The organism is Legionella clemsonensis (assembly GCF_002240035.1).
In the GTDB taxonomy this organism is placed as follows: Bacteria; Pseudomonadota; Gammaproteobacteria; order Legionellales; family Legionellaceae; genus Tatlockia; species Tatlockia clemsonensis.
Genome location: NZ_CP016397.1, coordinates 2,995,001 through 3,110,343 on the forward strand (window position 1 = coordinate 2,995,001; position 115,343 = coordinate 3,110,343).

A 115,343-nucleotide genomic window follows, 5' to 3' on the forward strand; every position below is an offset into this window, starting at 1 on the left:
CATTTGTCCAGGACCAGCCATTAGAATAATATTGTATCCTCGCTGTAAACCAGCAATCCCCCGCATGCAATATTCTTCTTCTAGTGTTCCATCAAAACCACTGACAATAATAAGCGTCTTTCGTGGCGTTTCCTCTTTATCAGGACAGATAAAGTATACAGGAAGATTTTCTCCAGCTAATTGCAGAATTAATGACTCAAAATAGTAATTGCTATTTTTCATCGCTTGTTCAAAACAATTACGAGAAAGCATACCCAGTTGACGATGTTCTTCACTCCTGGACGGACTGTAATATTCTGCAGCTCTGAAAGAGTTGCTGGCTTTTAAATATTGTTCATAAGCACTAAGACAATGATTTTTTGCTGCGCGATTTTGTGCATCTTGACGCTGCAAATGTCCCCATTTAGCAAATGCTTTTACCCATGATGCAGGACTTTGATCAATAATCTCAGTTCTGATAGCAAAACACTCACCTACTGAAGCACCTCCGTAAGTGCTAGAACCTAACTGTCGCAACAATTGAAACTCCAATTCAGCATCAGTGAAGCCTTCAATTTTCATTGTACCGCGTGATAAATTATCCATGTCATTCCTTTCTTTAAAAGGATATTCATAGTAGCTAATATACCCATGAACTTCTAGTGCATTGCGCTCCAGCTCACCATTAAGTTATTATGTGCGCAAATTATTATCACTTGTACTGAGGATTAGCTAATGCGTACTTTTTGTTTCCTTCTAATAGTATTCTGCTTAAAGATAACCTGGGCTGCTCCCCATGTTCATTATCACCACCAAGCCAACTCCCCCTTTGCTAATGCATTCAAAGTAGGTTTAGACACCGATGGTAAACCTTTATTTTTATGCTTGGGTCGATTATTTAACAGCACGCAACCAGGAAAAACATGGCCAGGCTATAATCGCTGTAATGTCCCTTATGGGGGAAAAGAATATATTGTTGATCAATTTGAAATTCCTTCTCGTCATATGTTTCGTAATAGTTATTGGTCCAATACCGGTGTTGCAATTACAGTAGGACGAGATACCAATGGCAATCCATTGTTTTTATGCCAAGCCTATTTCAAGGGAAGCAAACAACCCGGGAAAACATGGCCAGGCTACCATCATTGTAATATTTCCTACGGTGGGCGGGAAATAATCACAGATAATTATCGTCTCCTAACAAAATATGAGAGCAACAGACATTTTCATGAGCAGCCGCAATCTAGTGGCTATAGTCGATACCATGGTCACCGAGAACAACCTCGCCAACAGTGTTTGCAGGGTCCTTTTGGTAATACTGCTTGCGGCTATAATTGCGTAAGATCAATTAATTCAGTGGCTTGTGCTTCTTCTCCTGCTCAACAATGTGTATCCGATAACTTTGGACATATTGCTTGTGGTTATGGTTGTGTCAAGACACCGTTAAAGGTAGCCTGCGCGGAGCAGCGTGGTCAAAATTGTGTCGTTAATCTTTTTAATGAAATTCGATGTGGGAGAGGGTGTCGCATCGACAGATTTAATCATATTCAATGTAATTAAACCTGCATTTCCCGGATATAATCCGGGAAGTAATTTACTTGACTAGACGTTCATATCGATAAAAAGTCATATTAAACTTATTTTTTTCATCTTTCGGGAAAAAAACTGCTTCTTTAACCTGCCAATTAGTCTCATCAAATTTGGGAAAAAAAACATCAGCTTCGAATTGATGGTGTATTTTTGTTAAATACATTGTGGATGCTTTGGCAAGCGCTTGTTGATAAACAGTAGCGCCACCGATAATCATCACTTCAGGTACTTCAGTCACTAAAGCCAAAGCCTTCTCCAAGGATTCAGCCACTTCCACACCATTAATTTTTTTAATTTGTTTACTCAATACAATATTTAGTCGTCCTGGAAGGGGTTTACCAATGGAAGTAAATGTTTTTTTACCCATGATAATGGGTTTTCCCATTGTCAATGCTTTAAAATGCTTTAAATCAGCAGGAAGATGGCAAAGCAAATGGTTATCTTTGCCTAAACCATAATTTTCATCAATTGCCGCAATGAGACTTATAGTGGTCATCTTTTTTCTCTTATAATCGCCATAGTGTGCGCCATTTCCACAGCTGCTAATAAACTACCTATTTCAGCCTGACCAGTACCCGCTAAATCCAGCGCAGTACCATGATCTACTGATGTCCTAATGAAAGGCAATCCAAGAGTCACATTGACCGCTGAGCCAAAACCCACATACTTTAAAACGGATAAACCCTGATCATGGTACATTGCTACAAAAGCATCACATCGCTCTACATTATGTGGTGTGAACATTGTATCAGCCGGAAAGGGGCCATAAACATCAATTCCTTCTTGTTTTAATTGCTCCAAAGCGGGAGTAATAACCTCAATTTCTTCTCGTCCCAAATAGCCACCTTCTCCAGCATGTGGATTCAAGCCAGCGACGAATAAACGCGGCTTAACAATGCTAAAATCATTCTTCAATGTATCATTGAGTTGTTGAATAACTTGTTTAACAGTATGGATAGAGATAGCATCAGCTACTGCTCTTAAAGGGAGATGCGTAGTCACTAAGGCAACTTTCATTGTCGCACAAGCCAACATCATAACTACGCTATTCGTATTGCAATAGGTCGCAAAAAATTCAGTATGACCTATGAAGGGAATTCCTGCCTGGTTAATCACTGCTTTATGAACAGGCGCTGTGATTAACCCTGAAAACTCCTCTCTCAAACATCTGTCAGCGGCCAAGGTTAACATCTCAATCACGTAAGATGAATTTTTTGGATCTAACTTTCCAGAGACTACTTTTTCCGGACAGGGAATGGACAATACGGTTAAATGACCGCGGCGTATAATAATTGGAGCGCCAGGTTGATAATCTGAAAAGGTTAAAACTAACTTCAGCTCCTGAGCCCGCAATTGTAGTAACTCTTTATCAGCGAGAATCACTACAGGTAATTCATGCTCGGCGAGAGCAAGACATAAGTCAGGCCCAACACCCGCAGGCTCACCACTACTTACCAGTAGTGGTTTCATTAGGCTAAATCCTTATCCATAATATTGATATAAGCACTGGAACGTAGATGTTGCTGCCAATTTTGCACAGCCTCTGTAAATTTACGTTGTTGTAGAAATTGTCGTACTTGTTGCCGCTTGAATGATTCTGAATCATCTATTTTTTTACGTTCCAAAACTTCAATTAAGTGCCAACCAAAAACCGTTTTTACTGGTTTGCTCACCTTATGCAAAGGTAAGGCATCCATTGCTTTTTCAAACTCAGGCACAAGCTCACCTGGATTCACCCAGCCAAGATCGCCTCCTTTAACAGCGCTTGCAGCATCCAATGAATACTGTTTAGCCATTAATGCAAAGTCTTTTCCTGATTGCAACTGTTGATACAAGTTATAAGCTTGTCGATTTGCTTCTTCAGCCGTCATGCTGGCATCAGGTTTTAATAAGATATGGCGTACGTGCGTTTTGGTAACTTCATGACGTTGATTATTACCACTGATGGCAATAAGTTTGATCAGTTGTAGGCCATTGCCCGTTCTGATTGGTCCTACAACCTGACCAGGTCTCATCTTCACAACTTCTTTAGCAAAAATTTCAGGAAGTTCAGCAAGATGGCGCTCGCCCAAGTCACCACCTTCCAAGGCAAACTCACCACTGGATTCGGCTATAGCCAAACGGTTAAAATCATCTCCACCTTTAATTTTACCAAGTAGTGCTTTCGCTTTTTCGCGCGCTTTAGCTATTTGCTCAGTGGTGGGCTCTTCTGGAACAGGAATAACAATATTTTGTAAGTGATAAGTTAATTGGCTTTTATCGTCCTGTTGTGCATTTTTTAAATAATCTTCCACTTGAGCAGCAGTAACAGCAATGTCCTTACCCACTGCTTTTTGCTGCAGTCGACTAATCAGCATTTCTTTGCGAATATTTTCTCGATAGGTTTCCCAAGTTAACCCTTGTCGAACAATTTCTTCTCGTAATTGCGTTAATGATAGATTATTGGCTGCGGCTATTTTATTGATAGTATCGTTCAATTCAGTGTTATCGACTGTAATATCATGTTGTTTTGCAAGTTGTAATTCCAGATCTACATCAATTAAATGTTGCAGAACCTGCTTACGTAAGACCTGTTCAGACGGTAACTGCATATTTTTAGCCTCAAGCTGTCGACGCAAGATATCAACTTGTGCGTTTAATTCACTCTCGGTAATTACACCTTCATTAACCACAGCGATGACCCGGTCCAAAGGCTGAGCAGCTTCTGTAGCAGGAAGTACTGATAATATCAGTATTAAGAGTGCAATCCGCTTTAACATGTGAATTATCCCCCTTCTTTAATTTTTCCGGCAATGTAGGTCATTCTTAAGGAAAACACAAGCAACTTTGCTAATTTTTCAAGCAAATTTTAGCTATTATGAAACTGATCAATGTAGGTCGGTAAATAAGTATGTATAGTACTTGCTGGATCACTATTTCCTACCGAACCAAGTCCTTTTAACAAAACTTGCAAATAAATGTTGTTATTATATATGGGCTGCGCTGCGGCATTTAAACTTTGAAAACTGCGCCCCCCGATTAATCTTATAGCCCAACAGCAACTATCATACTGTATTCCTAAAAAAGACATCATCTCATAATCTTTACTGATGTTGTAATTGTATCCCCCCAAGCTGCTCCATTTATCCGATAAAGGCCAGGCATAGGAAAAAGTGATTTGATTTAGCGGACTTACATTCACTTTGCTAAGATCAACCTGAGTGATATCACCACTGACAAGATAGGAATAACCAAAATTGATTATTTTGTTAGGTCCTGGCTGATAATGTAAATTTACGCGACCATTATCAGTAGAGCGTGTAGAGGGATTCCAGATATAATCTCCTGTGAGAAACCATCTGGAGTTAAAATGATACATCGCTCTGCTTGCCACGGGTGAATAGTCAGCAGTAGGTGATAAATAGCCTAATGTTAAGGGATTGTCACGGCAGGAACCTGCGGGATTTTGGCAAAGTTGCACCCGCCTGTTTGAAAAATAACGACTTTGACCTATTGATATGTTCGCTTTTTCTGCTCCCGTTTCATCAGAGAGCCAGCGAGAAGTCACTGCATAGGAAAGTTGATTGGCATCACCAATTCTGTCAAATCCTGAAAAACGATTTTTTCGAAACAGCTGATCAACACTAAAAATCATATAGCCAGAATCATAAACGGGAATTGGTGTTTGATCAGCATAGGGTACATACAAATAATAAAGACGAGGCTCCAATGTTTGGGTTAATGCGTGATTGAAAAAAGAGGTAGAACGCTCAAAATATAGGCCACTATCAATGCTATAACGAGGAATAATGCGGTTGTACTGATTATTTGTTCTAGCAGAAACTGGAAAACCATAGTCATTTAAGGGATTACTGTCATTTAATGAAGCATAATTATTTCTGCTCACATCATAATAATTTTCCACGAACTCTACAGAAGGCGTAAAAAAACCCCACGGCTTTATTTGTGGGAAAGCCAACACCGGATTTAAGTGATAGCGTGGACCCTCTGGCTTAGCGAGCCGTCGCTTAACCACCCGCAAGGATTTAAGCGATGGATCCTCAGGCCATTCAAATTGATCGTATTGACTCAATATTGACAAATTCCCATTAAAGGGTAAATCGTCATAACTGCCGTGCGCTAACAGTTGTGGCAAACGTTGGTAAATATCTGCAATTGGCGTTTGATTAACTGGGTGAAGCGTTTGATAACTTTGCAACATACCTCGAAATAGCCAATGATCGGTGGTATAGCTTAAATTAGCCTCACGCAGTAATTGTCGTTCGGTTAGAACCGCAAAATTACTACTAAAGTCTTGCAGAAAATAATCATCAGAAACCTGTTGAAAATTAATTCCCAAGTGTAAGTTTGGCGTTAGCCATGTATTATTCAACGCCTGAACAGACCAGCGATTCGTAGAAAGACCGCGCAATATTGGATAACGTTCCTGATGATCCTGAATATAATCCTTAAAGGCATGATCGTTCGGCAAAAAACGTCCATTAAAAACACCCGAGGAATGTGGAGTTAAATATCTAAACTGTCCTCCCAACATTAATCCTCGTAAAGAATAGTAGTGTGGAATAATAGTGGCATCATAGTTGGGCGCAATATTCCAATAGTAAGGCTGTGCATAATCAAAACCACCTACATTTGATGTACCAATCGTTGGCATTAAAAAGCCAGATTTACGCTCTTTGGACGTGGGAAAACTTAAATAGGGGGTGTAAAGCACAGGGACATCATAAATGCGTAGTTTTGCATGTCTTGCCACGCCCATTGATTCTGAATCATCAAGCGCTATACTTTCTGCCTCAATCTGCCAGGCTTTATCTTGAGGAGCACAATTACTATAAGTGGCTCGCTTTAATAAATAATCCTGATTGGCAAAACGCTCTATCAAACTGGCTCTACCCCAAGCAGGCAAGGTTGCTCCGGGACGCTGTGAATTAAAGCGATACAATACATCTTCAACTTTGCCCGATTTATCTTGCGGAAAAATAGTTGCTTTTCTCGCTATCATTAAACGATCAGGTTCTAAATAATGAACTTCGCCAAGTAGTTCAATTTTTGTCACCTGATTGGATTTAGCATCACGATAGACATAAGCGGTTTGAGCATTTACAACACGTTGTGCTTGCTGTACCTCGACATTACCCGTTAATTGAGACCGTCCTTCATTATAAAATAACACTTCGTCTGCAGTGATTCGTATTTCGTCGGGATCAGCCAAGGGTGTAATTTGTAAAGGCTGATAAGCACCCCGACACACGGAGATCGGCGAAACAAGCTGAGACTCCCATCCCAAACACTGAGCAAAACGTGAACGAACAGCATCTGTCAAATCCACATCACGAGCTATAATGCAAGCCTGCACTGGCTCTACCACCATTATGTTTGTCGCATAGCTGGCCATAGGATAAATACCGGTAGCTATACCAAGTATCGTAACACTACCAACAGATGCATAGCGACCGCTCATTCTTTTCTTAATTTTTTTATTTATTGAATTAAACCTAATGTTCAGCGCCACCAAAATACCTTATGATGCGTATGCACAAAGTGCACAATAATTAATACTTATAGAGTGGCAAATGCGCAACCTTATAAGCAAGAATATGGCTTTGGAGTATAGCATGCAAAATCGGCAAAACGCACTTAACAAATGGTTGGAAAAAATACTCGCTCCAGCTTCATACTCACTCAATCCATTAGCAGGTGATGCCAGTTTTAGACGCTATTTTCGTCTGCGGTTAAATACAATGACTCAAGTTATTATGGATGCTCCACCTGACAAGGAAGCTCTACAACCTTTTTTGACAGTTTGTGAATTATTAACGAATTTAGGGGTTAAAGCTCCCCGCATTCATGCGTTGGATGAAGCCCAGGGATTTGCTATTTTAGATGACTTTGGGGATGAGTTACTACTTAAACATTTATCACCAAGCACGGTGAATAAATTTTATGCCGCAGCCATAACAATTATTTTAATGATGCAAGGTTGTTCTCCTGCACACACAGCCAATTTACCCCGTTTTGATAAACAGTTCATGCTGCAAGAAATCAATAATTTTCGAGAATGGTTCCTTTGTCGTTACTTGAAAATTGAATTAAACGCGCAAGAAGAACATCTCTTAACCACCACATTCGATTGGCTAACGGATAAAGTTTCTCATCAGCCACAAGTGTTTATTCATCGTGATTATCACTCACGAAACATTATGGTACTAAACGATGTGGAAGATGATATTCAATTAGGGATTATTGATTTTCAGGATGCCATGATTGGACCTTTTACTTATGATTTGGTCTCTCTTTTAAAAGATTGCTATATTCAATGGCCGCGCGAACAAGTGCTTAACTGGGTAACTGCTTTTTATGAACAATCCCCTTTAGCGGCACCATATTCTTTAAATGATTTCATTGATGCTTTTGATTTATGTGGTTTACAAAGGCATTTAAAAGTTCTAGGCATTTTCTCTCGGCTCTATTTGCGCGATAACAAACCGAGTTACTTAAATGATTTGCCTTTGACGCTCCATCATGTCATGGCTTGCCTTGAGAACTACCAAGAGTTAGAGCCATTTTATCAATTTATGCAAAAGAGGATCCGTTTACCATGAAAACGGCGATGATTTTAGCAGCAGGTAGGGGTGAGCGGTTAAGGCCACTTACCGATGTAATACCTAAAGCATTATGTAGAGTACAGAACAAGCCACTAATTGAATATCATGTCGCCAAGCTGGCTCAGTGTGGCTTTGAGCGTCTGGTTATTAATCATGCTCATCTCGGAGGGCAAATACGCCGTTACCTCGGTGATGGTAGTCGGTGGAATGTCGAGATTTGTTATGCGCCAGAACCTCCAGGCGGACTTGAAACGGGTGGAGGAATTTATAATGCCTTGCCCTTATTAGGTAAAGAACCCTTTCTAACAGTAAATGCTGATATCATCACCGATTATAACTTTAACGCACTGCGCCTGTCTCCTGATGTCATGGTGAAACTGGTTTTGGTTGCCAACCCTGCGCATAATCATGGCGGTGATTTTGGTCTTTGCCAGCAGCATCTTAGCAATGAAAAAGCCTACACTTTCGCTGGTATTGCCTGCTACCGTCCTGAAGCATTTTATAATTGCCAGGCAGGACGTTATTCTGTCATTCCAATAGTACGTCATTTCGCCGATGAAAATTTGGCTTCTGGTGAATTGTATGAAGGATTATGGTTGGATATTGGCTCGCCAGAGCGACTACGACTTGCCAATACCCTTGCTCATTTAAGAGGAGGAGGGGCCTGAAGCTTGTGGAGAAGTATTGCCTGACTCAGGAGCTGCCTCTGGTTTAGCACCAGGCGCGGTTTCTGGCGCTTGAGTTTTTGAGATGGCAGGCTGTTTAGGAAAAGCGCGCTCTTTAGTTTCCACATGAATAGCATCTTTCCCTGATTGTTTAAAATATTTCTCCAATTGTTTTGAGGCGTTGTTAAGTACTTGCTTTGCCTTTTCTACATCAGCAAGAACAGGTTCTCCCTTTGCATCACGCCGAATTTGTCCGTTTTCATCACCTTCATAAATAACACTACCTTTGCTTATTAAATTCGCTTCAGCAAGGACAGCCTGCACCATCTTATCAAGCTCTTGTCTTGTTTCTGGATCAAGCGCCTTTTTTTTTAATTTTCCAGTTTCCAAATCTTGCTTTAATGTAGCAAATGCTCTAACCATCTGACCCTTATCGCTGAGGGCGAATTCAACGAAAAGCGTATTCTCAATATTAGGTCCTGCCTTTTCCGCTGCCTTTTCCGCTCTGTTTTGCTGCAGATTTTGAAAATCATTCAATGGCCCAGGAATACCTGCCCAGGGGTCTCCCCTATTTTTACTTTGCATTTCTAATAAGTCTACAAAGTCGCGGATATTGTCATAAGCAGGTTTTCCTTCCTCAAACTTATTTGCAGCAACAAGTCGTTCTTCAAAGTGATGCAGCAAATAATTTCCAACTTCTGGAATAGTTACTGTTTCTTTGATTTTAATTAAGTCATCTTTACTGGGAAGAGTGATTGCTTTATTAGATCGGTAATCTAAAGTCATAACTTAGGCTCTCAGAAGTATACTTTTATAATAACGGCTTATTTCGTCATGGTTCAACGTTTAAATGATTATAGCAAAAAAGCTTCCCTCCCATAGATGAATATCACCTCAGTAATGTTAAGGGAGAGTAAAATAAGACTTGTGATTGGAATTGACGCAATGCTTCTCAGAGAACATTGCGTCATTATTGATTACTTGTCTAACGGATTTGGAATGGTATCGGTCACCGATGCAAATGATTTCTTTTTCATGGAATCAAAAGAAAATTCATCTACCTGGATTGCATCCCACCGAGCTTTCTCAACTGCAACCAATGCATCCATTTCCTGCTGAGTTAACTCTCCTTTACTGACTTTTAATGTCAACTGTTCTTTTAGCGTATCAAATTTATAGCGTTTTAAATCAGGAACCTTTTTGTATAAATCTGCATGCTTAATAATTAACTGCAGTGCCTCTTCCATTCTATCTACGGGTTGATTAGGGTCACCACTTAAGTAAATTGATTTTTTTATTCCATTTCTATAGTGATTATTAGACATCATCAATCGCGCTAACTGATGATCTAAGCGGTCATTTGGATAGCGCATGGTCTGTCCAAAAGGAAATACAATTAATTGAACTAAAACTCCCAGTATCCTTGAAGGAAAATTGTGACATAAAGTAATCATGGCTTTTTGCGCATGATAAAAGCAATAACTGAGAGCCCATGTGGCATGAACTTTTTGCTCGGCATGCTCTTCATTTTTTTGGTAATAACGCAAAGCAGCCATAGCCATATAAAGATAGGACATACCATCGGCCAGTCTGGCTGATAGTCGCTCTTTTCTTTTCAGATCACCTCCAAGATAAATTAATGATAAATCAGCTAGCCAGGAATAGGCATAACTCAAGCGAGCCAAACGCTGATATTCCCGTCTTAACTTACTATCAGGCGTTGTTATCAATAAGCCAGCCGTCCATGCGGAGCAAATGGCTTTGGCAAAATTGTGCATAAAATAGTTAATGTGCTGCCAAATGATTTTTCTAAAAGCCTGTTTGTCATCACGAGATATTGCATAAAATTCATCGCGAACATAGGGATGGCATGCCATGGAGCCTTGACCAAAAATCAATAAATTGCGGGACATAATATTTGCCCCTTCTACGGTAATGGAAACAGGCACTCCCAGGTAATAACTGGATAAATAGTTACGGGGACCAACAACTACTGCACGACCAGCATGAATGTCCATGGCATTGTTTATTGTTACCCTACCAAATTCTGTATTGAAATATTTAGTGATAGCAGAAGCAACAGAAGGTTTCTTATGCTCATTGACGGCAGCAACGGTTAGCAATCGAGTGGCATTCGCCAAATAATTTAAACCGGCCACTTCAGCAAGCTTTTCTTCTACTCCTTCAAATTGGCCAATTTCCAGATTAAATTGCCGGCGAATGCGTGCAAAAGCCCCGCTTGTTAGGTAGGCAATAGTTGACGACGCAGCCCCCAAAGCAGGCAAGGAAATAGAACGGCCAATCGACAGACATTCAACTAACATTTGCCAGCCACGGCCTGCATTTTTCTGGCCACCAATAATGGTGCTTAGAGGCACAAAAATGTTTTTGCCGCGTAAAGTACCATTCATAAAGGGTTGCATGGCTGGTAAATGACGATTACCTATTTCGAGATTCTCTGTATCACGTGGAATTAAAAGACAAGTAATTCCTTCTTCTCCTTCGCCCTTAAGTAACCCCTCTGGATCTTTCAGGTTAACTGCCAAACCAATGAGTGTTGCGACAGGCGCCAAGGTTATCCAACGCTTATTTAAAGTAATCTCAAGGCCAAGAATGGTTTTATCGGCGACTTTTCTTCTCACCACTATGGCTTCAGATTGAATAGAGGTAGCATCGCTTCCAGCACCAGGCTCTGTCAGCGCGAAGCAAGGGATATCTATTCCTTTAGCCAAATTAGGTAAATATTGGGCTTTTTGTTCATCAGTACCATAATAATTCAATAATTCTCCTGGTCCTAATGAATTAGGAACCATGACAGTAACAGCAGCGATACCTGAGCGACTTGCAATTTTCATCACTACATCGGAGTGCGCGCGCGCTGAAAAACCCTTACCCCCATATTCTTTGGGAATTACCAAGCCAAAAAAGCCCTTTTCCTTAATAAAATTCCATACCTCTTCAGGCAAATCCCCAGCTTGACTGATTTGCCATTCATCCAGCATGTCACAAAGAGTCTGTGTCTCATTATCAAGAAAAGCCTGCTCCTCTTCAGTTAACTCCGAGGAAACTTGTGCCAGCCTGTCCCAATTAGGTGTACCGGTAAAAATATCTTGCTCAAGCCAGGTATCGCCCGCATTCAATGCTTCTTCTTCTGTTTTAGATAATTTGGGAATTGATTTGCCTACCCGGCCAAATAAAAAATCACTGATTGCAAACCGAATTGATTCCACGCGAATTACCAATACCGCAGCAAGAATCATTAACCAGATAAGAATACCAGGGAGCCAATGCATACCCACAAAAAAAGTAGCAAATAACAAATAAACCGCACTGCCAATTTCCCAAATAAGAGGATTTAAGCCTCGGTAGAGTACGACCAATGTAAATCCGAGATAAATAAGGAATAAAAGTGTAGCCATCTCGATACCTTCCCTTTGAGTAGATTCCAAATAGAAACAAGTATATACCTGACTGCTATCATTTTGCGAGCCATGCGTGCTGATAACTAACAAAAATGCATTTAGCTTGCTTTCAAGTACCGAATCATCTAGCGTTATTCTTTTATAAATTTTTTTCGCTATGAACCAACGACTTGTCTGGAATTTTGAAATAAATGCTGTCCCGTTATTGGATATAAAAACATTGTCCAATCATGAGAGGGAAAACATTAAGTGGGAAGCGAGATATTTTTGGTCTCACCATGAAATTATTTGTTTAACTGGTCTTGATGACAGTTTCCTGGATTTAAGCAGATACGACATTAAACATCGTGAAGATTACTATTTGTTATTGCCTGGAAATAATTACAATATCAAAAGGCGGCGGGAAGAGTTGCAGTATAAACCTCTACTACAGAAACAAGATAATATTTGTGGTTTTGGTAAAAAAATAGACCTTTACCGTGACTCCCCCTCGGCGGACTTACAAGTGGAAACCCTCTCTAAAAAAAGCAAACAGATTAACGTTTCCAAAGTAGCCTTCATTTATAAATTTCCTACTACACCTAGTGTGAAACTTGAGCTTGCCAGGCTTTTAGTGAAAGAAAAAATTTTCTTCAGTGCTTGCATTGAAGGACGTTCTCAATTTCTGGTGACGCATATGGCAAAACACTTGCTGCCTGACCAAGTTTCTTGCGACTATGTGAGTTTCCTAAAGCAATTCGTGAAACCATGACTCAAACTCTCCTGGCCATTATCTTTAGCTTCGGCAAAATTGGCATCATTTCCTTAGGTGGCGGCAACTCCATGTTAAAATTGTTAGAGTATGAGGCTGTCACTTACCGTCATTGGATTGGTGAAGAAGAATTCGTACAAATGGTAGGCTCAACCTTTTTATTTCCAGGCCTTACTGCTGTTAAATTAGCGGCATTAATTGGCTATAAGGCGGCTGGCTTGGCTGGATTAATTTTGGCTGTAACCAGTCTTAATTTACCAGGGCTACTGACAGCCATTCTAGGCTACCAACTGTTAACCAGCCATAGTGGACCTGTCGCTCGTAAAGTGATGATTGCTGTTCAATATGGTGCACTAGCCTTGTTAGCTGCCGCGTCCTTTTCGGTTGCTCAGGGGGTTATTAATTCCTATTACTCTCTGCCAATCGCTTTAGCCTGTATTGTCTTCTTCTCAGGTCTGACTTATTGGCAACTGTCGCCATTTTGGGGATTTATTGCCTTCATTGGTATTTGTTTTTTTCTGGTTCGTTAGAAACCTGAGACTCTTGCTAGAACTTATAAGGTACTCTAACCTAAGCCTATAGCAGCTAAGTCTGGAGTTTTCACTTGGGTGACGATTTAGAAAATCCTGAATATTATATAAACCGCGAATTTACGGCACTGGCTTTTAATGAGCGGATACTGCAATTTGCTAAAAACGAGCGCGTTCCTCTTCTTGAACGTATGCGCTTTCTATGTATTTGCAGTGGCAATCTTGATGAGTTTTTTGAAATTCGAGTTGCTGGTCTAAAAGAGAAAATTGCTATTTCTTCCCGAAAAACCTACATTGATGGGTTGCAAGCCGGTGAAATTTTTAGTCAGTTAAGCAAGAAAGTGCATTTGTTAACTGATGAGCTCTATCTCATTTTTAACAAGCAATTGCTTCCTGCAATGAAAAAGGAAAATATTCATTTCCTGGCTACAGAAGAATGGACAGAGGATATTCATCTCTGGGCAAAACATTATTTTAAAAATGAAATTCTACCTATTGTTAGTCCCATTGCGCTTGATTTAGCACACCCCTTCCCACGATTATTTAATAAAAGTTTGAATTTTATTATCTCTTTACGCGGCAAAGATGCATTTGATCGTAATATTGATTACGCGGTTGTTCATGCTCCCCGCTCGTTACCGCGCCTTATTCATCTGCCCTCAGAGCTCTGCGAGACAGGAAGCACTCATTTTGTTTATCTGTCATCGATTATTGAAACCCACATCCATAGTTTATTTCCAGGCATGGAAATTAATGGCTGCTACACGTTTCGCCTGACGCGAAATAGTGATTTGTTTCTCCGCGAAGAAGAAATTGAAGACTTAGCCGTTGCTGTACAACGCGAATTATTTTCCCGGCATTATGGTCATGTTGTGCGCCTTGAAGTGGATAAACGCTGCCCTGCTCATATCGTTGATTTCCTGTTACAAAAGCATCATCTTCACCATGAAGATGCTTATCATTGTGATGGACCAGTCAATTTTCAGCGCTACTTTAGTGTCATTAATCGGATTGATAGACCCGATTTAAATTATCCGCCACTTAATGCGCAATACCCGACGATTGTACATCAAAAACGCAGTATTTTTACCACCCTCGATGAGCAGGATATTTTGTTACATCATCCCTACCAAAGCTACGATGTAGTTATTGATTTCGTGCGCCAGGCGGCTTCTGACCCGAATGTGCTTGCTATTAAACAGACGCTTTATCGTACTCACTCTGAATCTATCATGGTAAAAGCTTTGATTGAAGCTGCGCGATCTGGAAAAGAAGTAACAGCCGTAGTGGAGTTACGGGCCCGATTTGATGAGGAATCTAATCTAAGATTAGCCAGTCATCTCCATGAAGCCGGTGTCTTGGTGCTGTATGGGGTTATGGGTTATAAAACCCACGCAAAGATGACCTTAGTCGTTCGCAGAGCTCATGGAAAACTTAAGCGCTATGTTCACTTAGGCACAGGAAACTATCACGAACAAACTGCAAAGCGCTACACTGACTTTGGTTTACTCACCAGTGAAGCCACTATTACGTCCGATGTGCAGACCATCTTTCAACAACTCACAGGACTTGGCCGAGCCGTTAAACTTAAAGCATTATGTCATTCACCTTTTACACTACAAAAAAATTTATTGCAATTAATCGAAGAGTGCATCCAAGCTGCCCTGGCCGGCAAAGAAGCAGAAATTAATATCAAGGTGAATGGTCTGACCGACAAAACCATGATTAAAGCACTTTACAGAGCATCTCAAGCAGGGGTAAAAATTAACCTCCTGGTACGTAGTGTCTGCTGTCTTAAACCCGGAATACCTCATATTTCCGAAAATATTCGTGTTCTCTCACTTGTCGGTCGTTTTCTTGAGCATCATCGTGTTTATTATTTTCGTACTGGAGAAAGCGAGCGTATTTATTGTGCAAGTGCTGATTTGATGGAGCGTAATCTTTACAATCGTATTGAAGTGATGTTTCCCATTCTGGATGAAAATAATCAAAAACGGATTAAGCAGGAAATTTTTAAGAATTATCTTAGAGACAATGCCAGCACTTGGGAAATGCAAGCTGACGGCAGCTATAAACCCGTAATACGCGGCAACTATAGCGCGCAAGAAAAACTTTTAGAGCTTTATGCAAAAAGTGGAGAGAATTTATCTCACGATTAAATTAACAAGGTTTTACTCTCCTTTCCTGGTTCTTCTCGAGCCAGTCGTGGAACAAGATAACCAGGAAGTTTTTTTTGTAATTGTCGATAGAGTGCCAGGGCAGTTTCTAAAGGGAGATCAAAATGAGCGGCTCCCTTTACTCTATCCAATAAATGCAGGTAATAGGGCAACACACCACAATCAAATAATTGCTCGCTCAAGGTAATTAAGGTTTCAACATCATCATTAACACCCTTTAATAAAACAGATTGATTTAATAAATGGCAGTCAACTTGTCTTAATTCCTTGCAAACCCACCTCACAGCATTATCCAGCTCACGGGCGTGATTACTATGAATCACCATCACCTTATGTAAACGGCTGGATGATAATAGCTCCAACAATTCTCTATCAATTCGCTCTGGAAGCACAACAGGTACACGGCTATGAATACGAAGCGTTCTTACCTGAGACATTTGTTCCAGTTGATTTAACAAACGACGCAACACTGCATTGGTTGCCAACAAGGGATCTCCACCGCTTAAAATAACTTCATGAATGGTTGGGTTTTTTTGAATATAGTTCAGCACACTTTCCCATCCTTCCCACCCAGGATTATTAGCCTGATAGGGGAAATGGCGTCTAAAGCAATAACGACAATTGACTGCGCATACACCCGTTAAGGTCAGTAATACCCGTCCCTGATACTTATGCAGCAATCCTTGTTTACAGATAGCTGCTTGTTCAGCAAGTGGATCTGTCGCAAAACCAGAAATCTCATGAAGCTCTTCATCGACTGCCAATACCTGCAAAAGTAAAGGATCTTTGGGATTTCCGGGTTCCATACGTGCAGCAAAACCGCGTGGAACACGTGTTTTGAATGTTTTTTCCGCTTTAATACTACCTACAGTTACAGGTAGAGATAAAAATTCAAGTAATTCATTGACTGAGGCAAAACCTTGCGCCAGAATTTTTTGCCAACTCACAGAGGTATCTCGCATTAATTGTACAAAATTGCTAAACTGCGTGAACTCTAGCGAAATTAGAACAAAATCTCAACAGTGGAGCACTGATGGCAATTTACAGCACCAATGAATTTAAAAATGGTTTAAAAGTTATGGTTGATAATGCCCCTTGTAGCATCGTTGACTGCGAATTTGTTAAACCAGGGAAAGGACAAGCCTTTACACGTGTAAAAATTCGCAATTTAAAGACAGGCCGTGTCGTCGAACGCACTTATAAATCGGGAGAAACCTTAGCTTCTGCGGATGTGGTCGATGTGGAAATGCAGTATTTATACAATGATGGTGAATATTGGCATTTTATGGTTCCTGACACTTTTGAACAATATGCCGTAAGCCCAGAAGCGATTGCTGATGCAAAGCAATGGCTCAAAGAGCAGGATCTTTGCGTCGTGACTTTATGGAATAATGAAGCCATTCAAGTCATGCCCCCCAATTTCGTTATTTTGGAAATTACTGAAACTGATCCAGGCCTCAAAGGCGATACTTCTGGAGGTGGAGGAAAACCAGCAATTCTGGAAACAGGCGCTGTCGTTCGCGTACCTCTTTTTGTACAGACCGGTGAGTTAATTAAGGTGGATACTCGTAAAGGGGAATACGTATCTCGAGCCAAGGAATAAAATAAGGAGAGGCGTGATGACTGCAATCAATTTTAATAAAGCGTTTGAAGTATTGCAGCTTCATCCTGGTGTGAGTTTTATTGAGATTAAGCAACGATACGAAGCACTAGTTTCACTCACACCATCCACCACCGAATCCGGTTTAGCAAGAAAAACCAATTTCTCACTAGAAGAAATTGCCGCTGCCTATAATGACTTACAATTATTGACCAAACCTTATGAGGCATTAGCTCAAACAGAACAAACCAGTTTGCTTCATGCATTTAATGAAATGTCTGATGAAGAACTGGATTTTTGGCTTAATTTTTACCCACACCGCAGCAATAAATTTTATTGGGATAGCAGAAATTATCCACAGGTAGCGATGTATCTGACCAAATCCTTTTATAAAACAACCACGCAAATCTTATCATCAGCAGGGACTTTTTTTTCCGCTTTTACAAGCTGCTATAGTACTCCTGGCAATGAGGAAGAGACTTACAAAGATGCTGTTGAGCTTCCATTATGGACTAAAAAAAACCAATAATTATTTTCTTCTTTGCACCTCATTACGAATGTATTGCAAAATTTGCAGGGCTATATCTTTACCCGTTGCCAATTCCATTCCCTTAAACCCGGGGGATGAGTTAGCTTCACAAATCTTAAAACCGCTCTCGGCAAATAATAAATCAACCCCGGCAATTTCCAAATTAAACAGTTGCGCACAAGCAATTGCCAATTGCTCAATCTCTGTGTTTACTGGATAGGTAGCAACCTCTCCTCCTAATGAATAATTTGCTTTAAAACTATCTTTAGCAGTTCGCTGCATACAACCGATTACTTTGTCACCCAACACAAAAACCCGCAGGTCATGACCATAACTTGTAGCAACGAACTCTTGTAAAATCATTTGATTATTGCCACTATGACTCGCTATTAACTCCATTAAGTCGCGAAAACTGCTTGCTGATTCACATAAATGAATACCGATTCCTCGTGCGCCAGAAATATTTTTTATAATTAAAGGAAACCCTATTTCCTGCTCGACAACCGACACTGGCACTGGAAACTTAACAAGCATAGTTTTGGGAAAGGGTAAATCACTCTGAGCAAATAATTGGCTAAGTAACATCTTATCGCGAACAACATCAATCGCATTCGCATTATTACAAGTATAAACACCTGATTTCTCCAATTGCCGAATAATTGCCATGGCAAAATAACTTGTCTCAGCGCCCAACCGCGGCATTAAAAAATCAGGTAAAGAAACACGTGCACTATTAAGAAGGATGCTTTTTTTATCTTCTCTGGTAACAACGAGCTCAAATTGGTCGGGTTTATACACTTCCAATTCAATATTTAATTGCTTTGCTGCTGACAATAACCGATTAACACCATGATCATTGCTGGTTAACTCTTGTAAGCTACGTTTATATAAAATCCAACCTTTCATCAAAAAGCCTTATGACATGAAATGGAGTCACTTCTTATTGGTTAAAAATCCTCTGTCTAATTCAGTGAGATTTTTAAATTTGGTGAGCGCTTCTAATGAAATTTTACTTTAATACCCCTGATCAAATAAATGGCCATCAAGCCTTACAATCAAAAAATTTATGAAGGCTTGTTCTGTAGGTATGCTTTCATAAAAGGTTATCATCAAAAACAGATGCACATTCATTAGCGGCAAATTAAAATCAAACGCCTGCATTTTGCACTTATGCGCAATCCGACCACGATATTTACGAGAGCGTATGCTGTGCATAAAGCACAGCAAGTAGGCAAAAAGAGGGCCTTTATGCTCAAACATTAAATGCGTATACCCTGCATCAAAAGCTTAAATCTGCACATTGTCCCTCTGCCATGACTTAGAGTTAGAGGGTTCTCACTATTGTTACAAATTTTACCATCGGCGAACATAACCATACCAGGCTCTGGGATAACTGTATATTCCTCTGTATCCCCAATAACCAGGCCAGCGATATCCTGTATAAGCTCGAGTTCCCCAGTAAGGGCGATAACCATAATAGCCGACAGAATAGATAAAGTCATTTCTGTAGCCAGCAGGATAATAATTAGCCGTGGTCACCGTGCAGCTTGATAATAAGAGGGAGGGTACAAACAGCAAACAAGCAATAATTAACTTTTTCATAAAGCACATCCTTGCTCATGTATTTGTTTTTAAATTATACGACATGTTTTTATATTAAACAAAATGAAGGGATAGCTATGACGAGAATTGGATTGTTTTTAGCAAAACAAAAAATATTTAGCAAAATGAAGTAGGTAACGACCACCTGAGCATCTGAGCCGCTAGAAGAGTTCAAGGTGGCGATCTGTGACACGCTTCAGGTTTTCCTGACTTAGCTCCGGAATACACACCACGCATCAACAACAATCTCCTAATCTGAAAGTAAAACTGGTTCAGCCAGGGTTAGTCATCACCTATTTTTATATTAGACTATAAACAGGAAGCTTGATGCACAGGCACTCTGGGTTATTAGAACTAGTCACGAAAATTTTCAAATTGTAGTGGTAATTTAATTTCAGATTTTTTCAGCAAAGCGATAACTTCTTGTAAATCATCTCGCTTTTTACCAGTCACTCGTATTTTATCGCCTTGAATAGAGGCTTGGACTTTTAATTTACTCTCTTTAATTAGTTTTACGATCTCTTTGGCTGTAGGCTGGTCGATACCTTGTTTAAAAGTCATGGACAGCGAATAAGTCTTACCACTATGAACAGGTTCATCGTCTATATCAGCACCACTGGCATCAATTCCTCGCTTTGTACAATGATTACGGAATAAATCTTCCAACTGCCGAACCTGAAAATCGGACTCGGATTTAAGTGTGACCACTAAATCTGTAAGCTCAATACTTGATTCAACACCACGAAAATCAAAACGAGTTCCCATTTCCCGCTGAGCATTTTCAACAGCATGACGTAATTCAACTTTATTAATTTCTGAAACGATATCAAAAGAAGGCATGTAATCCTCCGGCTAAAAATGATAGGTGATCATTGTAACTAAAAATACTGAGTTAGGTATAGTTGATAGGGAGATGAAAAATGCGGCTTGTTTTAAACTAGGGCTCCCTAAGGAGCCTTTCGTTTAGGGTTGTGGTGACGTTGCCATACCTAGTTGCTCATATAAACCAATATTGGCCCCCTGAATACGAACATCAAGAGGATAGATTGCTTTCATTTCTTGACGCATCTCTTCCAGAATTCCCGCCAACTCCCCCTCTCCATCAATAAAATTTCCTCCAGGTAAGGTTCTGGCAAGTGTTTTATAAGCGTTATTATTCATTTCAGTAGCATGAGAAAGAGCAACAGCAAGATATCGAGGGTTATCAATAGCCCCTTTATGGTGACCACTATCTTTACCGCATAGCTGCATAAACTTCAATTCTGCCAGTAAGGTAGCAGCCACCTGGATGCGAGCTTCCTGCAACGCTTTATTAAAGAAGATGCCTTTATTTATAGGGCGATAATTATAAATTATTCTGTCATCATAACGATCAACCGTTTTCAGTGAAGCCCGACTTGCCAAGTAGGCTTCAAGTTTGGTAATAAATACTTCTCGAGCTTGCTCAAGCTGAAAAGCAGAGCCAACCTCATTTAAATGAGAACCCCATGAGACACCATGCAGTGCTTTCCCAAGTGTAGCAGGTAGCTTTTCAGCAAATAAATCAGCTGCACTGTCTACCGTGATGATTTCTGGATTTGAAACGATAGTTGTCAGATTACCCAAAAAATTCCACATGACTCTCTTAATGGATAAATCTTCAGCCATACCCAATTGTGCCACTAAGTCCGCCTCCACTGCCACAGTAGCAAGCACAGCAGAAAGTGTCTTGGCACAAGTAATCATATTTCTTGTTTGAGCAATAACCAACTCAAAATCATTCAATATTCCCTTTTTATCTAGTTTTTTACGAAACTCACTGCTTTTATTCTGAAGAATAGTTTGATTAAAGGTATGAAGACTATCAATCAAACTGCATTTAACGCGGTTCAAATCTTCTGTGGTTATATGTTTAAATTGAGAAGATAATGTTTCCTCATTAGCAAGATAAATTTCTTCAAAATACCGTCGGTTAATCCCATTTTCTTGCGTTAAAGCGATTGTATAAAGATTAATATGAGCTTTATAAATGATATTTACTGTTTTATTAGAAACCCCTGAAACAACCTCAGTTAAATGTTGTGCCACATTAATAGTGCTACCTTTTACTGCTTTTTCTTTTCTTTGAGGTTCATTTTGCTTCCTCATATTTGATAACGATCGTTCTAATTCCTGTTGATACTGGAGCGCTTGAACGGCGGTAAGTCTAGAGGTTTTGTTGCGCGACAAATTAATACTTATTTGGACTAAGTTTTCATGATAGGTTTGGCGCTGGAAACAAAAAAAGCCTGGCATTGGTTTGACCTTTTATCAAAATAGAAAAATTTGCTAAAATGGTATCACATAAAAATTAAAATTGAGTAAATAGGTACCAAATATTTTAAAATTCAAGCCTCGCACGTCATTTAAAAGAATGCTTTGTTAAACAATTTTAATCACCATCAGATAGAAAATTATCAATACCCCAATAAAGGCTGGCCATCCCAAAATAAACCAGGTGCGGTATAACCGATAATAGTTGGCAGGTAATTCCTGTTGATTAACAATAGCCCAAGTGATTAATTTTTCTAGTTTCATTTGAATAAAAACAACTGGAATCCAGCAAAGTCCTACCAGCACATACAGTAGCAGAGAGGCTAAAATCCAAAAACTTGTGAGTGAAAAACCAGCGAAATAAACCATCACCAACCCCGTTAATGGCTGGATAATCACTGCTGGCGTGGTAAAAAGAAAATCAGCAATAACCACATTTCGCGTTGTACGCTGTAAATGAATTAAATTATCCCGTTTAAGGTTTGCCATAAACATGTAAAAGGCAGATCCTAAACCTGTACCAAAAAGTAGAGTTGAGCTAACAATATGAATCAACTTAAGCCATAGATAGAACATTATTTCTCCATATTTTTGTAGTTATTGGCAAATCAACTAACTCAGACAAATAATCCTTTAAAGTAACCAAAGCAACGCAAGGCAATGCTCCTTTTAAGGTTAATTGTCCACGTACTAGTTGCTTGGCTAAAACAATGGCAGGTATTGTAGGAATATAAGGTCCCGCAGCTTCTCTAGCCAGAACAAACCATTTAATTTCCAAAGGCTTTCCTTGTAAGTCCAATCCTTTTATAAACATATGCATACCACTGTTATCGCTACTTTGCCAATCAAAAAGATGTCCAATATTAATTAATAACTGAGTATGGTTAGGTAATGATACGGGCAATCCCAAGCGTACTAACCAAGAAACCAACCACATTCCTAAATGCAATAAGTTACTCTCCATTCCAGCAGAAAACCGAATTTTTTTAATTCCAAAGTAAGAGGGTAACAAATCAAGATCAGGAACGTCACAAAAACCCATCCAGCGCTTACCCATTTCCGGATAATGAATACGATGTAAGCCTTGCCAACCATAAAAGACGTGGGTATCACCTAGAGGAGCGCGACAAGGCTTCCCTAAATAAGTTAAGATAGCCTTGGCAGTAGCAAAACCTCGAGAAAATTTTTGCACTGTCGCAATACCATAGTGTAGAGAATCGATAGTACTAAACTCTGACTGAAATTGCTGTAGTACCGCGGATGACAAGCCTGGAACACTACTGGCACCACTCACTACCAAAACTTTATTGGCTCTCGCCATTACATCTAATTTGCTAATGCCACAGACAAAATCACGCCCATCAGCAAGATCTAAATAATGAATCCCACATTCAACACAACTAGCGGCAACCCGGTAGTCAGCGGTTTGAAAAGGGCCACAAGTATTAATCACCACTGTAGGAGTATATTTTTGTAAACTTACCTTGAGGTCTTTTGTGACATCAAGGGCAATCGCGATAACTGGTACAGAGGAGTAACAGCTCTGTAATTCAAGAGCAAATTGTTTTGCCTTCAAAAGATTACGACCGGCTATGATAACGGCAATGTGCGCCTTACATAGCGATTGGGCGATACGTTTGCCAAAATTTCCGTATCCTCCCAATATCATTACTTTTTGTTGCATCGTATACCTTAATGTGAGATAGAAAAAGAATTTTATTTGAGTATCATCCTTTAGATGGAAATAATCTTAAGTCTTATTAAATTATACGTCCAAATAATTTTGTATAAAAATCTATCACTTAGCTTGCAAGCTTCTGCCTTCAATTGCAAGACTAAATTTTTTTGACTATAACTCAAAAAAGGCGCTTAAATTCAGCAATTCCACAAGGAGGGAGGAAATGAAACTTCCTATTCAAGTGATTTTTCGCAACATGGATCATTCACCTGCTGCTGAAGAAAGAGCCCTTTCACTTGCCAGAAAACTTGAACGCTACTATGACAGAATAATGGGTTGCCGTATTGTCATTGAAGCACCCCATCGACATCGACATAAAGGAAACCTCTACCATGTACGAATTGACTTGACGGTTCCAGATGCTGAATTGGTAGTTAGTCGTGAACCCTCGGAACATCACGCACACGAAGACGTCTATGTGGCCATTCGTGATGCTTTTAATGCGATTAAACGACAGTTGCAAGATTATGTAGATCAACGTCGTGGTCATGTGAAGCATCATGAAATGCCTCACTTTGGACGGGTGCTTGAAGTTTGCCCTCCTGCTGATTATGGCTATATTGAAACTCCGGATGGCCGACAAATTCGTTTTAGTAGTCAAAGTGTTATTGATTACGATTTTGCCAAACTTGAAGTAGGTGACAGAGTTCGTTTTGCTGAAGTTGAAAATGCCGACGAACCCATTGCCAGCACTGTGTACGTTGAAAACTTAGTCGAGCGTTAATATTTGAATGAGTGGTTAATTACTTTAGACTCTTGGAATTCAACTGCAATCTAAGGAGGGTTTATGCGCGTGGGTGAATTTTGCAATCGTGAAGTAGTAATAATGCCAAGTGATGAATCAGTTAAAATCGCTGCAGAACTCATGCGTGCAAAACACGTGGGTGATATTGTTCTTGTGGAAGAAAAGCAAGGTAAGAAAGTTCCTGTCGGTATTATTTCTGATCGTGATCTTGTAGTTGAGGTTATGGTTCCCGGCCTGGATCCAAAAGAACTTGCCGCTGGTGATATTGTTACACGCTCTCTGCTCGTAGCACATGAAAATGAAAGTCTCTTTGACGCCCTCAATCTCATGCGCAAAAAAGGTATTCGTCGCTTGCCTGTCGTCGATGACGAAAATACTTTGATTGGAATCATTACGTTAGATGATATGACTGATCTTCTTGCCGAAATGCTAAGTAATGTGGCTGATGTAGTAGATAAACAAAGAAAACTTGAAATGCGAGATCGTCCCTAACCTGACTTATCTTTTTTGCTTTAAGTGAAGCAAATTATGCCGGCAACATTTGTTTTAATTCTAATATTGCAATTTATACAACAGAGCAAGATTATACCATTTTGAATAACTATTTCTTCCGTCCTCCTGGCATCATGGAGATGTCTCACTACGTTCGACATGACGTATGTCATTGGGAGCAAAGCGAAGGATCCTTAATAGGGGCAGGGCGTCATTCTGAGCGCCTTAGCCCCTTTGAGGCAAACATCAGGAAAGACTTACGTCCTCCCGAACGTAGTGAGGGATCTCCAGCAGATAAAATCCCGCTCTTTAAACGAAAAGATCCGCTTGCTCAAGATGACGTCTTGTTGTTTATAATTTAGATAAAGTTTGATTTTGGCCTGATTGATATACCCTTGACTAGCTTCTTGTAACATGGCACAGATACAAATTATTTGCAAAAAGGATGCTGCCATGCCCCTAAAGCGGACGCTTTCATTACCATTAATCACCTTTTACGGTTTAGGAACTATTTTAGGCGCAGGTATTTATGCACTTGTAGGAGAGGTTGCCAAACAAGCCGAGCGATTTACCCCTCTTTCGTTTTTGATTGCTTCCATTATCGCCTTGTTTACAGCAGCCTCTTATGCCGAACTGAGTGCGCGTTTTCCGCAAAGTGCCGGTTCTGCACTCTATGTACGCAAAGCGTTTAATAGTCCCTGGCTATCAGGATTAATTGGTTGGGTGGTTGTCCTGACGGGAGTCACTTCCGCTGCCACTATTGCCCATGGCTTTGCTAATTATTTCAAACTTTTTGCCCCTATTTCTCCTTATCTCAGCATTACCCTTTTAGTGCTAATTTTAGGCGGACTTGCCATCTGGGGAATTCGTGAATCGGCCACGCTTATTATGATCATGACCATTATAGAAGTAAGCGGTTTAATTCTCATTATTTTCTACGGCCGTCATAGCTTTCAATCGCTTGATTTAACTCACTTCAGTTTACCAACCTCTTTTAACGGCGTGTTTATAGGTGCTCTCCTTGCCTTTTATGCCTATATTGGTTTTGAAGACATGGTGAATACTGCTGAAGAAACGATCAATCCTGAAAAAAATCTGCCTCTTGCAATTTTTTTAGCGGTTTTCATTACTACAATTTTGTATCTTTTAATTGCCTGGGTGGTTATTAGTCTTTTAACTACTCAAGAATTAGAACAAATTAGTACGCCGTTAGTAACAATTATTACTAAACAGGGGCAATCCGCCTTTTTATTTTCCATCATTGCTTTAATTTCAATTACCAACGGCATCTTAGTGCAAATTATTATGGCTTCGCGATTGATTTACGGCATGGCCAGACAGGAAAATGCACCTAAACTGTTTGCAACAATTTATGAAAAAACCCATACCCCGGTCTACGCAACCTTATTGGTTATAGGGATTATTTTAATTTTTGCTTACGCCTTACCCATCACCACTTTGGCAAAACTAACGAGTAGCATCATTCTTTGCATTTTTATTGCCATACATATTTCGCTTATTAAAATTAAACTCACTGAAAAGAAAAAGCCAGACAGTTTTTCTTTGCCTATTATTTTTCCCATCATTGCTATTATCCTGACGCTATCTTTTTTGACGATACAGTTCTTTTTACAATAATAAATCTTTAATTGATTGACTTAACGGATTAAGTAATAGATATTTTTAATTTATTATTCATAAAAATAAAAATATCTGATGATTTTTTCACATGCTCGTACATCCTTTCTATGCAGTTTGCTTTTTTTAAACCTTCCCAGTTTTGCTGCTGGTGAAATTTTTCCGCTTCCTGCACGTTTATTAGGCGATGGTACGGTAGGTAGTACTGCAGGGAGCCGTGGCGATGTGATGGTACCGCTCTTTGGCAGTGAGCGTGAAATAGTGTACGGCGATGTCCAAGGAAAATATTATCGTGATGACAGTTGGTTTAGCGGTATTGCTGGTGGTTTGCGCCAAGCATTTGGGCCTTATATTCTAGGTGCTTATTTATTTGCTGACCGCAGTGAATCAACCAGCAACAAACATTTCTGGTCATTAAACCCCGGTATTGAAGGAATGAATGCCCAATGGGATGCGCATCTCAATGGCTATTTCCCCGTGGGGTCGCGCAGCAAAGCCTTTCGCAGTGCCTGGGCAGATGAACTAGGCGACTATCGTTTCGTCAGTTTTTCAGGGCATAAACAATTTGATCATATTTTAGTGGATACCGAAACGGCTGGCCGGGGTGTTGATGCTGAGATCGGTTATCGGGTTTTGCCTTTCAATAATTTAAGACTAGCTCTAGGTGGTTACTATTTTAATTTTCAAAGCATGAATGACATGCGCGGTATTATTGGCACCATTGAATACCCCTTCAATGAGCGGGTGACCGTGTTAGCGCAAGATGCTTATGATAATTTGCACAAAAATACCTTCCTGTTAACCGTGCGTTTGCGTTTGGGCCAAATTAACCCACAAGAAGGACGCCTGCTAGAACCTATCCGCCGTAATTTAGGAACACTCGACAGTGGTACGAGTATTCCCACAGAACGCGCATGGATTGACAGTGGCGTTAATCTTGTTGAAAAAGATCATATTTGGTTCTTTAAACCGGGGGGTGAGGCATTTGACCCTGCAATAGGTCTGGCCAACTGCACAGCAGAAAGCCCTTGTAACACGCAATTAACTCAATTTGAAATTGATACCATCAACATCCTTGATCCCAACAGCACATTGGATTTAGCAACCGGTGATTATTTACTTGATCCGACTGGCGATGGACGTCTTGCTTTACATGAAGGGCAAAGTATAGATGGCCGCACCGATAACTTTATTCAGCCGGCCTATGGTGAGCAAATGCCGCAGTTATGGGGCGGACTCGATTTGCCTGGCTTCAATAACGTAAGCAATATCGCCCTTGATAATCCAATAGAACACTCAATGCTCAATTCGGAGGAAAACCTGCTACCCAGTCGGCAAACTATACAGACTGTGGGTGAGAGAATAACAGGTACTAATGTTAACAATCGTAATTTACGCGTTGGTCTTGAGAGTCCTTATGATCTAGGTGTTGACATTATTAATAATAGCAATGCACAGTCCCGTGTTACTTTAGAAGATGCTGTCATTTTTGCTCTAAGTAGTGTCAGAACCGCAACAGCGCTTCGCGCCAATAATACTAATCTCACTTTGATAAGAGGCGCGTTAGTAGCAACCGCTATTAACACACCAGAAAGTATTCTTCCCGTTGTTGCCACGGGCGTTGAATTAAATGGTCAAAGCGCATTAAACATGTTTAATGCTGACTTGTCGATAACAGCAAAAACTACCAACTCCTCTATCGCACCCATCATGACAGCGCAAGGTATCGCTGTAAACGGTGCAAGCACGTTTCAAATAACAGGTCTTTCACGATTTAACATTAGAGGAACTTCACATACTTTTCTTCCGACGATAGTGCAAGCAATGGGGATTAACAATAATAGCTCTGTTCTAAATACAGGTACCGTTGCCAATACGACAATGAATGTTTCGGCAGTTGTTGAAATTGGGCATGCAGCAGCCTGGGGTATTCGCCAACCCGCCAATCGAAGTGTCAACTTAATTAACGTTAATATCAAGCGAATAACACTTGGTACTTCCACTGGCGGTCAAGACGTCGGCCCTTAGGCTATCTGGCTACGATTAAAGGATTCATTATTTTTGCTTAATGCGTCTAATTCATCTACGATAAATCAAATTAATTTGCATAGGGACTTTCGTGACGCATTGGATAACCTCCTGGCGATGGCTGCTTGATTTAATTTGGCTAATATTCCTTTTGGCCCTATTGTGGCATTTTTGGCAAGACAGAAAATATTTTATAAAAATTCAAGGTTGGCATGTAACAAAAGGAAGAATTACTCAATTTCTATGGACACAGGAAGGTTATCGGTTGTGGCCGAAGATAGAATACTCCTACCGGGTTCTGGATGAAGAGTTACAGGGTGAGCGTCTTTTTCCAGAAACATCCCACATTAATCTTAACAGCAACTATGCAAGAAAAGTGGCTTACCGTGCGGCCATGGCTTATGAAAAGGATGAAGACATCAACATCTATTATAATCCTCACAATCCTCGTGAGGCAGTCCTTGATATTACCATGCCACGCAAATTAAACTTTATTCTTGGTTTGTTAATTGCGCTAATTGTTTTACATTTTATTATTGTTGTTTATCGTTTGCTGTAGTCTCCTCCTCATTTTGAGGCTGGCATACACAAGGAGGTTGAGTGACTTTAGATTGTAAACTTGCAATAGCTAAACCCCGTACTCCTTGACCTGACGGTGCTTGAATAAAAATAATAGTCACCAGCAGATTTTGTTTTTGTTGGTACTGTGGATTTTTATAGAGCACTAGCAAAGGCATCGTAGCTTCCCATTGGGTGGCATTGATGGTTTTAATAGTAGGAGGTAAAGTCGCCACAGCACTCACTGAGTAATAATTCTTTTTTACCGCTTCAGGCAGTTTGGACGTGTTAAGAGCCGTGCTATAGGCAGTCCAACCTGCAGCAGTAAAATATTTGGCTATTTCCTTCTGACGGGGTAAAAAATTGTTGTAATCAAATGTATAGGTGGCCACAATCGCTTCATTTGCCCATACCGCAAGCTGCGTATTATCAGGCACGGCAAAGCCTGTAGTGGATAACACCAGCAAAATGAGCAGATGATAAATTCTGGTTTTGTACATTAAGAATCCCCGATTAAATTTCTCATTCTAAACAGCTTTAGCAAATAAAAAAACCCCGTTATAACAAGGCGATGACAATCTAGTTTAATGTAGTCATAGTGAGCGCTTTGACTCTTTGAAGACAACTGTCCATCAAAATAAATCAAGGTTTACATCATGCTTATGAGAGTTGCCTTGCTCACGTAGGTTTATTTTCTACTTCTCAACTTACTTCTACCCAAACTCAATTGGCTGCCGCCTGTGCGGGCATGACAAATTTTTTTGTCATGCTGAAAGATGCAGAGAGTTATATCGATAATGTCGTATTTATGGTATTTTATGCGGTTTAGGGTCTTACTACTCAATAGGGTGCTTTAATAAATCCACGCCCTTTATACGCAATTGACTGTGTATATTTCTCAATTGATTAAAAAATAAAAAGGGGAAACTGTGGTGCGCAACAGTCGTTTTTACTTTGCTAATCGTGAAAATGTCAGCCGTTATATTAATCGCTGGGATCTGTTGTTGCTAATCCTTATTTTCGCTATTGTCTTTTTTTTGGGATGGGCTGGCAAACAAATGGCAACTCCCTATCAGTTAGGAGAACCCTTACCCATTTCGCTAGATCCGGCCAAACTACCATTCTATGCCTTACGCACAGTACTGCGGATGTTTATTGCACTTGGTTTCTCCATTCTATTTACATTTATTGTCGGAACTTTGGCAGCGAAAAACCGCCGGGCAGAGCAAATTATTATTCCTGCGATAGATATTTTGCAGTCCATTCCCGTATTAAGTTTTTTATCGATTACCGTCACTGGTTTTATTCGTTTATTCCCTGGAAGTTTACTTGGCCCTGAATGTGCCTCAATTTTTGCCATCTTTACGGCACAAGTATGGAATATTACCTTTGGTTTTTATCAATCGCTAAAGACGCTGCCTGGTGATTTAAAAGAAGCAGCAGCCATGTTTCAACTCTCTGCCTGGCAGCGTTTTTGGAAGGTAGAAGTTCCTTTCTCTATGTCTGGTCTGTTGTGGAACATGATGGTATCCATGTCTGCCAGCTGGTTTTTCGTGGTATTATCAGAAGCGATTGCTGTAGCACATCAGGATATTCGTCTCCCTGGCGTAGGCTCTTATATTGCTTTGGCCATTGAACGACGGGATTTACATGCTGTGGGCTATGCTATTCTTACCATGGTGATCGTGATTTTTCTTTATGACCAAATTCTCTTTCGACCACTTATAGCCTGGTCAGAAAAATTTAAAATGGAGCAATCTCCAGACGAAGAAGAATATCAATCCTGGTTAATTGATTTAATTCGCAGTAGCCGATTAATAAAACGCATCAGTAACCCCTTTGCTACGATTAAAGATCACTTTGTTAATGCCCAATGGCTTAGCCGCCGCCAACCCAAAGCAGTGAAAGAAATTGATTATCGTCACCAAAGGCATATGGATTGGATCTGGAATACCATTGTATTAATGGCCATTCTTAGTAGCGGCTGGTTATTGTTGAATTTTATTCTCACTCAACTTGCAGTCAGAGAAATTTTCCATGTGTTTCTTTTGGGCGCTGCTACAGGTACGCGCGTTATAGTTTTGATTATTGCAAGCTCCATCATCTGGATCCCAATAGGAGTCTGGATCGGTCTAAGACCACGATTAGCACAAAAGATTCAACCAGTTATTCAATTTGTCGCAGCAATTCCTGCCAATTTGTTTTATCCTTTATTTGTAATTGCGATTGTCCGCTTTCATTTAAGCGTTGAAATTTGGGTAACACCACTCATGATTCTAGGTACTCAGTGGTACATTTTATTTAATGTAATTGCCGGCGCCTCTAATATTCCTCGGGATCTTTATCTGGCAGCTGATAATTTTGGAGTGAAAGGCTGGCAGTGGTGGAAGCGCCTGGCACTACCTGGCATTTTCCCTTTTTATATTACTGGCGCTATTACTGCTGCTGGGGGTGCCTGGAACGCTAGTATTGTTGCTGAATGGGTAAGTTGGGGAAATACTACACTAAAAGCCACAGGGTTAGGAGCCTATATTCAAGCAAGCACCATCGCCGGTGATTTCCCTAAAATTGCATTAGGCACGGCAATGATGTGTATCTATGTATTGACATTTAATCATTTAATCTGGCGTCCACTTTATCGCTTGGCGGAAGAACGCTTTCACTTCAATTGAAACAGAGGCATCTATGTCAGAAACAATTATTGCCATCGAAAATTGCCGTAAATCATTTAAGAAGGCATCTGATCAGGAGTTACTGGTTCTTGAGGATGTGAATTTCCAGCTCAAGGAAGGCGAAATTGTGGCCATGTTAGGAAAGTCCGGCTCGGGAAAATCTACCCTGTTAAGAATTATTGCCGGGTTAGTACCGCCGAGTGCCGGTAGAGTTACTTATCGGGGTAAACCGGTGACAGGCCCTGTACCAGGCATTGCTATGGTTTTTCAGTCCTTTGCATTAATGCCCTGGTTAACTGTTCTTGAAAATGTGGAATTAGGGTTGGAAGCACAAGGCATAAGTCGTGAAGAAAGACGACACCGTGCAATCGAAGCCATTGATACCATTGGTCTTGATGGATTTGAATCTGCTTTCCCCAAAGAGTTATCAGGAGGAATGCGCCAGCGAGTCGGCTTTGCACGTGCCTTGGTTATTAATCCTGATGTATTACTCATGGATGAACCTTTTTCAGCACTGGATGTATTAACGGCAGAAAATTTGAAGTCAGACTTGTTGGAGTTATGGCAGGAAAAGAAAACAAATACTAATGGAATACTATTAGTCACGCATAACATTGAAGAGGCAGCTACGCTTGCCGATCGTATTGTTATTTTTGGCAGTGATCCAGGTTATATCCGTGCAGAACTACAAGTTGCACTACCCCAACCACGCGATCCGGAAACACCGGAATTTCGCGATTTGGTTGACAAAATTTACCGACTCATGACCACAGGTCCCAAGGAAAAAGCTAAACGTGCACAACGAGAGCGCCAAATTGGTTTAGGGTATCGCCTACCTGATGTAGAACCGTCTGAACTATCGGGTTTAATTGAAACGATGAAATCCTTTGAGGAAAAAATTGATCTGCCGGAACTGGCCGATGAGCTCATGATGAACATCGACGATTTATTTCCTATCCTGGAAACTTTGGAAATTTTAGGGTTTGCTAAAGTTTCAGACGGGGATATCCAACTCAGTGAGTTGGGTAAGCAATTTTCAGAAGCCGATCTTCAGTCCCGCAAGCAAATTTTTGCGCGCTGCCTAATTGAAAAAGTTCCTCTGGCTCGCTACATTCGCCGCGTGTTGGATGAAAAAACCAGCCATCGTGTTTCAGAAGAGCGCTTTTTAAGCAAACTTGAGGATTATTTAAGTGAAAAAGAGGCCGATCGTGTTCTTCGCACCATGATTGATTGGGGACGCTACGCGGAAATTTTTGCTTATGACTTTAATACCGGAATTTTAAGTTTAGAAAATCCAGGCATCTCTGAATTTTATTATGAATAATTAATCTATTGCAGTCTTATCTCCTTCTAGCTTCCTGGTCTACCTGCAAAGTCTTTTATGGATAAGAGGCAAGCCAGAGCTCTATCCAGAACAAAAGATGAAACAGTGCTATTTATTCAGTTTTAGGTAGGCTATTGGCTGCCTTTTTATCTGTTTGATACAACCTGCTAAAGCTCAAATAAAAATTTCCCAACAGCTCCAGTCCCTATGCCACGCGATAAACCCGTGAACACAAGATAACACTATTGTTTTATTTTTAGATTAGTCAGTGCTCTAGACTATAATGATATTGTACAAATATTGTTCATTGCGTACTTCAACACTGCTCAACACTATAGGATCTGCTGTCATGCTAAAAGTTATTAATCTGATGACCGATCTGCATTATCAAAACATCTCCGAAAAAGGAATTTGCGCAGGATTAACGTTGATGTGGGTGCAAGCATGGTTAAGTGGGCCAGAGGAAGAAACTAAATTTTTTAATCGAATAGACAATCTTATAAACTCTAATAGGAGTAATGCAGCCTTAATCGAAGAAATCAACGCCGTTAGAAACAGGATTAAAAAAGGGGTTTCACTCAAAAATCTAACTAAGAAAGAATTTGATTTACTGGAGATTATTGCCTTCTTTGATGGCATACAGCTTTATCAAAAACCTTCAAAATACCCTGAATTTTTACTTAATAAACCTTTAAGTCAAGTCAATGCTGAAACCATTTCAGCAGTCACCGCTTCAGACGCAATCAAGACGCTTGGCAACTTAAAAAAAATTTTTAGTGCGCCTGGAGTCTTCAATAAAAATGAATTGGAACTCTATTTGGATAATCTTTGCGATATTATTAGTGATGAATATGATAAATTAGCCATTTCAATTAGCTCAGGTCAGCATCGTTTTGGGCTTCGCTATGATAAACCATCTGGTCAATGGGTTATAGTTGAACAGACACTTTTAGGCGGAAAAATTGAGCACTACAAATTTGACCCCACAGAGCTGGTTTCTTTTATAAAAGGAATTTTCTCTACAAGCGATAATATTATTTTTAATATTGATATTTTCGCAACCCATCATCGAGTACCTTCCGACACTGTAATAGAAAAATTAACGCGATTTAGAGAGGAACATTTAAATGATTTCAATGAGCAGAGAGCAAAAAGAGAAACCTCCCATACCAAAATGACAATAGCTCATATTGCGGCTTATTATGGACATCTTGACTATCTGAAAAAATACATTGAATTTAATATTCCTCTTGATCAAACCACAAGCGAGGGCTATACCCCCATTCATTTTGCAGCCAGAGGTAATCAAGGCGATACCATGGATTTTCTTGTTCAAGCCACTAAAGCATTAGATGTAACAGCCAACGATAAAATCACTGCTGCTTATATTGCCGCAGAAGAAGGCTTTATAGAAATGTTTTGTAAAATTATGACCTATGGCGCCAATCCTCTTCTAACAGGTCCTGATGATAAATCAGCGCTTGATTTAGCCTTGGAAAATAAACACATGGGTATAGTCTTAGCTATTCTTACAGCCACAAAGCATCATAATTTAACCCACACTCAATTTAAGAGTTTACAGAAGTATCGTGGTGAATTATTAGTTGAATGTCTCAAGTTCGCTAAGACTCTTGAGCAAGATGAGCAAATTAAGTATCTAACCGACATTAGAGAGGGCAATAATGCCTTAGGCTTTATCTTCAATCATCATAAGTCTAATTACAAGCCTTATACGCTATTTATGCACATACTTCATAGAAAAACTGATGAGATAACAGAAATAGCAAAAGTCTTAGAGAGCACGATCAGAGGCAAAGCTACTATAAAAATTACTCAATAACCAGTTTGTGATTACCCAAACGTTTCTCGTTCAGATTTTTCTATATTACCCTTTCATGAGCTACCCTATTTTCCATTTCTATCACTTTCATCAGTCTACAATTTCTTTCTACTAAACCAGCGATGCCAATTGATTGAGTTGTAAATGAATTATCCTTGGCGAGCTTTATTTACCAAAAAATCCAAAATCATAAAGAAACGCTTCTGATTTTGTGCCATTTGCAAATCGGTTTTATATCGATTATTAACAACCACTGCAGGTACACCATTCACATGATAATGCGACATTAATGCAGCATCCTGAGCTATCTGTAAATCAATCATCGTTGAATTTTCAAATGCTGATTTAACCGTGTTGTTATCAGCCCCTTCCGCAGTGAAAAAATTTATCATGGCTTCATTATTGGCTAAATTACGCTTCTCCGTTTGAATTGCTTTAAACAAAGCGGGATTAATTTTAGTTTCTAATCCTAAAAGATGTGCGGTGTAATAGGCTTTTGCATAGACTTTCCAGTCCTTGTTAAAAATAACAGGAACACGTGAGAACTGCACTTTGCTACCTTGCTGCTGCAACCAAGTCGAAAGAGCAGGTTCAAGACGATAACACCAGGGACATCCATAACTGAAAAACTCGGTCACTGTAACTTTGGGAGAACCTGCATTGGTAGCAGGGCCTACCACAAGCTCATAGTCCTTACCAGCGACAAATTCATCTGCAAAAGTAAGCGTTGGTAACAACAGGATAATCAACAATAAACGTTTTACCATAGTAATGTCTCTCTCATTTTAAAATTAATGTAAACCTTGCATATAATAAGCAACTGCTTCCATATCTTCCTGACTCATGCGAGAACTGATGTCTCTCATGATTGAGTTTAAATCATTCGAGCGCTTATTCTCTTTAAATGCCTGCAATTGTTGTACAGTATAGGGGGCATGCTGCCCGGACACCACAGGAAATCCTGCCTGGGCATTCCCTGTTCCTCGAGGACCATGACAAGCAATACAGGCAGTAATATGCTTCTCGAAATCCCCACCCCGGTAAAGTTGTTCACCACGTTTTAAATATTTCTGTGGCGTTACTCCTTCAGGAAGTGGTTGCCTGGCATAAAAAGCAGCCAACTCAGCCATATCAGCATCAGTTAATGTTGCTACTACACCTGTCATTACAGGTACATTGCGAGTAGTTACTTTTTTGTAATCCTGCAATTGTTTCAAAATATAACTTGCATGTTGTCCTGCAATATTGGGCCATTCAGGATTTAAACTAATACCCTGTTGTCCATGACAAGCTACGCAAACAGCTGTTTTGGCTGGTGGAGCAATCGTTTGTTCTGCAGCATTGCTCATAAAGGTGCAGAAGGCAATAAGAGCAAATACAATTTTTTTCATTCTTTTTCCGAGGATTCTATCTCATTTTTATACTGGCTTCCGGATAAATACTGCGCACTTTCCGGATACTGTTCATTTAAAAACATAAAAAGCTTTCCTGCCTTTTATGTCGAACTTACGTATTTAATGGTACACTGCTTAGCCGAAATCCCAAAATGAAATTAAAATAATGTTACTTAATCCTTATTCGCGTGCAAGTTTTTTAAAAAGCGCCGCCAGAGTAAATCAGCTACCTGCCGATGAAGGCATTGAAGTCGCCTTTGCTGGCCGCTCAAATGCTGGGAAATCCAGTGCATTAAATTGTTTAACAGGGATTAAACAACTTGCGCGCACCAGTAAAATGCCAGGTCGCACACAATTGATCAATTTATTTTGTCTTGATGAAACACGCCGACTTGTCGATTTACCCGGATATGGCTTTGCTAAAGTAGCGCAAGAAATCAAGCAGGATTGGCAACAACATCTTGCTCATTATTTAGAGGTACGCCAGTGCTTGCAGGGTTTAGTTCTTTTAATGGATTGTCGCCATCCTCTAAAGGAACTGGACCAAATGATGATTGACTGGGCGTTGGCCCGCCAACTACCCGTGCATATTTTGCTAACCAAAGCAGATAAATTAAGTCGCAGTGAGGTAAAAAATACCCTATTAAAAGTACGAAAGCATTATCAATTAATGCCGGACTTGGTCAGTGTACAATCCTTTTCCTCATTAAAAAAAGAAGGGGTCGAAGAATTAATCCTCAAATTAAATGAATGGTTCTGCTGGTCTGAGCAAGAATAAAGAAAAGGAGCGCGAAATAATATCTCTTTGCTACTCCTCCAGCAGATTGGTGATTCAGAAAAAATCAAGTTTCACTATGTATGCGAATTCTTGCCCTGAATAAGTTCATTAACCACCTGAGGATTGGCAAGCGTTGATAAATCACCTAATTCAGAAAGATCATGTACCTCTTTGCAGGCGATTTGTCTTAAAATTCGTCGCATAATTTTGCCAGAGCGTGTTTTGGGGAGATCGTTAACCCAAGTTATCGCATCTGGTTTTGCTATAGCACCAATGTCGGATTTAATAATATCCACTAATTCCTGATAGAGCGCCTCTGAAGGTTCTTCACCATATTGCAAGCTGATAAAGGCATGAATTCCTTGTCCTTTAATCTCATGAGAAATACCAACTACTGCTGCCTCTGCTACTTTAGGGTGTGTCACTAAAGCACTTTCAATTTCAGCAGTCCCCAGACGATGTCCTGAAACGTTCAAAACATCATCAATTCGCCCCGTAATCCAATAATCACCATCTTCATCACGACGGGCACCATCGCCGGTAATATAGTAGCCATGTTTGAAATAAGTCTCGCGATAACGCTTAGGATCACCCGCAATTGTTCTTGCAATAGAAGGCCAGGGAGATTTTATCGCTAAACTTCCCTCACCTGCCCCCGTGATTTCTTTATAGTGTTCATCGAGCAGTGTGGGGAAAATACCTGGTAAAGGTTGACTGGCAGCCCCTGGTTTTGCTTGCATTAAATTGTGTTGCGGACAAATCATGATGGCTCCCGTTTCTGTTTGCCACCAAGTATCCACCACAGGGATACGATCGTAGCCAACTTTTTCACGATACCATTGCCACACCTCAGGATTAATAGGCTCACCTACCGTCCCCAGCAAACGTAAAGCATCGCGTTTTGTCGTTTCCAACCATTGTTCACCCGCACGTTTTAATGCCCGAATTGCAGTGGGCGCTGTATAAAAAACAGTAACACAATGCTTATCCACAATTTCCCAGCAACGGGCAGGTGTTGGCCAAGTCGGAATACCAGCAAAAATTAACGAGGTGATGCCGTTGCATAAAGGTCCGTAAACAACATAACTATGCCCGGTTATCCACCCTACATCTGCTGTACACCAAAACACATCGTTGTCATGACAATTAAAAATGTGCTGATGACTGTAAGCCACTTGCGTGAGATAGCCACCTGTCGTATGCACTAAACCTTTAGGTTTCCCTGTACTACCTGACGTATATAAAATAAAAAAAGGATCTTCTGCATCCATAGGCTCTGGTGGACATTGTGCGCTGGCTTGTGTTTTTAATTCATGCCACCAGTGATCTCTACCGGTGTGGAAAGAGACAGGCTCACCACTGCTTTTAATGATGAGTGTCGGAATAGAAAGTTCATTAATTGCTTCATCCGCCTGCTGCTTAAGTGCAAAATGTTTTCCACCACGATGATAACCATCTGCGGTGATTAATAAACTACAATCGGCAGCCTCAAGTCGTTGTCGTAGTGCATGAGGTGAAAAACCGGCAAATACAACGGTATGAACAGCGCCAACTCTTGCGCAAGCAAGCATTGCAATTGCAGCCTCTGGTATCATCGGTAAATAGATACCAACTCTGTCTCCTTTAGCAATTTTTAATAACTTAAGCACATTGGCCATAAGACAAACTTCATGGTGTAATTCAGCAAATGTAAACTTTTGTTCCTCTTTGCCATCATCACTTTCCCAAATAAGCGCAGTATGTTTTGCTTTTGCCGGTAAATGTTTATCGAGACAATTGGCACTAACATTCAATTTACCGCCGCTAAACCATTTGATCTCTCCGGTGGTAAAATCGCCCTGTAATACCTTATCCCAAGGTTCTATCCAATGAATGTACTTACGGGCAATATCATCCCAAAAGTGCTCAATACTCTTTTTGTCAGAATTATTCATGAGTAACCTGCTCTTTAGCGATTGCTTTAATAATTGCCGAAAAATCCAGCTGCCCAAAACCTGCTTCATTAAACTGCTCGTAAATTGCAGTTGCTTTGGCGGCAAGAGGAGTCTCCACATTCATTGCAGTAGCAGAACTTTGACTTAAGTTCAAATCCTTAAGCATCATAGCCGCGGTAAATCCTGGTTGATAGTTATTATTAGCCGGAGTATGGGACAATATACCAGGGACAGGCGCATATTGGCTCATTGCCCAACATTGTCCTGAGGAATTAGTAACGACCTCAAATAATTTTTGTGCCGATAAACCAAGATGTTCAGCCAAAACAAAAGCCTCAGAAACGGCTATCATTGAAATACCCAAAATCATGTTATTACAAATCTTGGCCGCCTGCCCGCTACCAGCAGGTCCTGTATGGATTATTTTTTTCCCCATGGCAGCCAATATCGGCTTTGCCTTTGCAAAAGCATTCTCCAAACCACCCACCATAAAGGTTAAAGTGCCTGCCTGTGCGCCAGCTACACCACCTGAAACAGGGGCATCAACAACTAATAATTGTTTCAATCTTGCTTGTTGGTGGATTTCACGACTACTGGCAACATCTATTGAGGAGCAGTCGATGTAGACTGTTTGTGATTGGGCAGTGGCAAATAATCCCTCATTACCTAAACAAACCTGGTGTACCTGTTGGCCTGTTTGCAACATGGTAATGATAATTTCCTGTGCAGATGCAGCCTCTTGCAGCGTCTTTGCAATGTAGCCACCCGCTTCCTGTAAATGATTAAGTGCTGACTGCTGAAGGTCAAAACCCGTGACTGCATGACCTGCTTTTAATAAATTAATCGCCATGGGCAAACCCATATGACCTAAACCGACAAAACCAATTCGTGCCATTATTTTCTCCTGAAAAAACGGGGGCGAAGATCCACTTACTTATGAGTTGGCATAGTAAACGCACTTTCATCAAGACTGGTCACTGGCCATTTACTGGTCACCGTTTTGCGTCGTGTGTAAAAATCAATACTTTCCTTACCATGCATGTTGGTATCCCCAAACGAAGAGCGCTTCCATCCACCAAAAGGATGACTGGCAATAGGTACAGGAATAGGAATGTTAATACCTACCATACCCACTTGAACTTGCTGGCTGAATTCTCGCGCCGTATAACCATCTCGCGTAAAAATAGCCGTGCCATTGCCATATTGATGACGGTTTACCAAGCTCAAGGCTTCATCAAAATTAGAGGCGCGTAACATGATTAAAACAGGCCCGAAAATTTCATTTTGATAAATGGACATCGACTCAGTCACTTCATCAAAGAGGGAAGGACCAATGAAGTAACCTTCAGGATAATTTTTGTGCTTAAAATTACGCCCATCAATAACTAGTCGAGCGCCTTCAGCAACTCCCTTATCAATAGCAGCAAGCACGCGTTGCCTATGCGCACTGCTAATTAAAGGCCCCATATCGGTGCCAGATAGTTCGCCATTATCAACGCGTATGGCATTTATAAGCGGTGTTAATTTATCCAGTAGTTTTTCTGCTGTATTTTCCCCAACCGCCACCACGGCAGAGATAGCCATGCAGCGTTCACCGGCCGAACCGTATGCTGCACCGACAATAGCATTCGCCGCTTGATCCAAATCCGCATCAGGCATTACGATACAGTGATTTTTTGCGCCACCAAACGTATGCGCTCGTTTACCTTCTGCCGTTGCCTTCGTATAGATAGCTTCAGCGACAGGCGTTGAAGCAACTGCCGTAAATGCCTGAATATCGGGATGCGCTAGCAAATAATCAACCACATCCTTATCTCCATGGATACAATTGGCAACACCATCAGGTAGTCCCGCCTCTGTTAAAAGTTCTAATAGACGAACTGAGGCCGATGGGTCTTGCTCAGAGGGCTTTAAAATAAAGGTATTGCCGCAAGCGATGGCAGGGATCATCATCCAAACTGGCACCATCACAGGAAAGTTAAATGGAGACACGCCAGCACAAACCCCCAGAGGTTGTCTCAATGTGAAGCAGTCAATATGGTTGGATACCTCCGCTGAAAAATCACCTTGCAATTGAGTAACCAAACCACAGTGAAATTCGACTACTTCAATAGCACGAGCGACAGAACCCTTGGCATCATCCAGTGTCTTCCCATGTTCGCGCGTGACTATTCGAGCCAAATCAAGCTGATGTGTTTCAAGAAGCTCTCGGAATTTAAATAACACACGTGCTCTTTTTAAAGGAGTGGTTTTTGCCCAAGAAGGCCATGCTGCTTTTGCAGTTGCAACTGCTTTGTCGCAGGTTTCTTGATTAGCAAAATAAACCTGCCCTATCGCTTCCCCTAGCGCAGGATTATAAATCGTATGCGAATTGGAAGAAGTGGCAGTCCATGGTTTACCTCCAATGTAATGAGGTACAGTATAGCTCATCTTGAAAACTCCTTTTAAGATGTAAAATTACTCAGCGTAAGTGCTTAGTAATACTTGATAGAAGCGTTTATCCTCACCAACCTGGGAGCTACGGGTTTCGACTATTTCAATGGTGGCATGTTCCCCAGCCTTGGATAGGGCGTTTGCAATCGCTTCACTTATACCAGCATCTGAAGAGCCAGTGTAATCTCCTGTTTTTATTTTCATGTCTTGTCCTTAAATAAAAAACTCAGTGTAGCATGAAATATGCATTGAATATCTTTGTCAAAATAATCTAGAAGAAATTGTTAACTACAAGGATTTATTTAATAATAAACAATCGATGCAGGCAAGGAAAAAAGGAACATGGGAAAAAAAACACTATTGCGCCTGGCCGAAGGCACTAAATTTCCTGAATTTGAGAGTGAATTAAAGGAAGAAACTGCTAACCCTCATAAAAACTCAAAGCTCCCTTCAACACTAAAGGAAAATTTAAAAAAAATTATTGGTGATTTTGAGGTAGAATATTACCCGAGGGTTCCTAACTTAAAACGTAGTTATCAACGGCGTATTGATAGCTTGCATCACTCTTTTTTATATATTCTGGAAACGATTCCTGCTTTTACAGCCAAAAAGCAGGCATTGGAAGAATATCTTTCATGGTGTAAAGCATTATGTCCTCTGCCTGATGGAGAACCCATTGATAAATATCAGGAAATTCTTGCGAAATACACGGGGCTGCTAGTTAATGCACTTGCCGATTATTATCCCTATAAAGTAGGCACCCACAATAAAGTTAAATTAGCAACAGAACTTTTAAATAAGTCAGAGCAATTTGTTATTATGAAAGAAGGGCGAGCTGATATAGCAACCCTCATACCCCTAAAGGTCAATAGTGAAACAGAATATGTTTTGCGATGGGAAAAGCGCTTACCTCCTTATCTGGAGGAAACTTTTCAGGAATTTACTGCCATAAAGCAAGAGAAATTAATTACAACGCCTGCATGGTTTCGTGATTTATCGTCTCTAATGCAAATTTATTTGCATTCTTGTATTCCGGAGTATGTAGTCATTGAATCGAATGAAAAAACCCTTGAAAAACTTAAATTTTCCTTAAATCAATTCATGCTTAAATGGGATGAAATTAAACCTCAACATCATCTGACTAATGATTTAGAGGCTATCAGGAACAATAAATTTCCGACCTGGTTTACCAGTCTGCCTCGCCACGATCAGCAATTGCTTAAACTATTTTGTGATGCCAGGCTCAGTGTCCATGAAATTGACTCTCAATTAATCAAATTTAGCAAACAAATTAAAGAATGGACCGTTAAGTCAACTCTAGTGCCAATAAAAAACAATCACTTTAAAGCGCAGGATTTAGAAATCCTGCGAAAGCTTCCTTACTGGTTTGTGGTTCTAGAAGAATATGAGCAACAGTTTCTTAAAAAAGCGTTAGACAGTCACGAACGCCTGGAGGATGCAATCTCATTTGCACCCAGTCGTCTGCGCCGCATACCATTAACAGCAAATTTATGCGAAAGTAACTGCTTATCTTTCACCAAAGAGGGAACAATTGTTAAAAAATATCCTTCTCGAATTCGTTCCAGTCATTTGGCTTCTCGTGATGTGATTAAGCTACCCCCGCAAGTTAAAAAGCTTCACGCGTCGCGTAATTTAGCGAGAATCATTAGCACTGCTGAAGCGAAGCAACCTATCCTAGCACAAACCTTAATTAGCCCGATTAAGTTACTTGATAGCCGTATGCCTGATTACTATCTGGATCAAGAGCGCCAGGAAACCATAGGCAGTTTTCAGAAAGAAACCAATCGCATTATTTTATCCACTAATCATCCTCTTAACATGGCAAAAAAATTTTACTATACTCAAGCCGATCATCCTGCTTGTAGGGCTGTGTATAACATGGTCCAGATTATTCTTTTAGTGAATAAAGTACAGGAACTGGATCTCTCCTGGGATTTAAAAAAAATTGAGCAAGTCATAGCGCAAGCCTTTACCGAAGTTGAATATAACCATGACAATAAGAAAACCTCTTATTTTTCATTAGAAATGGATGCTAAAAGCGAGCTGATTAGAAAAAATTTGGTCGCTTTGTTTGATGAAAATTACCCTTTGCTTAAATCATTTCCTGGCTGGCAGCAGTTGCTTAGCCAACATTTGCACTTAAGAAATGTTTATACAGAAAAAGAAGAACTAGGCAGTTACTTAACTAATTTACTGGATTTACAGAGACTTGCGGAGGAGTATCATGCGGTATTGAATTCCTCTTATGGTACTGCGACTGTTTTTGATTATTATGGAAGAGAACTTTTTTTAGCCTCCCTCGAGAATCTTTTATTCATGAAAGCACAAGGCAGAACAACAGGCTCTTGTGTCAGCGGCAAAGATCGTAAAGAAATTGAAATAGTACATACATTAGCAATGCTACTGTATCGAGACCAAAAAGGACGATGGCCTAGTATGAAAGATGAAGGGCATGATCGAGCAGATTTTGTGGAACTTGTAGCAACCATAGTCGTTTCAGGTCATGGTGACGAACTTGCAGGACAAAATGCGCCAGGTTCCGATGGAATTAAGACCCCTGAAAATTACTGGCCAGCAGATATAGCCGAAGCTATTCGCAAAAAAGCAGGCGAACAGGCGCTTCGCAATAGCGATATTTTAGCCACGAATAATGAAGTGGGACGTATTGGAAATTTACCTGGCTTAGTAGAGCCTGGGTTAACAGAGTGTGTACTGGCAAGCCTGAAGTTACCCTCAGAACAACGTCAATTTATACTCAATGAGCTTGCAATATTATGTGGCGAACGAAAATTTTTACGTAAGAAAACCTGGAAACTCCCTTTTATTTCATCACCAGCGCCAACGGGATTTGAAGAAATTAAACCGATCTTACGTAGTCCTGGTGATGACGACACCGCTTGTATTTATAAACTTGCTCAAATTATTTTTGAAATTAGAAAACGACCTTCGGAGAGTTGGACGCGAGCGCCTGAAATTCAGAAGATTTATAAGGCTCTGCTTGATTTATGCAAGGAAGAGTCTCAAGAGAAAGCAAAAGATACTATTAATCTTTTAGTAAAAACAAAAGTGATGGCATTTAGCTCGAATTCTATGTACTCACAGTAGAGGATGTGATAGTGAGTGAGTTTTGGATTTTTGCGTTAGTAGGGTTTGGTGCTCAGCTAGCTGATGGTGGCTTAGGAATGGGATACGGCCTTATCAGTATGACTGCACTTCTTACCTTCGGTATCGCTCCACCACTGGCAAGCGCCAGTGTTCATGCTGCAGAAATTGTTACCACCGCCATTTCAGGTCTGTCCCATATGATGTTCAAGAATGTTAATCTCTCACTTTTTCGTCGTTTAGCCATCCCCGGGATGCTTGGTGGTATTGTCGGTGCACAAGTCTTAAGTTTTGCTCCTATCAACATTATTAAACCTTTTATAGTAAGCTATTTACTGATCATGGGGATTTATATTTTGTATAAATCCTTTCGCAAAACTGAATTATCCGAAAAGATTTACGATTACCTGGTTCATACTTTATTGAAACGGGAAAAACCTGCCGCAAAAATGCCTCGTTTAATTACCTTGGGTTTTGTTGGAGGTTTTTTGGATGCAGCTGGTGGTGGCGGCTGGGGATCGATTGTTAATTCCACGCTTTTGGCTCAAGGTGAATCACCGCGTTATACCATTGGTTCGGTTAATTTAGCTGAATTTTTAGTCACCCTGAGTATAACTGCCGCCTTTTTTGTCACTATCGAAATTACCCAATGGTATGCTCTTTTCGGATTAATAGCAGGAGGGGCTATTGCCGCACCCATTTCAGCGTATATGGTGCGTATTTTGCCTGCCAATCTGCTCATGATTCTTGTTGGTAGCTTAATTATTGGTCTTAGTCTGCGCTCTTTTTGGCTCTTTATTTATTAAAATTCTGCTTTTAGTATTTTTACTTTCCAATTGCTCAATAAAAAATATTTTTATATAGTGATTATCTTCGTCAAGTAATTATTGCATTTGAAGTAAGCAAAGGAAGTGCTATGCCATCTGATATTGAGAATGACATTTATATTAATGATCCACCCCCTCCCTATGAAGATCCTAAATCTAATACCTTAGCATCATCGTATTACGAACAAGAAAACAATTATCTTAAACAAGAGAACGAGCTTTTAAAAAAGGAGCTTGCATTATTAAAACGGGATAACCTGCAGCTCAAACAAGGACATAGCGTATTAGAGGAACATATTCAATTATTAAATTCTCAGATTCACTTGATAAAACAAAACAAAGAGCAGTTAGACGACAATTATGCAATACTTCGAAAAAACCATGTATTATTACAACGGGAAAATAGCGACTTACTGTGTTGGTTGGCCTTAGCTACTGAACGGGAGGAGCAGACACTTCTTTATCTTCAAACACTAGAGGCTTGTGCATTAGCTCTTAATGATTCACCGGAAATTGATACGCTGCGTCTTAAGATGCAAGAATTGGAAACTACCCTGCAGGCACAGAAAGGAGAATTATCCGCAGAAATCGGCAAACAAATAGATGAAAAATCGCAACTCATTCAGGAAAATATTCTCGAACTGTTTAACCAGCTCATTCACGGGGAAGTCTATACTCAGTTAGTCAGTGAGCTCGAGCTTAAATTAAGTACAATTATCCATCAAGAGCAAGAAACTTTTTTTAATGAAATCTCTGAAAAATTGACAGCCACCCATGCGTTAACCCAACAATACCTAGATGATAAAACGAAAAAATTAATAACGCTTAAACAAATACGCGAAGACGAGAAGAGTAATTTATTTTACAACACCAGTTATATTGCCTTATGGGCAAAAATAATTGGTGTGATTTCCATCTTTAGTCAATTAGTTGAGAAAAAGGCAGGCACTGGAAGAAAAATGGTTGAGCTTTCTTCGTCCATGATTGGTGGTTTACTGGGCAGCGTTCCCATTGTCGGGGCTTTATTGGATACAGTTGCCTCTTTTACCTTAAAAGAATTAGGCGATGGAGTGATTGATTATTTTGAAGATAAAAGAATACAAAATATTCTGGCTATTTTGCAAAACCCGGATCATGCAAAGAAAATGGCTGAATTATTTGCTCGGTTTTTAACGCTGCGCTATCAAAATGAAATTCAATTCTGGGATCCTAAAACCATCAAACATGCAGCAACGATGTACAGTAATCAAGTCTATGAACTTTCCACCAGTGGAAAAATTAAAGACTGTAAAACTTCTTCACTGGAAGAAAAAGTTGAAGTATTTCTTAATTCACTTAAAACACTTAGCGAAAAAGAAATTATTTATGAGAGTAATAAAGAAGAGACAGCTACTCTCTCCACAACAACCTCCAGTCCGAAAATAAAATTGCAGCTAGGCAAAAAGTCAATTAAAACCAAGGTGCAAGAACAAACACAAACATTACGCCTAAAAGTTAATGACGCAGAGCGTTTGTCAGTATTTGCTAAAGTCCAGCTACAGCGTGTCCAGGAAGAGTCATATACACAGCAAAAACAAATTGCTGCGTTACAGAGTGAATTTGCTTCTTTTAAAACCCAAGCTAGGGAGGAGTTTGATGATTTTAAAACAGTAATTAGCGGTTTGCGAGAGATCATAGCAAACTGGTTGACACCTCCTATTGATGCAAAAAAATCGCCAGAAGAAACCAATGCAATCAAGCCAGCTCATCCTTCTGGCTCAAAAGGGTCCCCAACGCCAAGAGGACGACCCAAATCCCAAAAGGTGAATTCTTTTATTAATTTTTTTAATAAAGACAAAAACGACGTTGTAGATTCAAAACTTTCAAAATCAGATTCTTTTTTCTATTCTACTGAACGATAGAGCGCTTGGAGTTGCTTTTATATCTCCATAATAGTGTAAAATAATTCACCATACTATTATGAATATATTCTCACTCCAAAAGATGCTCTAACCCATAATATAGCGCATCCAAATTTTTAACCTTTTGGCAGGCCAAAATAATACCTGGCATAAAAGAAATTCTATCAATGCTGTCATGCGTGATTGTTAAAGTTTCGCCGGTAGTGCCAAAAATTACTTGCTGGCGAGCTACTACACCTGGAAGACGTAAAGAGTGAATATTAATGCCCTCATGAACTCCTCCACGGGCTCCCTGGATTAATTCATGCCCCTTGCCAGATGGAGGATTTTTTTTACGAGCCCTGGCTATCATTTCTGCTGTTTTCAGTGCAGTGCCTGAAGGTGAATCAAATTTGTGTGGGTGATGTGTTTCAACAATTTCTACGTCGGGTAACAACTTTGCTGCCTCAGCAGCAAAGCGCATCATTAAAACAGCAGAAATTGAAAAGTTGGGAACAATAATGCCACCCAATCTCTCATTCTCACAATAATCCTTTAGTGTTTGAATTTGCTCTGTGGTTAAGCCACTTGTTCCAATGACAGGATGTGCTCCACTTTCAATAATTGCAAGGCTATTTTCATAAACACAATCGGCACGAGTTAAATCGACTACAATATCCGCTTTAAGCGTAGTAATAGACTGACGCAGATTATCATGGCGTGTTAATCCACCCACCAATTCAAAATCAGGATGATTTTTAATGGTTTTACACGCAAGCTCCCCCATTTTACCACGGGCACCATTAACAATTATACGAATAGTCACGCTAACTCCACAAAATGCTTTTATTCTGATAGGACAAGATCATACTATTTTGAATTAATTTCACTTTATTATCTTCCGCAAATTACCGTCCTCGTGAGCAAAGCGAGGGATTCTCTGCAGATAAAATCCCGCTCTTTGAACGAAAAGATCCTTCGCTTTGCTCAGGATGATGCCTTTTTGTTTATTAGATGGGCTTGTTCTTTATTTAGATAAAGTATAATTTGTTCTGTTTATTCTGACTTTTTTTTCTCTTCTTTGGAAGCACCTTCTTTGGAGGCTTCAGCATTCTCCTGTATGACGCGGATTGCCCAAAAAGAAGCAGGAATCCAGCCAATAATGGTCGCTTGCATCACTAAAGCAACTATAGCGCCACCTGGATTATCATCAAGCAGCAGAATAACCCAAGGGAAAAAAATAGCAAGAAATGTCCAAAAAAGTCGACTAATCATTGCCAATTACCTACCTATTATTGATAAAGTTTAATAATACGATTATTTACAGTATATCCTTCTTTTTTGAATTTAAAACATCAACGTTACGCTTGCAAATAAGCATTAAACACTGTACATTGGATGCGCATTTCACAAGAACCTGTTTTCTTTATATATGGCAAGATACAACGCGTATAATCATTCTACCTGTAGTGTAAAACAGTGTCGTCTTCACGCCCACTTTGAATTTTTCGGAAAAAGGTAACAGCATGAGAAGGCAAGAACTTCATCCACGCACAGCAACAATTAATAAAACTCAAAAAAATAAATCCAAAAAAGCCCGGAATGAAGCGTTATCATGGCTGGCAGCTACGTTTCCTCAAGCTTTTGACAATACCTTGCGAATTCGTCCTCTAAAAATAGGCATTATGGATGATATATTAGCCGTAGCCAGTAAGGCAGCAGCGTGTGGTATTTCCAAAAGTAAATTACGTGAAGCGGTTGTTATTTTCACCCGACGGATTGATTATTTAACTTGTCTTAAAGCACGGGAAATGCGAGTTGATCTGGCAGGGAACCCTGTTAGCATAGTCACCGAAGAAGAGGCTGAAAGAGCTGCTGTTAAAATTAAAAAACGGATCGAAAAAAGCGTACGCAACGCCCGCAAGCAGTCTCCAGTTAAAACAACTGCAGTTTATTCTAACGTCAAATTTTCTACTCAAACACAAGACACGACTATGCCTTATTTCCCGGAGCGTGCACCGGCCTTCAGCGCACAAAATCCAATAGCACCGACACCTCGTGCTGCTGTTGTGGTAAAGCATAAACCCTCAAGATCGTTTGATCCTGATGCGGTTGCCAGATTAAAAGAAAAATTAGGCTTATCTCGAAAAGTACAAGAACAAGAGACATAACCGATCAGGTGAGTAATTGAGAGGCTTGGCAAACGATCCCTATTTCGTGCAAGATGTTCCCAATAAGGTCCTTTTCAATTGGGCTTAATCTATTGTCAAGAGGCCATGGAATAGTACAGTAAGAAGACTTCCCTAGACTTTGATAATCTGCATACAGTTAGTACCACCGGGTTTACCAATTTTATGTCCGCGAGTTAATAAAACAAACGTACCCTTGATCAGAAAGTCCATTTGTATCAGAAAATTAAACACCTGCTCATTCACTGTATCGTCTTCTAAACGATGATAATCCAGATAAATTGGGAAAACATTATTAACCAAACTTAACTTGCCCACTGTACGAACATTCGCTGTAACTGCATAAATGGGTACAATACTCTGCTGACGAGACATCCAAATGGCTGTTGCGCCGGACTCAGTGAGTGCTACAATGGCTTTAATTGGAAAGTGATTGGCTGCATGCATCGTAGCCATCGCAATGGCTTGATCAGCACGTTGGTAATGACAACTTTCATTATCCACATTATAAAAAAAGCCGGCATGCTTTTCCGCGCTTCTGCAAATACTATCCACCATTTTAATCACTTTAACCGGAAATTTGCCAGTTGCTGTTTCAGCAGATAGCATGACCGCGTCAGTGCCATCCAGAATGGCATTGGCAATATCCGAGACTTCTGCTCGCGTAGGTTGTGGTTGGTAAACCATTGACTCCATCATTTGCGTTGCAGTAATGACAACTTTGTCCAACCGTCTGCTCTGCTCAATAATCTTTTTCTGTATAGCAGGGACTTCTGCCGGACCAATCTCAACCCCCAGGTCACCACGAGCAACCATAACGGCATCGGTGGCATTAATAATTTCTACTAAGTGGTGTAACGCTTCTGTACGCTCTATTTTGGCAATAATAGGAATCGCTTTTCCCTTCATTAAATCTCTGGCTTCCTGAATATCCCGGGCGTCTTTTACAAAAGAAAGGGTAAGATAATCCACTTGCAAATCAATCGCTGTTTGCAGATCTTTTTTGTCTTTTTCAGTTAATGCTCTGGCAGCAAGCCCGCCTCCTTTGCGATTTAAACCTTTATTATTGCGTAACACCCCGCCTTCAATAACCACACAATGAATTAAAGGTGGGGCTATAGTCTCTACCTTCAGTTCAATTAACCCATCATCTAATAACAGGTGATCACCCGCGGTTAATTCATAACATAAGTTAGTATAAGCAACAGAAACAGATTGCTCATCACCTAATTCCTGGCTGGAACAATTTAAAGTAAAGTATTGTCCGTTTACTAAAGTAATTTGATTGTCTTTGAAACGACCAATACGCAGTTTAGGACCCTGTAAATCAGCTATAATAGCCAAAGGATGATTAAGTTCATTGGCTATGGCTCTGGCCTTTTCCACGATATGAAAGAGATTGCTATCGGCATGAGAAAAATTAATACGCAATACATTGACGCCGGCAGCAAGCATCGCTTGTAATATTGACGCCTCACTACAAGCAGGTCCCAAAGTTGCAACAATTTTAGTTCGACGAAGCATCGGCACGTTCTTCCAAGATAGCAACAGCAGGTAATTTTTTTCCTTCAAGAAATTCCAGGAAGGCCCCACCACCAGTGGATATATAGGAAATTTGCTGTGTTAAATCATACTGATCGATAGCAGCCAAAGTATCCCCACCACCCGCGATTGAAAAAGCATCACTGTCGGCAATAGCAATTGCCAAAGCACGTGTACCATAGGCAAATTGGGGAAACTCAAATACTCCTACTGGTCCATTCCAAATAATAGTCTTTGCTTCTTCAATGATATCTACATAACGACCCACTGTATCAGGTCCTATATCCAGAATCATATCATCACTGGCAACACTGTTTAAGGACTTGTTAAAAGCAGGACAACTATCACTGAAGGATTTCCCCACGACTACATCGGTAGGTAATGGTATCTCACACCCTTTTTCTGCCGCCAGAGCTAAAATGGCACGGGCCTCTTCAATTAACTCCTCTTCGTAAAGAGACACACCAATTTCATAACCCTGTGCTTTAAGAAAAGTATTGGCAATACCCCCGCCAGGGATTAAATAATCCACCTTTGTTACCAATTGTTTTAGCAGAGTAAGTTTACTTGACACTTTAGCTCCGCCCACAACGGCAACAATGGGTTTTTCTGGCTCTTTAAGCACATGCTCCAATACTTCCAGTTCACTCACCAAAAGAGGGCCCGCTACCGCAACTGGAGCATATTTGGCTACGCCGTGAGTTGACGCTTGCGCACGGTGCGCTGTACCAAAAGCATCCATCACAAAAATATCACAGAGACGGGCCATTTTTTTTGCCAGAGCATCATCATTTGCCTTTTCACCCACGTTAAAACGCACATTTTCGCAAATTACAAGCTCCCCTGGACTTACCTCTACACCGTCCAGATAATCGGTAACAAAACGTACAGGATAATCCAAACTGGCAGCCATATAATCTGCAACAGGCTGTAAGGAAAAACGCTTCTCAACCTTGCCTTCTTCTGGTCGGCCCAAATGCGACAAGACCATCACCGCAGCATTTTCATCCAAGGCTGCTTGCAAAGTAGGTAAGGCTGCTCGCAAACGCTGATCACTGGTAATGATGCCATCTTTAATAGGAACATTTAAATCTTCGCGAATCAGCAAGCGCTTGCCGCTCAAGCTGGTTTCGCACATTTTAAGTAGATTCATTTAGCTATCCTTTAACGATTCATCATATATTGAGCGGTATCCAGCATCCGATTGGAAAAGCCCCACTCATTATCATACCAGGCCACAACTTTCACTAAATTACCAAGCACCTTCGTTTGCGTCGTATCGAATACTGCCGAAGCAGGATAATGATTAAAATCACAAGAAACCAATGGGTCATCATTAATATGCAAAATGTTATTTTTTGCCTGACGCATGATAGTGTTCACTTCATCAACAGTAGTTTCACGCTTGGCAATAAACGTTAAATCCACCACAGACACATTCAAGGTAGGCACGCGCATTGCAAAGCCATCCAACTTACCTGCTAACTCAGGGAGAACCAGGCCAACGGCAAGTGCTGCACCTGTTTTAGTAGGGATAATTGATTGCGTTGCAGAGCGAGCACGGCGCAAATCACTGTGGCTACCATCCAACAACATCTGATCCTTTGTGTAAGCATGCACGGTATTTACCAAACCATGTTCTATTCCTAAAACTTCGTGTAAGGGTTTAACGACTGGAGCGAGGCAATTGGTCGTGCAAGAGGCATTAGAAACGATAGTATCTGTTGCTCGTAACGTTTGATGGTTAACACCATAGACAATGGTTGCATCAGCATTTTTTCCTGGTGCTGAAATTAATACTTTTTTAGCGCCAGCATGGATATGTTTCATTGCGGCATCGCGCTGCGTAAAATGTCCAGTACATTCGAATACCAGATCAACATCCAGGTCTTTCCAGGGTAAAACATTGGGATCACGTTCTGCAGTAACACGAATAGCATGACCATCAATCACTAAATTATTGGCTTCCACTTGCACCTGACTGGAGAAACGGCCATGAGTGGAATCATAGCGGGTTAAATGAGCGGTGGTTTCAATGCCAGCCAAATCATTAATGGCTACAATGCTAAATTCATTCTGGCGCTTATATTCATAAAGGGCACGCAAAATACAACGACCAATGCGACCATAACCATTTATTGCGACTCGTATTGTCATACTACTCTCCGAAATTACCGTGATTCGTCCTGGCGAATCTGTTTTAAAATAGTGTTGTTAAGGTAGAAATTACTTGGTCTACAGTAATACCCAGATATGCAAAAGCATCTTTTGCTGGTGCTGACACGCCAAAGCGTCTGAGGCCAATCACTTTACCATCTAAACCAACAAATCGATACCAATAATCCGTTGCTGCGGCTTCAATAGCAACACGTCTACGTACAGCATTGGGCAACACCTGCTCCTGATAAGCAGCGTCTTGCATAAGAAAACGCTCACCACAAGGCATGGATACTACGCGAATTTTTTTACCTAAAGTCTGCATGTGTTGCGCTGCTGCTACTGCTAATTGCACTTCAGATCCTGTGGCTAATACAATTGCATCGGGACTACCCTGGCAATCTTGAAGAATATAGCCGCCACGCTTAATCAATTGCGCATGCTCTTTGTTATGTGATAGCGCGGGTAAATTCTGTCGTGATAATAATAAAGCAGAAGGTCCGTGATGATGCTCAAGCGCTTGTTGCCAGGCAACAGCAGTTTCCAATAAATCAGCAGGACGCCAGACCAATAGATTTGGGGTCATACGCAACATAGCGGCATGTTCAATGGGTTGATGCGTAGGCCCATCTTCGCCCAAACCAATTGAATCATGGGTTAAAACGTAGATAACACGTTGCTGCATTAAGGCACTTAAGCGAATCGCATTACGAGCATAGTCGGCAAACACTAAAAAGGTACCCCCATAAGGAATAATGCCCCCATGCAAGGCTAATCCATTCATAATGGCAGCCATCGCAAATTCTCTTACCCCATAAAAGAGATAATTGCCTGAGAAATCATTGACTGTAATTGCCTTGCTTCCCGACCAATCGGTATTATTTGAACCGGTCAAATCAGCTGAGCCACCTAACATTTCAGGCAGTAGTTTGGCAAACTGCTCAATGCATTGTTGAGAACTTTTGCGCGTTGCCTGCGATTTATCGTGCAGCCGACATTGCTCAATAAAAGCTTCCGCGTCTTTATCCCAGTTACCCGGTAAATCGCCATTAATCTGGCGCAGAAATTCATGATACTCCGTTTGATATTGCTGCTGGTAAGCATGACAACAAGCTAACCAACAGGCTTCGTCATGCTGTCCTTGCTCCTCATGATTCCATTTAGCATACAAAGAATCCGGTATAACAAAAGGAGGATGTGGCCAGTTAAAAGTTTCGCGTACTTTTGCCACCCCCTCTGCACCCAATGGGGCCCCATGAGTTTTTTCGCTGCCTGCAAATGGTGAACCATAGCCTATAATTGTTTTGCAAATGATAAGGCTGGGTTTTTTAGTTTCCTGGCGAGCTTGCTCTATAGCATGCTCAACAGCACGTGCATCATGACCGTCAATAGGACCTATAACTTGCCAATTATATCCCTTAAAGCGGGTTACCGTATCATCAGTAAACCAGGAGTCAACTTTGCCATCAATAGAAATGCCATTGTCATCATAAAAAACAATTAACTTACTAAGTCCCAATGTACCTGCCAAAGAACAAGCCTCATGAGAAATGCCTTCCATTAAACAGCCATCACCAACAAAGGTATAAGTATAGTGATTAACCAGCTCCAAACCTGGACGATTAAAACGCGTTGCTAAAACTTTTTCGGCAATGGCCATTCCTACTGAATTGGCAAGACCTTGCCCCAGAGGACCAGTAGTGGTTTCAACTCCCGGGGTATCCTGTTCAGGATGACCAGGAGTTTTTGAATTCAACTGACGAAAACGCTTTAATTCATCGAGACTTAAATTATACCCTGTTAAATGTAGCAATGAATAAAGCAGCATGGATCCATGACCATTCGACAAAACGAAACGGTCACGATTAAACCATTTAGGATTATTGGGGTTATGTTTTAAAAATTTAGTCCACAACACCGTGGCAATTTCGGCCATTCCTAAAGGCATGCCGGGATGTCCAGACTGTGCCTGTTCAACAGCATCGATACTTAAAAAGCGAATGGCATTGGCTAAATCATTGGTGTGGCTCATGCGTACTCTTATGCAATTTCATCAGGGACTCTATTGTCGCTCAGAAGGCATTAATCAGCAAGTTAGTGATATATTTAGTGTACTATTAATAAACAAAAAAAGGGAGCTGCCGTAAAAATTATGCAAATTTTACTTTTTGTCCATTTTTTGGGATTATTGCTCCTTTGTTAAATTAACTTCCAGGGTTGTATGACAGCAGTTCTGCGGAGATTACAATCTCAAATTGGCTATGCCATTGAAAAAAAAATTGGACAGACGTTACCGCAGTGGGGGTACAGTCATTTTTTGGCGAAACAGAGTGCAGGTTACTTTGAGCCACTTGTTCGCCATCATTCTGTTCTTAATTTTGAATACAGCGTTTTCTGTACAAAGCTTGCTAATGATATTCTTGCTATTGAGCATAACTCCACACCAAATTTAACAAATGAAGCGCTTGTAGAACGAATAGCAACAGCTTTAATCTTATCGGAATTGCTGGCTCATCTCTATCGTTATTATTTAACAGTACCAAGGGAAGTAGCGCGTTTAGAAGCAGAGCAAGCCATTTTTCGTAACTGGCTTAAAAAGGGCTATTTTCGCTTTTCACAACCCCAAACAGAGTCCGCGACACCCGGTTTCTTCGCGCAAAAAGTTCGAGAGAAAACTGCCGAGATAAACTGGGTCAGATTATTCGCTATCCGCACACGACGTGTGATTACTACTGCAATACTTATCCCCACCGTTAGGGATTTAAAATACTTTTATCAATTTGTTACTTATCTCGATCAGTTTGCACGCCCCACTATCGCCTATTTTTCCTGGCTGTTTTACATTCCCCGGTTGACAGTCAATTTGCTGCTGCTGTTGAAGCATTGCATCCCTGGTTACTGGATGAACAATGAAGAAAAAAAATTATCCTTGCTGACACGCTTGCAAGCGCAATTACAGCGACGTTGGTTTGAATTGGGAAACGATAGTGTCTGGCTGGTCGGCAGTCTTTTTAATTGTTTTGTTTTCACAGGGACTTTGGCTCCTATTGGTATGTATTTAGCTGTTGCGCTCGCTCTTTTCGATGCACTATGGGTAGGGCTTCGTGCCTATATTGAGTTAAGCCGATTAAAAGAGTTAGAACATTACTATCGAAAAAAAGAAGCGGAATTTAACGCCAACGAGCACCCCCAGGAAGAATTGGACGAGTTAAAGGAATATCGCCAACAATTGCAACAATACATTGATTTTGAATGGCAGCGATTACTCCTGAATGTAACGAGTGTGATATGCCTGTTTTTTGCAATGTGTTTAGCAATACCTTTAATTACCAACCCTGTTATTACTTTCATTGGGGCTGCCCTGGTTATTGCCATAACTATCATAATCTATCTAAATGTTCAGGTATTGGAAAAGCAACGGCCTGTCAATCCCATCATGAAGTTGGCCGCCCCCCAATATACTGAACTATTAAAAAATAGGGGGTTTTTCAAAATGGAAGATACGCTGGCTTCACCCAATCAAACCTCGCAAAGCGATCTCCGGCTGGAAGATTCTCTCTCACTAACCATCCTCAATCTAACTTGTTAATGGAGCCTTTGCTGATTCAGTGCTATGCTAGGATATTTGTCGCATGCGGAGTCCAAGTTAATGAATTTACCTTCCTTCACCAACATTGATCTTGATAATTTTGTAGCACGGTTAGATAAATTACTTCAAGCAAATTTAGAACAAATTGCTTTTATTCTTGAGCATACAAAAAAATTCACCTGGGATAATTTAATGTATCCGTTAGAAGAGATGGATGACAAACTTGAGCGTTTTTGGTCGCCACTATCGCATTTGCATGCCGTTATGAATTCACTCCCTTTACGTGAATGCTACCAAGCCTGTTTACCTAAATTATCAGCTTATGATGCGGCAATTGGCCATAACCATGCCCTTTACGAAGCCATTAAATCCATTGATCAACAACCGTTGGATAATACGCAGAAAAAAATAATTGACGATACACTACGTGACTTTGAATTGTCGGGCGTGGCCTTGTCTAAAGAAAAGAAAGCACGTTTTGAAGTAATTCAGACACGCTTGTCTGCCTTATCCAATCAATTTGAAAATAATGTTCTGGATGCTACACAAGCATTTAGTATTCATGTTACTGATGAAAAACGACTAAGCGGTTTACCCGAACATGCTATTCATACAGCCCATGAGCTGGCTACTGAAAAAAAACTGGATGGATGGGTCTTTAATCTGGAGTTTCCTTGCTACCTTGCCATCGTGAGTTATGCCGATGATCGTGCTCTGCGTGAAGAAATGTATCATGCTTATGTAACCAGAGCCTCTGATAAAGGCCCTTTTGCCGGGAAGTTTGATAACACAGACGTGATGAATGAAATACTTGCGTTACGCCATGAAAAAGCACAGTTGCTTGGCTTTAGCAATTACGCAGAGTTATCGCTTGCTACCAAAATGGCTGAGTCAACGACGCAAGTGCGTGATTTTCTCAATGATTTATCATCTCGAGCCTATTATCAGGCGAAAGAGGAATTTAATAAGCTGCAAGCATTCGCTGAAAAAAATTATTTGATTAAAGAACTTGCGCCCTGGGATATTGCTTATTTCTCTGAGAAAAAAAGGCAAGCGCTTTATGCGATTTCGCAAGAAGAGTTACGCCCCTATTTTCCCCAGGATAAAGTATTGTCAGGCTTATTTGCCATTGCTAAAAAACTTTATGGCATGAGCTTTGATGAAGTGAATAATGCGGATATTTGGCATGCTGATGTCAAATGTTATCGTATCTCGGATGAGAACCAGCAAATACGTGGTTATGTGTATGCCGATTTATTTGCACGACCTCATAAGCGCGGTGGTGCCTGGATGGATTCCTGCCAGACTCGCCGGAAACTTGCAGATGGCAGTCTCCAAGTACCCATTGCCACACTGACTTGTAATTTTGCGAAACCCTCTGCCAACAAAAAGGCAACCTTGTCTCATGATGAGGTATTAACCTTATTTCATGAATTTGGTCATTGCTTGCATCATATTCTAACTCGTGTTGATTATTTAAGTGCCTCTGGAATTAATGGTGTGGAATGGGATGCGGTCGAGCTACCCAGTCAGTTTTTTGAAAACTGGTGCTGGGAAGAAGAAGCCTTGAAATTACTGGCAGAACATGTCGACACAAAAGAGCCGCTACCCAAGGCGTTGTTTGATAAGCTATTAGCGGCCAAAAATTTTCAGTCAGCCATGGCAATGATGCGCCAATTGGAATTTTCTCTGTTTGATTTTCGCATTCATGAAGAATTTGATGCGTCCGACAAAGATTTTATAGCTAAGGTTTTAGCTGAAGTTCGCCAACAAACAGCTGTTGTTCCGCGAGTGGATTACAATCGCTTTCAACACAGCTTTTCTCATATTTTTGGTGGCGGCTATGCCGCGGGCTATTATAGCTATAAATGGGCTGAAGTTCTTTCTAGCGATGCCTTTGCGCGTTTTGAAGAAGAAGGTATTTTTAATGAAAAAACAGGGCGGGATTTCTTGCATACTATTTTGGAGGTAGGTGGCTCTAAAAAAGCAGCCGAGGCTTTTGCAGCATTTCGTGGCCGAGCAGCTACGGTGGATGCCTTGTTGCGGCATAATGGTATTACTCGCTAAATCAGGGCATAGCGTCTATGCTCTCTTTAACCTGGATTTGAAATGCCCTTTTTAAAATGGTTCACTTTATTTTGTCTTTCTTTTGCGCTTCCACATTTTTCTTTTGCTTTAACTGATTCGACTGCATCCCAACGATTTGCCAATCCTATAATTTTTGGTACAGAAAAAATCTTCTTTACCAAAATAAAACAATCAGAGCTGCCAGCACCTTTTGATTTTTTATTAACCCAGCCGTTAATGACTTTAGGATTGGAAAAATATTATCAGCGCAATAGTCAGATTAAAGTGATTCATGCGCAGAAAAATAGCAAGGAAAATACTTATTCTCGTACCATCCTGATGGTGATGGATAACAATAAAAAGCGTAATAACGTAGCGATTGCCCAGGCAGCGAAGCAAACCATTGTAGTTGAATTTGCTTTCATTACTATAAATTTTAATGCCTTGCCCCATGCTGTTATTGAAGGTGTATTGCACAGCAAAACACCTTTTGGCAGATTACTGACTTTGCATAAAATAAAAACAACAACTAGCAATAGAGTTTACTTTAAACTCCCTTGCACTGCACAATTAGCAGCCCTTATGAATTGTAAGCTAAATAATCCGCTTTACGGGCGGTTAAACACATTGAATCATGCAGAGAATGGCCAGTGGCTGGCTCGCGTCATGGAAATATTGCCGGCGATGCGGTGCACAAAGACAATTTGTCAACCTGCATAACGGATTATTCAGCGACTTGAAAAAATTTCATTCATTCCCATATTGATAACTGTGACTTGTGTTATACTATTAGTTGTACAAAGGGGGCGACCTGGCTTCGACGCGGGTTGCGAAACCTGAGGAGCATGCCGAGAAGGAGCACTCTCGTAAATCAGTCTCAATAAATATAAATGCAAACGATGAAAACTTTGCAGGTGAAGCTATCGCTGCGTAAGCTTTGATAGTGTAACCGCACCGTGCGCTGCCATAAAACCAGCGCCCCGTTGACCGAGCTCGCTTATCGGTATCGAATCAACGGTCATAGAAGATAAGCTCGCATCTTAGCCCGTCCCGAGTTAAGGTGTTAAATTAAGGGAATCGCCGTGTTTAATCCTGCCTGTCGGAGTGACCACGGTTAACTTAAAAGACAAGGCTACGCATGTAGAACCGATGGCAGAGGATTTGCGGACGCGGGTTCGATTCCCGCCGCCTCCACCATAACTTATTGATTTATATAATATAATTTTTTATGGGCACTATTTCAACACCAAAACTCTATTGCAGCTCTTAAGAACCCACGTGCTTATAGCCACTTGTCTTTAGGTCCACAGGTTTGGATAGTTTTGCATTAAAATTGAATGGTCACAAATGGGTCTAACCAGACTAGCGACAAGGATTAATAATGATTGATAAGTATACCGTAGTTAAAGTCCTGTATGTTACTTCATGTCTAAGCACTAGCACACAAGGTATAGATACCGAGCATAGTTATTTTAACTATCATTATTTTCTTGATTGAACCCTACTGGGACACAAGCTCTCTTTAATCTAAAAGCTTTAATTCTTCTATGTCTGGTGCATTCCTCATAATTTCTAATAAATTTTCTTTGCTTGATTTTGAGTAAATACTTAATAACCACTCAAACACTTCATATACATCTTTAAGAGGCTCGCGCGATTTATTTTTATATACACCAAAAAAATTTCTGGATGCTTCTTATAATCTAAGAGTTCATGATCAGAAATGGATATAGCGTCTATTATTGTTTTGTTACTATTGTTCAATTTGAATGTACCAACTACTTCCTTTCTAGCTTAAAAGCAACTGCATCGGTTAATATTCCTGTAACCTCATTGCCATCCTTATCAGGTATCACATAGTTTTGACCAATCTTGATTTGTTCAACTTTTGTTTCAGAAAAAGCGAGTGAAGGTAATATTGGCTCGAATGTTGAAGGCGGTCCTGATGAATGTCTATAGAGTCGAGAAGCAACTCGAGATCGAGATGCCTAATTTTAGCATCATAACTATCCCTTAACCTGTGAAATATTTTTCCACATGCGTAAGGGGGTCACACGTAAGGGGGTCACATGCGTAAGGGGGTCAGATCTTGCTTTTTGCCTCTATCCTTAAAAGACAGCGACCCATAGATTTAATTCTTGATAATTATTTCCGGATGTATTAATTTTCTTGTAAAGGAATTAAGTAAGTCCAGGATTAGCAATGGTAAGACCTTTGCGCATTGAGTTTGCTGGTGGGCTCTATCACATTACCAGTCGAGGGAATAGAAAAGAAGCGATATATTTATCAGATGAAGACAGGGAGAACTTTTTATCTGTTTTAGGTGATGCTTGTTTAAAATACCACTGGCTATGTCATTCGTATTGTTTGATGACAAATCATTATCATTTACTCATTGAAACACAGCTTGGTAATCTGTCACAAGGCATGCGCTATCTAAACAGCATATACACTCAGAAATTTAATAAATCACACAAACGGGATTGGTCATGTCCTACAAGGTCGCTATAAATCTATATTGGTTGAGAAAGACAGTTATCTATTAGAGTTGTCGCGTTATATAGTATTAAATCCGGTTAGAGCAGGTATGGTTCAAAAGGTAGATGAGTGGCCTTGGAGTAGTTATTTAGCATTAAGCGGTAGGGTACCAGTTCCTTCATGGCTTACAGTTGACTGGCTCTTGTCATCATTTGGTTCTATAAAATCAGCTGCACTAATAAAATACGAACAATTCGTTAATGCTGGCCAATATAAGAAAAATCCGTGGATTGATCTAAAACATCAAATATACCTTGGTTCGGATGAGTTTATTTCCAGAGTAACTAGCTACGTTGACGCTACAGTTGATTTTACAGATATTTCTAAGGCTCCTATGCCCAATTTAATTAAAGGCTTTACAATTGAAGAATATGAACGAATGTCAGGTAATCGAGATGAGGCAATCTATAGTTCTTATAAAAGTGGATTGTATTCTATGAAAGAAATTGGAGAGTATTTTGGGCTTCACTACTCAAGAATTAGTAGAATTATAAAACAACATTATATGCAAGAGGCAAAAAGCAAGATCTGACCCCTATTTCGTGTGACCCCTATTTCATGACCCCTATTTCTTTCTACTGCTATTGGAGGAATACCTCCAAAGCAAAAACTGGCTCTAGTGGCCTAATCCTCTCCTTTTGGCTTCGGTTAAAAATAGGGGATTATCCCCCTCTTTATCAGTACTTGGGAGCAACCGCATTTAACAGTACTATAGTACAATATTTTGATAATTTGGTTTTAAAAAGAGTAACCCGTAATGTATGATAATCATGTACGCTTTAATGAACTGATGCAGTTTATTAGTAAAAACAAAACTATCAACAACTTTGTTAATCAAGTAAATGCGCATGATACTAATGCGCAGGCGTTATACAATGCCATCGAAACAGGTGATTTTGCAGCAGAGATTTTTAGCCATCCAGAATGTTCTTTATACTTGCTTTATTTAATTAAGGCTGGAAAAATCGATTTTGACACAGGTATCACGGTTTACGTCTACTTAATGGTTTTAATGCAATTTACACACCAAAACCTAGGGGGTCAGATCTTGCTTTTTGCCTCTGTCTTTTAAAGATAGCGAGGTTTTTTAAAGATAGCGAGCTAGGGATTTCATTTTTGATAATTATTTCGATTGTATTGATTTCCTTCAAAAGGAATTAAGTAAGTCCTGGTTTAGCGATGGCAAGACCCTTGCGCATTGAGTTTGCTGGTGAGCTCTATCACAGAGCCAGTCGAGGGAATAAAAAAGAAGCAATATATTTATTAGATGAAGACAAGAAAAACTTTAGAATTAGTAGAATTATAAAACAACATTATACACAAGAGGCAAAAGGCAAGATCTGACCCTCTATTTTTCATGACCCTCTATTTTTCGGGGTAAACAATATCTTAGCCAAATCTCTTATCAATTCCTCCACTTCTGTTTCTTACTTGATGGTGAGCGTACGTATATAGCCTATCTTTACGTTGCCTTCTAAAATTTAGTTGCTGTCTATTTGTTGAGCAATTTTTATAACAGCATCTGTAGTTTGCGTTGAATAATGCTTACTAGCACATTCAAGCTTTCTAAAAAATAGATCATCAAACCATTCTACAGTGTAAGTAAAGCCAAAGTTTTCATCTCCCATAACCTCAACAGTTGTTGTTTTACCGTTGACATCTTGGCGGACATCTTCTTTTGCTATAACAACAGAACCGTGACTGAGCTTAATGTTGTTTTCACTAAAAGAGCAATTTCCAACACTATTGTTTTTGAAAAACTGAATCACTCCTACCCATCCTTGCTGTTTTAAATAAGTTAAGTAAGGGGCAGCACCAATGTATTCATCAGCAACTGAAAATGGTACCGGCGTTGGCGTGTAAGCCATTTTTAAATCAGAACGTTCTTTTTTAGGTGAGTGCTTGTAGGATTAAAATCATTGCCGAAATTTTTAAAATCATGGGCTGCTGTGATTTTAATATTTAGAAGCTGCTCCGTAGAAGGATTGGTGGATTTAATATAACCAAATTTCTGAATGTCTTTTTTAACCTTAATTCGCTGATCTTTGGTTTCAGCATAACTTGCCATCTCTTTTTCTGGAATAATCTTTACTCCCGCATCAGGAGCTGGTAATTCCTGTTTCTCGAGATAAGCTCTTGTCCATGCCATGCGAGCTGCATTAATTTCTTCTTGTGTATCAGCATAAATTGGCAGAGCAGTTAGCGTCAATATTGCAAAAATTGTTTTTTTCATCATTTTTTCCTTTTTATGAAGCGATAATTAATCCCACCAACCATCATAGATACTGCAATCACCTACCGAGGTCATTACGTCTAGGCGTTCTTTCCCGTTTGGATAATAAAAATGAAATCCATTAACCCACCACTTATCACCTCGGCTAGAGTATGCTTCAGTAGCGTGATACACTGCTGCTCTCCAAGTATATTGAGTTCCTGTGTTTAGGATATGTAACGGTTTCGACCAACCCTCAGGAAAGTGATGACTCTCAACCCTCCAATAATAAGAATGTCCAGCATGCCATGTGACAGACTCATTAAACCCAAAACAATTGGCTCTGCTATGGGCGGTTGGACCCCAGACACCAGCATTAGATAAAGCAGGGAGAGTGACAAGAATAATACTTATCGTTTTTATTCACTTCATTGTAAAGGTAACTCCTGTTTTTTTATTAGAATTTTCCTTGTGCTGGTGGACTCTATCACCTACCAGTCGAGGAAAGAAAAGAAGCGATATATTTTATCAGATGAAAACAGAAAAACTTTAGTAGATTATAAAACAACATTATATACAAGAGGCAAAAGGCAAGATCTGACCCTCTGTTTTTCCAAGAGGCAAAAGGCAAGATCTGACCCTCTGTTTTTCGCTCCTCTTTTTTCCCACGAAAACAATGTGTTTTCTTATTATTCTAGGCCGCTAATTACTGCAACCCATTAAATTTAAGGAAAACTTAATGGGTTTCCTGATGTATTACCACGTAAAAATAAAACTTTTACCGGGTCATAACAAGACAAAGGTCTTAAAAGCAAGGCACCATTATTTGCTAAATTTTTCAGCAAAAGTGTAGCTTGCGGAAACACCGACAAAATTACTCGATACTTTTTGTCTAAATCGGGTATTGAAAGGGTGTGCGGATACTGTAGACATTTCCCTGTATTGAGTATGAAAATAATCAATACCAATGCTTAATTGATTCGTATAGGCAAAATCTATGCCTGCTCCAATTCTGCCACCTACTATTTTTTCCTGATTGTCAGTTTGTGAGCTGGACGCTGTTGCCAATTGGCGAAATTTTGAATTAGCGTAGGCTGCTCCTAAACGAGCACGTACTAACCATTGTTGATTAAAGCGGTATCCCGGTAATAAATCAGCCGTGAGATAATCCCTAATTCGCATAATATTCGTAAAACGTGTTTGGCTTAAGGTTACTCCAGGGCGATTCTTCACGGTTCCTGTCCGCTGAGGAAAATAGGTCCCTAATTCAGCGCCCAGATAAAAACCATGCATTGAGGTGCCCCCATAGCCTAGAAATACATCACCCATAAAAGTACTTTCATTTTGTGGAGGACTGTATATAGTAAACCCGGTAACCGGACTTTGAGTGGTTAATTTGAATCGGTCAAAACTTCCACCGATCCCGGCTCCGGCGTAAAAACCATCTTTTACATTCGCATAACAGAGAGTATTAAGAGAAATACCAATAAAAAGTACAGCAAACCGGTTCCAGTTTCTTCTTGTCATTTTTTTCCTTAAAAGTGCTATAAAAACTTTGAACTGAGATTATAAATAAACATACGATAGGAGTCTAATAGAAGAATGCCTTAAATGTTATCAATTAAAGTAACGTGTATAGTGAGTGATTTAGTATTTGGCTGTTGCATCACTGGCAGGAAAGGTATCTTTAATTTAACTTCAGCTCGACATAGCATAGCCAAATTTTCTTTAAGGGCATGGTTGAAGGTCATGCCTATATAATTTTTGTATTTAAATACTCTGGGAGCGTTTGTTGAAACAATTTTTAAAGGATGCACAGCTTAGTTTAACTGAGAGACCTGTTGTTCTTATTGCGAATGCCTTATTAGGTGGCTTCTATGGTCTCGTAGTTACATTAATTGCTTCTGATGTCGTTACTTTTTTAAACAGTAGTCAAATCGAAGAATTTATTAAAGACCAAGTAGAGCAATATGATTGTACTGTAGAAGATAATTACTCTATCTATTTTTCTGAAATTTGTTGTGAGTCTCCAATCGCCAAGAAAGCCCTAATATTAGCAGCTAAAATTTATGCGAATTCTACTTTATATCCTTCACCCCTTAGCACTTGGTCAATCGCAAGGAATGTTTGCATTGGTTCGCTGCTAGGATTTGCTATAGGTGTGGATAAAGCAAAGGAACTTGGACTGAGTAATAATCCGAATCGATTTAATTTTTCTTCTAAGCCACATACCAATTCATCTTCCAGTGAAGAATTAACTACCACACGAATAGGGCTTTAGTCCTTTCGTGTTGTATTAGGTCCCAATTCTAATTTCCACTCAATGACAAAGCTTTTATCCAGTGATTTGCTATATACATAAAATCTCCTGGCTAAAATAAGATATAAAAAGGACCTTATTGTCTCACTGCTTTTTCGCTATTTAACTTAACCTAAAATTTTAGAATGGAATGACTTTAATCTTAAAAATTTTCTATTCTTCTTCATTAATTCGAATATTAATAAACTGCCAAGGATCACTTTGATCAGAATGACTTGAATTGTTTCTGTCTCGCAGAGGAGTCCAATCTGTATAATAACCACCGACTTGGCCAAGATAAGGGTTGGCTATATTCAAGATATACTCATGGTCCATGTCTTCAGGTTCTGTAATTCCACGTTCTCGATTGTTAATTGCCCAAGCCATACCCGCTAAAACCCCGGCGGCAACTTGTAAGCTTGTCGCATTATTGTGATCCACTAATTTTCTAGCTTCATGGATGGTTAAATAAGAACCATACCAATAAGCGCCTTTTTTATTGCCCATTAACAACACCCCGAGCTCATCGTAACCATCAACTATATCGTTTAAAAGAATACGCTTTTCCTTTTGAGTGATGTAATTTCTTTGCACGAGCTCTTTTAAAGATAAAATAGCATCAGGACAGAGATGATAAGCATAATGAACTGTTGGTCTGTAATATACTTTACCCTCTTTGTGTAACGTTAAATATTCTGCAAGAGATAAAGACTCGGTGTGAGTAATTAAGAAACCGTTAATGGGACCAGAGTGAGGGGTCCAGGTACGGACTTGGGTCTCTGCTCCTGGCCGACTAAGGTATATGCCACAATTTGAACCAAAATTGTGATGGTTCGCATCAGGAGGCCAATGGCGCTCATGGCTTCCCCAACCTAGTTCAGCAGGTCGAACCGCTTCAGAAATTAAAGCATCTACTGACCATGTGTTTATAAACTCATTCTCTTTTTTAGCGTGATAGGAAATTTGTGTATCACGTTCAGAAATATGTATGGTTCTTATATCAAGATCGTGGGCCAATTGAGCCCATTCCACGGCTTTTTGTGGAAGAGCACAATCCAAATGATTATCGTTTGCCATGTTCCATAAAGCTTGTTTAAGAAAGTGGGAGACTAATCCAGGATTGGCTCCATGTCTTAGTACTGCGGTAGGCCCTTGTTTTTCAAGTTGTAAGGTAGCATCCCGCAACGCGTAATTAGAAAGTAGTTGGCTATTATCGCTATACCTTTCTTCCCAGCATTCAGCAGCCGCATCCAAATATAATAGTTTATTTAATTGGCAATATTTTATTAAATCAATACTGGACACGCCGACGGATAAGTTTAATAAAAAATCACCAGGTTTAAGAATAGAGGACAAAAGTTTTTGGTAGTTATTTTCTGTAACAGCAATTTCTTTGAATGAAACGCCATACTCTTTTGCCACATCTGCACCAAGATTATGTTTTGATAGGATAATAATTTGCGAGGGTTCTAATTTAAAATATTGAAATAAAAGAGGTAAAATTGCTTGGCCAATACTGCCGAATCCAAGAATTAGAATGTTATTTTTATAGCCTGTTTGAGTCACCGATTTAGCCATAATTACCCTTGAAAATAGAGGCTCTATTGATAATTATTTAAAGTATAGGTGTTTTACTAAACTCCAGAATTTTTATCGGTTTAAATTCAACTCCCTCACCTTAGTATAGTTCACAAAACAATAAGGTTGTTACCCGCAATAATTCAGCGTGCTGCCAATGCGTTTATTACTTTAGTTTTCTATAATATAGTTGATGGAAACAAACCACTAACAGGCTAAGGATTTACAGTTTAAATTACCCAGATTAACTTCATCGCACTCAATAAAAAGGGATTTAATAATGAAACGTTATGAAATGTATATTGATGGAAAATTTACTTCAGCCAAAAGCGGGGCTACTCGCGACATTATTGATCCCGGTAATGGCAAATTGATTGCAACCGTTCCAGAAAGTGGCAAAGAAGATGTTGTGGCGGCGATCAAGGCTGCGCGAAAGGCTTTTGATCAGGGTGAGTGGAGAAAAATATCCGCACTAGACAGAAGTAAATTATTGTTCAAAGTCGCAGAGTTGATTCGTGCCAATGCAAAAACCTTAGCAGAGCTTGAAACACGAAACTGTGGAAAACCGTTGACAGAAGCAGAATATGATGTGGTCGATGCAGCCAATTGTTTTGAATTTTACGCCGGCCTCGCTACTAAAATTCATGGCGAAACAATGTCGGTTCCAGCGAACTCTTTTAGTTATGTGGTACGTGAGCCAATTGGTGTGTGCGGACAAATTATTCCCTGGAATTTCCCACTCCTTATGGCAGCCTGGAAACTTGCTCCAGCACTTGCAGCAGGAAATACCCTCATATTAAAGCCTTCAGAACTGACACCGATAACGGCGCTTGAGTTATTCAAATTGATTGATCAATGTGAATTTCCCGCAGGTGTAGTGAATCTTGTTACTGGTCCTGGTGTAGAAGTAGGTGAAGAATTATCAACTAACTCGATGGTGGATAAAGTTGCATTTACTGGTGGAACAGTTACTGGGAAAAAAATAATGCAAGCCGCTACGGGAAATTTGAAACGAATATCACTAGAACTAGGCGGAAAAAATCCAAATATTGTCTTTGCGGACTGTGATTTGGAGATGGCAATTGATGGCGCTCTTTTTGGCGCTTTTGCCAATCAAGGCGAGGTATGCTCTGCTGGTTCGCGCTTGATTGTTGAGCGTTCTATTCACCAAAAAATAGTTAAAGGAATGTTGGAAAAAATTCCATATATCAAGCTAGGCCATGGTTTAGATCAAGGCGTAAAAATGGGGCCACTGGTTTCACGCACTCACCTCGAAAAAGTAGAAAATTATATTAAGATAGGGATAGATGAAGGTGCGAAATTAATCTGCGGCGGAAAACGCCCTAAAGGGGAAGCGTTTGAAAAAGGATATTTTTTTGAACCAACTATTTTTGATGAGGTAACGTCCACCATGCGAATCGCTCGAGAAGAAATTTTTGGTCCAGTACTCGCAGTCATCCCTTTTGACACGGAAGAAGAAGCCATTCAAATTGCAAACGATACTGAGTATGGATTAGCAGCCGCTGTATGGACTAAGAACCTTACACGTGCTCATCGCGTGACCTCTCAAATTCGTGCCGGAATTCTTTGGGTAAACCACTACCACCCCACTCATAATGAAATGCCTTGGGGTGGATACAAACAAAGTGGATCAGGTCGTGAGTTAGGTTTATATGGAATCGAAAGCTATCTTGAAATCAAGCAAGTGAATATTAATCTAGATGATGCACCAATTGGGTGGTACTAATGGATCGAATTACTATTAAAACACCCATACCAGGACCCAAATCAAAAAAATTGATGGAGGAGCGTTATAAACACGTTGCGCGAGGACCATTTCACACGACTCCCATCTTTGTGGAACGAACAAAAGGTTCGTTTATAGAGGATGTCGATGGCAATGTCTTCTTGGATTTCTCTTCTGGAATTGGCGTGATGAATATAGGACACTGTCCCCATGCGGTAGTCAATGCTATCCATGCACAAGCCGAAAAATTCATTCACACAAGTTTTAATATTCTCCCCTATGAAGGCTATATTAGAGTGTGTGAAAAATTAAACTATCACACCCCTGGCCGTTTTGAAAAAAAATCAATCTTGTTGAATTCTGGAGCGGAAGCTGTAGAAAATGCGATTAAGATTGCTCGTGCTTACACTGGAAAGCAAGCAGTGATTTGTTTTGATCATGCTTACCATGGTCGCACCTACATGGCTATGACACTGACAGCAAAGAATAAACCCTACAAGCATGGCTTTGGGCCCTTTCTTTCAGAAGTTCATCGTGCTCCCCTCCCGTATGAGTATCGTTGGCAGGGAAAAAATTGTGTAGAAGAGTGTTTCGATGATTTTTCTGAACTGGTTAATTTTCGCGTAGGCGTTGAAAATACTGCAGCAGTGATTTTAGAGCCCGTGTTAGGGGAAGGAGGATTCATACCCTTCCCAGTCCCCTTTTTACAAAAACTTCGTGAGTTTTGTACGACAAACCACATTGTTTTTATTGCAGATGAAATTCAATCTGGTTTTGGACGTACTGGAAATCTATTTGCCATGAAGACCATGGGGGTGGATCCTGACCTTACGACCTCAGCAAAGGGGCTCGGTGGTGGAACAGTGATCGCTGCTGTCACAGGGAAAGCGGAAATGATGGATGCTGCAATGGTAGGTGGGTTGGGCGGAACCTTTGGAGGAAACCCCTTAAGTTGTGCAGCAGCGCTTGAAGTATTTAAAATCTTTGAAGAAGGAAAACTTTTGAAAAATGTCGCTAACCTTTCAAAAGTCCTTCACTCCAAGCTTTCTAGTTTTAAAGAAAAATATACCATAGTGGGTGATTTTCGTGGTTTGGGTGTTATGCAGGCGATAGAACTGGTGAACGATAAAAGCACGAAGATACCCAATAAAGAAGCGGTGGATAAATTAACAAAATTTTGCCTAGAACATGGACTGGTAATTCTTGGCTGCGGAGGATACGGAAATGTAATCCGCCTTCTTATGCCCCTTTCTACTGAGGTAAATGATTTGGAAATTGGACTTTCTATCCTTGAAGAAGGCCTCAGGACATTATAAAAAAATCTAATCCTCTTCTTGTTGATAATTTTTGATTTAAATGTTAATATTTTGACCACTTAGACCGTTAATAGATACTTTAATGAAAAGAGGCCGACAAACACAAAGTAATGGTGCATCAATTTCGGAAGCTTGTTTTAACGATTTACTTAAACACCACTTAATTTCAGAAGAAATTTGGATGCCTAAGGAAAAAGGTAATCAGGCCGGTGTCATTCTCATTGATAAAAATTTTAGAAAAACCTTTGTAAAACGCTATGACCCACATGATTTCAATAATAATGAGTTAATTGATTTTGTTATTTTTACACTGGCAAAAAAATGTGGGGTACGGACTCCAGATGTAAGGCTTGCTTTTACCAGTGACTATGCCTATTTGTTGTCGACAGATATGAATTACTCAAAAAAGCCAGGTAAAAGCTATAGTTATCAAGATATTGATAACTTATCACATAGTGATTTTGACATAGATACCATTCATCAAGGTTTTTTTAAAAAAAGCGAAGCAATTTTTCGTGTCGATCAGATAGCAACAGCAGGATTATTAATTCTAAGCGTGGTTTTAAATTTAACCGATCTTAGTGATGCTAATCTAGGAATAGTCTTAAGTGAAACCACCAATCAAAAAAAGGCAAAAATAGCTTTAATGGACTTCAATTGCACAGACAAATCACTTCTGCAAGGCGAGCAAAATATATCATTTAAGCAATTTATTCTTGAAAAAGTAAGTTCTAAAAATCACTATTTGTTTGCTGTTGGCAAAACGCTTAGCGATTCCGATTATTATGCAGCTTTTGAGAAAATCTCCGCTAATTTTATGGACTCTCTAGAAGAAGCATCCGAGGTTGTTTCCGCAGCAAATAATGAGATAAAACAAAAAGATACGATGTCTTTTCTGTCTCTTTGGCAAAAAAATTTCGCCTTCCTATGGGATTTTGTCCGTCTTTCCAAGCAATCAATTATCGGCTCAAATTCTATTATTAATAATTAGTTAAACAAACTTATAATCATAAGGCCTGTCGAAATTGGTGGGGAGCATTTAGATTATTTACCGCTACCGATGCACCTAGCCGACAGAGATGCACTAAACATGCCTCTGTCGTTAAACAAAAACCGTTAAAGATGAGTATTATGAGGCAATCAATTTCATGATTCCTCAGTTTAAGCCAGGTGCGTGCTGTGTCAGAGCTGCTTATTTCGCGCTTGATGTAAGTACCCTTTGTCAGTGACTAAATGATTATGTCCCCATTACGTAGATAACTTGTGCTCCAACGACATAAGGTTCTATCATTTGAAGCACTTCAAAGAAGTTAAACTGTAAGTTCACATAGCTCAGCTTGCTTTTGTAAATCCTCAACTAGGGAAATAATACCCTCTACAGAGCGCTTCACCTCCCCTTTCGTAAAAGGATTGTAGGAATTAGTCGTATAAGCCGAATACATCATGGCCACTGGGAATACTACAGAGCGCATGGCTTGAAATGCCGAGTTACATAAGTAATTTGCCGTATCTAGAAAAAATGTTGGACTTCCACAATAGCCCGAGTAACCCAGGCAATAGGGGGTAATGCATAATATGCCTACAAAACCCATGATAGGGGCATAAATTAATCCCCCCAACCCAGCAAAAAAATCAACAAATATATTTCCTCCAAGCGACATACCCACATTAATATCGATGGGCTCCCCACTAAAAACAGACGGAACTGTCATTTTACTCCGTTCGATGTCTCGTGCGGTGTTTATAATGAGCTCACAATCAGGCTCTTTTTTTTGTAATTCTTCGTTTATAAATCGTGCTTTGCTTAAAAGCTCACTATAGAACTCATACTGTTTTTGTGCATTAAGTACTTTGTAATAATAAATTTCATTCATATCATCCATGGGTACACGCCAAGAAAAATGCTCCTTCTCACGAAAAATGGCATAGGTATTAAAAATTGCTTCTTTATCAACTGGTGCCTGTAAATGATCTCGATATTGAATTGAGGCGGCGGAGCCTATAACCGTCAAATAATAAGCCCATTGATCTTGGCAGATTGCAGCTAGCGTACTTTCTAAGTGTTTGCTAATACGATTGATTTTCGGTGATGCAAAAAACATATCTCTTCTCCAGGTTATTGGCTAAAAGAATTCATTAATGAATGATTTTCTTCTGATTCAACTTCTTCCCTTATCGTTCTTTTGCCAAGCGTTTGTTCTTTCTGATGTCTTGACTGATTCTCGCTATAGAAGTACTTTCTCTTTTTCTGCGGAAGGTTACTCTCCGAGAATGAATTTGATGTCTCCTCGCGCTCTTTTCCTTTAACGTCTGCTATGGCTTTTCTTTTGCCCAAGAGCAATGGCGTTGATGGCTTATTTTGGCTTCTGCTTTGTGACAATTTGCTCTCTTTTACAAAATGGTTAAAAGCCTGAGCAATTATTTTTTCTAATATCGATGGCTTAAAATCTTTCAGCTCAAGTTGGGCAATCGCATCAATAATATGTTTTTGCACGGTTGAAGAATTTATAGCATTCCTGTAATTTTCCAAAAATTTCCTGTAATGGTCAAAAGTAATTTCTTCATTTGCCTGAACTAAAATTTTACATAGGCCATCATAAATCATGTTGTGGTAATCCTTCGTTTTTATACGAAGAATTTCTCTATTTTTTTCCTCGTAAAAAAAATTCATATGTTCGTGGCGCCATTTACGAAATGCAAGTGTCGCTAAACGAAAACAAAATTGACGTTTTTCTTCCAAAACTTCTTGTTTCAAACGTTCATTTTTTATATGGCTCTCAATAAAAAAGTTAAGAAGCTCATTCATAAGGCTATTGTTAAGCTTTAATGGTAATAAGCTCGCAGTAAAAATTTGAGATATATGGAAACGTATCTCATCAGGCATTGAATATATATTAAAGTAGCTTAGAGAGGATAGGTTCCATATACATTCCAGAGAATCAAATAAATTTAAAATACTCATAGAAGATTGATGAAATACATTTTTTGCTGATTGCTGAGCCTCCGAAGTAGCTGTTTGCTTATTGAATAATTTTCCGAGCAACTCTTCTTCTTGACGCTTTAACAACAAATCCAGCCCTTTTCGAGTGAGTAATCTTTTGTGATTAAACTCTAAAAGGCCTCTCACTAGACAATTTAAAACTACTTTTTCTATAAGAACTTTATTATTATTTTGAAATGCCCATTGAAGAAAGGATGGAAAAGTGAGACAGTCGTATTGCGTTGATGTCAGTAGCTCCATGCTAATATTAAAAAATTTTCGCGACTCAAGGATTAAAAGCGCTAAATCCAATCGCCCCTCACGTGCAAGTATCCGTAATGTATCACTATATTGCAGCACCAATTCATAGGGAGCATCACTATTCGTTTGAAGAGAATTGGTCAACATAGTCTCAACCAACTCCCATTGGTTATCTGCTATAGCCAACCGCAATACAGATATACCTCTATGTCTTATATCTGCGGGATAGTCATCAATATTTGCCTGAGGAAATTTCTCAATTATTTCTTTAATTAGCGCCCACTGTTTATCTTTTGCTGCCAACCAAAGGACAGTCATTCCTCGCCAACGTCCTTCCTCGGGATTGGCATTCATATTTACCTGAGGAAACTTAGTAATGATTTCTTTAACTAATTCCCATTGATTGTTTTGTGCTGCAATCCAAAACGCAGTAGTGCCTTTATTAGGACCTATTTCAGCTGCAGCATTGATATTGGCATGAGGAAACCTATGAATTAATTTTTTAAGAATCGCCCATTCTCGATAAAAAGCCATAACCCAAAGTATGGACATCCCTTTATTCTCACCCTGAGCAGGACAGGCATCGATATTTATGTCTGGGTATTTGTGCAAAATGAAATCAAATAAAATACATTGTCTGTTTGTAGCAATAAGCCAGGCAATAGTCTTTCCTTTGTGATCGCCTTCTCTAGGCGCTGCGTTAATATCTAAATTAAAAAATAACAACGCTTTTTGCACAGCGGGCCAAAATTTTTTCGCAACCAAAAACCATAATAAGGGTAATCCTTGATTGTCTGACTCACTCGGGAAAAATTGCACATCTGCTGACATTAAATAGTCAGCAATCGAACGCCAGTTAGTTGAACTGGCTGCCCAAGACCATAAAGAAGGTGTAGTGTGAGGCTTGTAGTGTATATCAGCACCTAATTGCACCAATGCTTTCATTGCTTCAAGATGTCCTCCTTTTGCGGCAGCCATTAAAGGGGTGGTGTTATCTACAGAATGCAATTGGTTAGGGTTATAGCCAAAATTTAAGATTAAATGCCGAATTTTTACAATATCGCCTTCATAAGCGGCTTGATGTAATTGATTGTTCATTTTTCACTCAAACGATAAATAGAATAGACTATTGAATTGAGTAAAATTAGGATAGAGAAAAAACTTCTTAGTACTATTCCCTTTTGGAATGCACGTTAACTATAGCAACTCTAAAGATTGCAAGGAAATAGTTTTGTAGGCGGATTTTCCATTTGATTAACCTCTTCAGCATACTTATTATTTAAGATAATGTTAATTATGTGAGAACATCCATGCGACTTCTTTTAGCTATCTTTTTGCCGTTTCTCGTTTTTTTTACCATAGGAAGACCCCTGGCAGGGATAATATGCTTAATTTTGCAAATCACGCTAATCGGATGGATACCTGCGGCTTTATGGGCTGTCTATTCTCTCTCTCAGTATAATTTTGATAAAAAATTGCGTGAACATCACCAAAGCAAGAAGTAATGTAGTTCATTGAGCGCCAGTAAATGGCCAATATTAAGATTTTTGCTAGAAGTTCAAATACTTGCCACTGATAAATACATTTATACTACAAATCAGTTACAGCGAAATATCTCTTGATTTAATTCAATAAACGACTCCTTCTTAAGAAAATTTTTTATCTAGTAAACTAGTTTTTTTTCAATTCAATTAGATGCTCTTCAGTTTCATCAATTTCCTTTTGGATATCTAATAACCTAAACCCTCCCATTACGATCGCAATTAAAGAACCAACCGTAGCCCCCCCTACCACATTCGGAGGTATAAATCGCGTTAGTAATTTAGAAGCACCAGCATATCCTGCCAGAGAGGTAAACAAGCCTAGAGACATAGAGAAGGATTGTGTATCAACAGAAACATAATAAGAAAAGAGGCCTGCTACCATGCCGCTTATCTGTGCTCCTAAAACCATTAGGCCGTCTGTAGGATAGCCATTTTTAAGTACTGCCCCTAATGCTGCGGCGCTTACAGTCGTGAGAGCAATGGCATTAAGTTGGTAGGAGCTATTATTAAGTTTATTTAGCTTTCTTTCACAATGCATAATCCTTAATTGTCTAGTCAGTTGTCCAAAAAATAACTTTTCCTCTTTAAACTTTACTATTTCATCAAGCCGTTGCCCTGAATATTTGCATTTGGCCAAAGGAATTCGTTGATTACTTATTAGGCTATTAAAACGGGTATCGACTTGAGCCAGAGTAGCCAAATCTTCTAGATCACTTAAAACATTAATGATATGAGTCAGACTTTCGTTCGGAAGTTTGGCAAAAGAGTTACACTCAGAGGTTGCCCTGGCAAAAAAAAGAAACTCATGATCCATAAAATTCACTTTGCTTTTCTATTTGCCATTAAGGATAATAATTGTAATTTCAAAATACAATAGTACACCTATAGCATTATTGTATAGAAGTTAATCGGGTCTTATTCCTCTCACTGGTTCATTCTCTTCTCCTTTCGTTTCCTTTTCAAGGCGCTCAATCTCTTGCAACTTTGATTTAAATTCCGTGGTCAATAATTTAGAGTCTTCCTCTAATTCCCCCTCATCAAATTCTGCACCGCTTGGGAGTGGTCTTTTCTTGCTGAATCCGAACTGCCTGGCTCTCCTAAGTCTTCATATACTGCCAAACTTGTCGCTGAGGATTCTCCTGCTTCAGATGAAAGAAGCCCATCTCCTGAGAAATCTACCTCCAGGGGAAAGGAGGGACGGGAACATCAACTATTAACTTCGTCTTGGTGTTTAAATAGGTTTTGAAGTGATTTTTCTGCAGATGAAGGCCTTTCAATATGAAAACTCTTTCCATCTCGAATGTTACCATCTTCCTCTTTAAGTTTTTCTGTGGCATTCCAAACAGGTTCACTGAATTTTTTCCCGTGAAGTGTAAACTTTTCCCTTTGCTCTTCTTTTCAATTTAGAGATAGCTTCAGTCAATTCCCGCTGTGCGTCCTCCTGCAAGCAGCTGGTGTTTAAAGCTTTCGGGATGAATCGCAAGAAAACCTCCAAGGGCAATCAAAGAACCGTGACCAAGCACTTTGAGATATTCTTTTTTGGATAAAGGTTTTTTAGCCTCTTTGAATTCCATCAACCGATTATTTTTTAATAACCAATCCCCAGAAACGTTCTTTGCAAAATAAACATGATATTGTGATTTGATTTCCTCTTTTTATGTTTAGGCATGATACCCCCTTAATAAAGAGTATAGCTGTTCAAATCCATTTTTAACTATATAGAAGGGATTGCTTCCGATTGCAATGAGCTATCAGAAGCAAATAGAGGGTCAGAGCTTGCCTTTTGCCTATTGCATATAATGTTGTTTATAATTCTACTAAAGTTTTTTCTGTTTTCATCTGATAAATATATCGCTTCTTTTCTATTCCCTCGACTGGTAGGTGATAGAGCCCACCAGCAAACTCAATGCGAAGATCTTACCATCGCTAATCCTGAACTTATTAATTCCTTTGAAAGAAAATTTCAAGAATGAAACCCCTGGCTCGCTGTCTTTTAAGGATAGAGGCAAAAAGCAAGATCTGACCCCTTTGATGTGACCCCTTTGATGCGCTGAACGCTGGGATGATAAATACCCTCAGATAAGCCGCTCTTGGCAGAGTCATTGGCATAACCTCAATACCTTATTCAATTACCCAGAAGATATTCGAAAGGCTATCTATACAACCAATGCCATTGGTCCTTAAACAGCGTCATCCGGAAGGCCACTAAAAAAAGAAAGCTGTTTCCTTCTGATGACTCTGCTAAAAAAGTGGTTTATCTTGCTATAATGGACGCTTCCAAAAAATGGACTATGCCCATTAGAAATTGGAAAGCTGCCTTTAAACCGCTTTATAATTGAGTTTGAAGAGCAGTTAATTGATTTTGTTTAAACTATGGCAATTACACAAAATGATTACAGTGTCAATTTTCTCTCATTCAGATTAATCTCTAAAATTGCGAATTAAGGTACATTTGCGAAAAAAATGTTTTCCAAAAAATATCAAAAATAATTGAGCTAAACAATCAGCTTTTTTTCCAACTAAGAAGCTATCTCCTTCGCAAATATCGTTTAGCATTTCTGTAGATACATCTAACACTGAGGCAAGTCTATTAATATCCATTTCACTATATTTTGTTAAAACATCAATTAAAATTTTTTGTTTGTTCCCTACACTACAGAAATCAATTTTAACGGATAATTCTGGAAACTCTAATGCACAACTCATTTAACTACTCCTAAAATAACCTAATTAGATAATTAGCCATTTTAGTTAATTGATTTTATTTTTCGACCTGTAAAAAATACGCTTAGATCAAAGTTATTGTATATTTGAACCTTTCAAAATTTGAATCAATTGATCTTTATTTAATATTCTACCTACGCCGTCTTGAAGTTTTTGTTTTATGTCGAGAAGGTATCCTTCGATTGTCCTATGCGATATTCCTATTGTTTTTGAAATTTGCAAATAGCTTTGCGCATTCTGCCTGTCGTTGAGTTAAATAAAGATCATCCGACTCGTTTAAAATAAAATATCTATTAATTTTGGTGCTCTCAATAAACTCTTTTCTTACTTGATTAGATAACACAATATTGTTTACCCGCTCAGTATTTATTTTTTGAGGTGAAGGGAGGTATATTTTATTTTCTTCAGCTGCTTTCAAAATCTCTTGTGCTCGATCAGTAAAAAAGTGAATAAATCGTTGTAGGAGATCGATATTTCCAGCGTAAAAATTATTAATTTCATGATTTCACGATTAGCACCAAAGATATAAAGATAAGTTACATCAGTCCGTTTAATGACAAAGCTTATTCCATGATCAATATTGAAAAAATCTCTACCTTGTAAGTAAACAGGAGACTTTTCATCCATTTCAGACCATAAAAAATATCCTTTGGGTAGAAGATGTTCAATATCAATTGCTCCTACAGTATCGTATAAGGCATTTTTATAAAAATGATCGATCCAATCAGCATTATTTGTAAGAAGCTCTCTTGAGCAGTCATTGTGATAGATCTTGAGATAATTAAAATAAGTAATACCAATCGGATTCAATATAGGATCGCAGATTTGCTGAATAAGCTTACTGCTGGTCAAAGAAAAGTGCTTTTCTAAATTTAGACCTCTCATATCTAATTTCCTATTTTTTAACGAGTTTCTGATTCCAATGAACAGCCTGTTAACAGTTCAGATAGTAATAATAATGGGCAGGCATTAATTATAGGTATTTGTGCTTGAGTGTTAGATACAAAACCGTGCTTTTCAGCATTGGCTATAAAAGAAAACAAACCATCAAAATATCCATTAATATTTAGAAATCCAAAAGGCTTATTAAAAACACCTATTTTAATAGCATTCCAGGTATCAAAAGCTTCTTCTAGAGTGCCTAAACCACCGGGCATTACAATAAATGCATCTGCTTTTTGCTGCATCAGCATTTTCCTTTCTTGCATCGTTTTGGTGATAACAAGTTCATCTAGCGATGCTAATGGTTTTTCTAAGGCAATAAGATTTTCAGGGATGACTCCTGTTACCTTTCCTCCTAAATTCGTGACACTCGTTGCTAGTAGTCCCATTAAACCTAAGCTTGAACCTCCATAAACCAAACGTATATTCGAATGAGCTATTTGATTTCCTAATTGAATCACAACCTCTTTAAAGAGCGTCGAGTTACCAAATTTCGCCCCCAGATAAACACCTATTGATTTCACATTCATCGCCAAAAATGAAAAGAATAGAAGATAACTTATAAATAATTTATTTAATATACGTAGAAAATACGTGTTGTTGTTCAGATTGTTTTTGACTCCAAGCAGGATAAAATTCTAAAGACTTTGTATCTGGCCACTAGTCTTAGCCTGACTAAATAATCAGGAGTGCTTAGTGCTACACGCCGTTATACTTCAAACGACGATGTTGCTTAAAGGATAACGGACTGGAAGTTTTTTGACCTTATTTCATCTCGCCGCTCTGATTAAAATCTATGTTTTTATATTAGAATACAGGTGGACGAAGAGGGCCCTTCATTGTCTTTCTCTCTTTTTACCTCATCCAGGAAGACTTTGCCTCCTTTTTTTAAGTTCAATTTAGCACCTGAGAGTTTAGGTATCGATTGTGAGGAAGCAACTGAGGTTTCAAGCATTTTAATGCCAAAATTCAAGGAATGAATCACTCTTATTTCACTGTTCACTAATCGTTGCACACTAGGCTGATATATTCCAGAGGCGTTTCTTCGACAGCAGAAACACTAAAAAATGAGCTGGACGCAATTTTATTCGACTCCACATTGTTGTGTTCAAACAATGCTTTCATCGCCTTACTGAAAAAGGGAATGCATGATGCATTGTCATTAAAACTTCGATAAAAAGGACAGGCAAAGCCTTCTTCTCCGAGTTGAAAAAAAACCTTCCCATCCACTTCTCTATAAAAATCTTTACTCGCATAAATGGATAAGGTGATGGTAGAAATTTTTAAACTACCCTCATCGATTTTCTCACCGGCGAGATATTCTCTTGCTTTTAAATAAGTTGCAATAGTCTTGTATAAATCAGCTGGAATTTTATCTTTATCTGCCAAAGTATAAGATGACTTGAAGGTAGCATGCCTCATGGTTTCATAAGCGGATTCATCAATAAAAATCCTTAGGGAAACAGGTGTAAGCCCCTCTTTTAATCGACCTACATACTCAGAGACAAGATGTTTGGTATGAGCAAGAACGCCTGGCAGCTCTGTCACTTTATTGAGTGAGCGTGTTGCCCCAGAGACTTTGTATTTCACTTCAACAGCATAGCGCAACGTCTCATTCACTTGATTCTCAGCATTAAAAACTTGAGGATGAATAATACCCCGCAAACCTCCACTGCCTACAAAGTAGTTGGTATCTGGATACTGCTCTTTTAGTTCATTAAAGTCTTTGATTTCTTGATATTCAATTTTAATCCCAATTCGTGCTCATACTCTCTTAATGTTTTTTCCAAATCACTAATAATGACTTTTGTAGGGATACTATCAAGAAGCTCGCCAAAGCCTTGACTTCTGTCCATGCCAGCAAAAGAACTCTGTTCAACATACATTGCATGATTTCTTATGGGATAACGTCAGTCATACATGTATGCCATTTAACCAAACAAGTCCTTTATAATAACAAATAAAAATTTTTTTGCATTCACTAAAAAATAGACCTTGTGATGAACGGTAATATTCTGTGTAATCAAAAGAGGATATTATTTGGCAAAAGATTTAAAGGCTTGCCGTTGAATTGAAAGGAGTTTAGATCATGCAAAAAATAACCCCTCATTTATGGTTTGACAAGGAAGCAAAGGAGGCTGTCGAGTTTTATATTTCCTTATTTCCTGACTCCAGGATTACCAATGTCACCACCCTTCACGACACGCCATCAGGAGATTGTGATGTTGTTTCTTTTGAACTTTCCAAGCAATCGTTTATGGCAATTAGCGCGGGCCCTTTTTTTAAATTTAATCCTTCGATTTCATTGCTTATCAATTTCAATCCTTCGCAGGAAAGAGATGCAGAGGAAAAACTCCATAAACTATGGCGCGAGTTGAGCTGTGAAGGAAAAGCACTCATGCCACTTCAGGAATATCCTTTCAGCCAATGTTATGGCTGGATTGAGGACAAATTCGGTCTTTCCTGGCAACTGATTCTTTCAGACTCCGATGCTGAAAAGCGATCATTTATTACACCCTCTCTCATGTTTGCAGGCAAGATGTGTGGCAAAGCCGAAGAAGCGATTAACTTCTACACCTCGATTTTCGACAACTCCAGGCAGGGTATTATCGCTCGCTATAACGCGAAGGACACATCCAATAAAGAGGGGACAGTCATGTTTGCCGACTTTATGCTTGCAGGACAATGGTTTGCTGCCATGGACAACGCTCAAACTCACGATTTTACATTTAATGAAGCGATATCCTTTGTGGTGAACTGTGAAACCCAGAAAGAAATTGATTATTATTGGGAGAAACTCTCTGCAGTACCGGAAGCGGAACAGTGCGGCTGGCTAAAGGACAAATACGGCCTCTCATGGCAAATTTCACCAACAGTTCTCGAGGAAATGATGCAAAAAGGCACTCGGAAGCAAGTGGATCAGATAACACAAGCATTCTTGACCATGAAAAAATTTGATATTGCCACTCTCAAACGCGTTTATGAGGCAAAATAACTAAATTTCTCATGAGGAGAATCTGAATTGTAAAATTAATTAGATTCAGAGAAGGTTGCCCAAATCAAGCGGTGAATCATTCATTTCTGTCTCTTTTTTAAGAGTAGACACTTCTTTTTTTATCGCTTCTTGCGCTTCTTTTAATTTTTGTCTTAGTTTTTCTATTTCTTCCAGATAGGGTTTAGCATCTTTTTCAAGATACTTGGTAGCAATATTTGCAATTTTTTCATTAAGCTCAATTTTTTCAAGCCACTTATCATTAGGGAAATTTTGCTTATGGTCTGATAGCATTTTGTTGTAAGCGTTCTCAAGCGCAAGTGATGCATTTTTAATAATAGTGGGTACTTCGTATTGGACAGCAATTTTTAATGCCAATTCAGCATGCTCTATAGCATCCTCTATTCTGTCCGTATGAAAAAAAACTTTCGCCTGATTAGAATAGATTTTAGATTTTTCAGCATGTAATAAAGATGAGGATTGATGACTGGGAGTATAATTCTCATAGATTTCCAGGGCAGATTTATAAAGTAGTTCTGCTTCCTTCATATCGGACTTAAAATGCTGCTGCTTATTCTTTTTCTCTATGGCTGAACGGAATTTTTCATCAGCAGATTTCTTTAATCGGTCAGCTAGACTAATTAATCCTCGCTCTATTTTTTCCAAATCCTCAAGCTGTTCACCACCTGTCTCCTTCGCCTTTATAAATCCCTTTTTATACATGCTGAAGGCTTCCAGCAAATCCCTATTCGCCAATTCATTTCTTTTGAACTGATAACTGCTTGTGACCTCTTTAAGATGGCTCTGGATAACTTGACTGATTGCAGTATTATATTGACCTGCATGAATCGACAGCTCCAACGGCGTTACCCGAATAGCATCCACAAGCTCAATAGCACAGCGCACTCCATTAGCAACGCCTGTACCAAAACGATACTCAGGACTCATTAATGCATCGCCACATACCACCACGGGAATGGCATAGTTCTTAGTATTAACAGGATTAGGTACATATTTAGGATCAACATCGAAGGGAAGAAATTTTAGTCGTCCCTCCTCTCTCTTAAACACAATAGATTGTCCTGTCTTTAAGAGTAACAAATCTTTCAAGTAGGCTTCTTGTACTTTAATGTCTTCTCGGGCAATTTTTTCAGGAATTTCAAAATAAAAACAGTAGCGGGCATCTTCGCCTTCTTTAGTCCATTTTGAGACCACCATTTCGGGTTCAGCAAATTCTTTCCACCCATGTTTTTCACGTAAATCCTCCATCGCCTTGGCATAAACAAGCGGATCCTGACTATTCAAATCCAGTATTTTGCATCGCTTGCTATTTTCTTCATCCATGTGAACATAGGCAATAAAATGATTTTTGAGAGGGTTTTCAGCAATCGTTTGAATACTAAAGGTAGAGTCTTCACCAAATTTTTGAGTAGTAAATCTGGCAACAGCTCGGCTCTCACCGCTGCAATCAATGAGCAAATCGCAAGAAAGTGTTTCTCCTTCTTTTGTTTTTATTTGATTTTTTTCCAGTTCGGCAAATGAGCTCTGGATCAGAGTAACACCATGGTTGATTGCAGACTCGAGTAACGCGCGCTGCAGATCTGCTATAAAAACAGAATTTGCGGGCTCACCGCGAGAATCCGGTACACTAATTTCTGGTATTCCCTTTGATTGAAAGGAAGAATTTATAATTTGTACCGCTTGTTTGGCAATAATGCCTGGTCTCTCATAACTGTTAGCACGTGAATCGAGAACAGTGACATGAATATTCTCACCATACCTCTTTTTTAAAAGAATTGCAGCGTACAACCCAATTGGCCCAGAACCAACAATGGCAATATGATGTTTCTTTGGCCTTAGCATGATTTAATCCTGCCTCTAGATTCCTACTATAAATATAGTCAATTTAGCTTTCTCATGCCTCTCAATCGAAAAATAACAATTTATTATGAGGAATACCCTAAATTATCCCTGGCTTCGGCTTTTTGTTCATTAAGTATGTGAATAAAATTATCTAATTTTAATTGCGCTAATTTCGTCAAAAAAGTTTCATTGGTATGTTGCGTATGCTGAGTTTGATTGTAATAGTTTCTAATCTTTTGCATATCCTCATAAGAAATGGAGGCATTAGCGATCGCTGCCCCATTTTTCAAAAGATAAAGGCGAGAGTAATAGGGAGAATCTTCCGGCTGTAACGTTACCTCAATAGAATCACTTAATTTAAAAATAAGTTGCTCTTGCTCTTCTCTTGAGTTTATTTTCTCAAATAATCTAAACATGATAGCTTCCACCATTTTTTAAAGTTTAGCAGGATTTACGTTATCTTTTTATTTTACTGTGTAAAAATGTAGACATAAGCGTCACTAGTATAACATTTTTGCATATAAAATAAGCAATTAACCTCCTCATTTCTTAATGACAACAGATTTGTCTCTATTCTTTTATAAATAGCCCACTCAAGCTATAATTCCCATCTTTTATCGCTAAAGGAATATTATGATAAGCAAGGGCAACAAGATTATGACCCAACCTGCTTCTCAAGATCCTGAAAATAGTCATTTAATACATCGCGCCCAAAGTGACGGTAGGTTAAGACAAGCGCAATTAAAAATGGTAGACATGCTGAAGGTAATTGACAAGATTTGCCAGAAGCATCAACTTGATTATTGGCTTGAAGGGGGAACACTTTTGGGAGCAATTCGTCATCAAGGGTTTATTCCCTGGGATGATGACCTGGATATTTCCATGCCTCGAGACAGCTATGAAGCTTTCTTAAAACTTGCGCCTTCTGAAATTCCACCTCATATGCATTTGCAAACAGCCACTACCGATCCAGGTTATTTTAATTTGTCTGTGCCATTAAAAATAAGAGATCGAAAGAGTCGTTTTATTGAAATTCATGAAACAGGTTGTGAATCCTATCAGCAAGGCATTTTCATTGATGTCTTCGTTTATGATGCCCTGCCAATAGATTCAAAACAGCGTAAACGCGATAAATGGTTGGCCAAAAAGCTGTTGCGTTTACTAAGCCACAAATGTAGTTCTGTGCAAATGGGTCATCATGCAAGGATTTATGCTGCTATCGGGAGTTTAATTCCGAAGACTTATTTGGAAGCGAAGCTGCAAGACCTTATTGAACTAGCAAAAATTAGCGATAGCCCCTATCTAGGTTATGGTTATGATTGTGTTAACACTAATCTTGTAACTCGTGATGATATTTATCCTTTAAAACGCGTGACATTTGAAACGGGCCAGTTTTTGATTCCCAATAGAGCAGAAGCCATTTTAACCCAACTGTATGGCGACTATATGACTTTGCCACCTGAACAGGAGCGCAAAATGAAACACTGTCGTGAATTAATACCTGAACTTGATGAGGTAGAAGGATGAATATCAAACTGATCATTTTTGATTTGGATGGAGTTTTAGTTGATTCAAGAGAGCATCATTTTGTTGCTTTAAACAGAGCATTGGCTGAAGTAGACAATCGCTATGTGATTTCTCCCAAAGAGCATTTGCAACTCTTTGATGGGTTAAGCACCCAGCGCAAATTAGACTTACTCTCAGAACAGCGTGGTCTGGATCGACACTTGCATCCTCTCATTTGGGAAAAAAAACAAAAACTGACTTTTGAAGTTATTGATGAATTACTTGAACCCAATCCTCATATTATTGCGCTCTTTAAACAACTTAAAGCGGATGGATTAAAAATTTATGTCTGCTCCAATTCTATTCGTGAAACAGTTAAGCTCATTTTGCTTAAACTGAATTTAATGAAGTATGTCGATTATTTTATATCAAATCAGGATGTCATTTCACCAAAACCACATCCTGAAATGTATTGGTTAGCAATGATTAAAGAAAAGGTTTTGCCCAAAGAAACATTGATTGTTGAGGATTCTTATGTGGGTCGTACAGCCGCTATTTCTTCGGGAGCAAATTTATGTGCGGTAAAAAGTCCGGCAGAAGTCACGATTTCAAAAATCTATCATGACATGCACCGCAATGTGAAATCAGCAGAATGGCATGATGAATCCTTAAACGTATTAATCCCTATGTCAGGCGCAGGTAGCCGCTTTGTCAACGCAGGTTTTACCTTTCCCAAGCCCTTAATCAGCATTAATGAAAAGCCAATGATTCAGCTTGTTATTGAAAATTTAAATGTGCGTGCGAATTTTATTTTTATCGTTCGCCGTGATCATTATGAAACTTATAATTTGGAATCGATGCTAAAAATTATCGCACCAGGTTGCAAAATTGTGATTACTGATCAGGTTACTGAAGGAGCTTGCTGTAGTACTTTACTTGCTGCTGAATACATTAATAATGAAGCTCCCCTGCTTATTGCCAATTCAGATCAATTCATCGAGTGGGAAAGCGGCGCATTTTTTCATGCCATGAATTCACCAAATATTGATGGTGGCATTTTAACCTTTGAAAGTACTCATCCAAAATGGAGTTATATCCGCCTGGATGAGCATAATAATGTAACCCTGTTGCGTGAAAAAGAAGTGATTTCAAATCAAGCAACAGTCGGGATTTATTATTGGGCGCGCGGCAAGGATTATGTTCGCTATGCTAGGCAAATGATAGAGAAAAATATTCGCGTGAACAACGAGTTTTACGTTGCGCCCGTTTATAATGAAGCCATTGCTGATGGCATGAAATTTAAAGCCTATGTCGTTGATAAAATGTGGGGATTAGGTACACCTGAAGATTTACAACATTTTCTTCACGCTTATCACTTAGAGAATAAGGAGCCTTGCTTTTAACTGGAATGAAGAGATAGAGCATTTAAGGTTGCTTTCTCAATATAGCCTGAATTATTTTTACTGCTACCATCAGTAGAAGCAATGAACACGATCTCGTTATTTTTTCCTCCAAGAGTGCAATCAAAAGGAGAATAGAGCGTTTTTATGTGGGCTAGGCAATCACCATTGGCATCGATACAGAGAACTTCTTTTTTCCCAGGTGATGCTACCCAGACCGCATTTTGTTTTGCATCAAAGGAAATACCATCGGGGTAATGGCGATTTAAATTTTCAGGAACCCCATTTTCATCAAAGCTCACCTGAAAGCCTAAATCATCAAATTTAACCCATGGTCTTTGATTTACTAATGTATGATTTTTATCAATATCAAATAAGGAAACAGTGGCAGCGAAGGTTTCAGCGACTATTACATGCGTGTTATCTGGAGTTACTATAATACCGTTGGGATAGCCCACATTCCTTGCAGCGACCTTGAGTTTACCATCTGGAAGAACCATTAAGATATTTGATTTCACCGGTTTTACTTGATGTGCAGGATAAAAACCTGAAGCGCTTAAATAAACGACATCATCTTTAGAGACAGCAAAATCATGACAATAACCTGGTGCAGCTATCGCAAGTGATTGATAAACGGATAAGCTATCATGCTTATAGTGTAACAACGCCCTGCTTTTTAGAGAAGTTATCAATAAACTATTATCGGATAACCATCCTAATCCGACAGGTGTATCAACAGAAATTTTTTCAATAAGCTGACCTCTTTCAGAAAAACAATAGACTGCGTTTCCCCATAAATCACAGAACCATAGGTTATGGTTATGCCATCTTAAACCTTCAGTAAATTGAAAACCCTCAAGAAAAAGCGCTGTATTGAGTACGTCCATTCAATTTCCAAATTGATAGTTGTTAAATTCGGTACAATTGACAATAACTTAACAACAGTGATATAAAAAAATCATCTTCTCTATTTCTACTCATCATGTTACGACATTGTATTTTTTTTGTTATGGTTTTTATTGCAAGTATGAGTTTGGCGAAATCTTGCACAATAGATAGAAGCTGTTTAAAACTTTATAATCAATATCCACAAATTGCTAGCATTAAATGCAATGGGCTAAGCAACGTATCTGCTACAACGCATACCCTAGCCTCCGTTCAATTAGATTTAGCCTACGGCGATGGACTCGGTGCCCCAGAACCACGAACCATTTACTGCAAATTAGATTATGCTGCCGAGCAACCAACAAGAGAGTTTAATTTTTATAATCCTTATTGGGGTTCAGTGCTTGAATTTACGTTGATCGCTGAAAAAAAACTGGAAGTACGAGTTATAAACGGCTGGGGTTCTAGAAATGAAACGCATTATACATTTAGTTGGTAAGTCACCCTTAACCAATCAAACCTCATAAATCTGGTTAGAAAATTTATGGCAACTAAATTTATCTTAAACAATAAATTTATTCCATTCACCATAAGATGAAACAATTTTTCCCCGTGGAATACATAAAATAAACAGCAGTATTCCACAAATTAAACTGGCAACAGTTGCAGTGCCACTAACACCATATGCAAAGGGCGTAATTAATAAAGCCAGTGCAAAAATCACATTAAGAAACCGTACCGCTCGTACCACTTCTGCCAATGCTATTACAGTCACCGTGATAATTAATGATCCAAGTAAATGATCAGCATTGGCCATCCCTCCTGATGTACCCAAAGTAATCCTGGTAAACATTAACCACACTCCAATGATTAAACAGAGAATAAGATTCCAGGGTAAACTGACCCCACCTTCCAGCGTTTGCCAAATTATTTTCCAGGGCGATTGTTCAAAATTATCCTGAACTTTTTTCTTACCATTTTCATTATCATCACTATCACCCACTAAAAAAATACGCAATAAAGGCCGACCTGCCTTCCATCTACGCCATAAAAAGACACTCGTCGCAACTAGCTCATCAAATGAATAGGGAACTTGCATCAGCATAGCAACAGCTGCAATGAGACAGAGTGTACACCAGGTATCAAGCACTATCGGTTGTATGATAATAAAGGTGATTGAAACGACACCTAACGGAACGATTAAAATACCAAATAATAAGACTAACCAAGGCATGGTACGCCAACGATTAACGCCACCTATTATCCCTGTTACAATTTCAAGAAGATAGACCATTGCGCCAAGTCCTGCATCAGGAACTGGCCAGGCTTCTGAAACAGAAGAGGTAATAATTTCTTCGGTACCATTTTTGTCGTCAGGTAATGCGCCTGCAAAAAAAGGGTCCCACACCCTGTCTGTATGACCAAGTTGGTAAGCCGCCAAATAGCGAGAAATAAATAACCCAATAAAAGCCAAAACAATAATCGGTAACCGTTGAAAGTAGCTCGACGGGGAAAAATCCCAGCCAGGCGGAATATCCGGGCCTGTAAGCATGGCGTTAGGGGCGACACCAGCAAATGGACGCAGGCACACTGAAAAACCAATGATAAATGAGCCTATCAGAGTATCATTCAAATACGCAGCTGCCGTGGGAGCCCAGAATACAAGCGGTGCCGTGATTATCCAGCAGCCAACGCCTGCGCATAACCACCTTGCCCACGCAAGGCGCCACGATAACGCTAAACAAGCGAGCAATGACACCGCCGCCCCACTCACCATGTCACTGATGACTAGGGCGTTAGATTCATAACCTAAACTAATGGGCGAGGCAATTAGCCAAAAGCCCAAAGCAATGGTTATAAAATAAGCCCATAAATTTTGCTGATGTTCGGTGCGAAATAGCGTTTCATAGTGTTCTCGTGAAACATCGACTTTTGGAGGTAACGATTCCAACCAATCCGGTAAATTTAAACCATTGTTTTTATACCACTGCTTTGGATTTGCTTTTAACGCATTAATTATTTTCGGCAATGTTTCATAGATAGAGTGCTTAGGCACCCAATGCAGCTTCTTTCGTGCCTTTTCAATGTTCAAATCATAATGATCCGAGGCCCTATCAATCATAAAGGGTCGTATGAAAGGTTTTTCTCCTTCATCAAAATCATCTGGGACTAACGGTTCTAATTTATTCTGTACAGCTGCCGCCGCCTTAGCCAGAGGGGAGGGAATATTTAAAAGGTCCCCATCCTCACCATGAATCAAACAGCTGATTCGCTCCTGTAGTTCTTCATAACTAAATACCTCTGGTTCTCCTCCTAGCATAATTTCTTCTGCAGGTAACTCATTACGATGCTCAAGCGCTTTCTTGAAGAGATTAATCATATCTTCTTGATGAATAAACGATTGCCCGGCATCAACATCACCAGAAAATAAATGACTCTTAAAATCCCGCTCGTAAACTCTGGCAATTTGGTTAGCAAGGGTGGGAATGCAGGTAGAATTATCATAAACCCCAGCGAGTCTTAGAATGAGGTAGGGAATAGCACCATGTTCCTTTTGAATAATTTGCTCGGTACGCCACTTGGATTTAGGATAAGCCCATTTAGGGTCAATGGAAGAATCTTCATTAATTGTTTGACCTGGTTTGCCAGGTTTATGCACGAGCATCGTGCTGGAAAAAATAAATCGTTCTACTTCGAAATCTTGCAAAACCGCCAGAAGCTTTTGTGTCCCTTTAACATTAACTGCGTCATACAGTGGTGAATTTTCGCCTGTAAAATCAAAATAGGCAGCAAGATGAATCACTGCAGCAATGTGATTGCCATATTTTTCCCTGAAATGCTTAAAGGCTGATACTATTGAAGGTTTGGACGTTAAATCAATTTCGAAGTCACTGCCACTTCCTGCCCTATCGAAACCTACAACATGATAATCGTCTTTTAACTGGCTTGTTAAGGCAGAGCCAATATTCCCAGCGGAGCCGGTGATAATAACAATTGGTTTCGTTCCTTTGCTGATCATCGCTTCTATCCAATCCCTTGTTTGTTGCAATTATAGCATTCAGCGCTGTTTTTGCTTCGCTCTGGTTAAAGCGAATGATCTAAACTTTGTATTAGAGTACTTAATTAGGTTACAGGATGAAATCAGCGACAGAGGTGCTTATTGTTGGTGCAGGTCCTACGGGGTTAATGCTAGCTTTAGAACTTGCTCGTCAAAAAATTAACTTTCGCATTATTGATAAAAAAAGTGAGACTTCCCAGCATATCAAAGCAACTGCTGTTTCGTCAGTAGCACTTGAAGGTTTTGGTGACTTTGATTATGCAACGCCTTTTATAAAAACAGGAAATCCAACCCATGCCCTTGTTGTCTATGCTGAAAATAAATTGATTACTCATGCCCCCTGGGTAGGTATAGAATCAAAATATCCTTGTTATTTTTTAATCGGTCAGAATTATGTCGAAAAATTTCAGGAGCAATTATTAAATCAGTTAGGCGCTCATGTGGAATGGGGAGTAGAATTTAAAAACTATGTCGATAAAGAGAATTATATCGAGGCGAGTGTACAAGGCCAACAAACAGAGGTAATTCATTGCAACTATCTCATTGGTTGTGACGGCTCCCATAGTTCGGTACGCAAAAAGGGCAATTTTGTAAGCAAGAGCAAAAAATATCCTTCGCATTATATGGTGGCAGACTTAGTCGTCCATGGTGATTTTAATCCCGGGCACTGGTATTTCTTTTTAGCAAAAAATGGCTTCGCCTCAATCAGTGGATTACCCGATAACCGTTGGGGAGTGCTTGTCTCCTTGCCTAAAACCGAAATTTATGAAAAAGGCCGACAACCTACCCTTGAGGAGTTGCAACAATATTTTGACGGACTATCACCCATTCCGGGTCAACTATCCGATCCACGCTGGATCTCCCATTTTCATACTTATCTAACATCAGTTGATACCCGCCAAAAAGGACGCGTCATTTTGTGCGGCGATGCCGCTCATCAAGTAAGCCCACTTACCTCTTTAGGCATGAATTCAGGCTTGCTCGATGCTCGAAATTTAGGTTGGAAACTGGCCTTGGAATGCCAGGGCGTCTCGGCAAAAGGATTATTGGAGAGCTATCAAGAGGAACAAGAGCAAACTATAAAACCGGCAAGACTATTATCCGATATGAATGAAAAATCTTTTTCAATGACCGGCATTATCTCACGTGAGTATCGCGATCACCTTACTGAGCTTATGATGCAACTTGAGCCTGCCAAAAAATATTTCGGTGGCTTATTATCGCAAACTAAAGTAAGCATGACTAAAAGTCCCATCGTGGATGAATTTATCGGCTTACCAATCCATTGGTCTTCAACAGAGCATTTATCAGCAAATAGTTCTTGCTTGCGCGCTTGGGCAGAGTTTGGGAAAGGACCTCGCGCAGGTGAAAGAGCGCCAGATATTTATGCGGCCACTACCAGCAAACAAGATAATACCCAGTGGCTCTTTGAAAAACGATTGGCAGGGAAACATGGATTATTTATCTTTTTAACCAGCAATAATCCTTCTGATGACCTAAAGAAAACAATTCATGAGCTCTTAGAGAATATCAAGATCCAATATGGTTCATGGATAAACGCTTATTTAGTGGTGGATAAGAAGTCTACTATAGAAAATACGGGGCTTGCTGAAATAATTATTGATAAGGACCATAAAATTCATGAACGCTATGGTGCCGCTGGGGAATGCCTCTACTTAATCCGTCCTGATCAGTTTGTAGGTTTTCGCAGTATTCCTTTACGCTGGGACAAGCTTAAATCGCATTTACAAACCATCTTTTATAAGTGAATTGATACGGCCCCGCAAACCTATACACCAACCTTATGTACCCTAGTGATTACCGTCAATAACCCCTATGCGTTTCTTGAATAGGGGCATGGCTGTTCTGCTTTAGAGTTTATCAGATAAGATTTATTTTATCTCGTTAAGACCGTCATTCACAGGAACTCTTTTTAGTGCTTCTGAGATTTTAGGAGCATAGAGACTTTGAGACAATAATGGTGATTTATTAGCTTAACCGATGATGGCAACTTAGATGCTGCTTCCTTATCAAGGATAATTGTAATTCATGAGCATATAAAGCGCTTGCCGGAATATCTTGATTCGGTGAAGAAACCCAATTAAGAGTAGCGATAATATTTAAACGACCTGCACCTCCGGTTACTCATAGCTATAAATATCTTGAACCTACGCTTTTTTCACGGTAAAAATATTTCACTGCAAAAGCCACAATTTACCAAATGAGTAGATGCAATTTTTTTATTTCCTTTAAAATAAGTAAAATTTTTTTAACTAGAGAAGAAAGGATTCTACATGTTAAGAATAATAGGCAAAATAATTGCGATTTATTTGCTGTACTCATTTGCACTTTATGCAGCCCCTCCTAATACTGATTATTCGCCAACATCCTATGTGGGAACCACAGGACGGTTTCAAGTTTCAAGTCCGCTTACCTACAATTCCGCTTTTTCGTTATTAGGTGAAGGAGGAACTAGAAATTTACGTTTTAATGCCACATTAGGCTGGTATATTCAAGATAACCAACTGCTTGCCCTATCTGGGGAATTCCTAAGACAAAATATTACCTATTCTTTCTTTTCAGGTAATAGCAGAGAATGGGTTAAACAAGGCGCCTTGGGCACATATTATAAATATGCTCTTCCACAATATCGTTTGTCTCCAGAAGTGAAGCTTGGGGGAGGCTACTCTCATGCACCTAATAAAAATCTAGCGACCAAAGCGGGAAGTTTTTATGATGAAAACGTCTTAATATTGTATACAAACGCACGCCGTATTGCAGGTTCAGATGCTTATTATCTTAATCCGAGCATTAGCATAAGCCCTTGGAGCGGCTCTAGGATAGGGGCTGAACTAAATTATGATAATGTTAATTATGATGAGTTGTACATCAGCAACCACGATGCAGATGGATTTGGAGGTACTTTTCGTATTAGTCAACAGCTCAGTGAAAGAACTGACTTAAATTTAACTTCAGGATTTCGTAGACCTTTTAATGCTTACTCTGGCAGTATAAATCATAGACCAATGGGCTTTCCTAATTGGTCGATTGGGGTATTCGGCCTCTATGTAGACGGTAAACATGCCTTGCCGAATACCTACAACCTCGGCGTAAGTGTCAGTTACACAGTAGACCAAAACACTCTGACGCCAGGTATTGCAAGCAGTGATGAGATAAATAGAACTCGCTTAATGCGTGAGCCAGTAAAACCTGCTATTTATCTGCCACAGGTTTTAGCTATCGCTGATGAAAGAGTGACTCTTTTTGTTCCACCATCGCCACCTCCGCCACCTCCACCACCACCTCCGCCACCTCCACCACCTCCTTGCCTACCACCTTCGGTAATAGGTGTTATACCGGATCAAGAAGTATTTGCCCCCGGAACAGCGGATATAGCCACAGCTCAGGCTTTTAGTGGCGAGGATTTAACTTTCTCGATGGAAACAACAAATCCATCTCCAAGTACAGTGACGATTGATCCTGCCACTGGTGTGGTTACTGTAAATGCTGAACCCAATGAAGTCACAACGTCATTTACTGTAACCGTCACTGCGACAAACGAGTGTGGCTCAGCTTCAACATCATTTACTGTTACAGTACCCGTTGCCGCGTGATCAAAACTTTGATCAATTATTAGCAAATAGTCCCGGGAGTACATAAGGTCATAAGCCGGGACTAAATAACAGGCCAATCTTCGTGCAATACTGCTAACTGATAAACTAAGCTCTGTAAATAATACAGGTGTTCCAGAGGGAATTAGACCCTGGTGAAGATTGATTATTTACTGCCTCCAGAGAAAGCAAATAAAGGAACTAGACTTTGGAAGCCAACATCGTGATTTCATGAACTTGTTTGCAAAAAGTTTCTTTAATTAGCAATAAACTAAAAGCGAACCCCAACAAAATGAAAACTATCATTATTGAAAAATTTGTTTGATAGTTAAGGAGTAAAGGATAAGTTGATGCACTTCTCTCAAGTAGATTGCCAATTAACGGGGCACTAATGGCACCAAAAAACATAATTAAAGTATTATTAAAAGCAAGCCCTATCGTGAGATAACTATACTGGCAGTATTCACTAATGATGGCAAAGCCTATACTCTGGCCGCTGGCACCAATACCAAGTAGAAAAAAAGATAACATGATGCCTGCTTGATTAAGCGGGAAATAAATAATAACACTCAAACTTAAGAGGACCAAACAGGTACTAAAGAGCATAACAGGTTTTCGTTGTTTTAATTTATCAGATAAATATCCCAAAACAGGACATCCTAGGGCATAACCTAACCATGAAACAGTAATCAGGTAAGCTGCGAACGTGGCAGAATATCCTTTCGCCATCAAAAAAGAGGTTCCTTCATTTTCTGATAAATATTCCAAAGAAAAATAAACACTTGAGGAATAAAATCCTATCCACCAAATTTGTTTTTGACGAACGAGTCGATACAAATTGGAAAGTAGTGATGAGGGTCTTGCCAACACATAAAAAGAAGTGGTTGTTTCCCTATTTTTTTCGACAAAACAACACACAAGAACAGCAAATGCCACTCCTATTAACGCAAGGACGACAAATAATTCACGCCACCCAAAAAAATTAGCTTCTAAAAGGGCATTTAAAGGACCTGCAGCAAGCATAGGCCCTAGAGTACCTATAAATTGCGATAAGCCAATAAAGAAAGCAATGTTTTTTCGCGGTAGCCAATCATAAACAGCCAGTAATAAGCAAACAAAACCAAAAGAAGATCCCAATCCCATCAGCAGTCGAAAGAATAGCGCCATTTTATAGTCATGGATTAACGCAAAACCCAAGTTTGAAAATGCACAGATAAGCGCAGCAATCAAGAGAGTTTTCTTCAAACCATAGCGATCCGCGATAATTCCCACCGGCAACTGCATCAATCCATAAATAATTTGATAAGCAGTTGAACTTACTATGGCAAATTGCACTGCAGACAAATGCAAATCCTTCATCAGAGAAGATTGAAAGGTACCCAATACCGTGCGCAGAAAAAACTCATACAAAAAGAAAAAAGCACAGATAAGCCAAATGATAAGGCCACGAATCGTCATATAATGGCTCTCAAAGTGTTTCGTCAATGAATGTTTCGCTCCATGCCTCTAAAGCAGTTTCAGCTCGATTATTGTCGATAAATGAAGCGATTTTAAAAATAGACTGACCCTCATGAATAAGAGGGTGACGATTGATACCGACTACAATACCATCCGATGGTGCTTTGATAGACTCCATTTTCCCTGCTCCGAAAGGATCATTAATTAATCCTATAATTTGCTTTTTGTGAATGCGCTGACCTAATTCAACCTGGCTTTTTAGTACCCCACTCATATGAGAATAAATCCAATCCTGATCTTCTGAAAAAACAGGCTTGAAACCCTCTGTAGCCTCTTCATTACAAGCTGGTAACATAGCCAGTGCCTGCATCACCCTGTAAATACCATTCAACCCGAGAGAGATTGCAGATTCATTAAAACGCAATGCTTCCCCCGCTTGATAAATAAGCAAGGGAATATGAAGTTTTTCGGAAGTTTGTCGTAAGGAATGGGGTTTGGATTTCATATTGGTTATGACAGGGGCTGCGAAAGATTGCGCAAGCGCTTTACTTTTTGCATCCGATAAATTGCAGTATATTTGCGGCAAAATGTCATGGTTTAATGAACCGCTTTGTAATTCAATGCAGTAATCAGCCTTGGATAATATTTCCTTGGTAAAAACATGGGCCATTCTTTCCCCATAAGTTCCATATTTTTTTCCAGGAAAACAACGCTCGAGATTAATTTCGTAAGACAATGTTTTTAGATGATTTACTAATGACAGTACATTTAACACAGGAATAGCAATCAATGTACCGTGTAAATTTTTTAATCTCTCAGGACTTAACAAACGGTCAATGATTTCAAGGCCATTTAATTCATCGCCTTTTAATGCAGAAAAGATAAGCATGCAGGGGCCTGCCTGTTTGCCATGAACCACTTTAATAGGCATATAAAAGGAAGTACATGAGTATAATTCCGGGAGAGGGAGCGCTAGATTGGCCACTTCACCAGGATGTATTGTTGCGTCACATATAGTCAGATTAGAATTCTTCATAGAATAAAATGCCGGTATTAACCTCACATTGGTTGTAGACTGAAATTCAGTTTAACAAATTTACTAAAATGGTGCAAAAACCATCAATTTGATGTTTTTTGCATAATCCTTGTGCTCTTGTCAGTAGTAAATCAACACCGTTTTATATTTTATGACATTGAAACCAATATTCCAGCAGACCGACTTGCCATAATTTGGAGATGCCGGAAGGAGTAAAATTTTCCTCTGACTGGGTAAATAAATTTTCAATTGCTTGACTATTGAAAATACCTCGGTGCTTTATATTCTTGGGCGAAAGTACTTCCCGCATCAACTCTAAGGTGCTTCCCTCTAAATATTTTAACGCAGGGACAGGAAAATAGCCCTTGGGACGGTCAACAATCTGTTTTGGGAGCATTGTACGTCCCAATTGTTTTAATATGTACTTGCCCCCTTGAGGCAATTTATATTGCAAGGGAATGGAAAAAGCATGATTAATCATCTCTTCATCTAAAAAAGGAACCCTTGCTTCAAGACTTGCAGCCATGGTCATATTGTCAACGCGACTTAAGGGCCCGTTTGCCAGTGCAAAAGTACTTTCATAGTTAAGCAGGTTATCAATTAAATTAGCAGAACCATTTTTTTGGCACAGTGCCTCTAAAAAAGAAAGTGCATGACATGGCGTGTGAAAGTCTGGCATTACAAGTTGTTGGTACTCCTTAAAAGAGCGATCGGCTATTCTGTCAAAAATAAGCTGTGCTGTATCTGAGGGCTGGGTATGATGTTCATTTATCGTTTGAAACCAGTGATAGCCAGCAAAAATTTCATCTGCTCCTTGACCGGAAAGCACGACTTTAACTTGCTTGGCAACTTCTTGCGACAATAAATAAAAGCCAATATTGTCATGACTTAACATAGGCTCTGACATGGCAGAGACACAGCCAGCCAGAGAGTTAGCCAGTTGTTTATTTGAAATAAAAATTTGACGATGCTTTGTATTAAACGCTGAAGCAATTAAATTGGAATAGGAAAATTCATCACCCGCTTCACCATTAGTACTTTCAAAGCCAATGGAAAATGTTTCAATTTCTTTTTGGCCAAGCATAGAGGCAACCGCCACTAGCAAGGAGGAATCTAGACCTCCAGACAGTAATATTCCCACAGGCACATCGGCGGCTAATTGACGTTGCGTTACCGACTTTAAGACCTCACAGGTTTTGTTTATCCAATAGCGTTCATCATGATGACGTTCCGTTTTACTATCATTAACGTGCAATTGCCAATAGGTTTCTTCTTTAATTTTTCCATCAGGCTGCACCGTCATGATAGCGCCTGCAGGAAGCTTTTTTACCCCTGATAAAATGGTAAGTGGTTCAGGAATAGCATGAAAGGTTAGATAATAGTGCAGTGCAATTTTATCAATTGCGGTGTCAATATCGCCAAACTCAATCAAGGCTGGCAAGGTTGAAGCAAATTTAAATCCGCTAGTAGCATTAGCACTGTAATAAAGCGGTTTAATACCTAAGCGATCGCGAGCCAGTATCAAGTTTCCTGTCTCCTGCTCCCAAATTGCGAAGGCAAACATACCACTTAGCCGATAAACACAGTTTTTTCCCCAAGCATGGTAAGCTTTGAGAAGAACTTCGGTATCACTGTCTGAGGCAAAAGAATATCCTTTTGCTGCCAACTCTTGACGCAATTCCAAAAAATTATAGATAGCGCCATTAAAGACCAGAGCCAATCCTAAATCAGAATCAACCATGGGTTGCATGCCGCGATTGGATAGATCAAAAATTTTTAATCTTCGATGGCCAAGTGCTATGCCCTTAGTGAGATATATTTGACCATCATCAGGACCACGACTAAACTGTTTATGCATCGCTTTTTCCAGATTATAGAGAGGAATATTTTTCTTATTGAATTGGAATTCACCTGCAATACCACACATAGCAAGACACCTCCTGTGTTGATGATGTTTGAGTTGCTAAATTACTAGCACATTGAAAAAATTATAGTAAATGCGCTCGATAATAATCGAGCTCTCACTATTATTTGAATATAAATTGTCTAATTAATCAAATAATTAATTTTATCCACATCCGCAGTAGAAATATGAGCAACAAAAAATCAAGCTTTTAAGCAAACCTTAAGGATTGTTTGTTAGGCTGTTGGCAATTTACGATTTTTGACAACAATGAGGGCTTAATATGCTATACGTCATCGTAAACTTGCCACCACAAATCCCATTTAATCCTTTTGTTTCCCCCAATCTCTTTGATGTATTTAATCAAATAAAAAACCTATCCAGGCAGGGACCTCATTCCTATATTACCTATGAAACGAATTCTCAAAAAGTTAATGAGTATATCAGCAATGTAGCGACGAGACCTTCTCGATGTGTTGTTTTAAAGATGCAAGGAAACCATCGCTATGAGATACCTCAGCAACGTATAGAATTTATGCATGCTCTAGACAAGGCAGATTTTTATGTGGGTGCTTTTCACAAAGCCATTCCCTTACCGAAAGTAGCAAAATCGACGGCCTCAGTAACCTCAAGTCCACCTGCAAAACAATCAGCAGGATTCGCTAAAGCAGTGCGCTATCCGTCTGGCCAACAAAGACTACTTAACCTAAGTCGCTCTTCTCTAAAATTGCCATTAGATTACGCACAATCTTACAGCTCATTACCAATTACCCCTAAAATTGTAAGTAGAAAGACTGAGCGTCAAAGCCCTACGTCAATAAACAAAGGTTCAAAGCCCGTCGTACCTCAAGCACCACGACAACAAATTCCTTCCGATAGGCCAGTGCAACCCGCTCCAAATCGTGTTGCCCCCCCACCACGTCCACCAATTCCACCAAGGGCGGTAATTCCTCGACAAGAAGTAGAAGCTATTCGAGCACCTCTCCCTGAAATTCCTGTCGCAGCACTTCCTGTACAACCCGTTGGCCCTTTAAGTCATGTGCCTTATCCTGATATAGCTTTAAAAGCAACAGCAACGAAGGCCGCAGAAAAATTGGGTGAAGATTTACCCATGGAATGCATGGATCCGATTACATTGGAGCCTCTTACTGATCCAGTAGAAATTAACCGTCGCGTCTATAATCGTGAAACACTTGAAGGTATGATTAAAGATGGACAATTTAATGATCCTTTTACCCGTGAGATAATTGATCCAGCCACAGCAAAACCGGCACCTTATATGCTCGAGGCCATTTCGCAACATATCGCTGTAATAAAGGGAGAGGAGCCTCCCTTAGTCGCTGATCATAAAGATAGTCACTGCATTCCTCTTAAGAGTTTATTCGAGCAATGGGAAGAAGTAAGAAAAGGACCTGCTAATTTATTATAAATTTTTATATTTAATATTCAATAAGTGTCATTCTCATGCAGTACGTGAGAATGACCTCCTTTAACCACTTTTACTATTTGATTGTTCATCTTCATGTCGTGACATTACATCGGATTAAACTCAAGTGTTAAATTTTAATTCCACTGGTAACCAATCGTGTCTAAACTAATGAGAGTAAAATTAATAATCGCTGAATAAGGACTAATATGAAAGAAAATTTTGTCCAAACCAATGACTCAGGCCTTTTTTTTACCAAAGATTTTTTCGAATTTTGTTTAAGAAAACAGTTTAACGACCCAGGTTTAACAGTTGAAGCCGTTAATTATGTGCCCTCAGCGAGCGAAAAGATGGCGCTTGAATTAAAACACCCCAAGAAGGGTGATCATCCCATTGGCGTGCAACGCTATAACCTCTCCTTGGTTAGGCAAAATCAAAAAGAAACGGTTTCTTTAATTATAAAGTCAAAGATCAGTGAGCAACAATATTTGCAAGCAATTACCCACGCTTTTGAAAAATGTGGTATTTCCACCACCACTCCTCTCTTAGACTATATGTCACAGCTTGAATTTATGAATGTAAACCGTAAGGAAGTTACCATTTATGAGATGCAAAAAAAATACGAGGCATTCCAACAATTTATGCCCACCTGCTATGGCTATTTTCTTGATGAGAAAGATGGCGCTTGTGTTCTTATACTGCAGTATCTTTCTGATGATTACTTATCATTAGATCCATTCAATGTGGAAAAATGGACGCAACCTGCTATTGAATCCTTCATTAACGCCGTTAGTCAATTGCATGCAGTCTGGTATGGTAGAACTAGCGAACTAAGCGGTTTCTCCTGTTTTAAAAACGTTTTAAATGCCAATAAAATGCAAGAATTTATGCCTTACTGGCAAGCGCTTGCAAGCGCTGTCGAGCATGCAGCCATACCATTCTTGAGTAAAACTGACTATGATTTACACCAGCAATGGATTCATACTATTCTTAAGTGGCGCCCCCACATTGATAATATGAAAAAAACCCTCGTGCAAAACGACTGTGTACCTAAAAATGTGGGGATTAATTTAAGTAGCAAATTCACAGAGGTTTACCTCTATGACTGGGAAATTGCTACTATTCATGTTCCGCAAAGAGATTTGGTGGAATTTTTAGCTTATGTGCTCCCCCACTCCTTTAGCAAAGAATTGCTCAACAGCTATATAGAACGTCATCGTCAGCAACTCACTTTGCACAACCAATATCCGATTGATGAAAAGGAATGGCATTTTGGCTTTCTCTACAGTGCTTATGATTATTTGATTCAACGGGTTTTGCCGCAACTCGTTTTTGAAAAATTAGAAGCACGGAATATTGAAACCGTTTATAAAAATACACGAAGGATGATTAATTTACTAACAGGAGAATAAGGTGACGCATATACGAGTAATTTTACCCGGTTATAATACTAAAGTGTTAAACATGGATATGTTAAAACCTTATATCACTCCTGAACTTGAATTAAGTATTGCCTATGTCAATGTGGCAGTTGACGCTGTTCGCCATGAACTCGACATGGCCCTACTTGCCCCAGGTTTAATCAAACAGGCAATGCTTGCAGAAAGGGAAAAGGTTTCTGCTATTGTCATTGACCTGATGGCCGAAATTGCCCTAGCTCCTTTACGTGAAGCAGTTACAATACCAGTGGTCAGTTTGCCTGAGGCTACCATGCATGTCGCAGCCATGATGGGACGTAAATTTGCCATCATCAACACTACGGAAGAGTTAACTGCCATTCAGGAAAATCTTGCAAGAAATTATGGACTTTGGGAACACTTGGCTTGCGTGCAAGGGATTCAGCTGGATCCCCATGCCGATTATACATCAGACAAAACGATTGAAAGTCTTGTTGAACAATGCGCGGACGCTGTTATTAAAAAGCAAGCAGATACACTTATTTTTGGTTCAGGACGACTTATTGCTTATCGTGACAAAATTAGCAAAGGGCTTAATGAACGAGGTATTGATGTGACCATCATTGAGCCGCTTCCTACGGGTATCTATTTTGCAAAATTTCTGGCGGATGCAAAAATCACTCACAGCAAACGAGTCTATCGCTCCCCTGACAGCAAAACTTTAAAAGTTTACGAAAAAATTCTCAGCGCTTTTAATTCTTCGGTTTAATGCAGATTCATGTGATGCATCCAAAAAAGATAAAACGTTGCGTAACATGAATTAATTATTCACCCGCCTGACGACATTCATTTTTAGTATTCTCTTTGCAAAGCTGCACACAATTAGTGTCCTCATTGCTTTCACATTTTTCAATGCATGGCTTAAGAATTCTTTGCACACAATCGTCCTGTGCATTGACTTGCTCTTGTCTATTTATTCCGTAATTAGTGGCTTGTGCTGGCAAGAAGACTGACAGTAGCAGCAGAAAAAAAATGAACTTATTCATAATTTCTTCCCTTTCTTTATTTTATTTAACTCTAGCATAGAGAATTGCAGACAGGACTCACTAATCTCTAAATCCTAATTCGACTAGAAGGCATGGGCCACCAGCAATTACATTCACCTGACTTTTTTTACACCGTTCAATGGCTTTCTCACTCTCAGCCCCTGGTTGCATCCAAATATTTTTAATTCCCTTTCTTATCGCTTCCTCAACTATTTTTTCTGTAACAGCAGCAGGAGTAATAATAGAAATACTCTCGACACTGGCCGGTAAATCACTCACATTGGCAACGGAGGCGATGCCTTCAATCATCGACTCTCCCGGATTAACAGGATAAGCTGTTTTACCGTTCTGCAGATAGCAACGTAGCACTTTGTTGCCAAACTTGTGTCGCCTGCTTGAAGCGCCTACAACACCATAAGCGTTTGAGGATAAAAACTGATTAATTTGTGTCTCTACATTCATTGGCGCAAATCCTTTCGCTTATTCCTATTAATCTAGCATAGCATGGAATTGTTTTTGCTGTATTTACCCTCTGCGTCTATGCTTCTGAGGAGTGGGGAATGGATTATTTTAACCACTTCAAAAGACACTTCAGGGAGGAAATATCATGTCCAAATGTGTAATTTTACTCATACTTTTAACAAGCTGGACTTTTGCCACGAGCACTCTGGCACGGCAAGCTGGCGGTGGCGAAGATCTCAAAGGCGTTTGCGAATTAGCAGGAGGTCGATGGGTTGGTTCTGAAAGTGGTAATTGGGCCTGCTGTTGGGATAATTGGGGTTGTTATGGCTGCGTGGATAGTGTCTGTAAAATGAAATGTGATACACAACGATGCCGTAAAGCAAATGGCATGGCTCGTCCAGACAGTAATAACGAAGTGATTATTAAAGGATTAGCCCCAGCTAATAGCAAAGCCCCCATCGTTCCGAAGAAGAAGGTAATAATAAAAAATCCTTCTCCAAAAACATTACAAAAAACACAGTAATGAATAAGTCTGATGCTAGGGTCTGTTGACATTTTTACTAGCATCAGCTCCTACAGCCAATTGCTGACTCTTTCTTTTTTTATAAAGAAAATAGATCAAGATAAAGCTTATCGCGAGTAATCCCGCTGACCACCAGGGACGAATAGCAAACCAGGCCATGGCGGTGACCACTGCCCACAGTAAAAGTCCACAAATAAATGCTATTAATCCTGTACCAAAACCCGCAATTGAACCTAAAACGGGAATCACGTCAGCCAATACTACAATGGGTTTTAAAATTAAAGAAAAACCTGAAATCATCATTAATAGCGAGAGGCCACGTAATAACCAGGTAAATAGTCGATTCTCAGTCAGTGCTTCCTGAATCATTTGCTCAGCAGATTGCTGGCCTGAAACAAGCAGTAATACAGGTTGTCCTGCTTTTGCCAGGTAAGCTTGCAAGGTATTTCCGGTTTGTTGGCCAATAATACTGACTGTTTGTGGTAAAGTTGCTGTGACAGAGATACGAATATCACCAATTTGAGGATTTTGATAATCTTTGCCGCCATAGAGCTGATCATTAATATAATGTACTGGCCTATTAAGTTTATTTTGTAGTGCTGTCGTATGTACCTTTTGCAGATCTACAGGTTGCCTACCACTAATTTTTGTTATCAGCTCAAAGGGTAATTGGAAATCACCTACCATCACGGTATTAGCATACCATTGGGTTGATTCAATTGGCATGGTCGCAGGATTTTCATGTCCAGTGGGATATCTAAACGGCGTGCTATCGATTAAGCGCGCTGACCACACTTTTTGGTACGTATAAGTGGTGGTTTGCTTTTCTGAACCGCCTAATTCAGATTCCGTTTTCGTTTCCTGGTTTTGCTTCCATTGGTACATTTCTACTTGCCGATGCAAACCAATGGCCTTTTGTGAAATTCCCAATACCGGATCACTCAAAATATCTTGGGTTGTTGCTAAACCGCTTAAATAAACCACTTTTAAATTATTTTCGGGATTAACAGGAGAGTTCGGCACTGGAATTACCATACGTTGTGCCTCTGCCAAAGACTGAGCGGTATGTAAACCGTGGCTTTCATTCCAAAATGCAAGAATAATGGCGCTGACAATGAGTATAATACCGCCTATTATTCCTAAAAAAGCATCTTTTATTCGGCTTCCCCAAGACTTGGTAACAATTTCTTCAGGCATATTCCTGCTCCTAATAGCATGTCGGAATAATATTACTCAAAGTGATAACGTAAGAAACATTTCCATAATTTCTGCAAAAGACGTGCCTAATACACGCACACACGAAAAATAATTATTAGCAGATTGGTTTTTATGAAGTCATCTCTGCTTCTATAATTAAAGTAGAGAGCAATTACTGTACAGATTTAAGAATATTTATTCTTCAGAGAAAATCGCTTCTTGGAAAAGATAAGAGTATTTACTCTTGTCGCGGCGACTCATACCGGTATAATCATTCGCACCAACGCGCGAAATGAGGGATTAACATGATTGCAAAAACACCATTGCATGCTACGCATGTAGCACTAGGCGCCAAAATGGTCGATTTTCATGGCTGGGATATGCCATTACATTATGGCTCACAACTTGATGAACATCATCAAGTACGTCAGCACGCGGGTGTATTTGATGTTTCTCACATGACGATTGTCGATATTTTAGGCGCTGGCGGTCGGCAATTTTTACGCAAGTTATTAACGAATGATGTTGATCAACTTGAGCATACAGGTCGCGCACTTTATAGTTGCATGTGTAACGAGCATGGCGGCATTATTGACGATTTAATTGTCTATCAACGTGCTTCCGATAACTACCGACTTGTTTTGAATTCTGCAACCCGTCATCGCGATCTGGCATGGATTCGTGCCAAAAGTGAAGGCTTTGCCGTAGGATTGCAGGAGCGCCATGATTTGGCAATGTTGGCTGTACAGGGACCTAAAGCAATTTCAAACACGATGACAAAACTTACCCCTGCCCAAGCCGATGCTGTTTCCACATTAACTTATTTTGAATGTGTCGATGTTGGCTCCTGGTTTTTTGCACGCACTGGATATACCGGTGAAGATGGTTTGGAGATTATTGTCCCTAACGATGACATTGATTCATTTTGGTCTTCTTTATTACAGGCGGGGATAAAACCTTGCGGGCTGGCAGCACGGGATACATTGCGTCTGGAAGCTGGAATGCTACTTTATGGTCAGGATATGGATGAGACCACTACACCACTTGAGTCAGGTTTGGAGTGGACCGTGAAATGGCAACCTGAAGACAGAGATTTTATTGGCATGGGCGCTCTTTTATCACAAAAGCAACGTGGAATTAAACGTAAGCTGGTTGGCTTAATTTTGCAAGATAAAGGCATTATGCGTCCAGGACAACGAGTTATCGTTGAAGGGCATGCAGAGGGCATTATAACCAGTGGCAGTTATTCTCCTACCCGCAAACAATCCATTGCTTTAGCCCGTGTGCCTATAGCAACAGGAGAAAACGTTTTGGTAGATATCCGTGGTAAATTAATTTCGGCAAAAGTTGGAAAACCAAGATTTGTTAAGCGAGGAAAAGCACTCTAAGGACAACAGGCGGACAGCGCAGTTTAATCAAAAATAAAAAAGAGAGATAAAAATGACCGATTTAAAATTTACAAAAACTCATGAATGGATAAGAGCTGAAGACAATGAATACATAGTAGGCATTACAGAACATGCTCAGGAACTATTAGGGGACATGGTGTTTGTTGAATTGCCTGAAGAAGGTGATGAAGTAAATGCTGGCGATGAAATTGGAGTAGTTGAATCTGTGAAAGCAGCTTCAGATTTCTATGCACCCATTAGTGGGACTATTGTAGCTATTAATGAAGAAGTGAGTGAAAATCCTGCGCTGGTTAACAAAGATCCTTATGGCACTGGATGGCTGGTAAAAATAAGAGCAAAAAATCCCTCTGAAATGAATGCACTTTTAAACAACGAGGAATATCAACACGAAATTAAAGAGGATCATTAACTATGCCTTATATCCCACACACCAAAGAAGATACTGAAGCCATGTTGGCAAGCATTGGTATCAAAAAAGCACAAGATTTGTTCGATGAAATACCTTCATCCTTACTCTATGGTGAACTTAAAAATATTCCTGAAGGCCTATCGGAAATGGCCATGCTGCAAGAAGCGCAACGTTTTGCCCAGCAAAATCAGAATGGAATATGTTTTATTGGAGCAGGTAGTTATGAACATCATATTCCTGCAGCAGTGTGGGATATTACCTCTCGTGGTGAATTTTTAACTGCTTATACACCTTACCAGGCAGAAGCCAGTCAGGGTACCTTGCAATTACTTTATGAATTTCAAACGATGATTGCAGAATTAACGGGTATGGACGTAGCAAATGCTTCGATGTATGACGGCGCTTCTGCTTTGGCCGAAGCAGTACTAATGGCAGTGAGACTGAATAAACGCAGCAAGAGCAATCGGGTGTTAGTAGCTGGTACGGTGCACCCGCTCTATCGTGAAACATTAGAAACTATCGCACGAACACAACATATAGAAGTGATCACTCTGCCTTTTGATGAACAACAAGGGACCACAGCAGTTTCTGCCCTGGATAAATATCAAGGAGAAGACATCACTGCCCTGGTTATTGCACAACCCAATTTTTTTGGTTGTCTTGAACTTGTTGATGAATTGACGGATTGGAGTCAAGCTAACAATACTGTCAGTATTGCTTGTGTGAATCCTGTTTCTTTGGGACTTTTAAAACCACCTGGACAGTGGGGCAACAAAGGAGTGGATATTGTTTGTGGTGAAGGTCAACCCTTAGGTTCACCTTTAGCTTCAGGTGGTCCTTATTTTGGTTTCTTTAGTACACGCCTAGAACATGTTCGGCAAATGCCTGGTCGTTTAATTGGACGTACCGTCGATAAAGATGGAAAAACAGGCTTTACGTTAACACTACAAGCGCGCGAGCAACACATTAGAAGAGGCAAGGCAACCTCGAACATCTGCACGAATCAGGGGCTCTTAGTCACCGCTGCCACCATTCACATGAGTTTGTTGGGAGCAGAAGGCTTACATCGTGTTGCCTATCAATGCCATGCCAACACTCAAAAGCTGGTTAATGAGTTAACAAAAATTGACGGCGTCGAAACCATTTTTAATGCCCCCTATTTTCACGAAGTCCTGTTGAAGTTAAATCAACCAGTCGATGAAGTACTCGCTAAATTACGCGAAGCAGGTATCACTGGCGGCTATTCGGTAGAATCTCATTATCCCCAATTAAGGAATGCTATTCTTGTTTGTGCAACTGAAATGCGAACAGTCGAAGAAATAACTCACTATGCAAATTCATTACAGTCAATTCTGGCTAAGCGAGGCCTTTGATGTTTATTGTGCAGTTAATTTATAAAACATCCATTAATGAAGTCGATAAATATTTACAGGCCCATCGAGAATTTCTTGATTATTACTATAAACAGGGATTACTGATAGCCTCTGGTCCTATGAAACCTAGAACAGGTGGAATTATTATTGCTGCAACCAATGACAGAGACTACCTGGAATCTGTACTTCAACGTGATCCTTATTATCTCGCTGAAATTGCTGATTTTCAGATTATTGAGTTTACCCCTGTGAAGCATTGCGAAGAACTCAAGGATCTCATTCAGAAAACGGAAGGCAAATTATGTTGATTTTTAATCGCTCAAAAACAACACGAAAAGCAATGGCACAAATGCCGCAAAAAACAGTAGACCAGGTCGTCATTCCTGCTAGTTTCTTACGCAAGACAGCCCCACGCTTGCCGGCTTGTTCAGAGCTGCAAGTTATCCGGCATTATACGGGTTTATCGCAGCTTAATTATTCGATCGATACCAACTTTTATCCTTTAGGTTCCTGCACCATGAAATATAATCCTCGTGGTGTGCACAAAGCTGCATCAATGCCAGGATTCATCAATCGACATCCACTGGCACCGGAAAAAGCAAGTCAGGGATTTTTACAAATTCTTCATGAATTACAAGGATATCTTGCTGAAATTACCGGAATGCCTGGTGTCTCTTTAACGCCAATGGCAGGCTCACAAGGAGAGTTTGCCGGTGTTGCCATGATTAAAGCTTATCATCAATCCAGAGGTGATACGACACGCGATGAAATCCTTATTCCTGATGCTGCCCATGGGACTAATCCTGCCTCTGCAGCCATGTGTGGATTTAAAGTAATTGAACTTACAACGGCAAAAGATGGCGATATTGATTTAAAAGAATTGCGCAGCAAAGTTGGTGCCAAAACCGCAGGAATCATGCTAACTAACCCGTCCACATTAGGGTTATTTATGCGTGAAATCAAAGAAGTTGCTGAAATTGTTCATCAAGCCGGTGGTCTTCTTTATTACGATGGTGCCAATCTGAATGCTATTTTAGGGAAAGTGCGTCCCGGGGATATGGGTTTTGATGTAATGCATTTAAATTTACATAAAACGTTTGCAACACCTCATGGAGGTGGCGGCCCAGGTTCAGGTCCTGTTGCTGTTAGTAAACGTTTACTTCCTTATTTACCGCTTCCTATCGTGATAAAAGAAGACAGTGGCTATCGCTGGGCAACTCGCAGCGACTATCCACAAAGTATTGGTCGTTTATCTTGTTTTATGGGTAATGCCGGCATTCTATTGCGTGCCTACTTTTATATCCGAGTCTTGGGTAAAGAAGGCTTATTACGCGTCTCCGAATTCGCAACTCTTAACGCTAATTATTTACTTGCTGAATTAAAAAGAGCGGGTTTTAGTCCAGCCTATCCTGAAAGACGAGCAACTCATGAGTTTATTTTAACGTTAAATCAGGAGAAAAAACGCTACGGAATTACCGCAATGGATTTAGCCAAACGTTTATTAGATTATGGTTTCCATGCTCCCACAACCTATTTTCCCTTATTAATACCTGAGTGTCTGCTGATAGAACCTACCGAAACTGAATCCAAGGAAGAGTTGGATGGCTTTATCTGCGCCATGCAGGCAATTCACCATGAAGCAGAAACCAATCCTGCCTTGTTAAAAGAAGCGCCTCACAGCTTACCCGTTAAACGTCTGGATGATGTTAAGGCAGCAAGGGAATTGGATCTAAATTATTTTAGCCACCACGAATAATCGTTATTGATGGGAATAAGGCCTAAACAAGGCCTTATTTTATGCAAATGCATTGAATTCTCTTGTTCTATCTGAAATAATTCCACTCCTTTATGGCTCTCCTAAAAAGGAACTTTTATATGAAAAAACAGGGCAGTGTAATTTTTTTATGCCTCTTGTCGCTTTCTCTGCATGCCGGGACCATGGGAACAGTTGGCACTGCATCAAGCTACCCTTGGTTTGCTTCCATCGGTACAGGTTATTCCTGGACTGAAAAACCGGGCATCGTGAATCCTAATCCTGCTTTTTGGGATTTTTCCCTCCAAGGTTATGATGCTGATTTGGGTGATAGAGGATTTTATACCTTTGAAGTCGGTAAACAACTACAAGAATATCTTGATATTAGTATTAGTTACATAAATCATGAAAACTTTGACTATCAAAAATTTCAAACCTCACCTCCTGGCACTTCTGATACACCGGGCTTCTCAGGCAGTGCAAGGACACGTTATTTTGAACTCGACAATAAGGCCATTTTAGTCAATGGATTTATACATCCCGCTAATGCCTTAGCTACTTTGGCAGCCATTGAAGTTACACCTTTTATAGGTGGTGGAGTTGGCTATGCTCATAATGAAGTAAGAAATTTTTATACTGTCGGAAGAACAGTGATTGCCGGAATTCCAGTAGGGTCTACGACTACAATTGGCGATCCAGCTGGCAGAAATAGTTTTGCATGGCAGCTTTCTGCAGGCGTTAATCTTACTCCAACAGGAAGCCATCTAAGTATTGGCACTGGTTATCGCTACTACGATGGAGGTAAATTCGAAGGTCCTTCAACCGTCTATACAAACAGCGCCGGTTTCCAAACGTCAACTCCCTGGTCAGGACGCTTAAAGGCAAATCAAGTTTTCGTTAATTTTCGCTACCTTGTTTAAACCGGGCTTTTCATAAGACATCACAGATAACTGCTTGTTTTTAAAAACTATAGAAAATACTTTGCGTTAACAAAAAAATAAGTTATAAAAAGATTTACCTGTATCAAGGATTGACGGGTATGAGGGGTCAGCCCAAAAGCTGATAGGATTTTTTTTTCATGGAGTGAAAAGTGAATAGTAAAGTATTTTCACAACGATTTAATCGTGAGTTGTCTTTGCTGGGTTTTCCGGAGGAGTTGGCTGAGAAAACCAAGGCAGTTGCCAAGGTATTTGGTGTAACTCGTCATTTAGCCAATGCAATGATTTTTGGTCATTTGCTACCCTCTCCAGAACAGCTGGATAAAATTGCTGAAGTTCTGGAAGTCTGCCCGCAATGGTTAAGTGGTACAACGGATAGGAAAAAAGCATATCCAGGACGTGAAACTACGGAAAGCGTGTAGTCCCGTTCTGATTAGGTTATACTATAGTAATACAATAAACTCGTGATATATCATTATTATATCACGAGCCATCAAAGGTTATTTAATCATGGAATGCTTAAGTTATTGCATTGCCAGTTCAATTGATTTGACTCGCCTGGATAATCATTTTAAAAATACTTTAATTGGCTATAGCTCTGTTCGCTCTCGTGACGTGTTAAAATTAAATCACTGCGAAAATCCCCATGCTTTAGTCTTTGTCTTTAAAAATGGAACTGTCGTCACGTGGGGAGTAAAGCGTTATGCAATTAATACTTACCTCGATATTATTCGACCTTTTGGAGATAAATTAGTTACTTTCCTCGTGCGTGATGAATTCAGTTATCAGATGGGTGACAAGACAGCAATAGAGCCGCACGATTTTTTTGATGTGGATTGCTTAATCATTGATACTGACAGTGATGAATTAAAATTAAGTTTGTCCTACGGTTTTTCCCAATCAGCAAAATTACAATATTTTGAAACTATTATTGAAGCACTCATTGAGAAATACAATCCAATGATCCAAAGTCTCTCAAGTAAGGGAGAAATGCCTGTTACCCGCAATCAAATTCGCCAGGTCATCGGGGAAATACTGGGCGCTAAAAGCGAAATGAATTTAATAAGTAATTTTCTTTATCATCCAAAATACTTCTGGCAACATCCTACGCTTGAAGAATACTATACGATGATGGAGCGCTATCTGCATATTCAGCGTCGGGTCAATGCCATCAATCACCGGCTGGACACTTTAAACGAAATTTTTGATATGTTTAACAGTTATCTGGAGACTCGTCATTCACATAGCCTGGAAATTATTATTATTGTATTAATTGCTATAGAGATCATCTTTGCTGTCCTTAATATTCATTTTTAACTTGAGAAGAGGCAATCAGGCAAGATGAACTGCGTTACTTAACCCGCTATAGCTCCCTCACTCTGAAAAAACCACCGTCATTCTGAGCGAAGCAAAGAACCTCTTCGCGTATAATTTCCGCAGTAAGCGAGAATATATAATATCGTTTGTTCTGAAGAAATGTGACTCAGTATTGCAAGCCATCGTTAACTTTTGTAGTATCAGATTTTGCCTTACGCAAATCTCTATGAAGCGCTTGTACTCTCGTTTTCTCCAACAATCCTCTTTAAAAACAGAGCTCTTGGCAGGTATCACTACTTTTTTAACAATGGCTTATATTGCCTTCGTTAATCCCACTATATTACAAGAGGCTGGAATGGAGCCTGGTGGTGTTTTTACTGCTACTTGTCTGGTAACCGCTTTTGCGTGTGCATTTACTGGTCTTTACGCCAACACACCGATTGGCGTCGCACCAGGCATGGCCCTTAATATTTATTTTACCTACGGTGTGGTCCAGGGAATGGGTATTGATTGGCAACATGCGCTGGCTATGGTTTTCATTTCGGGACTGATGTTCCTGCTACTCACGCTTAGTCGTTTAAGACGGTTATTAATAGAATCCATACCTCATAATCTGCAAGTAGCTATTCTTATAGGAATTAGTTTACTCATTGCGTTAATAGCATTGCATAGCAATCAATTAATTATCGCTAATCCACATACCTTAATGGCACTTGGAAATCTTGCCAGTTTACAAAGTGGCCTGTTTATTATTGGTTTTTTAATAATTTTAATATTGGATTATTACCGTATTCCAGCAGCAATCATTCTTGGTATTTTAATCATTAGCGGTTTAAGTTTATTATTAGGTTTAACGCCATGGCGAGGAATAGTGGCTTTGCCTCCCTCCATGGAAACTACCTGGTTAAGGCTTGATTTTTCAGGATTTAACAGTGTTGCTGCCCTCAAAGCCACCTTCACCTTCTTTTTGATTGCAGTTTTTGATGCGACAGGAACACTTATTGGTTTGCTCAATCAATCTGTTTTTAAACATGAAGCCCACTACCAGCAGCGATTAAGCAAAAGCTTAACAGCAGATGCAGCAGCCTCAACCCTTGCCGGTCTTTTAGGTTCAGCCAGCACCTCACCTTATATCGAATCTGCCGCTGGTATTGAAGCTGGAGGACGCAGTGGTCTCACCGCTTTAGTCATTGCCACAGGATTTATTCTAATGTTGTTTTTCTTTCCCTTGGCTCAGATGATTCCCAGCTATGCGGTTGGTCCAGCCTTACTTTATGTAGCCTGTAGCATGATGAAGCATGTAATGGATTTAAAATTAACAGATTTTACGGAAATTGCGCCTTCAATGCTGACTATTATGTTAATTCCTTTTACTTCATCAATAGCCGATGGCATAGGAAGTGGTATTATTCTCTACACTGCTTTGAAAGTGATAACTCGGCAATCCATAAACCCTTTATTATTTATTCTAAGTTTATTATTCGTGCTATTTTTTGCAATTAGTTAGGCGTGACTTCATTGAGTTTTTGGCTGTCTACTTTGCGGGAAGCATTAATTTTTCACTTCACAAGAGCAAATAAAGCCATAGCCCAATTAGTAATTATTTCTCTTTAATGCCAAAAAAATTTACAAATATTTATAAAAAAAGTGCCTGCTTTTATGCAATACTTATTTTATTTAAGAAGAAAAAGTCATGATCATTTGTAACAATCAAGTCAACGAGGCTCAATTACAAGCGATTCAGGATCTATCGGCTTTATGTCGCGAACGGGATGGCGGAACGCCTACTATTTATAATCACCTTCTTCTACAAAAGCGTCCCACAGAAAACAATGTATTTTATTTTCAAGACGATCAGTTACTGGGTTTTTTGAGTGTTTATTTCTTTTATGAAGATGCTTGCGAAGTAAGTCTCCTTATCGCTCCTGCACATCGTCGACGAGGAATAGCAAAACAACTGCTAACCACTATCACTCCTCTTTTAATAGCCAAAGAAATGCATACTCTTATTTTTTCCAGCCCAACAGTAATTAATTCTCATTGGTTAACAGAACAAAAATTTCTTTATCGGAATAGCGAATATAAGATGCTGAGGGAAAGCTATGAACCCATTTTCCTATCCAATCCAAAACTGCAAATACGAAAAGCCACTTTAGACGATATACCTACTCTATGTTCCATCGATGAAGCGTGTTTTTCAGGACAGCAGGAAAACATGATGAACCGCTTTAACCTGTTGTTGAATGATAGTCATTATACCTTACTGTTAGCTTTGCATAATCATGTTGGCGTTGGTAAAGCGCATATTCATTGGCAACCCAAGGGAGCAATATTCTCTGACATTGCCATCTTACCGCAATATCAAAGACAGGGCTGGGGTGGAGAATTACTGTCTTATTGCATTAATCAAGCCTTGTCTATAGGTAAGAACAAGCTGATGCTCGATGTAGAAACTACTAATCAAAATGCCATTAATCTTTATACTCGTCTTGGTTTTAAAACAGCCAATATCAGCGACTACTGGACGATCCCTTTGCGAACATTAATACATAGCTGGAATTTACTTTAAGATTCATCAAATTGGTTCAACCTAATTGTAAAAAATTCAGCCATTCTGGTCTACACTTATATTGCAAGAGAAGTAACTGTTAAAACAGCTTTATCAATTTGGACGATGAAATGAACAAAATTAAAGCAGTTTTTTTCTTTCTTCTTTTTTCATGCACTCTTTATTCTGCTCATGCAACAATAAGAGTAGGTACTGTATTTTTTTATCCTCCTTTCGTGATGTCTATTAATGAAGGTTTTGATATCGACCTGATTAATCTTCTATGCCAAAGAATGAAGACTGACTGTGCCTTAATTCCCATGGATTTTAATAAACTCTTTACAGCGCTTGACAACGGCAACATCGATCTCGCCATCGGTGGTATTGTCATTTCAAAAGCAAGAGAAAAAAAATATATATTCACTCTGCCTTACATGCTAAGCAAAGGCGAGTTTCTGGTTTTAAAAGACAATCCGGCTTCAAGCATCAGCGATTTAGCTCAACAAACCATAGGCGTTATGAAAGGAGAACAGGCGTCAAATGTTTATTCAGATTTCCTCAATGTAAATTATCCTGGGTTGTTTAAATTTCAAAATTTTAACGATATAGAAGATTTGGTATCGGCACTTCGTAATCGAACAATAGCCGCAGCCTTTGTCCATGAATCAGCGGCTTATTACTGGGAACAAAATGGAGGTGGTCAATTTAAAATGCTGGGAAAGCCAATGTCTGTTGGCTTCGGAGTAAGCATTATGAGCCTACCCAAAAATGTAAATTTAGTTCAACAGCTTAATCAACAAATTTTGGCTATTGAACAAGATGGATCATTTGTTGGCCTATATCAGGAATATTTTGGCAATGAGCAAAATTAAATAGCTCTGTCTTAATATTACCTTAATTTTTGCACACTATTATATCAGTATTACTACAATTTTAACGAGTTTAGGCATGCCTAAGTATCATGGTCTTGTATTAGAAAAATATAAAGATAAAACTGCTGGT

107 protein-coding genes, 1 other RNA gene and 1 pseudogene (2 of these 109 running past the window's edge) are annotated in these 115,343 nt (G+C 39.6%); 58 read left to right on the forward strand and 51 right to left on the reverse strand.

Going from position 1 to position 115,343, the window contains the following annotated elements:
• Window positions 1–585 carry the 5' end (the start) of an alpha/beta hydrolase family protein gene (locus clem_RS13365; RefSeq protein ID WP_094091997.1) on the reverse strand. It extends 633 nt beyond the left edge of the window, so the window shows 585 of its 1,218 coding nt (coding positions 1–585); the start codon lies at window positions 583–585; its stop codon lies off the left edge, out of view.
• 129 nt (window positions 586–714) lie between these two features.
• Here clem_RS13365 and clem_RS13370 point away from each other — a divergent pair, with 129 nt between their 5' ends.
• Entirely contained in the window at window positions 715–1,539 is an 825-nt protein-coding gene (locus clem_RS13370) for a DM9 repeat-containing protein (RefSeq protein WP_094091998.1), read from the forward strand.
• A gap of 34 nt (window positions 1,540–1,573) precedes the next feature.
• Here clem_RS13370 and clem_RS13375 read toward each other — a convergent pair whose 3' ends face one another.
• The 4 genes from clem_RS13375 to clem_RS13390 form a co-directional block, all read right to left on the reverse strand.
• Entirely contained in the window at window positions 1,574–2,065 is a 492-nt protein-coding gene (locus clem_RS13375) for a dihydrofolate reductase (RefSeq protein WP_094091999.1), read from the reverse strand.
• Entirely contained in the window at window positions 2,062–3,039 is a 978-nt protein-coding gene (pdxA, locus tag clem_RS13380) for a 4-hydroxythreonine-4-phosphate dehydrogenase PdxA (RefSeq protein ID WP_094092000.1), read from the reverse strand. The genes clem_RS13375 and pdxA overlap by 4 nt, the downstream gene beginning before the upstream one ends.
• On the reverse strand, window positions 3,039–4,328 hold the full coding sequence (locus tag clem_RS13385) for a peptidylprolyl isomerase (protein WP_094092001.1): 1,290 nt from the start codon (window positions 4,326–4,328) through the stop codon (window positions 3,039–3,041). Before clem_RS13385 ends, pdxA begins: the two co-directional genes overlap by 1 nt.
• 89 nt (window positions 4,329–4,417) lie before the next feature.
• Entirely contained in the window at window positions 4,418–7,030 is a 2,613-nt protein-coding gene (locus tag clem_RS13390; RefSeq protein WP_094092002.1) for an LPS-assembly protein LptD, read from the reverse strand.
• 154 nt (window positions 7,031–7,184) lie between these two features.
• Here clem_RS13390 and clem_RS13395 point away from each other — a divergent pair, with 154 nt between their 5' ends.
• Together clem_RS13395 and murU are read left to right on the forward strand one after the other, a co-directional pair.
• Window positions 7,185–8,171, forward strand: a complete 987-nt coding sequence (locus tag clem_RS13395) for an aminoglycoside phosphotransferase family protein (protein ID WP_094092003.1) — start codon at window positions 7,185–7,187, stop codon at window positions 8,169–8,171.
• On the forward strand, window positions 8,168–8,842 hold the full coding sequence (murU, locus tag clem_RS13400; RefSeq protein ID WP_094092004.1) for an N-acetylmuramate alpha-1-phosphate uridylyltransferase MurU: 675 nt from the start codon (window positions 8,168–8,170) through the stop codon (window positions 8,840–8,842). The genes clem_RS13395 and murU overlap by 4 nt, the downstream gene beginning before the upstream one ends.
• Here the strand turns inward: murU and clem_RS13405 are convergent.
• Together clem_RS13405 and clem_RS13410 are read right to left on the reverse strand one after the other, a co-directional pair.
• Window positions 8,822–9,625, reverse strand: a complete 804-nt coding sequence (locus tag clem_RS13405; RefSeq protein WP_094092005.1) for a hypothetical protein — start codon at window positions 9,623–9,625, stop codon at window positions 8,822–8,824. The two genes, murU and clem_RS13405, sit on opposite strands and share 21 nt — an antisense overlap.
• Window positions 9,626–9,816: 191 nt before the next feature.
• Complete coding sequence (locus tag clem_RS13410; protein ID WP_094092006.1) at window positions 9,817–12,258, reverse strand: acyl-CoA dehydrogenase; 2,442 nt, start codon at window positions 12,256–12,258, stop codon at window positions 9,817–9,819.
• A gap of 160 nt (window positions 12,259–12,418) precedes the next feature.
• On the opposite strand from clem_RS13410, the gene clem_RS13415 reads away from it, so the two are divergent.
• From clem_RS13415 to ppk1, 3 genes are all read left to right on the forward strand, one after another.
• Window positions 12,419–13,012 (forward strand): hypothetical protein, encoded by a 594-nt coding sequence (locus tag clem_RS13415; protein ID WP_094092007.1) that lies wholly within the window; start codon window positions 12,419–12,421, stop codon window positions 13,010–13,012.
• Window positions 13,009–13,542 carry a chromate transporter gene (locus clem_RS13420; RefSeq protein ID WP_094092008.1) on the forward strand — a complete coding sequence of 178 codons (534 nt, stop codon included), beginning with the start codon at window positions 13,009–13,011 and terminating at the stop codon, window positions 13,540–13,542. The genes clem_RS13415 and clem_RS13420 overlap by 4 nt, the downstream gene beginning before the upstream one ends.
• Window positions 13,543–13,616: 74 nt before the next feature.
• Window positions 13,617–15,701: a polyphosphate kinase 1 gene (gene ppk1, locus clem_RS13425; RefSeq protein ID WP_094092009.1), complete on the forward strand. Its 2,085-nt coding sequence runs from the start codon at window positions 13,617–13,619 to the stop codon at window positions 15,699–15,701.
• On the opposite strand, the gene epmB is transcribed toward ppk1, so the two are convergent.
• On the reverse strand, window positions 15,698–16,681 hold the full coding sequence (epmB, locus tag clem_RS13430; RefSeq protein WP_094092010.1) for an EF-P beta-lysylation protein EpmB: 984 nt from the start codon (window positions 16,679–16,681) through the stop codon (window positions 15,698–15,700). The genes ppk1 and epmB overlap by 4 nt on opposite strands.
• 71 nt (window positions 16,682–16,752) lie before the next feature.
• Here epmB and efp point away from each other — a divergent pair, with 71 nt between their 5' ends.
• A complete protein-coding gene (gene efp / locus clem_RS13435; protein ID WP_094092011.1) occupies window positions 16,753–17,322 on the forward strand; it encodes an elongation factor P in 570 nt (189 codons plus the stop codon).
• Between the two features lie 16 nt (window positions 17,323–17,338).
• Window positions 17,339–17,848, forward strand: coding sequence for a hypothetical protein (locus clem_RS13440; RefSeq protein ID WP_094092012.1), 510 nt, complete (start codon window positions 17,339–17,341; stop codon window positions 17,846–17,848).
• Here clem_RS13440 and clem_RS13445 read toward each other — a convergent pair whose 3' ends face one another.
• From clem_RS13445 to clem_RS13475, 6 genes are all read right to left on the reverse strand, one after another.
• Entirely contained in the window at window positions 17,849–18,754 is a 906-nt protein-coding gene (locus clem_RS13445; protein WP_094092013.1) for an ATP-grasp domain-containing protein, read from the reverse strand. It abuts the gene before it with no gap.
• A gap of 447 nt (window positions 18,755–19,201) precedes the next feature.
• On the reverse strand, window positions 19,202–19,450 hold the full coding sequence (locus clem_RS14920) for a hypothetical protein (RefSeq protein ID WP_157698253.1): 249 nt from the start codon (window positions 19,448–19,450) through the stop codon (window positions 19,202–19,204).
• Between the two features lie 354 nt (window positions 19,451–19,804).
• Window positions 19,805–20,290 carry a YajQ family cyclic di-GMP-binding protein gene (locus tag clem_RS13460; protein ID WP_094092016.1) on the reverse strand — a complete coding sequence of 162 codons (486 nt, stop codon included), beginning with the start codon at window positions 20,288–20,290 and terminating at the stop codon, window positions 19,805–19,807.
• 123 nt (window positions 20,291–20,413) lie between these two features.
• Entirely contained in the window at window positions 20,414–21,577 is a 1,164-nt protein-coding gene (locus clem_RS13465; protein ID WP_232505492.1) for a hypothetical protein, read from the reverse strand.
• 273 nt (window positions 21,578–21,850) lie between these two features.
• The gene (locus tag clem_RS13470) at window positions 21,851–22,318 is read right to left on the reverse strand and encodes a DUF2269 family protein (protein ID WP_198333134.1); all 468 of its coding nucleotides are present in this window, start codon (window positions 22,316–22,318) and stop codon (window positions 21,851–21,853) included.
• On the reverse strand, window positions 22,299–23,426 hold the full coding sequence (locus clem_RS13475) for a saccharopine dehydrogenase NADP-binding domain-containing protein (protein ID WP_094092019.1): 1,128 nt from the start codon (window positions 23,424–23,426) through the stop codon (window positions 22,299–22,301). Before clem_RS13475 ends, clem_RS13470 begins: the two co-directional genes overlap by 20 nt.
• Before the next feature lie 217 nt (window positions 23,427–23,643).
• On the opposite strand from clem_RS13475, the gene clem_RS13480 reads away from it, so the two are divergent.
• The 6 genes from clem_RS13480 (at window position 23,644) to clem_RS13505 (ending at window position 28,942) form a co-directional block, all read left to right on the forward strand.
• Window positions 23,644–24,204 (forward strand): HPF/RaiA family ribosome-associated protein, encoded by a 561-nt coding sequence (locus tag clem_RS13480; RefSeq protein WP_094092020.1) that lies wholly within the window; start codon window positions 23,644–23,646, stop codon window positions 24,202–24,204.
• Window positions 24,205–24,267: 63 nt separating this feature from the next.
• Complete coding sequence (locus clem_RS13485; protein WP_094092021.1) at window positions 24,268–24,717, forward strand: CBS domain-containing protein; 450 nt, start codon at window positions 24,268–24,270, stop codon at window positions 24,715–24,717.
• Window positions 24,718–24,857: 140 nt separating this feature from the next.
• Window positions 24,858–25,079, forward strand: a complete 222-nt coding sequence (locus clem_RS13490; protein ID WP_094092022.1) for a hypothetical protein — start codon at window positions 24,858–24,860, stop codon at window positions 25,077–25,079.
• Window positions 25,080–25,131: 52 nt separating this feature from the next.
• On the forward strand, window positions 25,132–26,355 hold the full coding sequence (locus clem_RS13495) for an APC family permease (protein ID WP_232505493.1): 1,224 nt from the start codon (window positions 25,132–25,134) through the stop codon (window positions 26,353–26,355).
• Window positions 26,356–26,433: 78 nt separating this feature from the next.
• The gene (locus clem_RS13500) at window positions 26,434–28,383 is read left to right on the forward strand and encodes a hypothetical protein (protein ID WP_157698254.1); all 1,950 of its coding nucleotides are present in this window, start codon (window positions 26,434–26,436) and stop codon (window positions 28,381–28,383) included.
• 91 nt (window positions 28,384–28,474) lie between these two features.
• Complete coding sequence (locus clem_RS13505; RefSeq protein WP_232505494.1) at window positions 28,475–28,942, forward strand: DUF3592 domain-containing protein; 468 nt, start codon at window positions 28,475–28,477, stop codon at window positions 28,940–28,942.
• On the opposite strand, the gene clem_RS13510 is transcribed toward clem_RS13505, so the two are convergent.
• On the reverse strand, window positions 28,917–29,441 hold the full coding sequence (locus tag clem_RS13510; RefSeq protein ID WP_094092024.1) for a DotI/IcmL family type IV secretion protein: 525 nt from the start codon (window positions 29,439–29,441) through the stop codon (window positions 28,917–28,919). The genes clem_RS13505 and clem_RS13510 overlap by 26 nt on opposite strands.
• Before the next feature lie 432 nt (window positions 29,442–29,873).
• Between clem_RS13510 and clem_RS13515 the strand changes: the two genes are divergently transcribed.
• From clem_RS13515 to clem_RS13525, 3 genes are all read left to right on the forward strand, one after another.
• Window positions 29,874–31,613, forward strand: coding sequence for an ABC transporter permease (locus clem_RS13515; protein WP_094092366.1), 1,740 nt, complete (start codon window positions 29,874–29,876; stop codon window positions 31,611–31,613).
• A gap of 13 nt (window positions 31,614–31,626) precedes the next feature.
• Entirely contained in the window at window positions 31,627–32,937 is a 1,311-nt protein-coding gene (locus clem_RS13520) for an ABC transporter ATP-binding protein (protein WP_094092025.1), read from the forward strand.
• A gap of 349 nt (window positions 32,938–33,286) precedes the next feature.
• On the forward strand, window positions 33,287–34,777 hold the full coding sequence (locus clem_RS13525) for an ankyrin repeat domain-containing protein (RefSeq protein WP_157698255.1): 1,491 nt from the start codon (window positions 33,287–33,289) through the stop codon (window positions 34,775–34,777).
• 149 nt (window positions 34,778–34,926) lie between these two features.
• On the opposite strand, the gene clem_RS13530 is transcribed toward clem_RS13525, so the two are convergent.
• Both clem_RS13530 and clem_RS13535 read right to left on the reverse strand, forming a co-directional pair.
• Window positions 34,927–35,544 (reverse strand): thiol:disulfide interchange protein DsbA/DsbL, encoded by a 618-nt coding sequence (locus clem_RS13530; RefSeq protein ID WP_094092027.1) that lies wholly within the window; start codon window positions 35,542–35,544, stop codon window positions 34,927–34,929.
• A gap of 24 nt (window positions 35,545–35,568) precedes the next feature.
• Window positions 35,569–36,168 (reverse strand): c-type cytochrome, encoded by a 600-nt coding sequence (locus clem_RS13535; RefSeq protein ID WP_094092028.1) that lies wholly within the window; start codon window positions 36,166–36,168, stop codon window positions 35,569–35,571.
• Between the two features lie 169 nt (window positions 36,169–36,337).
• Between clem_RS13535 and yihA the strand changes: the two genes are divergently transcribed.
• Complete coding sequence (gene yihA, locus clem_RS13540) at window positions 36,338–36,949, forward strand: ribosome biogenesis GTP-binding protein YihA/YsxC (RefSeq protein WP_094092029.1); 612 nt, start codon at window positions 36,338–36,340, stop codon at window positions 36,947–36,949.
• 74 nt (window positions 36,950–37,023) lie between these two features.
• Here the strand turns inward: yihA and acs are convergent, their stop codons facing one another.
• Genes acs through clem_RS13560 form a run of 4 tightly spaced genes read right to left on the reverse strand, consistent with a single transcriptional unit; the run spans window position 37,024 to window position 41,520 of the window.
• Window positions 37,024–38,883, reverse strand: coding sequence for an acetate--CoA ligase (acs, locus tag clem_RS13545; RefSeq protein ID WP_094092030.1), 1,860 nt, complete (start codon window positions 38,881–38,883; stop codon window positions 37,024–37,026).
• A complete protein-coding gene (mmsB, locus tag clem_RS13550) occupies window positions 38,876–39,778 on the reverse strand; it encodes a 3-hydroxyisobutyrate dehydrogenase (protein WP_094092031.1) in 903 nt (300 codons plus the stop codon). Before mmsB ends, acs begins: the two co-directional genes overlap by 8 nt.
• A 35-nt stretch (window positions 39,779–39,813) precedes the next feature.
• Entirely contained in the window at window positions 39,814–41,313 is a 1,500-nt protein-coding gene (locus clem_RS13555; protein WP_094092032.1) for a CoA-acylating methylmalonate-semialdehyde dehydrogenase, read from the reverse strand.
• Between the two features lie 27 nt (window positions 41,314–41,340).
• The gene (locus tag clem_RS13560; protein WP_094092033.1) at window positions 41,341–41,520 is read right to left on the reverse strand and encodes a hypothetical protein; all 180 of its coding nucleotides are present in this window, start codon (window positions 41,518–41,520) and stop codon (window positions 41,341–41,343) included.
• Window positions 41,521–41,658: 138 nt separating this feature from the next.
• On the opposite strand from clem_RS13560, the gene sidP reads away from it, so the two are divergent.
• The 3 genes from sidP to clem_RS13575 all read left to right on the forward strand — a co-directional run bounded on the left by sidP (window position 41,659) and on the right by clem_RS13575 (window position 47,167).
• Window positions 41,659–44,442 (forward strand): Dot/Icm T4SS effector PI-3-phosphatase SidP, encoded by a 2,784-nt coding sequence (sidP, locus tag clem_RS13565; RefSeq protein ID WP_094092034.1) that lies wholly within the window; start codon window positions 41,659–41,661, stop codon window positions 44,440–44,442.
• An 11-nt stretch (window positions 44,443–44,453) separates the two neighbouring features.
• Window positions 44,454–45,245 carry a sulfite exporter TauE/SafE family protein gene (locus tag clem_RS13570; RefSeq protein ID WP_094092035.1) on the forward strand — a complete coding sequence of 264 codons (792 nt, stop codon included), beginning with the start codon at window positions 44,454–44,456 and terminating at the stop codon, window positions 45,243–45,245.
• A gap of 110 nt (window positions 45,246–45,355) precedes the next feature.
• Entirely contained in the window at window positions 45,356–47,167 is a 1,812-nt protein-coding gene (locus tag clem_RS13575; protein ID WP_094092036.1) for a hypothetical protein, read from the forward strand.
• 70 nt (window positions 47,168–47,237) lie between these two features.
• On the opposite strand, the gene dapB is transcribed toward clem_RS13575, so the two are convergent.
• The gene (gene dapB, locus clem_RS13580) at window positions 47,238–47,972 is read right to left on the reverse strand and encodes a 4-hydroxy-tetrahydrodipicolinate reductase (protein WP_094092037.1); all 735 of its coding nucleotides are present in this window, start codon (window positions 47,970–47,972) and stop codon (window positions 47,238–47,240) included.
• 230 nt (window positions 47,973–48,202) lie between these two features.
• Complete coding sequence (locus tag clem_RS13585) at window positions 48,203–48,421, reverse strand: hypothetical protein (protein ID WP_094092038.1); 219 nt, start codon at window positions 48,419–48,421, stop codon at window positions 48,203–48,205.
• Window positions 48,422–48,672: 251 nt separating this feature from the next.
• Between clem_RS13585 and clem_RS13590 the strand changes: the two genes are divergently transcribed.
• A complete protein-coding gene (locus tag clem_RS13590) occupies window positions 48,673–49,317 on the forward strand; it encodes a ProQ/FinO family protein (protein ID WP_094092039.1) in 645 nt (214 codons plus the stop codon).
• 132 nt (window positions 49,318–49,449) lie between these two features.
• Here clem_RS13590 and pyk read toward each other — a convergent pair whose 3' ends face one another.
• From pyk to tkt, 4 genes are read right to left on the reverse strand one after another with little or no spacing between them, the layout of a single operon-like run.
• Window positions 49,450–50,859, reverse strand: coding sequence for a pyruvate kinase (gene pyk / locus clem_RS13595; protein ID WP_094092040.1), 1,410 nt, complete (start codon window positions 50,857–50,859; stop codon window positions 49,450–49,452).
• Window positions 50,843–52,030, reverse strand: a complete 1,188-nt coding sequence (locus clem_RS13600) for a phosphoglycerate kinase (RefSeq protein WP_094092041.1) — start codon at window positions 52,028–52,030, stop codon at window positions 50,843–50,845. The genes pyk and clem_RS13600 overlap by 17 nt, the downstream gene beginning before the upstream one ends.
• An 11-nt stretch (window positions 52,031–52,041) precedes the next feature.
• Window positions 52,042–53,034, reverse strand: coding sequence for a type I glyceraldehyde-3-phosphate dehydrogenase (gene gap / locus clem_RS13605; protein ID WP_094092042.1), 993 nt, complete (start codon window positions 53,032–53,034; stop codon window positions 52,042–52,044).
• A 43-nt stretch (window positions 53,035–53,077) separates the two neighbouring features.
• Window positions 53,078–55,066: a transketolase gene (tkt, locus tag clem_RS13610; RefSeq protein WP_094092043.1), complete on the reverse strand. Its 1,989-nt coding sequence runs from the start codon at window positions 55,064–55,066 to the stop codon at window positions 53,078–53,080.
• A gap of 189 nt (window positions 55,067–55,255) precedes the next feature.
• Between tkt and clem_RS13615 the strand changes: the two genes are divergently transcribed.
• From clem_RS13615 to clem_RS14925, 8 genes are all read left to right on the forward strand, one after another.
• Complete coding sequence (locus clem_RS13615) at window positions 55,256–56,623, forward strand: hypothetical protein (RefSeq protein WP_094092044.1); 1,368 nt, start codon at window positions 55,256–55,258, stop codon at window positions 56,621–56,623.
• Between the two features lie 60 nt (window positions 56,624–56,683).
• A complete protein-coding gene (locus clem_RS13620; protein ID WP_198333135.1) occupies window positions 56,684–58,690 on the forward strand; it encodes a M3 family metallopeptidase in 2,007 nt (668 codons plus the stop codon).
• A 42-nt stretch (window positions 58,691–58,732) separates the two neighbouring features.
• Entirely contained in the window at window positions 58,733–59,410 is a 678-nt protein-coding gene (locus clem_RS13625) for a hypothetical protein (RefSeq protein ID WP_094092046.1), read from the forward strand.
• An 82-nt stretch (window positions 59,411–59,492) separates the two neighbouring features.
• Window positions 59,493–59,887: a transfer-messenger RNA gene (ssrA, locus tag clem_RS13630) on the forward strand.
• A 1,005-nt stretch (window positions 59,888–60,892) separates the two neighbouring features.
• Window positions 60,893–61,201: a transposase gene (locus tag clem_RS15215; RefSeq protein WP_232505495.1), complete on the forward strand. Its 309-nt coding sequence runs from the start codon at window positions 60,893–60,895 to the stop codon at window positions 61,199–61,201.
• Between the two features lie 7 nt (window positions 61,202–61,208).
• The gene (locus tag clem_RS15220) at window positions 61,209–61,760 is read left to right on the forward strand and encodes an addiction module toxin RelE (RefSeq protein ID WP_232505496.1); all 552 of its coding nucleotides are present in this window, start codon (window positions 61,209–61,211) and stop codon (window positions 61,758–61,760) included.
• Between the two features lie 225 nt (window positions 61,761–61,985).
• Window positions 61,986–62,300 carry a hypothetical protein gene (locus clem_RS13640; RefSeq protein WP_094092047.1) on the forward strand — a complete coding sequence of 105 codons (315 nt, stop codon included), beginning with the start codon at window positions 61,986–61,988 and terminating at the stop codon, window positions 62,298–62,300.
• A gap of 107 nt (window positions 62,301–62,407) precedes the next feature.
• Window positions 62,408–62,572 (forward strand): hypothetical protein, encoded by a 165-nt coding sequence (locus clem_RS14925; protein ID WP_232505497.1) that lies wholly within the window; start codon window positions 62,408–62,410, stop codon window positions 62,570–62,572.
• Between the two features lie 137 nt (window positions 62,573–62,709).
• On the opposite strand, the gene clem_RS13645 is transcribed toward clem_RS14925, so the two are convergent.
• The 3 genes from clem_RS13645 to clem_RS13665 all read right to left on the reverse strand — a co-directional run bounded on the left by clem_RS13645 (window position 62,710) and on the right by clem_RS13665 (window position 64,967).
• Entirely contained in the window at window positions 62,710–63,096 is a 387-nt protein-coding gene (locus tag clem_RS13645) for a hypothetical protein (protein WP_094092048.1), read from the reverse strand.
• Between the two features lie 2 nt (window positions 63,097–63,098).
• Window positions 63,099–63,464: a hypothetical protein gene (locus clem_RS13650; protein ID WP_157698256.1), complete on the reverse strand. Its 366-nt coding sequence runs from the start codon at window positions 63,462–63,464 to the stop codon at window positions 63,099–63,101.
• Between the two features lie 798 nt (window positions 63,465–64,262).
• Window positions 64,263–64,967: an outer membrane protein gene (locus tag clem_RS13665; RefSeq protein ID WP_094092052.1), complete on the reverse strand. Its 705-nt coding sequence runs from the start codon at window positions 64,965–64,967 to the stop codon at window positions 64,263–64,265.
• A 265-nt stretch (window positions 64,968–65,232) separates the two neighbouring features.
• Here clem_RS13665 and clem_RS13670 point away from each other — a divergent pair, with 265 nt between their 5' ends.
• Entirely contained in the window at window positions 65,233–65,721 is a 489-nt protein-coding gene (locus clem_RS13670) for a hypothetical protein (protein ID WP_094092053.1), read from the forward strand.
• Window positions 65,722–65,913: 192 nt separating this feature from the next.
• Here clem_RS13670 and clem_RS13675 read toward each other — a convergent pair whose 3' ends face one another.
• On the reverse strand, window positions 65,914–67,317 hold the full coding sequence (locus tag clem_RS13675) for a saccharopine dehydrogenase C-terminal domain-containing protein (protein WP_094092054.1): 1,404 nt from the start codon (window positions 67,315–67,317) through the stop codon (window positions 65,914–65,916).
• 280 nt (window positions 67,318–67,597) lie between these two features.
• On the opposite strand from clem_RS13675, the gene clem_RS13680 reads away from it, so the two are divergent.
• The 3 genes from clem_RS13680 to clem_RS13690 all read left to right on the forward strand — a co-directional run bounded on the left by clem_RS13680 (window position 67,598) and on the right by clem_RS13690 (window position 71,371).
• Window positions 67,598–69,064 carry an aldehyde dehydrogenase family protein gene (locus tag clem_RS13680; RefSeq protein WP_094092055.1) on the forward strand — a complete coding sequence of 489 codons (1,467 nt, stop codon included), beginning with the start codon at window positions 67,598–67,600 and terminating at the stop codon, window positions 69,062–69,064.
• A complete protein-coding gene (locus clem_RS13685) occupies window positions 69,064–70,380 on the forward strand; it encodes an aspartate aminotransferase family protein (RefSeq protein ID WP_094092056.1) in 1,317 nt (438 codons plus the stop codon). The genes clem_RS13680 and clem_RS13685 overlap by 1 nt, the downstream gene beginning before the upstream one ends.
• 82 nt (window positions 70,381–70,462) lie before the next feature.
• The gene (locus tag clem_RS13690; RefSeq protein ID WP_094092057.1) at window positions 70,463–71,371 is read left to right on the forward strand and encodes a hypothetical protein; all 909 of its coding nucleotides are present in this window, start codon (window positions 70,463–70,465) and stop codon (window positions 71,369–71,371) included.
• A gap of 319 nt (window positions 71,372–71,690) precedes the next feature.
• On the opposite strand, the gene clem_RS13695 is transcribed toward clem_RS13690, so the two are convergent.
• Both clem_RS13695 and clem_RS13700 read right to left on the reverse strand, forming a co-directional pair.
• Window positions 71,691–72,482 carry a hypothetical protein gene (locus tag clem_RS13695; protein WP_094092058.1) on the reverse strand — a complete coding sequence of 264 codons (792 nt, stop codon included), beginning with the start codon at window positions 72,480–72,482 and terminating at the stop codon, window positions 71,691–71,693.
• 14 nt (window positions 72,483–72,496) lie between these two features.
• Window positions 72,497–74,719 carry an ankyrin repeat domain-containing protein gene (locus tag clem_RS13700; protein ID WP_094092059.1) on the reverse strand — a complete coding sequence of 741 codons (2,223 nt, stop codon included), beginning with the start codon at window positions 74,717–74,719 and terminating at the stop codon, window positions 72,497–72,499.
• 212 nt (window positions 74,720–74,931) lie between these two features.
• On the opposite strand from clem_RS13700, the gene clem_RS13705 reads away from it, so the two are divergent.
• Complete coding sequence (locus clem_RS13705; RefSeq protein WP_094092060.1) at window positions 74,932–75,126, forward strand: YqaE/Pmp3 family membrane protein; 195 nt, start codon at window positions 74,932–74,934, stop codon at window positions 75,124–75,126.
• 166 nt (window positions 75,127–75,292) lie between these two features.
• On the opposite strand, the gene clem_RS13710 is transcribed toward clem_RS13705, so the two are convergent.
• Together clem_RS13710 and clem_RS14930 are read right to left on the reverse strand one after the other, a co-directional pair.
• A complete protein-coding gene (locus clem_RS13710; RefSeq protein WP_094092061.1) occupies window positions 75,293–75,979 on the reverse strand; it encodes an F-box protein in 687 nt (228 codons plus the stop codon).
• Between the two features lie 601 nt (window positions 75,980–76,580).
• Window positions 76,581–76,739: a hypothetical protein gene (locus clem_RS14930; protein WP_157698257.1), complete on the reverse strand. Its 159-nt coding sequence runs from the start codon at window positions 76,737–76,739 to the stop codon at window positions 76,581–76,583.
• Window positions 76,740–77,217: 478 nt separating this feature from the next.
• Between clem_RS14930 and clem_RS13715 the strand changes: the two are divergent.
• Window positions 77,218–77,535 (forward strand): annotated as a pseudogene (locus tag clem_RS13715) (transposase); the annotation flags it as partial.
• A 51-nt stretch (window positions 77,536–77,586) separates the two neighbouring features.
• Here clem_RS13715 and clem_RS13720 read toward each other — a convergent pair.
• From clem_RS13720 to clem_RS15230, 6 genes are all read right to left on the reverse strand, one after another.
• Complete coding sequence (locus clem_RS13720) at window positions 77,587–77,871, reverse strand: hypothetical protein (protein WP_094092062.1); 285 nt, start codon at window positions 77,869–77,871, stop codon at window positions 77,587–77,589.
• 205 nt (window positions 77,872–78,076) lie between these two features.
• Complete coding sequence (locus tag clem_RS13725; protein WP_094092063.1) at window positions 78,077–78,307, reverse strand: hypothetical protein; 231 nt, start codon at window positions 78,305–78,307, stop codon at window positions 78,077–78,079.
• Window positions 78,304–78,774 carry a hypothetical protein gene (locus tag clem_RS13730; RefSeq protein WP_094092064.1) on the reverse strand — a complete coding sequence of 157 codons (471 nt, stop codon included), beginning with the start codon at window positions 78,772–78,774 and terminating at the stop codon, window positions 78,304–78,306. The genes clem_RS13725 and clem_RS13730 overlap by 4 nt, the downstream gene beginning before the upstream one ends.
• Before the next feature lie 17 nt (window positions 78,775–78,791).
• A complete protein-coding gene (locus clem_RS13735; protein ID WP_408606871.1) occupies window positions 78,792–79,355 on the reverse strand; it encodes an LOG family protein in 564 nt (187 codons plus the stop codon).
• A gap of 478 nt (window positions 79,356–79,833) precedes the next feature.
• Window positions 79,834–80,496 (reverse strand): hypothetical protein, encoded by a 663-nt coding sequence (locus clem_RS15225; RefSeq protein ID WP_232505498.1) that lies wholly within the window; start codon window positions 80,494–80,496, stop codon window positions 79,834–79,836.
• A gap of 44 nt (window positions 80,497–80,540) precedes the next feature.
• Window positions 80,541–80,717 (reverse strand): hypothetical protein, encoded by a 177-nt coding sequence (locus clem_RS15230; RefSeq protein WP_232505499.1) that lies wholly within the window; start codon window positions 80,715–80,717, stop codon window positions 80,541–80,543.
• A 203-nt stretch (window positions 80,718–80,920) separates the two neighbouring features.
• On the opposite strand from clem_RS15230, the gene clem_RS13750 reads away from it, so the two are divergent.
• Entirely contained in the window at window positions 80,921–81,826 is a 906-nt protein-coding gene (locus clem_RS13750; protein WP_094092066.1) for a VOC family protein, read from the forward strand.
• A 45-nt stretch (window positions 81,827–81,871) separates the two neighbouring features.
• On the opposite strand, the gene clem_RS13755 is transcribed toward clem_RS13750, so the two are convergent.
• Together clem_RS13755 and clem_RS13760 are read right to left on the reverse strand one after the other, a co-directional pair.
• Window positions 81,872–83,686, reverse strand: a complete 1,815-nt coding sequence (locus clem_RS13755) for an NAD(P)-binding protein (RefSeq protein WP_094092067.1) — start codon at window positions 83,684–83,686, stop codon at window positions 81,872–81,874.
• Between the two features lie 83 nt (window positions 83,687–83,769).
• Window positions 83,770–84,102 (reverse strand): hypothetical protein, encoded by a 333-nt coding sequence (locus clem_RS13760; protein ID WP_094092068.1) that lies wholly within the window; start codon window positions 84,100–84,102, stop codon window positions 83,770–83,772.
• 217 nt (window positions 84,103–84,319) lie between these two features.
• Here clem_RS13760 and clem_RS13765 point away from each other — a divergent pair, with 217 nt between their 5' ends.
• Window positions 84,320–85,213, forward strand: coding sequence for a LicD family protein (locus clem_RS13765; protein ID WP_232505500.1), 894 nt, complete (start codon window positions 84,320–84,322; stop codon window positions 85,211–85,213).
• Complete coding sequence (locus clem_RS13770; protein ID WP_094092069.1) at window positions 85,210–86,595, forward strand: HAD-IA family hydrolase; 1,386 nt, start codon at window positions 85,210–85,212, stop codon at window positions 86,593–86,595. Before clem_RS13765 ends, clem_RS13770 begins: the two co-directional genes overlap by 4 nt.
• Here clem_RS13770 and clem_RS13775 read toward each other — a convergent pair.
• The gene (locus clem_RS13775) at window positions 86,592–87,479 is read right to left on the reverse strand and encodes an SMP-30/gluconolactonase/LRE family protein (protein ID WP_094092070.1); all 888 of its coding nucleotides are present in this window, start codon (window positions 87,477–87,479) and stop codon (window positions 86,592–86,594) included. The genes clem_RS13770 and clem_RS13775 overlap by 4 nt on opposite strands.
• Window positions 87,480–87,574: 95 nt before the next feature.
• On the opposite strand from clem_RS13775, the gene clem_RS13780 reads away from it, so the two are divergent.
• Window positions 87,575–87,976 (forward strand): hypothetical protein, encoded by a 402-nt coding sequence (locus clem_RS13780; protein ID WP_094092071.1) that lies wholly within the window; start codon window positions 87,575–87,577, stop codon window positions 87,974–87,976.
• Between the two features lie 63 nt (window positions 87,977–88,039).
• Here clem_RS13780 and clem_RS13785 read toward each other — a convergent pair whose 3' ends face one another.
• On the reverse strand, window positions 88,040–90,496 hold the full coding sequence (locus clem_RS13785; RefSeq protein ID WP_094092072.1) for a vitamin K epoxide reductase family protein: 2,457 nt from the start codon (window positions 90,494–90,496) through the stop codon (window positions 88,040–88,042).
• 116 nt (window positions 90,497–90,612) lie between these two features.
• On the opposite strand from clem_RS13785, the gene clem_RS13790 reads away from it, so the two are divergent.
• Window positions 90,613–92,304: an FAD-dependent oxidoreductase gene (locus clem_RS13790; RefSeq protein ID WP_094092073.1), complete on the forward strand. Its 1,692-nt coding sequence runs from the start codon at window positions 90,613–90,615 to the stop codon at window positions 92,302–92,304.
• Window positions 92,305–92,829: 525 nt separating this feature from the next.
• Window positions 92,830–94,149, forward strand: coding sequence for a TonB-dependent receptor (locus clem_RS15015; RefSeq protein WP_094092074.1), 1,320 nt, complete (start codon window positions 92,830–92,832; stop codon window positions 94,147–94,149).
• 198 nt (window positions 94,150–94,347) lie between these two features.
• Here clem_RS15015 and clem_RS13800 read toward each other — a convergent pair whose 3' ends face one another.
• The 3 genes from clem_RS13800 to clem_RS13810 all read right to left on the reverse strand — a co-directional run bounded on the left by clem_RS13800 (window position 94,348) and on the right by clem_RS13810 (window position 98,567).
• A complete protein-coding gene (locus clem_RS13800; RefSeq protein ID WP_094092075.1) occupies window positions 94,348–95,604 on the reverse strand; it encodes an MFS transporter in 1,257 nt (418 codons plus the stop codon).
• A 10-nt stretch (window positions 95,605–95,614) separates the two neighbouring features.
• Complete coding sequence (locus clem_RS13805; RefSeq protein WP_094092076.1) at window positions 95,615–96,640, reverse strand: succinylglutamate desuccinylase/aspartoacylase family protein; 1,026 nt, start codon at window positions 96,638–96,640, stop codon at window positions 95,615–95,617.
• Window positions 96,641–96,782: 142 nt separating this feature from the next.
• Entirely contained in the window at window positions 96,783–98,567 is a 1,785-nt protein-coding gene (locus clem_RS13810; RefSeq protein ID WP_094092077.1) for an N-acetylglutaminylglutamine amidotransferase, read from the reverse strand.
• 259 nt (window positions 98,568–98,826) lie between these two features.
• Between clem_RS13810 and clem_RS13815 the strand changes: the two genes are divergently transcribed.
• The 3 genes from clem_RS13815 to clem_RS13825 all read left to right on the forward strand — a co-directional run bounded on the left by clem_RS13815 (window position 98,827) and on the right by clem_RS13825 (window position 102,135).
• Entirely contained in the window at window positions 98,827–99,972 is a 1,146-nt protein-coding gene (locus tag clem_RS13815; protein WP_094092078.1) for a U-box domain-containing protein, read from the forward strand.
• Between the two features lie 206 nt (window positions 99,973–100,178).
• Window positions 100,179–101,381: a 3-hydroxy-3-methylglutaryl-CoA reductase gene (locus clem_RS13820; RefSeq protein ID WP_094092079.1), complete on the forward strand. Its 1,203-nt coding sequence runs from the start codon at window positions 100,179–100,181 to the stop codon at window positions 101,379–101,381.
• 1 nt (window position 101,382) lies between these two features.
• Complete coding sequence (locus clem_RS13825) at window positions 101,383–102,135, forward strand: aspartate/glutamate racemase family protein (protein ID WP_094092080.1); 753 nt, start codon at window positions 101,383–101,385, stop codon at window positions 102,133–102,135.
• 55 nt (window positions 102,136–102,190) lie between these two features.
• Here the strand turns inward: clem_RS13825 and clem_RS13830 are convergent, their stop codons facing one another.
• The gene (locus clem_RS13830) at window positions 102,191–102,412 is read right to left on the reverse strand and encodes a hypothetical protein (RefSeq protein ID WP_094092081.1); all 222 of its coding nucleotides are present in this window, start codon (window positions 102,410–102,412) and stop codon (window positions 102,191–102,193) included.
• A gap of 60 nt (window positions 102,413–102,472) precedes the next feature.
• Window positions 102,473–102,874, reverse strand: coding sequence for a CoA-binding protein (locus tag clem_RS13835; protein ID WP_094092082.1), 402 nt, complete (start codon window positions 102,872–102,874; stop codon window positions 102,473–102,475).
• Between the two features lie 145 nt (window positions 102,875–103,019).
• Between clem_RS13835 and clem_RS13840 the strand changes: the two genes are divergently transcribed.
• Complete coding sequence (locus tag clem_RS13840) at window positions 103,020–103,397, forward strand: hypothetical protein (protein WP_094092083.1); 378 nt, start codon at window positions 103,020–103,022, stop codon at window positions 103,395–103,397.
• Between the two features lie 15 nt (window positions 103,398–103,412).
• Here clem_RS13840 and clem_RS13845 read toward each other — a convergent pair whose 3' ends face one another.
• Window positions 103,413–104,594: a TMEM43 family protein gene (locus tag clem_RS13845; protein WP_094092084.1), complete on the reverse strand. Its 1,182-nt coding sequence runs from the start codon at window positions 104,592–104,594 to the stop codon at window positions 103,413–103,415.
• Window positions 104,595–104,899: 305 nt separating this feature from the next.
• Here clem_RS13845 and gcvT point away from each other — a divergent pair, with 305 nt between their 5' ends.
• From gcvT to clem_RS13905, 12 genes are all read left to right on the forward strand, one after another.
• Window positions 104,900–105,982, forward strand: coding sequence for a glycine cleavage system aminomethyltransferase GcvT (gene gcvT, locus clem_RS13850; RefSeq protein ID WP_094092085.1), 1,083 nt, complete (start codon window positions 104,900–104,902; stop codon window positions 105,980–105,982).
• Window positions 105,983–106,034: 52 nt separating this feature from the next.
• Window positions 106,035–106,412: a glycine cleavage system protein GcvH gene (gene gcvH, locus clem_RS13855; RefSeq protein ID WP_094092086.1), complete on the forward strand. Its 378-nt coding sequence runs from the start codon at window positions 106,035–106,037 to the stop codon at window positions 106,410–106,412.
• A gap of 2 nt (window positions 106,413–106,414) precedes the next feature.
• On the forward strand, window positions 106,415–107,785 hold the full coding sequence (gene gcvPA / locus clem_RS13860) for an aminomethyl-transferring glycine dehydrogenase subunit GcvPA (RefSeq protein WP_094092087.1): 1,371 nt from the start codon (window positions 106,415–106,417) through the stop codon (window positions 107,783–107,785).
• On the forward strand, window positions 107,785–108,093 hold the full coding sequence (locus tag clem_RS13865; RefSeq protein ID WP_094092088.1) for a YciI family protein: 309 nt from the start codon (window positions 107,785–107,787) through the stop codon (window positions 108,091–108,093). Before gcvPA ends, clem_RS13865 begins: the two co-directional genes overlap by 1 nt.
• On the forward strand, window positions 108,087–109,541 hold the full coding sequence (gcvPB, locus tag clem_RS13870) for an aminomethyl-transferring glycine dehydrogenase subunit GcvPB (protein ID WP_094092089.1): 1,455 nt from the start codon (window positions 108,087–108,089) through the stop codon (window positions 109,539–109,541). The genes clem_RS13865 and gcvPB overlap by 7 nt, the downstream gene beginning before the upstream one ends.
• 119 nt (window positions 109,542–109,660) lie before the next feature.
• A complete protein-coding gene (locus clem_RS13875) occupies window positions 109,661–110,458 on the forward strand; it encodes an outer membrane protein (protein WP_094092090.1) in 798 nt (265 codons plus the stop codon).
• 170 nt (window positions 110,459–110,628) lie between these two features.
• Window positions 110,629–110,898, forward strand: coding sequence for a hypothetical protein (locus clem_RS13880; protein WP_094092091.1), 270 nt, complete (start codon window positions 110,629–110,631; stop codon window positions 110,896–110,898).
• 88 nt (window positions 110,899–110,986) lie between these two features.
• The gene (locus clem_RS13885; RefSeq protein WP_094092092.1) at window positions 110,987–111,793 is read left to right on the forward strand and encodes an RMD1 family protein; all 807 of its coding nucleotides are present in this window, start codon (window positions 110,987–110,989) and stop codon (window positions 111,791–111,793) included.
• Window positions 111,794–112,019: 226 nt separating this feature from the next.
• Window positions 112,020–113,300 carry an NCS2 family permease gene (locus clem_RS13890; protein WP_094092093.1) on the forward strand — a complete coding sequence of 427 codons (1,281 nt, stop codon included), beginning with the start codon at window positions 112,020–112,022 and terminating at the stop codon, window positions 113,298–113,300.
• Window positions 113,301–113,486: 186 nt separating this feature from the next.
• On the forward strand, window positions 113,487–114,362 hold the full coding sequence (locus clem_RS13895; protein WP_094092094.1) for a GNAT family N-acetyltransferase: 876 nt from the start codon (window positions 113,487–113,489) through the stop codon (window positions 114,360–114,362).
• A gap of 218 nt (window positions 114,363–114,580) precedes the next feature.
• Window positions 114,581–115,213 carry a transporter substrate-binding domain-containing protein gene (locus tag clem_RS13900; protein ID WP_198333137.1) on the forward strand — a complete coding sequence of 211 codons (633 nt, stop codon included), beginning with the start codon at window positions 114,581–114,583 and terminating at the stop codon, window positions 115,211–115,213.
• Window positions 115,214–115,289: 76 nt separating this feature from the next.
• Window positions 115,290–115,343, forward strand: the beginning of a protein-coding gene (locus clem_RS13905) for a LepB GTPase-activating domain-containing protein (protein WP_094092096.1). The gene runs 3,339 nt beyond the window's last position; the window shows 54 of its 3,393 coding nt (coding positions 1–54); its start codon is at window positions 115,290–115,292; its stop codon lies beyond the right edge, outside the window.

Excerpts from the sequence above, each read along its gene's own strand:
- clem_RS13370 (WP_094091998.1), top strand. The coding sequence starts at position 715 with ATGCGTACTTTTTGTTTCCTTCTAATAGTATTCTGCTTAAAGATAACC.
- clem_RS13375 (WP_094091999.1), bottom strand. The coding sequence starts at position 2,065 with ATGACCACTATAAGTCTCATTGCGGCAATTGATGAAAATTATGGTTTA.
- pdxA (WP_094092000.1), bottom strand. The coding sequence starts at position 3,039 with ATGAAACCACTACTGGTAAGTAGTGGTGAGCCTGCGGGTGTTGGGCCT.
- clem_RS13385 (WP_094092001.1), bottom strand. The coding sequence starts at position 4,328 with ATGTTAAAGCGGATTGCACTCTTAATACTGATATTATCAGTACTTCCT.
- clem_RS13390 (WP_094092002.1), bottom strand. The coding sequence starts at position 7,030 with ATGAGCGGTCGCTATGCATCTGTTGGTAGTGTTACGATACTTGGTATA.
- clem_RS13395 (WP_094092003.1), top strand. The coding sequence starts at position 7,185 with ATGCAAAATCGGCAAAACGCACTTAACAAATGGTTGGAAAAAATACTC.
- murU (WP_094092004.1), top strand. The coding sequence starts at position 8,168 with ATGAAAACGGCGATGATTTTAGCAGCAGGTAGGGGTGAGCGGTTAAGG.
- clem_RS13405 (WP_094092005.1), bottom strand. The coding sequence starts at position 9,625 with ATGACTTTAGATTACCGATCTAATAAAGCAATCACTCTTCCCAGTAAA.
- clem_RS13410 (WP_094092006.1), bottom strand. The coding sequence starts at position 12,258 with ATGGCTACACTTTTATTCCTTATTTATCTCGGATTTACATTGGTCGTA.
- clem_RS13415 (WP_094092007.1), top strand. The coding sequence starts at position 12,419 with ATGAACCAACGACTTGTCTGGAATTTTGAAATAAATGCTGTCCCGTTA.
- clem_RS13420 (WP_094092008.1), top strand. The coding sequence starts at position 13,009 with ATGACTCAAACTCTCCTGGCCATTATCTTTAGCTTCGGCAAAATTGGC.
- epmB (WP_094092010.1), bottom strand. The coding sequence starts at position 16,681 with ATGCGAGATACCTCTGTGAGTTGGCAAAAAATTCTGGCGCAAGGTTTT.
- efp (WP_094092011.1), top strand. The coding sequence starts at position 16,753 with ATGGCAATTTACAGCACCAATGAATTTAAAAATGGTTTAAAAGTTATG.
- clem_RS13440 (WP_094092012.1), top strand. The coding sequence starts at position 17,339 with ATGACTGCAATCAATTTTAATAAAGCGTTTGAAGTATTGCAGCTTCAT.
- clem_RS13445 (WP_094092013.1), bottom strand. The coding sequence starts at position 18,754 with ATGAAAGGTTGGATTTTATATAAACGTAGCTTACAAGAGTTAACCAGC.
- clem_RS14920 (WP_157698253.1), bottom strand. The coding sequence starts at position 19,450 with ATGAAAAAGTTAATTATTGCTTGTTTGCTGTTTGTACCCTCCCTCTTA.
- clem_RS13460 (WP_094092016.1), bottom strand. The coding sequence starts at position 20,290 with ATGCCTTCTTTTGATATCGTTTCAGAAATTAATAAAGTTGAATTACGT.
- clem_RS13465 (WP_232505492.1), bottom strand. The coding sequence starts at position 21,577 with ATGAGGAAGCAAAATGAACCTCAAAGAAAAGAAAAAGCAGTAAAAGGT.
- clem_RS13470 (WP_198333134.1), bottom strand. The coding sequence starts at position 22,318 with ATGTTCTATCTATGGCTTAAGTTGATTCATATTGTTAGCTCAACTCTA.
- clem_RS13475 (WP_094092019.1), bottom strand. The coding sequence starts at position 23,426 with ATGCAACAAAAAGTAATGATATTGGGAGGATACGGAAATTTTGGCAAA.
- clem_RS13480 (WP_094092020.1), top strand. The coding sequence starts at position 23,644 with ATGAAACTTCCTATTCAAGTGATTTTTCGCAACATGGATCATTCACCT.
- clem_RS13485 (WP_094092021.1), top strand. The coding sequence starts at position 24,268 with ATGCGCGTGGGTGAATTTTGCAATCGTGAAGTAGTAATAATGCCAAGT.
- clem_RS13490 (WP_094092022.1), top strand. The coding sequence starts at position 24,858 with ATGTCTCACTACGTTCGACATGACGTATGTCATTGGGAGCAAAGCGAA.
- clem_RS13495 (WP_232505493.1), top strand. The coding sequence starts at position 25,132 with ATGGCACAGATACAAATTATTTGCAAAAAGGATGCTGCCATGCCCCTA.
- clem_RS13500 (WP_157698254.1), top strand. The coding sequence starts at position 26,434 with ATGATTTTTTCACATGCTCGTACATCCTTTCTATGCAGTTTGCTTTTT.
- clem_RS13510 (WP_094092024.1), bottom strand. The coding sequence starts at position 29,441 with ATGTACAAAACCAGAATTTATCATCTGCTCATTTTGCTGGTGTTATCC.
- clem_RS13520 (WP_094092025.1), top strand. The coding sequence starts at position 31,627 with ATGTCAGAAACAATTATTGCCATCGAAAATTGCCGTAAATCATTTAAG.
- clem_RS13525 (WP_157698255.1), top strand. The coding sequence starts at position 33,287 with ATGCTAAAAGTTATTAATCTGATGACCGATCTGCATTATCAAAACATC.
- clem_RS13530 (WP_094092027.1), bottom strand. The coding sequence starts at position 35,544 with ATGGTAAAACGTTTATTGTTGATTATCCTGTTGTTACCAACGCTTACT.
- clem_RS13535 (WP_094092028.1), bottom strand. The coding sequence starts at position 36,168 with ATGAAAAAAATTGTATTTGCTCTTATTGCCTTCTGCACCTTTATGAGC.
- yihA (WP_094092029.1), top strand. The coding sequence starts at position 36,338 with ATGTTACTTAATCCTTATTCGCGTGCAAGTTTTTTAAAAAGCGCCGCC.
- acs (WP_094092030.1), bottom strand. The coding sequence starts at position 38,883 with ATGAATAATTCTGACAAAAAGAGTATTGAGCACTTTTGGGATGATATT.
- mmsB (WP_094092031.1), bottom strand. The coding sequence starts at position 39,778 with ATGGCACGAATTGGTTTTGTCGGTTTAGGTCATATGGGTTTGCCCATG.
- clem_RS13555 (WP_094092032.1), bottom strand. The coding sequence starts at position 41,313 with ATGAGCTATACTGTACCTCATTACATTGGAGGTAAACCATGGACTGCC.
- clem_RS13560 (WP_094092033.1), bottom strand. The coding sequence starts at position 41,520 with ATGAAAATAAAAACAGGAGATTACACTGGCTCTTCAGATGCTGGTATA.
- sidP (WP_094092034.1), top strand. The coding sequence starts at position 41,659 with ATGGGAAAAAAAACACTATTGCGCCTGGCCGAAGGCACTAAATTTCCT.
- clem_RS13575 (WP_094092036.1), top strand. The coding sequence starts at position 45,356 with ATGCCATCTGATATTGAGAATGACATTTATATTAATGATCCACCCCCT.
- clem_RS13585 (WP_094092038.1), bottom strand. The coding sequence starts at position 48,421 with ATGATTAGTCGACTTTTTTGGACATTTCTTGCTATTTTTTTCCCTTGG.
- clem_RS13590 (WP_094092039.1), top strand. The coding sequence starts at position 48,673 with ATGAGAAGGCAAGAACTTCATCCACGCACAGCAACAATTAATAAAACT.
- pyk (WP_094092040.1), bottom strand. The coding sequence starts at position 50,859 with ATGCTTCGTCGAACTAAAATTGTTGCAACTTTGGGACCTGCTTGTAGT.
- clem_RS13600 (WP_094092041.1), bottom strand. The coding sequence starts at position 52,030 with ATGAATCTACTTAAAATGTGCGAAACCAGCTTGAGCGGCAAGCGCTTG.
- gap (WP_094092042.1), bottom strand. The coding sequence starts at position 53,034 with ATGACAATACGAGTCGCAATAAATGGTTATGGTCGCATTGGTCGTTGT.
- tkt (WP_094092043.1), bottom strand. The coding sequence starts at position 55,066 with ATGAGCCACACCAATGATTTAGCCAATGCCATTCGCTTTTTAAGTATC.
- clem_RS13615 (WP_094092044.1), top strand. The coding sequence starts at position 55,256 with ATGACAGCAGTTCTGCGGAGATTACAATCTCAAATTGGCTATGCCATT.
- clem_RS13620 (WP_198333135.1), top strand. The coding sequence starts at position 56,684 with ATGAATTTACCTTCCTTCACCAACATTGATCTTGATAATTTTGTAGCA.
- clem_RS13625 (WP_094092046.1), top strand. The coding sequence starts at position 58,733 with ATGCCCTTTTTAAAATGGTTCACTTTATTTTGTCTTTCTTTTGCGCTT.
- clem_RS15215 (WP_232505495.1), top strand. The coding sequence starts at position 60,893 with ATGGTAAGACCTTTGCGCATTGAGTTTGCTGGTGGGCTCTATCACATT.
- clem_RS13640 (WP_094092047.1), top strand. The coding sequence starts at position 61,986 with ATGTATGATAATCATGTACGCTTTAATGAACTGATGCAGTTTATTAGT.
- clem_RS14925 (WP_232505497.1), top strand. The coding sequence starts at position 62,408 with ATGGCAAGACCCTTGCGCATTGAGTTTGCTGGTGAGCTCTATCACAGA.
- clem_RS13645 (WP_094092048.1), bottom strand. The coding sequence starts at position 63,096 with ATGGCTTACACGCCAACGCCGGTACCATTTTCAGTTGCTGATGAATAC.
- clem_RS13650 (WP_157698256.1), bottom strand. The coding sequence starts at position 63,464 with ATGATGAAAAAAACAATTTTTGCAATATTGACGCTAACTGCTCTGCCA.
- clem_RS13665 (WP_094092052.1), bottom strand. The coding sequence starts at position 64,967 with ATGACAAGAAGAAACTGGAACCGGTTTGCTGTACTTTTTATTGGTATT.
- clem_RS13675 (WP_094092054.1), bottom strand. The coding sequence starts at position 67,317 with ATGGCTAAATCGGTGACTCAAACAGGCTATAAAAATAACATTCTAATT.
- clem_RS13680 (WP_094092055.1), top strand. The coding sequence starts at position 67,598 with ATGAAACGTTATGAAATGTATATTGATGGAAAATTTACTTCAGCCAAA.
- clem_RS13685 (WP_094092056.1), top strand. The coding sequence starts at position 69,064 with ATGGATCGAATTACTATTAAAACACCCATACCAGGACCCAAATCAAAA.
- clem_RS13690 (WP_094092057.1), top strand. The coding sequence starts at position 70,463 with ATGAAAAGAGGCCGACAAACACAAAGTAATGGTGCATCAATTTCGGAA.
- clem_RS13695 (WP_094092058.1), bottom strand. The coding sequence starts at position 72,482 with ATGTTTTTTGCATCACCGAAAATCAATCGTATTAGCAAACACTTAGAA.
- clem_RS13700 (WP_094092059.1), bottom strand. The coding sequence starts at position 74,719 with ATGAACAATCAATTACATCAAGCCGCTTATGAAGGCGATATTGTAAAA.
- clem_RS13705 (WP_094092060.1), top strand. The coding sequence starts at position 74,932 with ATGCGACTTCTTTTAGCTATCTTTTTGCCGTTTCTCGTTTTTTTTACC.
- clem_RS13710 (WP_094092061.1), bottom strand. The coding sequence starts at position 75,979 with ATGGATCATGAGTTTCTTTTTTTTGCCAGGGCAACCTCTGAGTGTAAC.
- clem_RS14930 (WP_157698257.1), bottom strand. The coding sequence starts at position 76,739 with ATGGAATTCAAAGAGGCTAAAAAACCTTTATCCAAAAAAGAATATCTC.
- clem_RS13720 (WP_094092062.1), bottom strand. The coding sequence starts at position 77,871 with ATGAGTTGTGCATTAGAGTTTCCAGAATTATCCGTTAAAATTGATTTC.
- clem_RS13730 (WP_094092064.1), bottom strand. The coding sequence starts at position 78,774 with ATGAGAGGTCTAAATTTAGAAAAGCACTTTTCTTTGACCAGCAGTAAG.
- clem_RS15230 (WP_232505499.1), bottom strand. The coding sequence starts at position 80,717 with ATGTATGTTGAACAGAGTTCTTTTGCTGGCATGGACAGAAGTCAAGGC.
- clem_RS13750 (WP_094092066.1), top strand. The coding sequence starts at position 80,921 with ATGCAAAAAATAACCCCTCATTTATGGTTTGACAAGGAAGCAAAGGAG.
- clem_RS13755 (WP_094092067.1), bottom strand. The coding sequence starts at position 83,686 with ATGCTAAGGCCAAAGAAACATCATATTGCCATTGTTGGTTCTGGGCCA.
- clem_RS13760 (WP_094092068.1), bottom strand. The coding sequence starts at position 84,102 with ATGTTTAGATTATTTGAGAAAATAAACTCAAGAGAAGAGCAAGAGCAA.
- clem_RS13765 (WP_232505500.1), top strand. The coding sequence starts at position 84,320 with ATGATAAGCAAGGGCAACAAGATTATGACCCAACCTGCTTCTCAAGAT.
- clem_RS13770 (WP_094092069.1), top strand. The coding sequence starts at position 85,210 with ATGAATATCAAACTGATCATTTTTGATTTGGATGGAGTTTTAGTTGAT.
- clem_RS13775 (WP_094092070.1), bottom strand. The coding sequence starts at position 87,479 with ATGGACGTACTCAATACAGCGCTTTTTCTTGAGGGTTTTCAATTTACT.
- clem_RS13780 (WP_094092071.1), top strand. The coding sequence starts at position 87,575 with ATGTTACGACATTGTATTTTTTTTGTTATGGTTTTTATTGCAAGTATG.
- clem_RS13785 (WP_094092072.1), bottom strand. The coding sequence starts at position 90,496 with ATGATCAGCAAAGGAACGAAACCAATTGTTATTATCACCGGCTCCGCT.
- clem_RS13790 (WP_094092073.1), top strand. The coding sequence starts at position 90,613 with ATGAAATCAGCGACAGAGGTGCTTATTGTTGGTGCAGGTCCTACGGGG.
- clem_RS15015 (WP_094092074.1), top strand. The coding sequence starts at position 92,830 with ATGTTAAGAATAATAGGCAAAATAATTGCGATTTATTTGCTGTACTCA.
- clem_RS13800 (WP_094092075.1), bottom strand. The coding sequence starts at position 95,604 with ATGACGATTCGTGGCCTTATCATTTGGCTTATCTGTGCTTTTTTCTTT.
- clem_RS13805 (WP_094092076.1), bottom strand. The coding sequence starts at position 96,640 with ATGAAGAATTCTAATCTGACTATATGTGACGCAACAATACATCCTGGT.
- clem_RS13810 (WP_094092077.1), bottom strand. The coding sequence starts at position 98,567 with ATGTGTGGTATTGCAGGTGAATTCCAATTCAATAAGAAAAATATTCCT.
- clem_RS13815 (WP_094092078.1), top strand. The coding sequence starts at position 98,827 with ATGCTATACGTCATCGTAAACTTGCCACCACAAATCCCATTTAATCCT.
- clem_RS13820 (WP_094092079.1), top strand. The coding sequence starts at position 100,179 with ATGAAAGAAAATTTTGTCCAAACCAATGACTCAGGCCTTTTTTTTACC.
- clem_RS13830 (WP_094092081.1), bottom strand. The coding sequence starts at position 102,412 with ATGAATAAGTTCATTTTTTTTCTGCTGCTACTGTCAGTCTTCTTGCCA.
- clem_RS13835 (WP_094092082.1), bottom strand. The coding sequence starts at position 102,874 with ATGAATGTAGAGACACAAATTAATCAGTTTTTATCCTCAAACGCTTAT.
- clem_RS13840 (WP_094092083.1), top strand. The coding sequence starts at position 103,020 with ATGTCCAAATGTGTAATTTTACTCATACTTTTAACAAGCTGGACTTTT.
- clem_RS13845 (WP_094092084.1), bottom strand. The coding sequence starts at position 104,594 with ATGCCTGAAGAAATTGTTACCAAGTCTTGGGGAAGCCGAATAAAAGAT.
- gcvT (WP_094092085.1), top strand. The coding sequence starts at position 104,900 with ATGATTGCAAAAACACCATTGCATGCTACGCATGTAGCACTAGGCGCC.
- gcvH (WP_094092086.1), top strand. The coding sequence starts at position 106,035 with ATGACCGATTTAAAATTTACAAAAACTCATGAATGGATAAGAGCTGAA.
- gcvPA (WP_094092087.1), top strand. The coding sequence starts at position 106,415 with ATGCCTTATATCCCACACACCAAAGAAGATACTGAAGCCATGTTGGCA.
- clem_RS13865 (WP_094092088.1), top strand. The coding sequence starts at position 107,785 with ATGTTTATTGTGCAGTTAATTTATAAAACATCCATTAATGAAGTCGAT.
- gcvPB (WP_094092089.1), top strand. The coding sequence starts at position 108,087 with ATGTTGATTTTTAATCGCTCAAAAACAACACGAAAAGCAATGGCACAA.
- clem_RS13875 (WP_094092090.1), top strand. The coding sequence starts at position 109,661 with ATGAAAAAACAGGGCAGTGTAATTTTTTTATGCCTCTTGTCGCTTTCT.
- clem_RS13885 (WP_094092092.1), top strand. The coding sequence starts at position 110,987 with ATGGAATGCTTAAGTTATTGCATTGCCAGTTCAATTGATTTGACTCGC.
- clem_RS13890 (WP_094092093.1), top strand. The coding sequence starts at position 112,020 with ATGAAGCGCTTGTACTCTCGTTTTCTCCAACAATCCTCTTTAAAAACA.
- clem_RS13895 (WP_094092094.1), top strand. The coding sequence starts at position 113,487 with ATGATCATTTGTAACAATCAAGTCAACGAGGCTCAATTACAAGCGATT.
- clem_RS13900 (WP_198333137.1), top strand. The coding sequence starts at position 114,581 with ATGTCTATTAATGAAGGTTTTGATATCGACCTGATTAATCTTCTATGC.